Origin of the sequence: Streptomyces sp. NPDC048484 (assembly GCF_040651415.1) — a bacterium.
Classification (GTDB): Bacteria; Actinomycetota; Actinomycetes; order Streptomycetales; family Streptomycetaceae; genus Streptomyces.
The window spans coordinates 1-115,343 of record NZ_JBEZJY010000022.1; the positions used below are offsets into that span (position 1 = coordinate 1).

95 protein-coding genes, 1 tRNA gene, 3 pseudogenes and 2 riboswitches (1 of these 101 running past the window's edge) are annotated in these 115,343 nt (G+C 69.3%); of the genes and pseudogenes, 59 read left to right on the plus strand and 40 right to left on the minus strand.

Going from position 1 to position 115,343, the window contains the following annotated elements; genetic code table 11:
• Positions 1 to 67: 67 nt before the first annotated feature.
• The 4 genes from argG to AB0D14_RS22505 all read right to left on the minus strand — a co-directional run bounded on the left by argG (position 68) and on the right by AB0D14_RS22505 (position 4,480).
• Entirely contained in the window at positions 68 to 1,522 is a 1,455-nt protein-coding gene (gene argG, locus AB0D14_RS22490) for an argininosuccinate synthase (protein ID WP_362781628.1), read from the minus strand.
• A 253-nt stretch (positions 1,523 to 1,775) separates the two neighbouring features.
• Positions 1,776 to 2,183, minus strand: coding sequence for a RidA family protein (locus tag AB0D14_RS22495; protein WP_362781630.1), 408 nt, complete (start codon positions 2,181 to 2,183; stop codon positions 1,776 to 1,778).
• A 212-nt stretch (positions 2,184 to 2,395) separates the two neighbouring features.
• Positions 2,396 to 3,586 carry a M23 family metallopeptidase gene (locus AB0D14_RS22500; protein WP_362781632.1) on the minus strand — a complete coding sequence of 397 codons (1,191 nt, stop codon included), beginning with the start codon at positions 3,584 to 3,586 and terminating at the stop codon, positions 2,396 to 2,398.
• Positions 3,587 to 3,823: 237 nt separating this feature from the next.
• On the minus strand, positions 3,824 to 4,480 hold the full coding sequence (locus AB0D14_RS22505; protein ID WP_362781634.1) for a TetR/AcrR family transcriptional regulator: 657 nt from the start codon (positions 4,478 to 4,480) through the stop codon (positions 3,824 to 3,826).
• Positions 4,481 to 4,633: 153 nt separating this feature from the next.
• On the opposite strand from AB0D14_RS22505, the gene AB0D14_RS22510 reads away from it, so the two are divergent.
• Positions 4,634 to 5,665, plus strand: coding sequence for a medium chain dehydrogenase/reductase family protein (locus AB0D14_RS22510; protein WP_362781635.1), 1,032 nt, complete (start codon positions 4,634 to 4,636; stop codon positions 5,663 to 5,665).
• Between the two features lie 366 nt (positions 5,666 to 6,031).
• Here AB0D14_RS22510 and AB0D14_RS22515 read toward each other — a convergent pair whose 3' ends face one another.
• Both AB0D14_RS22515 and AB0D14_RS22520 read right to left on the minus strand, forming a co-directional pair.
• Complete coding sequence (locus tag AB0D14_RS22515; RefSeq protein WP_362781637.1) at positions 6,032 to 7,147, minus strand: AI-2E family transporter; 1,116 nt, start codon at positions 7,145 to 7,147, stop codon at positions 6,032 to 6,034.
• Between the two features lie 160 nt (positions 7,148 to 7,307).
• Positions 7,308 to 10,526, minus strand: coding sequence for an alpha-L-rhamnosidase (locus AB0D14_RS22520; protein ID WP_362781638.1), 3,219 nt, complete (start codon positions 10,524 to 10,526; stop codon positions 7,308 to 7,310).
• A gap of 154 nt (positions 10,527 to 10,680) precedes the next feature.
• Here AB0D14_RS22520 and AB0D14_RS22525 point away from each other — a divergent pair, with 154 nt between their 5' ends.
• Positions 10,681 to 11,691, plus strand: a complete 1,011-nt coding sequence (locus tag AB0D14_RS22525; protein WP_362781640.1) for an NAD-dependent epimerase/dehydratase family protein — start codon at positions 10,681 to 10,683, stop codon at positions 11,689 to 11,691.
• A gap of 378 nt (positions 11,692 to 12,069) precedes the next feature.
• On the plus strand, positions 12,070 to 12,294 hold the full coding sequence (locus AB0D14_RS22530) for a hypothetical protein (RefSeq protein ID WP_362781642.1): 225 nt from the start codon (positions 12,070 to 12,072) through the stop codon (positions 12,292 to 12,294).
• Between the two features lie 237 nt (positions 12,295 to 12,531).
• On the opposite strand, the gene AB0D14_RS22535 is transcribed toward AB0D14_RS22530, so the two are convergent.
• From AB0D14_RS22535 to AB0D14_RS22550, 4 genes are all read right to left on the minus strand, one after another.
• On the minus strand, positions 12,532 to 13,662 hold the full coding sequence (locus AB0D14_RS22535; RefSeq protein ID WP_362781644.1) for an ABC transporter ATP-binding protein: 1,131 nt from the start codon (positions 13,660 to 13,662) through the stop codon (positions 12,532 to 12,534).
• Complete coding sequence (gene modB / locus AB0D14_RS22540; RefSeq protein ID WP_362781646.1) at positions 13,659 to 14,567, minus strand: molybdate ABC transporter permease subunit; 909 nt, start codon at positions 14,565 to 14,567, stop codon at positions 13,659 to 13,661. Before modB ends, AB0D14_RS22535 begins: the two co-directional genes overlap by 4 nt.
• Positions 14,564 to 15,409: a molybdate ABC transporter substrate-binding protein gene (modA, locus tag AB0D14_RS22545; protein WP_362781648.1), complete on the minus strand. Its 846-nt coding sequence runs from the start codon at positions 15,407 to 15,409 to the stop codon at positions 14,564 to 14,566. Before modA ends, modB begins: the two co-directional genes overlap by 4 nt.
• Before the next feature lie 403 nt (positions 15,410 to 15,812).
• A complete protein-coding gene (locus AB0D14_RS22550) occupies positions 15,813 to 16,205 on the minus strand; it encodes a helix-turn-helix transcriptional regulator (RefSeq protein WP_362781650.1) in 393 nt (130 codons plus the stop codon).
• 203 nt (positions 16,206 to 16,408) lie between these two features.
• Between AB0D14_RS22550 and AB0D14_RS22555 the strand changes: the two genes are divergently transcribed.
• Positions 16,409 to 18,796, plus strand: a complete 2,388-nt coding sequence (locus tag AB0D14_RS22555) for an alpha-L-fucosidase (protein ID WP_362781652.1) — start codon at positions 16,409 to 16,411, stop codon at positions 18,794 to 18,796.
• Between the two features lie 119 nt (positions 18,797 to 18,915).
• Here the strand turns inward: AB0D14_RS22555 and AB0D14_RS22560 are convergent, their stop codons facing one another.
• Positions 18,916 to 20,304, minus strand: a complete 1,389-nt coding sequence (locus tag AB0D14_RS22560; RefSeq protein WP_362781654.1) for a glycoside hydrolase family 43 protein — start codon at positions 20,302 to 20,304, stop codon at positions 18,916 to 18,918.
• A 505-nt stretch (positions 20,305 to 20,809) separates the two neighbouring features.
• Between AB0D14_RS22560 and AB0D14_RS22565 the strand changes: the two genes are divergently transcribed.
• The 3 genes from AB0D14_RS22565 (at position 20,810) to AB0D14_RS22575 (ending at position 23,218) form a co-directional block, all read left to right on the plus strand.
• Positions 20,810 to 21,283 (plus strand): SRPBCC family protein, encoded by a 474-nt coding sequence (locus AB0D14_RS22565; RefSeq protein WP_362781655.1) that lies wholly within the window; start codon positions 20,810 to 20,812, stop codon positions 21,281 to 21,283.
• A gap of 80 nt (positions 21,284 to 21,363) precedes the next feature.
• Positions 21,364 to 23,001 carry an NAD(P)/FAD-dependent oxidoreductase gene (locus tag AB0D14_RS22570; RefSeq protein WP_362781657.1) on the plus strand — a complete coding sequence of 546 codons (1,638 nt, stop codon included), beginning with the start codon at positions 21,364 to 21,366 and terminating at the stop codon, positions 22,999 to 23,001.
• A gap of 61 nt (positions 23,002 to 23,062) precedes the next feature.
• Positions 23,063 to 23,218, plus strand: coding sequence for a DUF6069 family protein (locus tag AB0D14_RS22575; protein ID WP_362781658.1), 156 nt, complete (start codon positions 23,063 to 23,065; stop codon positions 23,216 to 23,218).
• 103 nt (positions 23,219 to 23,321) lie between these two features.
• Here the strand turns inward: AB0D14_RS22575 and AB0D14_RS22580 are convergent, their stop codons facing one another.
• The gene (locus AB0D14_RS22580) at positions 23,322 to 24,059 is read right to left on the minus strand and encodes an FCD domain-containing protein (RefSeq protein ID WP_362781660.1); all 738 of its coding nucleotides are present in this window, start codon (positions 24,057 to 24,059) and stop codon (positions 23,322 to 23,324) included.
• Positions 24,060 to 24,333: 274 nt separating this feature from the next.
• Here AB0D14_RS22580 and AB0D14_RS22585 point away from each other — a divergent pair, with 274 nt between their 5' ends.
• The 4 genes from AB0D14_RS22585 (at position 24,334) to AB0D14_RS22600 (ending at position 28,800) form a co-directional block, all read left to right on the plus strand.
• The gene (locus AB0D14_RS22585; protein ID WP_362781662.1) at positions 24,334 to 25,575 is read left to right on the plus strand and encodes an aminotransferase class V-fold PLP-dependent enzyme; all 1,242 of its coding nucleotides are present in this window, start codon (positions 24,334 to 24,336) and stop codon (positions 25,573 to 25,575) included.
• Between the two features lie 71 nt (positions 25,576 to 25,646).
• Positions 25,647 to 26,951 carry a sugar ABC transporter substrate-binding protein gene (locus tag AB0D14_RS22590; protein WP_362781664.1) on the plus strand — a complete coding sequence of 435 codons (1,305 nt, stop codon included), beginning with the start codon at positions 25,647 to 25,649 and terminating at the stop codon, positions 26,949 to 26,951.
• Positions 26,952 to 26,953: 2 nt separating this feature from the next.
• Positions 26,954 to 27,967, plus strand: coding sequence for a sugar ABC transporter permease (locus AB0D14_RS22595; RefSeq protein WP_362781666.1), 1,014 nt, complete (start codon positions 26,954 to 26,956; stop codon positions 27,965 to 27,967).
• Positions 27,964 to 28,800, plus strand: coding sequence for a carbohydrate ABC transporter permease (locus tag AB0D14_RS22600; RefSeq protein ID WP_362781667.1), 837 nt, complete (start codon positions 27,964 to 27,966; stop codon positions 28,798 to 28,800). Before AB0D14_RS22595 ends, AB0D14_RS22600 begins: the two co-directional genes overlap by 4 nt.
• A gap of 160 nt (positions 28,801 to 28,960) precedes the next feature.
• Here the strand turns inward: AB0D14_RS22600 and AB0D14_RS22605 are convergent.
• Positions 28,961 to 29,350, minus strand: a pseudogene (locus AB0D14_RS22605) (SulP family inorganic anion transporter); the annotation flags it as partial.
• A 275-nt stretch (positions 29,351 to 29,625) separates the two neighbouring features.
• Here AB0D14_RS22605 and AB0D14_RS22610 point away from each other — a divergent pair.
• Positions 29,626 to 30,054, plus strand: a complete 429-nt coding sequence (locus AB0D14_RS22610) for a MerR family transcriptional regulator (protein WP_362781668.1) — start codon at positions 29,626 to 29,628, stop codon at positions 30,052 to 30,054.
• A 160-nt stretch (positions 30,055 to 30,214) separates the two neighbouring features.
• Here AB0D14_RS22610 and metE read toward each other — a convergent pair whose 3' ends face one another.
• The gene (gene metE / locus AB0D14_RS22615) at positions 30,215 to 32,533 is read right to left on the minus strand and encodes a 5-methyltetrahydropteroyltriglutamate--homocysteine S-methyltransferase (protein ID WP_362781670.1); all 2,319 of its coding nucleotides are present in this window, start codon (positions 32,531 to 32,533) and stop codon (positions 30,215 to 30,217) included.
• A gap of 184 nt (positions 32,534 to 32,717) precedes the next feature.
• A riboswitch (cobalamin riboswitch) is annotated at positions 32,718 to 32,870 on the minus strand.
• 411 nt (positions 32,871 to 33,281) lie between these two features.
• On the opposite strand from metE, the gene AB0D14_RS22620 reads away from it, so the two are divergent.
• The 7 genes from AB0D14_RS22620 to AB0D14_RS22650 all read left to right on the plus strand — a co-directional run bounded on the left by AB0D14_RS22620 (position 33,282) and on the right by AB0D14_RS22650 (position 40,116).
• Positions 33,282 to 34,481 carry an ATP-binding protein gene (locus AB0D14_RS22620; RefSeq protein WP_362781671.1) on the plus strand — a complete coding sequence of 400 codons (1,200 nt, stop codon included), beginning with the start codon at positions 33,282 to 33,284 and terminating at the stop codon, positions 34,479 to 34,481.
• Entirely contained in the window at positions 34,478 to 34,882 is a 405-nt protein-coding gene (locus tag AB0D14_RS22625) for a roadblock/LC7 domain-containing protein (RefSeq protein ID WP_362781673.1), read from the plus strand. The genes AB0D14_RS22620 and AB0D14_RS22625 overlap by 4 nt, the downstream gene beginning before the upstream one ends.
• A complete protein-coding gene (locus AB0D14_RS22630; RefSeq protein WP_362781675.1) occupies positions 34,875 to 35,258 on the plus strand; it encodes a DUF742 domain-containing protein in 384 nt (127 codons plus the stop codon). The genes AB0D14_RS22625 and AB0D14_RS22630 overlap by 8 nt, the downstream gene beginning before the upstream one ends.
• The gene (locus tag AB0D14_RS22635; protein WP_362781676.1) at positions 35,233 to 35,838 is read left to right on the plus strand and encodes an ATP/GTP-binding protein; all 606 of its coding nucleotides are present in this window, start codon (positions 35,233 to 35,235) and stop codon (positions 35,836 to 35,838) included. The genes AB0D14_RS22630 and AB0D14_RS22635 overlap by 26 nt, the downstream gene beginning before the upstream one ends.
• The gene (locus tag AB0D14_RS22640) at positions 35,835 to 37,190 is read left to right on the plus strand and encodes a cytochrome P450 (RefSeq protein ID WP_362781678.1); all 1,356 of its coding nucleotides are present in this window, start codon (positions 35,835 to 35,837) and stop codon (positions 37,188 to 37,190) included. The genes AB0D14_RS22635 and AB0D14_RS22640 overlap by 4 nt, the downstream gene beginning before the upstream one ends.
• A 350-nt stretch (positions 37,191 to 37,540) precedes the next feature.
• Positions 37,541 to 38,695, plus strand: coding sequence for a tryptophan dimethylallyltransferase family protein (locus AB0D14_RS22645; protein WP_362781680.1), 1,155 nt, complete (start codon positions 37,541 to 37,543; stop codon positions 38,693 to 38,695).
• Between the two features lie 47 nt (positions 38,696 to 38,742).
• On the plus strand, positions 38,743 to 40,116 hold the full coding sequence (locus AB0D14_RS22650; RefSeq protein WP_362781682.1) for a tryptophanase: 1,374 nt from the start codon (positions 38,743 to 38,745) through the stop codon (positions 40,114 to 40,116).
• A gap of 222 nt (positions 40,117 to 40,338) precedes the next feature.
• On the opposite strand, the gene AB0D14_RS22655 is transcribed toward AB0D14_RS22650, so the two are convergent.
• The 5 genes from AB0D14_RS22655 to AB0D14_RS22675 form a co-directional block, all read right to left on the minus strand.
• On the minus strand, positions 40,339 to 41,118 hold the full coding sequence (locus AB0D14_RS22655; protein WP_362781684.1) for an SDR family oxidoreductase: 780 nt from the start codon (positions 41,116 to 41,118) through the stop codon (positions 40,339 to 40,341).
• Between the two features lie 110 nt (positions 41,119 to 41,228).
• Positions 41,229 to 41,882: a maleylpyruvate isomerase N-terminal domain-containing protein gene (locus tag AB0D14_RS22660; protein ID WP_362781686.1), complete on the minus strand. Its 654-nt coding sequence runs from the start codon at positions 41,880 to 41,882 to the stop codon at positions 41,229 to 41,231.
• Positions 41,883 to 41,936: 54 nt separating this feature from the next.
• Entirely contained in the window at positions 41,937 to 42,284 is a 348-nt protein-coding gene (locus AB0D14_RS22665) for a VOC family protein (RefSeq protein ID WP_362781687.1), read from the minus strand.
• A 239-nt stretch (positions 42,285 to 42,523) separates the two neighbouring features.
• A complete protein-coding gene (helR, locus tag AB0D14_RS22670; RefSeq protein ID WP_362781689.1) occupies positions 42,524 to 44,689 on the minus strand; it encodes an RNA polymerase recycling motor ATPase HelR in 2,166 nt (721 codons plus the stop codon).
• Positions 44,690 to 45,073: 384 nt separating this feature from the next.
• Positions 45,074 to 45,970, minus strand: coding sequence for an alpha/beta hydrolase (locus AB0D14_RS22675; RefSeq protein ID WP_362781691.1), 897 nt, complete (start codon positions 45,968 to 45,970; stop codon positions 45,074 to 45,076).
• 100 nt (positions 45,971 to 46,070) lie between these two features.
• On the opposite strand from AB0D14_RS22675, the gene AB0D14_RS22680 reads away from it, so the two are divergent.
• A complete protein-coding gene (locus AB0D14_RS22680) occupies positions 46,071 to 46,478 on the plus strand; it encodes a helix-turn-helix domain-containing protein (protein WP_362781693.1) in 408 nt (135 codons plus the stop codon).
• 38 nt (positions 46,479 to 46,516) lie between these two features.
• Here the strand turns inward: AB0D14_RS22680 and AB0D14_RS22685 are convergent, their stop codons facing one another.
• Positions 46,517 to 48,049 carry a glycoside hydrolase family 43 protein gene (locus AB0D14_RS22685; protein ID WP_362781695.1) on the minus strand — a complete coding sequence of 511 codons (1,533 nt, stop codon included), beginning with the start codon at positions 48,047 to 48,049 and terminating at the stop codon, positions 46,517 to 46,519.
• A 118-nt stretch (positions 48,050 to 48,167) separates the two neighbouring features.
• On the opposite strand from AB0D14_RS22685, the gene AB0D14_RS22690 reads away from it, so the two are divergent.
• A complete protein-coding gene (locus tag AB0D14_RS22690; protein WP_362781696.1) occupies positions 48,168 to 49,091 on the plus strand; it encodes an SMP-30/gluconolactonase/LRE family protein in 924 nt (307 codons plus the stop codon).
• Positions 49,092 to 49,101: 10 nt separating this feature from the next.
• Here AB0D14_RS22690 and AB0D14_RS22695 read toward each other — a convergent pair whose 3' ends face one another.
• Positions 49,102 to 50,520 (minus strand): glycoside hydrolase family 76 protein, encoded by a 1,419-nt coding sequence (locus AB0D14_RS22695; protein ID WP_362781930.1) that lies wholly within the window; start codon positions 50,518 to 50,520, stop codon positions 49,102 to 49,104.
• Positions 50,521 to 50,922: 402 nt separating this feature from the next.
• Here AB0D14_RS22695 and AB0D14_RS22700 point away from each other — a divergent pair, with 402 nt between their 5' ends.
• The 10 genes from AB0D14_RS22700 (at position 50,923) to AB0D14_RS22745 (ending at position 63,540) form a co-directional block, all read left to right on the plus strand.
• Positions 50,923 to 52,026 carry a LacI family DNA-binding transcriptional regulator gene (locus AB0D14_RS22700; RefSeq protein WP_362781697.1) on the plus strand — a complete coding sequence of 368 codons (1,104 nt, stop codon included), beginning with the start codon at positions 50,923 to 50,925 and terminating at the stop codon, positions 52,024 to 52,026.
• Between the two features lie 84 nt (positions 52,027 to 52,110).
• Positions 52,111 to 53,721 carry an FAD-dependent oxidoreductase gene (locus AB0D14_RS22705; protein WP_362781698.1) on the plus strand — a complete coding sequence of 537 codons (1,611 nt, stop codon included), beginning with the start codon at positions 52,111 to 52,113 and terminating at the stop codon, positions 53,719 to 53,721.
• Positions 53,722 to 53,909: 188 nt separating this feature from the next.
• Positions 53,910 to 56,069 carry a hydantoinase/oxoprolinase family protein gene (locus AB0D14_RS22710; protein WP_362781700.1) on the plus strand — a complete coding sequence of 720 codons (2,160 nt, stop codon included), beginning with the start codon at positions 53,910 to 53,912 and terminating at the stop codon, positions 56,067 to 56,069.
• Positions 56,066 to 56,710 carry a hypothetical protein gene (locus AB0D14_RS22715; protein WP_362781702.1) on the plus strand — a complete coding sequence of 215 codons (645 nt, stop codon included), beginning with the start codon at positions 56,066 to 56,068 and terminating at the stop codon, positions 56,708 to 56,710. Before AB0D14_RS22710 ends, AB0D14_RS22715 begins: the two co-directional genes overlap by 4 nt.
• A gap of 3 nt (positions 56,711 to 56,713) precedes the next feature.
• The gene (locus AB0D14_RS22720; protein WP_362781704.1) at positions 56,714 to 58,000 is read left to right on the plus strand and encodes a TRAP transporter large permease subunit; all 1,287 of its coding nucleotides are present in this window, start codon (positions 56,714 to 56,716) and stop codon (positions 57,998 to 58,000) included.
• A 120-nt stretch (positions 58,001 to 58,120) separates the two neighbouring features.
• On the plus strand, positions 58,121 to 59,158 hold the full coding sequence (locus AB0D14_RS22725; RefSeq protein WP_362781705.1) for a hypothetical protein: 1,038 nt from the start codon (positions 58,121 to 58,123) through the stop codon (positions 59,156 to 59,158).
• A gap of 198 nt (positions 59,159 to 59,356) precedes the next feature.
• On the plus strand, positions 59,357 to 60,553 hold the full coding sequence (locus AB0D14_RS22730; RefSeq protein ID WP_362781706.1) for a glycoside hydrolase family 64 protein: 1,197 nt from the start codon (positions 59,357 to 59,359) through the stop codon (positions 60,551 to 60,553).
• Between the two features lie 126 nt (positions 60,554 to 60,679).
• On the plus strand, positions 60,680 to 61,183 hold the full coding sequence (locus tag AB0D14_RS22735) for a hypothetical protein (protein ID WP_362781707.1): 504 nt from the start codon (positions 60,680 to 60,682) through the stop codon (positions 61,181 to 61,183).
• A 216-nt stretch (positions 61,184 to 61,399) separates the two neighbouring features.
• Entirely contained in the window at positions 61,400 to 62,908 is a 1,509-nt protein-coding gene (locus AB0D14_RS22740; protein WP_362781709.1) for an MFS transporter, read from the plus strand.
• Positions 62,909 to 62,910: 2 nt separating this feature from the next.
• A complete protein-coding gene (locus AB0D14_RS22745; RefSeq protein WP_362781711.1) occupies positions 62,911 to 63,540 on the plus strand; it encodes a TetR family transcriptional regulator in 630 nt (209 codons plus the stop codon).
• A 55-nt stretch (positions 63,541 to 63,595) separates the two neighbouring features.
• On the opposite strand, the gene AB0D14_RS22750 is transcribed toward AB0D14_RS22745, so the two are convergent.
• The 6 genes from AB0D14_RS22750 to AB0D14_RS22775 all read right to left on the minus strand — a co-directional run bounded on the left by AB0D14_RS22750 (position 63,596) and on the right by AB0D14_RS22775 (position 71,996).
• Entirely contained in the window at positions 63,596 to 65,581 is a 1,986-nt protein-coding gene (locus AB0D14_RS22750) for an FAD-dependent oxidoreductase (RefSeq protein WP_362781713.1), read from the minus strand.
• A 280-nt stretch (positions 65,582 to 65,861) separates the two neighbouring features.
• Positions 65,862 to 67,058 (minus strand): exo-alpha-sialidase, encoded by a 1,197-nt coding sequence (locus AB0D14_RS22755; RefSeq protein ID WP_362781715.1) that lies wholly within the window; start codon positions 67,056 to 67,058, stop codon positions 65,862 to 65,864.
• Positions 67,059 to 67,117: 59 nt separating this feature from the next.
• Positions 67,118 to 68,635: an alpha-N-arabinofuranosidase gene (locus AB0D14_RS22760; protein WP_362781717.1), complete on the minus strand. Its 1,518-nt coding sequence runs from the start codon at positions 68,633 to 68,635 to the stop codon at positions 67,118 to 67,120.
• A 49-nt stretch (positions 68,636 to 68,684) separates the two neighbouring features.
• Entirely contained in the window at positions 68,685 to 69,590 is a 906-nt protein-coding gene (locus AB0D14_RS22765) for a carbohydrate ABC transporter permease (protein WP_362781719.1), read from the minus strand.
• Positions 69,591 to 69,592: 2 nt separating this feature from the next.
• Positions 69,593 to 70,501, minus strand: coding sequence for a sugar ABC transporter permease (locus tag AB0D14_RS22770; protein ID WP_362781720.1), 909 nt, complete (start codon positions 70,499 to 70,501; stop codon positions 69,593 to 69,595).
• 121 nt (positions 70,502 to 70,622) lie between these two features.
• On the minus strand, positions 70,623 to 71,996 hold the full coding sequence (locus AB0D14_RS22775; RefSeq protein WP_362781722.1) for an extracellular solute-binding protein: 1,374 nt from the start codon (positions 71,994 to 71,996) through the stop codon (positions 70,623 to 70,625).
• Between the two features lie 329 nt (positions 71,997 to 72,325).
• Between AB0D14_RS22775 and AB0D14_RS22780 the strand changes: the two genes are divergently transcribed.
• On the plus strand, positions 72,326 to 73,336 hold the full coding sequence (locus AB0D14_RS22780) for a LacI family DNA-binding transcriptional regulator (protein ID WP_362781724.1): 1,011 nt from the start codon (positions 72,326 to 72,328) through the stop codon (positions 73,334 to 73,336).
• A gap of 157 nt (positions 73,337 to 73,493) precedes the next feature.
• Here AB0D14_RS22780 and AB0D14_RS22785 read toward each other — a convergent pair whose 3' ends face one another.
• Positions 73,494 to 74,336: a class I SAM-dependent methyltransferase gene (locus AB0D14_RS22785; RefSeq protein WP_362781726.1), complete on the minus strand. Its 843-nt coding sequence runs from the start codon at positions 74,334 to 74,336 to the stop codon at positions 73,494 to 73,496.
• A 119-nt stretch (positions 74,337 to 74,455) separates the two neighbouring features.
• Here AB0D14_RS22785 and AB0D14_RS22790 point away from each other — a divergent pair.
• A pseudogene (locus AB0D14_RS22790) lies at positions 74,456 to 74,587 on the plus strand (RNA-guided endonuclease TnpB family protein); the annotation flags it as partial.
• Positions 74,588 to 74,643: 56 nt separating this feature from the next.
• Entirely contained in the window at positions 74,644 to 75,390 is a 747-nt protein-coding gene (locus tag AB0D14_RS22795) for a cobalt-precorrin-6A reductase (RefSeq protein ID WP_362781727.1), read from the plus strand.
• 106 nt (positions 75,391 to 75,496) lie between these two features.
• Here the strand turns inward: AB0D14_RS22795 and AB0D14_RS22800 are convergent, their stop codons facing one another.
• Both AB0D14_RS22800 and AB0D14_RS22805 read right to left on the minus strand, forming a co-directional pair.
• Complete coding sequence (locus AB0D14_RS22800) at positions 75,497 to 76,159, minus strand: precorrin-8X methylmutase (protein WP_362781728.1); 663 nt, start codon at positions 76,157 to 76,159, stop codon at positions 75,497 to 75,499.
• A 126-nt stretch (positions 76,160 to 76,285) separates the two neighbouring features.
• Positions 76,286 to 76,738, minus strand: coding sequence for a flavodoxin family protein (locus AB0D14_RS22805; RefSeq protein ID WP_362781730.1), 453 nt, complete (start codon positions 76,736 to 76,738; stop codon positions 76,286 to 76,288).
• A gap of 626 nt (positions 76,739 to 77,364) precedes the next feature.
• On the opposite strand from AB0D14_RS22805, the gene AB0D14_RS22810 reads away from it, so the two are divergent.
• Positions 77,365 to 77,694: a hypothetical protein gene (locus AB0D14_RS22810; RefSeq protein ID WP_362781732.1), complete on the plus strand. Its 330-nt coding sequence runs from the start codon at positions 77,365 to 77,367 to the stop codon at positions 77,692 to 77,694.
• 59 nt (positions 77,695 to 77,753) lie between these two features.
• On the opposite strand, the gene meaB is transcribed toward AB0D14_RS22810, so the two are convergent.
• The 4 genes from meaB to AB0D14_RS22830 form a co-directional block, all read right to left on the minus strand.
• Entirely contained in the window at positions 77,754 to 78,737 is a 984-nt protein-coding gene (meaB, locus tag AB0D14_RS22815; protein WP_362781733.1) for a methylmalonyl Co-A mutase-associated GTPase MeaB, read from the minus strand.
• The gene (scpA, locus tag AB0D14_RS22820; RefSeq protein ID WP_362781734.1) at positions 78,734 to 80,926 is read right to left on the minus strand and encodes a methylmalonyl-CoA mutase; all 2,193 of its coding nucleotides are present in this window, start codon (positions 80,924 to 80,926) and stop codon (positions 78,734 to 78,736) included. Before scpA ends, meaB begins: the two co-directional genes overlap by 4 nt.
• Entirely contained in the window at positions 80,926 to 82,734 is a 1,809-nt protein-coding gene (locus tag AB0D14_RS22825) for a methylmalonyl-CoA mutase family protein (RefSeq protein ID WP_362781736.1), read from the minus strand. Before AB0D14_RS22825 ends, scpA begins: the two co-directional genes overlap by 1 nt.
• 191 nt (positions 82,735 to 82,925) lie before the next feature.
• Positions 82,926 to 83,321, minus strand: a complete 396-nt coding sequence (locus tag AB0D14_RS22830; RefSeq protein WP_362781738.1) for a ribonuclease domain-containing protein — start codon at positions 83,319 to 83,321, stop codon at positions 82,926 to 82,928.
• A gap of 232 nt (positions 83,322 to 83,553) precedes the next feature.
• On the opposite strand from AB0D14_RS22830, the gene AB0D14_RS22835 reads away from it, so the two are divergent.
• On the plus strand, positions 83,554 to 84,255 hold the full coding sequence (locus tag AB0D14_RS22835) for a haloacid dehalogenase type II (protein WP_362781740.1): 702 nt from the start codon (positions 83,554 to 83,556) through the stop codon (positions 84,253 to 84,255).
• A 69-nt stretch (positions 84,256 to 84,324) separates the two neighbouring features.
• Here the strand turns inward: AB0D14_RS22835 and AB0D14_RS22840 are convergent, their stop codons facing one another.
• Positions 84,325 to 87,234, minus strand: a complete 2,910-nt coding sequence (locus AB0D14_RS22840) for a BTAD domain-containing putative transcriptional regulator (RefSeq protein ID WP_362781742.1) — start codon at positions 87,232 to 87,234, stop codon at positions 84,325 to 84,327.
• A 129-nt stretch (positions 87,235 to 87,363) separates the two neighbouring features.
• Between AB0D14_RS22840 and AB0D14_RS22845 the strand changes: the two genes are divergently transcribed.
• The 3 genes from AB0D14_RS22845 to AB0D14_RS22855 all read left to right on the plus strand — a co-directional run bounded on the left by AB0D14_RS22845 (position 87,364) and on the right by AB0D14_RS22855 (position 90,109).
• Positions 87,364 to 87,738 carry a hypothetical protein gene (locus tag AB0D14_RS22845; protein WP_362781743.1) on the plus strand — a complete coding sequence of 125 codons (375 nt, stop codon included), beginning with the start codon at positions 87,364 to 87,366 and terminating at the stop codon, positions 87,736 to 87,738.
• A 119-nt stretch (positions 87,739 to 87,857) separates the two neighbouring features.
• A complete protein-coding gene (locus AB0D14_RS22850; protein ID WP_362781933.1) occupies positions 87,858 to 88,817 on the plus strand; it encodes an STM4015 family protein in 960 nt (319 codons plus the stop codon).
• Between the two features lie 92 nt (positions 88,818 to 88,909).
• Positions 88,910 to 90,109, plus strand: coding sequence for a hypothetical protein (locus tag AB0D14_RS22855; RefSeq protein ID WP_362781745.1), 1,200 nt, complete (start codon positions 88,910 to 88,912; stop codon positions 90,107 to 90,109).
• A gap of 8 nt (positions 90,110 to 90,117) precedes the next feature.
• Here AB0D14_RS22855 and AB0D14_RS22860 read toward each other — a convergent pair whose 3' ends face one another.
• Entirely contained in the window at positions 90,118 to 91,026 is a 909-nt protein-coding gene (locus AB0D14_RS22860) for a DJ-1/PfpI family protein (protein ID WP_362781747.1), read from the minus strand.
• Between the two features lie 10 nt (positions 91,027 to 91,036).
• The gene (locus AB0D14_RS22865; RefSeq protein ID WP_362781748.1) at positions 91,037 to 91,636 is read right to left on the minus strand and encodes an isochorismatase family protein; all 600 of its coding nucleotides are present in this window, start codon (positions 91,634 to 91,636) and stop codon (positions 91,037 to 91,039) included.
• Between the two features lie 615 nt (positions 91,637 to 92,251).
• Between AB0D14_RS22865 and AB0D14_RS22870 the strand changes: the two genes are divergently transcribed.
• A tRNA-Met gene (locus AB0D14_RS22870) sits at positions 92,252 to 92,325 on the plus strand.
• A 352-nt stretch (positions 92,326 to 92,677) separates the two neighbouring features.
• Here the strand turns inward: AB0D14_RS22870 and AB0D14_RS22875 are convergent.
• Positions 92,678 to 93,841, minus strand: a complete 1,164-nt coding sequence (locus AB0D14_RS22875; RefSeq protein ID WP_362781750.1) for an epoxide hydrolase family protein — start codon at positions 93,839 to 93,841, stop codon at positions 92,678 to 92,680.
• A gap of 102 nt (positions 93,842 to 93,943) precedes the next feature.
• Here AB0D14_RS22875 and AB0D14_RS22880 point away from each other — a divergent pair, with 102 nt between their 5' ends.
• The 8 genes from AB0D14_RS22880 (at position 93,944) to AB0D14_RS22915 (ending at position 103,998) form a co-directional block, all read left to right on the plus strand.
• The gene (locus AB0D14_RS22880) at positions 93,944 to 94,543 is read left to right on the plus strand and encodes a TetR/AcrR family transcriptional regulator (RefSeq protein ID WP_362781752.1); all 600 of its coding nucleotides are present in this window, start codon (positions 93,944 to 93,946) and stop codon (positions 94,541 to 94,543) included.
• Between the two features lie 445 nt (positions 94,544 to 94,988).
• A complete protein-coding gene (locus tag AB0D14_RS22885) occupies positions 94,989 to 95,591 on the plus strand; it encodes a TerB family tellurite resistance protein (protein ID WP_362781936.1) in 603 nt (200 codons plus the stop codon).
• A gap of 270 nt (positions 95,592 to 95,861) precedes the next feature.
• Positions 95,862 to 96,779, plus strand: coding sequence for an SGNH/GDSL hydrolase family protein (locus tag AB0D14_RS22890; protein ID WP_362781754.1), 918 nt, complete (start codon positions 95,862 to 95,864; stop codon positions 96,777 to 96,779).
• 178 nt (positions 96,780 to 96,957) lie between these two features.
• Positions 96,958 to 98,319, plus strand: a complete 1,362-nt coding sequence (locus AB0D14_RS22895; protein WP_362781755.1) for an NAD(P)/FAD-dependent oxidoreductase — start codon at positions 96,958 to 96,960, stop codon at positions 98,317 to 98,319.
• Between the two features lie 194 nt (positions 98,320 to 98,513).
• On the plus strand, positions 98,514 to 99,518 hold the full coding sequence (locus AB0D14_RS22900; protein WP_362781758.1) for a TIGR03885 family FMN-dependent LLM class oxidoreductase: 1,005 nt from the start codon (positions 98,514 to 98,516) through the stop codon (positions 99,516 to 99,518).
• Complete coding sequence (locus AB0D14_RS22905) at positions 99,509 to 101,209, plus strand: alpha-amylase family protein (RefSeq protein ID WP_362781761.1); 1,701 nt, start codon at positions 99,509 to 99,511, stop codon at positions 101,207 to 101,209. The genes AB0D14_RS22900 and AB0D14_RS22905 overlap by 10 nt, the downstream gene beginning before the upstream one ends.
• A 307-nt stretch (positions 101,210 to 101,516) precedes the next feature.
• Positions 101,517 to 102,650 carry a DUF475 domain-containing protein gene (locus AB0D14_RS22910; RefSeq protein ID WP_362781764.1) on the plus strand — a complete coding sequence of 378 codons (1,134 nt, stop codon included), beginning with the start codon at positions 101,517 to 101,519 and terminating at the stop codon, positions 102,648 to 102,650.
• A 106-nt stretch (positions 102,651 to 102,756) separates the two neighbouring features.
• Positions 102,757 to 103,998 (plus strand): MFS transporter, encoded by a 1,242-nt coding sequence (locus AB0D14_RS22915; protein WP_362781939.1) that lies wholly within the window; start codon positions 102,757 to 102,759, stop codon positions 103,996 to 103,998.
• On the opposite strand, the gene AB0D14_RS22920 is transcribed toward AB0D14_RS22915, so the two are convergent.
• Together AB0D14_RS22920 and AB0D14_RS22925 are read right to left on the minus strand one after the other, a co-directional pair.
• Entirely contained in the window at positions 103,947 to 105,149 is a 1,203-nt protein-coding gene (locus tag AB0D14_RS22920; RefSeq protein ID WP_362781767.1) for an epoxide hydrolase family protein, read from the minus strand. The genes AB0D14_RS22915 and AB0D14_RS22920 overlap by 52 nt on opposite strands.
• 185 nt (positions 105,150 to 105,334) lie before the next feature.
• Complete coding sequence (locus AB0D14_RS22925; RefSeq protein WP_362781770.1) at positions 105,335 to 105,763, minus strand: STAS domain-containing protein; 429 nt, start codon at positions 105,761 to 105,763, stop codon at positions 105,335 to 105,337.
• 123 nt (positions 105,764 to 105,886) lie between these two features.
• Here AB0D14_RS22925 and AB0D14_RS22930 point away from each other — a divergent pair, with 123 nt between their 5' ends.
• From AB0D14_RS22930 to AB0D14_RS22980, 11 genes and pseudogenes are all read left to right on the plus strand, one after another.
• A complete protein-coding gene (locus AB0D14_RS22930) occupies positions 105,887 to 106,351 on the plus strand; it encodes an ATP-binding protein (protein ID WP_362781942.1) in 465 nt (154 codons plus the stop codon).
• Positions 106,352 to 106,526: 175 nt separating this feature from the next.
• Positions 106,527 to 107,291 (plus strand): hypothetical protein, encoded by a 765-nt coding sequence (locus tag AB0D14_RS22935; protein ID WP_362781773.1) that lies wholly within the window; start codon positions 106,527 to 106,529, stop codon positions 107,289 to 107,291.
• Between the two features lie 43 nt (positions 107,292 to 107,334).
• Positions 107,335 to 107,469 (plus strand): annotated as a pseudogene (locus tag AB0D14_RS22940) (SDR family oxidoreductase); the annotation flags it as partial.
• A 160-nt stretch (positions 107,470 to 107,629) separates the two neighbouring features.
• The gene (locus AB0D14_RS22945; RefSeq protein WP_362781776.1) at positions 107,630 to 108,853 is read left to right on the plus strand and encodes a histidine kinase; all 1,224 of its coding nucleotides are present in this window, start codon (positions 107,630 to 107,632) and stop codon (positions 108,851 to 108,853) included.
• Entirely contained in the window at positions 108,850 to 109,560 is a 711-nt protein-coding gene (locus tag AB0D14_RS22950) for a response regulator transcription factor (protein ID WP_362781779.1), read from the plus strand. The genes AB0D14_RS22945 and AB0D14_RS22950 overlap by 4 nt, the downstream gene beginning before the upstream one ends.
• 170 nt (positions 109,561 to 109,730) lie before the next feature.
• Entirely contained in the window at positions 109,731 to 110,684 is a 954-nt protein-coding gene (locus tag AB0D14_RS22955) for a CPBP family intramembrane glutamic endopeptidase (RefSeq protein WP_362781782.1), read from the plus strand.
• A 269-nt stretch (positions 110,685 to 110,953) separates the two neighbouring features.
• Positions 110,954 to 111,310: a PRC-barrel domain-containing protein gene (locus AB0D14_RS22960; RefSeq protein WP_362781784.1), complete on the plus strand. Its 357-nt coding sequence runs from the start codon at positions 110,954 to 110,956 to the stop codon at positions 111,308 to 111,310.
• 186 nt (positions 111,311 to 111,496) lie between these two features.
• Positions 111,497 to 112,543, plus strand: coding sequence for an enoyl-CoA hydratase/isomerase family protein (locus tag AB0D14_RS22965; RefSeq protein WP_362781787.1), 1,047 nt, complete (start codon positions 111,497 to 111,499; stop codon positions 112,541 to 112,543).
• Positions 112,544 to 112,872: 329 nt separating this feature from the next.
• On the plus strand, positions 112,873 to 114,159 hold the full coding sequence (locus tag AB0D14_RS22970; protein ID WP_362781790.1) for a hypothetical protein: 1,287 nt from the start codon (positions 112,873 to 112,875) through the stop codon (positions 114,157 to 114,159).
• A 196-nt stretch (positions 114,160 to 114,355) separates the two neighbouring features.
• Positions 114,356 to 114,435, plus strand: a riboswitch (cobalamin riboswitch).
• 61 nt (positions 114,436 to 114,496) lie between these two features.
• Positions 114,497 to 114,715: a CbtB-domain containing protein gene (locus AB0D14_RS22975; RefSeq protein ID WP_362781792.1), complete on the plus strand. Its 219-nt coding sequence runs from the start codon at positions 114,497 to 114,499 to the stop codon at positions 114,713 to 114,715.
• Positions 114,716 to 114,734: 19 nt separating this feature from the next.
• On the plus strand, positions 114,735 to 115,343 hold the 5' portion of the coding sequence (locus AB0D14_RS22980) for a CbtA family protein (protein ID WP_362781794.1). It continues 150 nt past the right edge of the window; the window shows 609 of its 759 coding nt (coding positions 1-609); the start codon lies at positions 114,735 to 114,737; its stop codon lies beyond the right edge, outside the window.

The window sequence follows — 115,343 nt, forward strand, 5'->3', positions numbered from 1 at the left end:
CGGCCGGGGGGGGGGCCCCCGCCCCCGCCCCCCCCCCCGCCCCTGCCGTCAACGCTTCCGCGGCCGGTCAGTCCGTGCCGAACTCCATCGCGGCACGGTCCAGCACCTGGTCGTCCTCGGACACCTCACCGCGGGAGGCGATGGCCTCGGCGCCGCCCTGCGGCATCTCCGGCATGCTGGCGATCAGCCCGGTCGAGGCCGCCTGGGCGGCGCCGACGGAAGGGCTGCCGCTGCCGATCAGGCCGAGCCCGGCGTACTGCTCCAGCTTGGCGCGGGAGTCGGCGATGTCGAGGTTGCGCATGGTGAGCTGGCCGATCCGGTCCACCGGGCCGAACGCCGAGTCCTCGGTGCGCTCCATCGACAGCTTGTCCGGGTGGTAGCTGAACGCCGGGCCGCGGGTGTCGAGGATCGAGTAGTCCTCGCCGCGCCGCAGCCGCAGCGTCACCTCGCCGGTGACGGCCGCGCCGACCCAGCGCTGCAGGGACTCGCGCACCATCAGGGCCTGCGGGTCCAGCCAGCGGCCCTCGTACATCAGCCGGCCGAGGCGCCGCCCCTCGTTGTAGTACTGGGCGATGGTGTCCTCGTTGTGGATCGCGTTGACCAGACGCTCGTACGCGGCGTGCAGGAGCGCCATGCCGGGAGCCTCGTAGATACCGCGGCTCTTGGCCTCGATGATCCGGTTCTCGATCTGGTCCGACATGCCCATGCCGTGGCGGCCGCCGACGGCGTTGGCCTCCATCACCAGGTCGACGGCGGAGGCGAACTCCTTGCCGTTGATGGTGACCGGGCGGCCCTGGTCGAAGCCGATCGTCACGTCCTCGGTGACGATCTCGACCTCGGGATCCCAGAACCGGACGCCCATGATCGGCTCCACGGTCTCCACGCCCGTGTCCAGGTGCTCCAGGGTCTTGGCCTCGTGGGTGGCGCCCCAGATGTTGGCGTCGGTGGAGTACGCCTTCTCCGCGCTGTCGCGGTAGGGCAGGTCATGGGCGACCAGCCACTCCGACATCTCCTTGCGGCCGCCGAGTTCCGTCACGAAGTCCGCGTCGAGCCAGGGCTTGTAGATCCGCAGGTGCGGGTTGGCGAGCAGCCCGTACCGGTAGAACCGCTCGATGTCATTGCCCTTGAAGGTGGAGCCGTCGCCCCAGATCTGTACGTTGTCCTCGAGCATGGCCCGGACCAGAAGGGTGCCCGTGACGGCGCGGCCGAGGGGCGTGGTGTTGAAGTAGGCACGCCCGCCCGAGCGGATGTGGAACGCCCCGCAGGTGAGCGCGGCCAAGCCCTCCTCGACCAGCGCCGCACGGCAGTCGACCAGGCGCGCGAGCTCGGCACCGTAGGCCTTCGCACGGCCGGGCACCGAGGCGATGTCGGGCTCGTCGTACTGGCCGATGTCGGCGGTGTAGGTGCATGGAACGGCGCCCTTGTCGCGCATCCACGCGACCGCGACCGAGGTGTCGAGTCCGCCGGAGAAGGCGATACCGACGCGCTCGCCGGCCGGAAGAGAGGTAAGGACCTTAGACATAGGAAGAGTATGCACCACTTCGCATGATCATGCAAAGGGCGTCCAGGGGCGTCCAGGGGCGTCCAGGAGTATCCAAGGGGGTTCATGTCCGAGTTCGTGCCTGGACGCGGTTCAGCCGCGGTGCGAACGGGACGCGCCCCGGAGGCGGGAGCGTACGGAGTCCTGGAGTAGGCCGAGGGTGAACGACTGAACCAGGCCGCAGGCGGTGATCCCGGCCACGAGGAGTGCGGACGCGGCACCGCCCGCCCCAGGTTCAGTCGAGGACCGCGGTGGCTTCGACCTCGACCAGGTGCTCGGGTACGTCCAGGGCCGCCACGCCGATCAGTGTGGCCGGCGCCATCGGAGTGATGCCCAGTTTCGCGGCCGCCCGGGCGATCCCCTCCAGGAGCAGGGGCATCTTGTCGGGAGCCCAGTCGACGACGTAAACGGTCAGCTTCGCCACGTCGTCGAAGGACCCGCCGACCTCGGCCAGAGCGGTACCGACGTTGAGGTAGGACCGCTCGACCTGAGCCGCGAGGTCACCTTCACCGACCGTGACCCCATCGGCGTCCCAGGCGACCTGCCCGGCGATGAACACGAATCGTGACCCGGTCGCGATCGACACCTGTCGGTACACGTCGATCTCCGGCAGTCCCTCGGGGTTCACCAGGGTGATGGCCATGCTGCGCACCTTCTTCTCGTCGCTCTCCAGTGGTTACTTTAGAACCGTAGGAGAGTGAACGCTGACATGGAAGAACGCACTTTTCAGTGACTGGGGAACCTCATGGTTACCAAGCAGTTCAAGGTGACAAACAGTTCAAGGTGACCAAGCAGTTCAGGATGACCGAACGGTTCTGGACGCTCACGCCGCGAAGCGCCGGCCGGCGCCGTCCGTCACGTGCTGGGGTTCAGCCAGGGCAGCGGATCGGCGTAGTACCCGTCGAGGATCACCTCGAAGTGCAGGTGGGGGCCGGTGGACAGACCGGTGGATCCGACCAGTCCGATCGGCGTTCCGGTCTCCACCGTCTGGCCGACGGAAACCTGGAGGGACAGCATATGGCTGTACGTCGTCTCCAGCCGCTTGCCGTCGATGGTGCCGTGGTCGATCACCACGCGGTTGCCGTACGCGTTGGTCATCGCCGCGAACACGACCTGGCCCTTCGACGCGGCAGCGACCTGGGACCCCTGGGGCGAGCCGAAGTCCACCCCGGTGTGGAGCTTGGTCACCCCGGTCAGGGGGTGCTCGCGCGATCCGTAGGGCGAGGTGACGGTGAGGTCGCCCACGGGTGCGGCCAGTACGGCGCCCGGCACCTGGTTCACGGCGCCGCCGGAACTCTCCCGGTCGACCGAACGGTAGCGCGAGGACAGCGACTTCACCTCGGTGATGTAGGCCTCCGCCTCGGTGGGTACGCGTTCCGCCTCGACCACGGCGTCCGTACCCGACGCGTACGCGGCGAGGGTGAGATTCACCAGGTCCCCGGTGACGACTCCCTCGGTTCTGAGGTCGGTCACCTTCTTGGCGAGGGAGCAGTCCTTTCGGCCGAGTGCCATCAGCGCGTCCGCCGGATCGCGGGGCGAGGAACGCCCGTTGCCGTCGTCGTCCTTGCCCCAGGTCCGCCACTGGGCGTCCGTGAACGCGGCGATGCCCTTCTCGCCCGACAACGCTCCGGCGTCGTTGCTCCAGCCGGAGAGCCGGTCGATCTGGGCGGCGAGCACCGACGGCTTGATGACGGTGCAGTCCGAGACCGCCTTGCGGAGCCAGGGGATGTATGCGGCGTCGACGCGGGTCGTGGCGGCCGGGGCGGGATCGGATCCTTGAGGCCAGGCGGACGACAGGCCGCCGTTCACCGCCAGAAAGCCGGCAACCCCCATCAGCGCGACCAGCCCCGGCAGGACGAGCAGGGTGAACGGGCCAGGGCGGCGGCGGGTGCGTTTCGGGCGCTCTTTCGGTGTTTCCTCTTCCACGCGGTCGCCGACCGCCGCCGGTTCGGCCCGGGGGGCCTCAACCGGCTGTGACGGGCCGGCCTCAGGTGCGTGTGCAGTCGTGCCGACCGTCCCCGACTCGTCCGACCGGTCGTCCGTCACCGGCGAACTCCTCGTGCGCCACGGCGCGTTCCGCGGTGTCGCTGTGCCGCCACCGCTCCGACACCGCTCGCCCCGGACTGGCCGTCGGCGGCGTACAGGGTGGGGAAGAACGCCGACGGCGGTTTCACAGGGGTCATGGTGCTCACGCGCACGACATTAACGTGACGCCCCCTGGGTATCAGCAGGCGCAAAGGCACAGAAGCGTGCCCGAATGGGCAGAGATGTGGTGCGGTGCGGTCAGCGCGTCGGCGGACCGGTCAGGTCGTCCAGTTCGGCGGTGAAGAGCAGCTCGGGGTCGAAGCCCATCCCGGTGAAGTGGCCCGCGAGTTCCAGGGACAGGGCGCCGTGCAGCCGGGTCCAGGCAGTCAGGGCGCGATGAAGGGTCGCGGGGGCGGCGGGGTGGCCGTCCGCCCACTGCCGGTGGTCTTCGAGGTGGGTGTGGAACGGCGTCGCCGGAGTGTCCGGGGGCGGTACCGCGCAGGCGTCGAGCAGGGGCGCCATGATCTCGCGTGCGATCGACGTGACGTCGTCGGGTGCGTGGTAGCCGGGGACGGGCGTGCCGTAGATGAGGAAGTAGCGGTGAGGGTCGTGCAGGGCCCAACCGCGCAGGGCGTGCGCCAGCGCGGGCAGGTCGGGCCCGGCAGCGGCGGCAGCGCGGAAGGTGTCGGCGAGGCTTCGGTACGCGTCCCGGATGAGCTCGGTGATCAGTTCGTCGCGGCTGGCGAAGTAGCGGTAGAGCGCGGGTCCGCTCATGCCCATCCGCTTGGCGATCGCGTTGAGGGAGAGGGCGGAGGCCCCCGCCGTGGCGAGCTGCTCCCTGGCGTGTTTCTTGATCTCCGCCCGCACCTGGGCGCGGTAGCGCTCGCGCGGGGTCTCGGCGCCCGTGTCCGCCATGGCCTGCCGCCTCTCCGTAGCCGTGCCTGTCTACACCTTCACGATTTAGTTAGAGGTTATCACGATAGTTATTGACTCCCTCCAGGGTGATGCGTTACAACTTGTAACGAGCACAAGAGCCCGTAACACGAACGCAATGCAGTGGAGGTCGTCGTGAACGCCGAAGAACTCATCGAGGTCGTACTGCCGGGCAAGGTGGAGCCGGAAGGGCTCCGGATCCGGCAGGGCGGCGTGCCCGCCGCGGGCCCGGGCCAGGTCGTGATCCGGATGGAGGCGACCGGGGTCTCCTTCGCCGAGCAGCAGATGCGGCGGGGCCGTTACTACGACCAGCCGGCGTTCCCCTTCGTGCCCGGCTACGACCTGGTCGGGACGGTGCTGGCGACCGGTGAGGGCGTTGGGCCGGGCCTGGTCGGGACCCGGGTGGCCGCCCTGATCAAGGTCGGCGGCTGGGCCAGCCACGTGCTCGTCGATGCGGCGGACCTGGTCGAGGTGCCGGACGGGGTCGGTGCGGCAGAGGCGGAGACCCTGGTGCTCAACGGCATCACCGCCTGGCAGATGCTGCACCGCAAGGCTCGTATCCGCGCGGGACAGACCATCCTGGTGCACGGCGCCAACGGTGGTGTCGGCTCGGTACTCGTCCAACTCGCCCGGGCCGCAGGCGTGAAAGTGATCGGCACGGCGTCCGCGCGCCACCACGTGGCACTGCGCGACAAGGCCGTCATTCCCGTCGACTACCGCGACGAGGACGTCGCCGCGCGAGTGCGCGAACTCGCCCCCGGCGGGGTGGACGCCGTCTTCGACCATGTCGGCGGCCGGGGCATCGTCGACTCCTGGCGCCTCCTCGCGCCCGGCGGGACACTCGTCTCCTACGGCAGCGCCTCCACCAGGGACGACGAGGGTTCCAAGCAGTGGCCCGTGTTCAAACTGCTCGGCCGGGTGTGGCTGTGGAACGCGCTGCCCAACCGCCGACGCGCCTACTTCTTCAACGTCTGGGCCGGCCGCGCCCTGGCCAGGAACCGGTTCCGGGCCCGGCTGCGCGGCGACCTCACCCAGGTCTTCGCGGCGCTCCAGCGCGGGGACGTCACGGCCCAGATCGCCGCCCAACTACCGCTCACCCGGGCGGCCGACGCCCTGCGCCTGGCTGAGTCCGGCACCGTCGCCGGCAAGGTCGTCCTGCACCCATAGCGCCCACGCAGGGCGCGGGGCCTGGCCGCCAGCGACCTGCCCGGCCCGCGGAACCTGGACCTGTGGCTCGGCGCGGAGTACAGCGGCCGCAGCACCACCCTCGCCGGCCTGGCGCCCCTGCTCGACGGCGAACGCCTGCCCGCCCTGCGGCACCTCGGGCTGCAGAACAGCGACATGCACGACGAGATCGCCGTCGCCCTCGCAAGCGCTCCCGTCGTCGCCCGACTCACCTCATAGCGGTGGGGGAGTGAACACCGGACACGCACGACCCGTCACACGAGAGCGACTCGCTCAGGAAGGGCAGTCCCTTTCGGACTCAGGTTCGGACTCAGGTTCGGGTTCGGACTCAGGTTCGGGTTCGGGCATTCAGGAGGGAACAGCGGCACCGGCCTGCGGCTCGCCGGTCTCCGGTTCCTCAGGCGGCTCGCTGAGCTGCTCCCGCAGGTAGTTCCAGAACACCGCGACCATCGCGGCGACCGGGACCGCGAGCAGGCTGCCCACGATGCCCGCCAGGCTGCCGCCGAGCGTCACCGCCAGCAGGATCACTGCCGCGTGCAGCCCGAGCCCGCGGCTTTGGATCATGGGCTGGAAGACGTTGCCCTCAAGTTGCTGCACGACGATGATGATCGCCAGCACGATCAGCGCGTCCGTCGGACCGTTCGACACCAGGGCGATGAGCACCGCGACGAAACCGGCGAACAGCGCACCCACGATCGGCACGAACGCGGAGACGAAGGTCAGCACCGCCAGCGGGAGCACCAGCGGAACGTTCACGATCCACAGACCGATGCCGATGAGGACGGCGTCGAGCAGACCGACGGCCGCCTGCGAACGCACGAACGCCCCCAGGGTGTCCCAGCTGCGCGCAGCCACTATCGGGACATCGGTGGCCAGTCGGCCGGGCAGCTGACGGGCGAGCCACGGCAGGAACCGCGGGCCGTCCTTGAGGAAGAAGAACATCAGGAAGACCGCCAGGACGGCCGTGACCACTCCGCTGACCACGGTGCTCACACCGGTGACCACCGTGGTGGTGATGCTGCCGGCGCTCTTCTGGATGCGCGCCACCGCGTCGTCCAGGGCGTCCGAGATCTGGGCCTCGCCGATGTTCAGCGGCGGACCGGCGGACCAGTCACGCATTTTGTGGATGCCGGCCACCACGCCGTCGGTCAACTCGCCGGACTGGGCGGCCACCGGGACCGCGATCAGCGCCACGACGGCCGAGGTGACCAGAAGAAACAGCACGGTCACGGCGGAAGCCGCCAGAGCGGGACGCCACCCGTGCCGGCGCAGAAAACGGGCCAGGGGCCAGGTCAGCGTGGTCAGGAGCAGGCCCACTATGAGTGGCCAGACCACGGACCACATCCGGCCGAGGAGCCAGAGGGCCACCGCGGTCATCACCAGAACCAGCAGCAGATCGACGGAAACGCGCGCCGACGCGCGCAGCGCGGCGCGCGATCTGGCGGAGCTCAACGAGGCAGGCATGCGATCACCTTATGGGCACGCCACCGCGCTTCCGCGGACCCCCCGCCAACCCGGCGGCGCCCAACGCGTGTTGGACGCCGCCGTGCAACGGACGGAAAACCCGACCGCGCCACGTGCTTCGCGCTATGTGGTGAATGCGTGCTACGTGGTGAAGCGCGTGCTACGTGGTGAAGCGGTGCGTGCCCGAACCGACCCGGTACACCGCACAGCCGTCCTCGCTGCGCAGGAACGCCGCGGACGTGTGGGTGACCGCGTCCGGATCGTCGGCGGGGATCCACACCTCGGCAGTCGTGTTGGGAGGCACGGAGCACTTCAGCACGAACCCCCTGGACCGCTGCCGCCACTGTGTGGAGACGGGACCGTGGACCGAGGCGAACGAGGCGCGGGCGGAGGTCACACCCCCACCCGGTCGCGGCCGGACGACGATCTCACGGTAGCCGGGCCGGCCCGGCGCGATCCCGGCGATGTTCGTGTACATCCACTCGCCCACCGAACCGTAGGCGTAGTGGTTGAAGGAGTTCATGTCCGGCGTCTGGAAGCTGCCGTCGGGTCGGATGGAGTCCCAGCGCTCCCACATCGTGGTGGCGCCCTTGTCGATCTGGTAGCCCCAGCTGGGGAAGGAGCGCTGCACGAGCAGCCGGTAGGCGACGTCGGTGTGCCCGGTGTCGGTGAGAACGGGCAACAGCCGGGGCGTACCGAGGAAGCCCGTCGACAGGTGCCAGTCCTTGGCCTCGATCAGCGCGACGAGACGGTCGGCGGCCGCCTTGCGCAGCTCACTCGGCAACAGGTCCATCGACAGGGCCAGGACATAGGCCGTCTGCGTGTCACCCTTCACCCGCCCGTCGGCGGTGACGTAGGCCTTCTGGAACGCCGCGCGTATGCGCTCGAAGAGGCCGGTGTAGGGGGCGGAGTCCTTGTCGAGCTCCTTGGCGAAACGGGCCGCGAGATCGGCGCTGTGGGCGAAGTACGCGGTGGCGACGACGTCCTTCGGCGTCTCGTCGGAGATGTTGAGCCAGTCGCCGTAGCCGCTCGCCGGCCGCAGCAGGTCGGCGCTGTTCTTCTCCAGATACTTCAGCCAGGCCTGCACGGACGGCCACGCGTCCTGGAGGACCTGCCGGTCGCCGTACGCCTGGTACAGGGACCAGGGGACCGTGACGCCCGCGTCGCCCCAGCCCGCCACACCGTTGCCGACCGTGCCGACCATGGGCGCCACATCGGTGAAGGCGCCCTCGGCGGTCTGCCCGTCGCGCAGGTCCACCAGCCACTTGGTGAGGAAGCGGGCGGACTCCATCGTGTACGCGGCGGTGGGTGCGAAGACGTTGATGTCCCCCGTCCACCCGAGGCGTTCGTCGCGTGCGGGCGTGTCCGTCGGGATGGACAGGAAGTTGCCGCGCTGCCCCCAAGTGATGTTGTCGTGCAGTGTGTTGAGCATCGGGACGTCGGTCTCGAAGTCGAAGGTGAAGGGGGCGGAGGTATGCATCACGCGACCGGTCAGGGCTCTGGCCGACGGAGTACCGGGAAAGCCGGTCACCTCGACGTAGCGAAAACCGTGGAAGGTGAAGCGCGGCTCGTACGTCTCCTCTCCACGGCCCTTGAGGGTGTACGTGTCGGTGGCCGCGGCGGTACGCAGGTTCGCCGTGTAGAGGGTGCCGTCCGGGTTGAGTACCTCGGCGTGCCTCAGGCGGACGGTCGTGCCGGCCGCTCCCGACACGCGCAGCCGTACCGAACCGACCATGTTCTGGCCCAGATCGAAGACGAAGACACCCGGCTTGGGCTCGGTCACCTTTTTGACCGGAAGTTCCTTGGCCACCCGGACCGGACCGTCCACCTGGGCCACGATCAGCGGGGGAGCGGCGTCACCCGCGGCGCGCACCACGTCGAGCCAGGCCCGGTCGTCGAAGCCGGGTGAGGTCCAGCGGGAGGTCTCCTTGCGTGCGTCGTACGACTCGCCGCTCAGCAGGTCGGCGGAGACGATCGGTCCGGAGGCGGCCCGCCAGTCGGGGCCGGAGGTGACGCGTTCGCGCGTCCCGTCGGTGTACTCGACCTCCAGCTGGGCCAGCAGCGCCGGACGCTTGCCGTACTGGTGGGGCCCGAACATACCGACGTTGCCCGCGTACCAGCCCGGGGCCACGTACGCGCCGATGGCGTTGGCGCCGGACCGCACGAGCGAGGTGACGTCGTACGTCTGGTACTGGACGCGTTCGCGGTAGTCGGTCCAGCCGGGGGCGAGCTGGTCGCGGCCCACGCGGCGGCCGTTGAGGTGGGCTTCGTACAGACCGAGAGCCGTGGCGTACAGACGGGCGCGCGACACCTTCTTGCGGGGGAGCTCGAACTCGTGCCGCAACTGGTTGGCGGCGAACGACGCGGGGACGACCCTGCCCCACGGTCCGGCTCCCCACGCGGCCGCCTCCTTCGCCGCAGGCCAGCCGCTGTCGTCGAAGTCGGCTTCGCGCCAGTCGGTGGCGGGCTCCTTGTCCGTCGATCTCCAGGAGTCGTCGGTGACGATCCGCTGTTCGCCGGCTGCCGTGCGCAGCGCGAGGGTGGCGACCAGACCGGCGGGCCCCTCGGAGGCGTTGGCCGCCGAGACCGCGAGGACGTTCTTGCCCGTACGCAGCTGGGCCAGGACCTCGATGACGGCGGGGCGGCGCCAGCCGTCGTTGTCCGTCTCCAGATCGGTGCGGGCCACTTCCGTGCCGTTCACGGAGACGCTGTACACGTTGTCCGCGCTGATGGCCAGAGTCGCCGCCGTGACCGCGTCCGGCAGTTCGACGGTGCGGCGGAACCAACGGGTGCCCGCCGGAACGCTGGTGGCCGGATCGCCCGCGGGGAACCAGATCCAGGCGCTGCCTTCGAAGGAGGGTGCGTCGGTGAGGACCGGGGGAGCGGAGACCCATTCCGCGGACCACTGCGCGGCGTCCAGGAGCCCGGTCTCCCACCACGACGGCTCGCTCCAGGCCGACGCGCCGCCGTCGGCGTCCCACACGCGTACCGACCAGAAGTAGCGCGTATGCGGCTTGAGTTGCGGGCCCGCGTACGGGACGAGGACGGACTCGCTGGAGGCGACCTTTCCGCTGTCCCAGACATCGGGGTGCGGGAGGAGCGCGACGCTGGAGGCCACGCGGAGCTGATAGCCGCTCTGGCGCGCGCCCGGCTCGTCCGAAGCCATCGGCCAGCTCAGCCGGGGGCGTTGTGCGTCGATGCCCAGGGGGTGCCGGACGTACTCGACGGTCGGCGCTGTGACGCGCAGGGCGCCGCGTCGCGAGCTTGCCCGCGCGGGCGTGGACGCCGGTGCGGCCACTGCGGATCCGGCGTTGGTGACCGTGGCCGTGGCGGCCACCGCGGCTGCCGTACCCGCCAGGATGTTCCTCCTGCTGATCACTGCGGCTCCTCAGGTAGGAAGGATGAATCGATTCACTCACGGTGAACGTAGGGGCGTGCGGGATGAGGGTCAATGAGCGTGCAGCACATTCTTGACGGGGTGCTAGGCACGGTTGTTGCCGCGGGGTGATCTGACGCACTGGAGGGGCAACCGATTGAACGGTTTCAATCGGTTCCGCGCTCGCGGCCACCGGGTCCGCGCCGTCAGCCGGGGTGCGGCCACCGGCCCGCACGATGTCCAGGCCGCCACCGCCGGAGCCGCCACCGCCGGAGCCGCCGCCGTCCGTGCCGACATCACCCGCGCCGATGGCGCCGTCGCCGCCTGCGAGGGTGCCGCGGTCGTGTATCAGTGCGCGCAGCCGAAGTACGGGCGCTGGACCCAGGAGTTCCCCGATCTGACCCGCACGGTTCTGGCCGGGGCCGAGGCCGCCGGGGCGAAGCTGGTCATGGCGGACAACCTGTACGTCTACGGGCCCGTCGACGGCCCCCTGTCCGAGGACCTGCCCCACGCCGCCGTCAACCCGAAGGGCCGGGTCCGCGCCGACGTGGACGAGCTGATCCTCGGCGCCCACCGCTCCGGCCGGATCCGCGCCACACTGGGACGCGCTTGCGACTACTACGGACCCGGCGGCGTCAACACCGTCCTCGGACCGAACGTCTTCGCGGCCGCACCGGCAGGCAGGACCATCCGCTGGATCGGCGAACTCGACCAGCCGCACACCGTCTCGTACCTCCCCGACATCGCCGCCGGACTGGTCACCCTCGGCGAACGCGCCGATGCCGACGGCCGGGCCTGGCACCTGCCCGCCGCCGAGCCCGTCACGGGCCGCACATTCTCCGCCCTGGTGGGGGCCGAGGCGGGAGGCGAGCCTCGGGTCGCCGGGCTCGGCCGGTCGGCGCAGCGCCTTCCGGGCGGCGTTCGGGCCGGCCAAGGTCACTCCGCATGCCGAGGGTGTGGCGGCGACGCTCGACTGGTACCGGTGCCGGTGGGGGGCGAACGGGAAGGCCGGCCAGGGGGCGCGTTCAGCGGGCTCTTGACGTGGTGCCGGCCACGGCGCGAAAGGCCTCTCGGGGCAACGGATCACGCATCCAAACCGCTCCACATACCGCGCCCTTTCGTTCTCTCGCCGCCGATAGGATCTAATGGGCAGTCGCGCGCGAGGTAGGCAGGTACCGATCATCGTCGGTCGACCGCTCCGCCTTTGATCCGCGCGACTCCCGACTCCGGATGGTTTTGGATGCCTGCCTCTCCGCATCGCGACCCTGCACGTCCCGTACAGGACACGGCGCCCTCATCGGTTGCGCCGCAGCATCACGATCTGTTTCTCCAACCGCAATACACGGTTGAACTGCCGCCACTGGACGAAGAGGAGGACACCTTCTCGCCGCCTCTGTCTTCGCCCCCGCCGGCACAGCGGCGACGGGGGGCACCGCGGACTCGCTGAACGTTCGCTCCCGCTGCCCGTCCTGACCAGCCGAGACCCGTGACGCGTTCGCCCGGACCGGGTAGCGTCGACCCGAGGGGGAGAAGCACTCTGGATGCCGTGGAAAGCGCACTGGTCGTCGTGCACCGGCCGTCCGCGGGTGGCGGTCGGCGAGTGAGCGTGCACCGTGACGGCCGGGCCGAGATCCTGGGGCTGGCCCACTCCGACCACGATCTGATCGTGTTCCTGGAGGCCGCCGGACTCTCCTCCCCTGCCGAGCTGCTGGACGATCCCAGCTGGGTGGAGTGGCGCGGTGGCCGCCCGCACGAGTGGGATTCCGCGTAGCCGCGGAGGAGCCCGCGTGACCGCCTGAGAGCCTGTCTGGCCGCCGAAACCCCGGCTGGGTGCCGGGGTTTCGGCGGAGAACCGGGGAAGGCCGGTGGCAGGCGGGCGAGGAGTCGGGGCGCATACCTGACCTTGTACAGTAGTCGCGGGCGGCGCCTGAGGGGCTTGTGATGGATCTCCGCGGCGTCGCGACGCCCGGCACGCACTCTCGCCGCACCGGGCACGGACCCAAGTTCCTCAGACCGGGTAGGCGTGGGTCTGCGTCGCCTTCACCGTCGCCCAGACCGCCGCGCCCGGGTGCAGATCGAGCTCGGCGGCGGCGACCGTGGTCAGGGCCGCGACGAGGGGCAGCTCTCCGGTGAGATCGGCGCGGATCTGGTCGCCGTGGGTCTCCAGGCCGGCGACCTCGCAGCGCCAGAGGTTGCGGGCACTGGCGCCGGTGGGACGGTCACGGTAGAGAGTGACCGCGCTCGGCGGGAACGCCACGAAGACCGGACCGGACAAAGCCTCCGTGGTGGTGATGGGCGGCCCTGCGTCGAGGCGGACGGTATGGCCGCCGGCCTCTCCTCGATAGAGGTTCAGGCCGACCAACTGGGCGATGTAGTCCGTACGGGGATGACGGGCGATGTCGGACGGGACGCCCTCCTGGACGACCCGGCCGTCCTCGACGACGACCAGACGGTCGGCCAGCACCATGGCGTCCAGCGGGTCGTGCGTGACCAGGACGGCGACGGCCTCGAACTCGGCCAGGTGGCGACGCAGCTCGGCGCGCACCTCCAGGCGGGTGCGGGCGTCCAGCGCGGCGAGCGGCTCGTCGAGCAGGAGCAGCCGGGGGCGGGTGGCGAGCGCGCGGGCCAGAGCGACACGCTGGGCCTGTCCGCCGGAGAGACGGCGGGGTTTGGCGCCGGCGTGGTCCGCGAGACCCAGGCGGTCGAGCCATTCGGCGGCCTGCGCACGCGCCTGTGCCCTGGTCGCGCCCTGGCAGTGCGGTCCGAAGGCCACGTTGTCCAAGGCGGTCAGGTGCGGGAAAAGCAGATAGTCCTGGAAGACGACGCCGACCGGGCGGGACTCCGGCGGCGTACGCTCCAACGCCGTGCCGTCCAGCCGCAGACGGCCGCCGGTGAGCGGTGACAGGCCCGCGAGGGCGCGCAGAGCTGTGGTCTTTCCGGCCCCGTTCGGGCCGAGCAGGGCGACGACTTCGCCGGGCGCGACGCTCAGCGCCACATCGAGACGGAAGGTGCCGCGCTCGACGACGAGATGCGCGTCGAGCCCCTCCTCGGAACCCTGCCTGGAACCCTTGTCGGAGGTGCCGGAGGTGTCGGCGGTGGTGACGCCGTCGTCGTGGGTGGCGTCGTGAGCCCCGGTCATCCTGCTGTCGTCCAACGGTCACGCAGGCCGGCCAGCACGGCGATGGACACGGTCAGCAGGACCAGGCTGAGGGCGATGGCGGCCTCCGGGTCGCTCTGCAGGGCCAGGTACACGGCCAGCGGCATGGTCTGGGTACGGCCCGGGAAGTTACCCGCGAAGGTGATCGTCGCACCGAACTCGCCGAGCGCCCGGGCCCACGCCAGGACCGCGCCGGCCGCGATACCCGGCGCGATCAGCGGGAGCGTGACGCGGCGGAACGCGGTGAAGCGGGAGGCGCCGAGCGTGGCGGCGGCCTCTTCGTAACGCGGATCGGCGGCGCGCAGGGTGCCCTCGACGCTGATGACGAGGAACGGCATGGCGACGAACGCCTCGGCGATGACGACCCCGGCGGTGGTGAAGGGAAGCGTGATCCCGAACCAGGAGTCCAGCCACTTCCCGACGATGCCGTTGCGGCCGAGCGCCATCAGCAGTGCCACACCGCCGACGACCGGCGGCAGCACGAGCGGCAGGGTGACGAGGGCTCGTACGAGACCGCGCCCGGGGAACTCGACGCGGGCCAGCAGCCAGGCCAACGGCACCCCGATCACCAGGCTCACCACGGTCGCCGCGGTGGCGCAGACCAGGGACAGCTGCAGCGCCTGCCACACCTCGGCGCTGGTCAGCAGTTCGGGCAGACTGCGCCACGGGGCCCGTACGAGCAGTGCGATCAGCGGCACGATCAGGAACGCGAGGCCGATCAGCGCGGGCACCAGCAGAGGCAGCGGCACACCTCGGGCGGTGCCGCGGGAGGGGCCACGGGTGGTGTCACCACCATCGCCGCCACCGCCCGTCCGGGCGCGTCGGCGCCGCGGCCCACCTCGGAGGGTGTCGGTCGCGGCGCCGGACTTGTCCTTCGGGAAGGTCACGGCTTGAGGAACCCGGCCCCGGTCAGGACCTTCTGGCCGTCGGCGGACTGCGCCAGCGCGATGAACGCCTTGGCGGCTCCGGTGTTCTGCGCGTTCTTGAGCTGGACGATCGGGTAGTCGTTGATCGCGTCGGCGGACTCGGGGAACTCCACGCCCTCCACCTTGTCACCCGCCGCGTGCACATCGGTCTTGTAGACGACCGCCGCGTCGGCCTCCTTCAGCTCGACCTTCGTCAGCGCCGCCTTCACGTCCTGCTCGTAGGAGACGGGAGTGAGCTTCAGCTTGCCTGCGCCGAGGGCCTTCTGGGCGGCGGCGCCACAGGGCACCTCCTTGTCGCACAGCACGACCTTCAGGCTCGACCTGGTGAGGTCCTTGAGGGAGGCGATCTTGTCGGGGTTGCCCGGCAGGGTGGCGATCTGCAACTGGTTGCGGACGAAGGTGGCGGGTGTCCCCGACGCGTCCCCCGCGTCCGTCACGATCTCCATCGTCCTGGGACTGGCCGAGGCGAACACGTCCGCGGGAGCGCCGCCTGTGATGCCGGCGGCGAGAGAGTCGCTGCCGCCGAAGCTGAAGGTGACCTTCGTGCCCGGGTGCTCCTTCTCGAACTCCTTGCCCAGCGTTGTGAAGCTCTCCTTGAGGGAGGCCGCGGCGAACACGGTCACTGTGCCGGACAGCTTGCCCGACGACGAGCCGGACGCGGGGGAGTCCGACCCCGTCGACGAGTCGTCGTCGGACGACGAACAGGCGCTCAGCGCCAGCAGGGCGGCAGCGCCTGCACCGGCCACCCGCAGGGTCCGGCCTGTCCGGCCTGCCCGGTGGGTCCGACGCGTGGTACGGGTCATTACGGGTCCACTCCCTCTGGTCCTGGCGGACCGTCTACGGCCTCTCGACGACCACGTCGGTCGACTTGATCACGGCAACCGGTAGTCCAGCTCCGCCCGGTGGATGTACCGGGCGTAGGTGGCAAGGCAGCAAGGCGGCAGCGTTCCCGATCCGGTAGGTGTGCACGCGACGACGGCAATGATACTGCCGCAGATGCGAGGGTAAAGTATCGTGTTGCTTCGCACACACCGGAATCCTGCTCATGCAAGGTGGCATGTGCGTTTCTGTGGGAGGCGGGCCCGGGTGCGGTCATCCGGCCCCGAGTGGCGCCCGCAACAGCGAGGACGGTGTCAGGCGGCCGGCCTCCTGGGCCACGGGTGACCCTGGACCACGGGTGACCAGTGAAGGCCGCCCCCGGCGCGCTCAGGCCCGGTCGATGTGTACGTTCGTCGACTTCACCCGGGCGGTCGCCTCCACCCCGACCTCAAGGCCCAGCTCCTCCACGGCCTCCCGTGTCAGCAGGGACACCAGTCGGTGCGGGCCGGCCTGGATCTCCACCTGGGCGGCGACATCACCGAGTTTCACGGCCGTGACGATGCCGGGGAAGGCGTTACGGACAGAGGTGTACGAGGTGTCCTCCTCGCCGCCGCTCTTGGCCAGCTCGACGGAGAAGGCGGCCAGGTCCTTGCCGTCGATGAGGCGTCGCCCGCCCTCGTCCCGGTGTGTGATCATCCGGCCCGCGTCCGCCCACCGCCGCGCCGTGTCCGGGCTCACCCCGAGCAGACGCGCCGCCTGGCCGATCGTGTATGACTGCATACGCGCCAAGATAGGCGATCAAGGCCGAGCCGTATCCGAGCGGCTGGCGGCGTCCCTCCGCAGATGGTCCGGAGCAGAGTTGACCCCGGCCAATTCCCGGCAACGTCATCCGATCACTTTCTCAACTTTCATGGCTGCACGTCCCATTGACAACGCCTGACGGCGGATCAATCATCAGACATCCGATGAATAGGAGCCGCTCTGTGGGTATGCATCCAAGACGTCAAGTACTGGGAGCCGCTGCTGGGGCGGCCGTCGCGGTCACGCTTCCCGCCGCGGTCGCCACCGAAGCACAGGCCGCCGAAACACAGGCCGCGGGCGCCGCGGCCGAGGCGGACAAGGCAGGGCGCCAGTGGGTGCCCGTACCCGATCCCGTCCCCGTGCCGCTCGACGCGCACTTCAACAACGACGGCATCGACACCGCCGCGGCTCAGGGCGGGGACTTCGACGGATCGGGCTACACCTTCCCGGGCGAGGAACTCCCGGCCGGGCCCGTCGAGGTGGACGGGGTCACCTTCCTCTTCCCGTCCTCCGCCGGGGGCGCCCAGAACAACGTGGTCGCCCTCGGGCAGCGCGTCGAGCTGCCGCCGGGGCGTTACCTGTCGGCCCTGTTCCTCGCCGCGGGCAGCTACGGCAACGCGTCCGGCACGGTCACCGTGCACTACGCGGAAGGGCCGACGACGGCCGCCGGGCTCAGCGGGTCGGACTGGTACGCGGCGGGCGGTTCCCTGTCGACCGCGTACCGGTACACGCCGGACGGCACCAAGGACGAGCATGCGGTCGGGATCGGCACGGCCGAGGTCTGGATCGACCCGCGACGCGACGCGGTCGCGCTGACCCTGCCGACCACCGAGCCCGCCGAGGAGAACAAGTCGTCCCTGCACGTCTTCGCGCTCTCCCTGCAACCTGCCGCGCAGGGGCGGGCGTTGGCGCTGCGTGATGCCCACTCCACTTTCTCGCTCCTGGAGTCGAGCGGCGCCCAGAGTGTGGAGGCCACGGTCGTCAACGCGGGAACGGTCGCCGTGCTCGCCGGTGACCGGGTGTCGGTCGGCGTGGACGTGCCGGGCGCCCGCACCGTCGAGAGCGCGCGGGTGACCCGCCTGGACCCCGGTGAGCAGGCGCGCGTCCACGTCGGTATCCGCAACCGGGCGGGAACGGCGCGCGGGACCGTGCAGGACGGCACGGTGGTCGTCAGTGGGCGCGGTGAACGCGTGGTCGCCAGCCGGCGCCGGCTGACCCTCGGGGTTCCCGACTACCTCCCCACCGAGGAGTCGCTGGCGGGACACCAGGCGCCCCACTGGTTCCACCGCGCCAAGTTCGGCATCTTCATCCACTGGGGTGTCTACTCGGTGCCCGCCTGGTCGCCGGCCGGCAAGCAGTACGCCGAGTGGTACTGGGACCACCTGCAGAGGCCCGACAACGCGGTGTACGCGTACCACCGGGAGAAGTACGGCGAGGACTTCGCGTACGACGACTTCATCCCCATGTTCACCGCGAAGAAGTTCGACCCGCGCGCGTGGGTGGAGCTGTTCCGGGACGCGGGTGCGCAGTACCACGTGCTGACGTCGAAACACCATGAGGGCTTCGCTCTCTGGGACACCGAGTTCGCCGACCGGAACTCGGTGAAGATGGGTCCGAAGCGCGACCTGGTCCGCGAACTCTTCGACGCCTCGAAGAAGTTCACACCGGAGCTGCACCGCGGGCTCTACTTCTCGATGCCCGAGTTCTTCAATCCGGACACCCCGTGGATGGGCCACGCCCCGCGCAATCCGTACACGCTGGAGCCCGTTCCGTACACGGGATACACCGCCGGCAAGGACTATGTGAAGGACTATCAGGCCCCGCAGATGCTGGAGCTGATCGAGAACTACGATCCGTCCCTGATCTGGTGCGACATCGGTGGCGTGAACGACAGCCTTCATGTGCTGGCCGAGTACTTCAACCACGGAAAGAACCGTGCGAAGCCGTACGAGGTGACGGTCAACAACCGCTCGGGCATCGGCTTCCACGACTTCACCACTCCCGAGTACACGACGTACGAGAACACGGTCGTCGCGAAGTGGGAGTCCAGCCGTGGCCTCGACCCCTTCAGTTACGGCTACAACCAGGCGACGCCCGACGCGGACTACATGACGGCCGAGCAGGTCGTCCGGAACCTCGTCGACATCGTCTCGAAGAACGGCAACTTCCTGCTCGACATCGGCCCGCGCGCCGACGGCACCATCCCGCAGATCATGCAGACCCGGCTGCGGGAGACGGGCCGGTGGCTCAAGGTCAACGGCGAGGCGATCTACGACACCACGTACTGGTCGCGGATGGCACAGCTCGGCGCCGACCTCCGGTTCACCGTCAGGCAGAACGAGGCGTTCTACATCCACTCCCTCGCCGAGCCCGGCCGCAAGCTCACCGTTGAGGCTCCGGTGCCGATCCGCGGCGGGGACAAGGTCACGATGCTCGGCCACGACCGGCCGCTGACCTGGACAGTGCGCAACAACGCGTTGGTGATCGACGTGCCCGAGGCGGCGCGCAAGCGCGGTGAGCATGTCTGGGTGTTCAAGGTGGAGTGGGCGGGTGGCCGGGGCGCCCGGTGACGTCCACGGCGTCCCGGTCCGGGAACCATTCCTTCGGAGTTCCTTCGCCGGTCAGAAGGGCGTCCAGGCCCTTCTGACCGGCTGGTCGACCGCCCGTTGACTCGTAGCTCTCCCGAGGCTCAGTGACCGACGCGGAACGTCGCGTCGTGCTGTTCCGTGGAGGTGGAGATCGGATCGATGCGCAGTACGTAGTTGGAGTGACGGATGTAGCGGGTGGGGTTGTTGTAGGAGCGGAACGACGCCCAGGAGGAGTCGGCGAGGCCCGCCGTGCGGTAGAAGGTCGCGTCGCCCGCGAACACCGAGGTGCCGTCGTTGACGTCGAGTCGAAGCGCGTAGTCGTAGTGCCGCAGGTAGCGGGTGGGGTGGTTCACCGACTGGAACGAGACGCCGGAGCTGTCGGCCAGACCAGGGACGAGTCTCCACTGGGAGTCGGTGTACAGGTCGAAGGGATAGGCGTCGATGCGGGCGGCGTAGTTCGCGTGGCGGACGTAACGGTCCGGGTAGTTGTACGACTTGAGCCGGTTCCAGGCCGGTGCGCCCCACTTGGTGAGCAGGTTGTTGTACTCGGTCGTGGTGATCGTCGCGATGCCGCAGTGCTTGGAGTTGACCGGCTGGGTGTAGGCCTTCTGGTCCAGTGCGGTCCAGGTGCCCGAGGCCAGGTCGGTGGACCGCCAGGCGTAGAAGACGCCGTTGGGCGTGTAGGTGTCTCCCCACAGGTACCAGGTGTTCGAGGTCAGCGACTTGTACACGGTCGGGGCCTCCGTCCCGCCGTGCGCGACTCCGGCGCCGAACTCGGTGAAGCTGCCCGGGTTGAGGGAGGCCGACCGTGCGGCCACCAGCGTCTGGTTCTTCTTGAAGAAGAGGTAGTTGTAGCCGTTCACGCCGACGGCCATGTCACCGTCGATGACGTCGTAGCCGGGGTCGAAGAAGACCTGCGGGGCCGACGCGGTGACGAAGTCGCTGGTGTAGTTCACCATGATCACGTTGTGGCCGCTGGAGTTGACCGAGGAGTAGACGACCGCGTACTGACCCCGGCCCGCGTCCCAGAACGCCTCGGGTGCCCAGCTGTGGGTGGCCATGTCGTGCAGCTTGAGCCGGCGGTAGCCGGTGAGGGTACGCAGGTCGGTGGAGTCCCAGACATGGATGTACTGGCTGTTGTAGCTCCAGTCGGTGCCCTTGAGGTCGGTGGCGATGACGACGAAGGTGCCGTCCTGCTTGCGCATGAGGAACGGATCGCGCAGGCCGAGAGCGCCCGCCGTGGGGGTGACCAGGGGGTTGTTCTGGTTGAGGGGCGTCCAGTTGAGCGAGTCGGTGCTGACGGCGAGGTGGAGTCCGTAGTCGGTGCCGAGGCCCAGGCTCGTCGACTCGGTGAAGTAGCACATCACATAGGCCGAGTCCGCCGCGTGGGCGGTGCCGGCGCCGAGGGTCAGTACGCCGGACACGGCCAGGGGCGCGGTGGCGGCCATGCCGAGGAAGAGCCGTCGGGACGGCTCGGGTCTTGCGCTCATCTTGGTCTCCGAGGGTGCGCGGGGGTGGAGTGAGCGGCTGTGTGGCGCGGGGGCCAGGTAAGCAACCGAGTCGAAATCTCGAACACAGTTCGGGAGGTCGATCAGAAAGTAGAGTGCCTCGTGGTGCGCGTCAATCACTCTGTCGAAGCTGGGGGGTATGGCCGCGAATCTCGCCGGGCAACACCGTCAACGGCATCACCGACGCCGCCCCCCTGGCCACGCCAACGCGGGCATCGCCTACCTCACGGTGGAGACGGTGGCGGCCCGTCTGGTGCGGGCCGTCGAACGGCGGCGCACCTCGGTGTACGTACCCGGCCGGCTCCTCGCCGCCCGGCGGCCGCCACGCCGGACCCTGCCCCCGCCGAACGTCAAACGAACGCAACGAACGCAACGAACGCAACGAGCGCACCTGAACGGGCGACGGCCACTCGGTTGAACCGCGGATGCCGGGGGACTCGGCTCCCGTCACTCCTTTACCTGCGGGTGCGAGACGAGGGAGGCAGATGTGGCCGTACGTCACCGGCTGATCAAGAAGAGTCCGAAAGAGGTGTGGGCCGTCCTGGCCGACGGCAGCCGGTACGCGGACTGGGTCGTGGGGACCTCGTCCTCGTACCCCGTGCGCGGTCGGTGGCCGCAGGTGCACTCCGCCATCGGCTACGAAGTGCGGGCCGGGTTCTTCGGCTTCACCAACGAGACGATCGTGCGGGCGTGCGACGACGAACGCGAACTGGAACTGGAAGCACACGCGGGCCCGCTCGGCACGGCCCGTATCGCCATCGAACTGCGCCCCTGGGGCGAGCACACGCTGGTGATCATCGACGAGCATCCGCTGCAGGGCGTCGGTGGCGCCCTGCACAACGTGGGCGTGGAGGCACTCATCCAGCTGAGGCACCGGACCATGCTCAAGCGCCTGGCCGAAGTGTGCGAGGACGGTCGGGGCCGGCCCGAGCCCACTCGCACCGAGCCGAGGCCGGCGTGACGAACTGACCGTGCGACCGGGGCCGTCGGCCCCCGCGAGGCCACAGCGGTGACATGCGTTCAGCGAGACGGGAGGCGTCCATGCCGGACGCGGTAGTGATCGGAGCCGGCCCCAACGGGCTCGTCGCCGCCAATCTGCTGGCCGACGAGGGCTGGAGCGTCGAAGTCCTGGAGGAGCAGGACGAGCCGGGGGGCGGGGTCCGGCACGACCACGGGGTCCACCCGGATTTCACGAACGACCTCTTCAGCTCGTTCTACCCGCTGGCCGCCGCCTCGCCCGTCCTCGCCGGACTGCACCTGGAGCGGTACGGGCTGCACTGGAGCCATGCGCCACAGGTGCTGGCCCACCCGCTGTCCGACGGCCGGTGCGCCGTACTCGGCCGGAACCTCGACGACACCGCCGCCTCCCTGGACGTCTTCGCCGACGGTGACGGTGACGCCTGGCGCGAACTGCACAGCGTCTGGGAACGGCTGCGCCCCGACCTCCTGGAAGCGCTGTTCACACCCTTCCCGCCGGTGCGCGCCGGCGCCCGGCTGGCCATGCGCCTGAGGACCGCCGGAGGGCTGCGGCTGGCGCGCTCGCTGGTGCTGCCGGTGCGGCGTCTGGGGGAGGAGGAATTCCAGGGGGAGGGCGGCAGGCTGCTGCTCGCGGGCAACGCGCTGCACGCCGACCTCGCCCCCGAGGCCGCGGGGAGCGGCGGCTTCGGCTGGCTGATGTCGATGCTGGGCCAGACATACGGTTTTCCCGTACCCGTCGGAGGTTCCGGTGCCCTCGTCGAGGCGCTGACCCAGCGGTTGCGGAAGCGCGGCGGCGTCCTGCGGTGCGGGGAACGGGTGAGCCGTGTCGTCGTCCGGCAGGGGAGGGCCGTGGCGGTGCGCACGGCCGGCGGCGAGACGGTGTCCGCCCGCCGGGCCGTACTCGCGGACGTGGCCGCTCCCGCCCTGTACGACGAGTTGGTGGACAGTGCCGACCTGCCCCCGCAGGTACTGGCCGATCTGCGCCGGTTCCAGTGGGACTTCGCCACCTTCAAGGTCGACTGGGCACTGGACGGCTCCGTGCCGTGGCATGCCCCCGAAGCCGCGGGCGCGGGCACCGTGCACCTGGCGGACGGCGTCGACGAGCTGACGCGGTTCGCGGCACAGGTCGCCATGGGGCAGGCCCCGGACCGGCCGTTCGCGCTGTTCGGGCAGATGACGACCGCGGATCCCACCCGGTCGCCCGAGGGCACCGAGTCGGCGTGGGCCTACACCCATGTCCCGCACCGCATCACGGGTGACGCGGGCGACGACGGACTGACCGGAGCCTGGGACACCAAGGAACAGGAGCTCATGGCCGACCGGGTCGAGCGGCAGGTCGAGCGCTTCGCGCCGGGGTTCCGTTCCCTGATCAGGGCCCGGCGCATCCTGGCCCCGCCCACACTTCAGGCGCTGAACGCCAATCTGCACGGAGGTGCCATCAACGGCGGCACCACAGCCCTGCACCAGCAACTCGTCTTTCGCCCCGTCCCGGGTACGGGACGCCCCGAGACGCCGGTCAAGAACCTCTACCTGGCTTCGGCCTCCGCTCATCCGGGAGGCGGTGTGCACGGGGCCCCGGGCTCCAACGCCGCCCGGGCCGCGCTGCGCAGGAACCTGCCCTCCGGTCTGACCCGCGCCCAACGCCTGCTGGCCCGCCGCGACCGCAGGGGAGACCGCAACCCCGGTTCCGCTCGTCCATGACGGTGACAGTGGATCCCGGTCCTGCCGCAGCCAGGTGGTCAGGGCCCACCACCGGTGCAGAGTGCTCAGTGGTTCGGAGGCGCTGTCCCTCGCGGGCCCGGCCGTCGCCCCGCACACCGCCACCTCCACGCAGATCGTGCTGGCCGTGTCCCACGTGGTGGCTGCCGCCGTGATCATTCCCCCGCCGGCGAGGCGGCTCTCCCACCGGAGCGCGTGACCAAGGGCGCGGTGGGGATGGGCGTCGCCTCGTCACCGGGGCGACGCCCTCGCCATGGGCCGCCCCGGCTGTTCGCGATGCACCGGGTACACCCACCTGTGCGTCAGTTCGCGGTGGCGTGGGCTCCGTCGTCGTCCGCTTCCTCCACTCCCTCCACTTCCTCCACGGGGGGCATGAAGGCCCGTAGCCAGCGCTCCGTCTGGGCGACGTGGGCCTCGGCCGCTCCGGCGGCGGCGCCGGGATCGCGCTCGGCGATCGCCGTGGCCAGAACGCGATGGTCCGCGTCGCTCTTGCGCCGCAGCTCCGGGCCCTCGGGGAGGGTGAAAATCTGGTACTTGCGCGAGCGGGCGCGGAAGACCGCGAGCAGGGAGGCGAGGGTGGGGTTCTCGGCGGCCCTCGCGATCTCGGCGTGGAAGCGGTGGTCGAGCTCCGAGGCATCGGAGGGGTCCTCGGTGGCCTCCATGGCCTCCATGAGGGAGAAGAGCGACTTCACCGTCTCGGGGGTCCGGCGTGCGGCGGCCTTGGCCGCGACATGTGCCTCCAGGACCCGCCTGATCTCGTACACCTCCAACAGGCCGGGCAGCGGCAGGAGTTCGAGGGTCAGCGAGAGGCTTCCGATGATGTCTTCCGGCCTGAGCTGGGACACGTAGGTACCCGATCCGTGCCGCGGCTCGACCACACCCAGGGCCGCGAGCATCCGTACGGCCTCGCGCAGCGGGCCCCGGGACACACCGAGTTCCTCGCCGAGCTCGGCCTCGGGCGGAATACGCTCTCCCGGACCGAGACGCCCCGTCGCGATCATGTGACGCAGACCGTGGAACGCCTTGTCGACTGCGGACATCCAGTTCCTCCCCTGACGGGCCGGCGACAGCACCGTACCCCCGGGCACTCTAGCGAGTCATCAGATGTCTCCGATGTATCGACTGAAAGTCATCTGATGACTACCGCTCCAGAACCCTTGCGTGGCGCAAAAATGCCGTGCAGGATGCCGAGTCATCATACGTGTCACGCCGAGCGTCTGATGTTTGCAGTCCGATGCCCCGATGCTCGCTGTCTGCAGGCCGGTGTTCGGCGGACATTCCGGTTCGGTAGATGTTCGGTAGATGTGGAGTGATGTGAGCGAGACCGAGGTCACCACCGCCCCGCGCCCCCTGCTGCTGGCAGACGGCCGCCCGGCCGCCCGGGCGTGGTCGCTGGACCCCATCATGAAGCACCTCAACCACGGTTCTTTCGGGGCTGTCCCCCTGGTGGCGCAGGAGCGGCAGAACGAGTTCAGGGCCGAGATGGACAGCTCGCCGGTGGTGTGGTTCCCCGCGCTGCCGCAGCGGCTGGCCGCCACCCGGGTCGACCTCGCGGACTTCCTGCGGATTGCCCCCAACGACGTCGCCCTGGTGCCGAACGCGAGCGCGGGCATCAGTGTCGTGTTCGCCTCGCTCCAGCGCCGCCGCGGTGGCGGGATCGTCGTCACCGATCACGGCTACGGAGCCGTGACCATGGGCGCCGAACGGCTCGCCCGACGCTGGGGCGGTGAGGTGCGCACCGCCCGGGTGCCGCTGGACGCGAGCGAGGAGCAGGCGTACGAGGCCGTGGCCGCCGAGATCGACGACGCCACGGACCTGATCGTCCTCGACCAGATCACCTCCGCGACCGCACGCCGGCTGCCGGTGGAGCTGATCGGCGCGCAGGCCCGGCGGCGCGGCATCCCGCTGCTCGTGGACGCGGCACACGCCCCCGGCCTGATCGAGGCCCCGCTGGATGGCCTGACGTGCGACTTCTGGGTCGGCAACCTGCACAAGTGGGGCTGCGCGCCCCGCGGTACCGCCGCACTGGTGGCACGCGGCGAGCTGCGCGAGGAGCTCTACCCCCTGATCGACTCGTGGGGCGCCGCCGATCCGTATCCCGACCGCTTCGACCAGCAGGGCACGGTGGACGCCACCGGCTATCTCGCGGCTCCCACGGCCCTGGACTTCATCGGGGGCACCTGGGGCTGGGACACGGCCCGCCGGTACATGGACGACCTGGCCGGCTATGCCGAGCGTGTCGTCGGTGACGCCTTCGCCGAACTGACCGGCGTCCCCAGCACCGTCGATGTCGGCATGCCGGTCCCCGGTATGCGGCTGGTGCGGCTGCCGGCCGGCCTGGCGGGCAGCCGCATCGAGGCCGACGCGTTGCGCGACCGGGCGGCCCGCGAGCTGGGGGTGGAGGCGGCCTTCACCAGCTTCGGCGGCATCGGCTACATGCGGCTGTCCGCGCACGTCTACAACACGGCCGCCGACTACGAGTACTTCGCCGAGGACTGCGTCCCCCTCCTCGGCCGGTGGGCCCGCGCGGCCCGTGAGAACTCCGGGCTGTCGTAGGCCCGGCTGTCGTAGGCGCACCCCGCGCCCTCGCGTATCAGCAGCCGTATCAAAGGAAAGAGGTCGGCACGATGAGAAGAAGGACGGCAGCTCTCGCCCTCGGCACCGCCGCCACGATGGTCCTGACCGGCTGCTCCACCATGAGCGGCTCGGCGGCCGACGGCACGGTCACCCTCAACATGGTCGAGAGTCTGACGAACCCAGCCCGCACGGACCTGATCAAGGACCTCATTGCGGACTTCCAGAAGCAGAACCCCAAGATCAAGGTCAACCTGATCTCGCCGCCCACCGAGCAGGCCGACCAGAAGATCCAGCAGATGCTCCAGTCCGGCAGCGGGGTCGACACCCTCGAAGTACGGGACACGACCGTCGGACCCTGGTCGAACAATGGCTGGATCTACGACATGAAGTCGGACCTCAAGTCCTGGAAGGGCTGGGAGGCGATGACGGAGAACGCCGTCAAGGCCTCCGAGGACGCCGACGGCAAGACGTACTTCGTCCCGTACGGCTTCTACGGCCTCAGCGTCTTCTACCGCAAGGATCTGATCAAGGAGGCCGGCTTCAGCAAGCCGCCGGCCACCTGGGACCAACTGCTCGAACAGGCCTCCGCCATCCATGACCCGGGCAAGCGCCGGTACGGGTACGCCTTCCGCGGCGGCGCCAACGCCCAGGGCAACGCCACCGCCGTCATCGAGGCGTACGTCGCCGACGAGATCGACTCCGCCGACGGCTTCAAGCTGAAGGACGGCAAGACGATCTTCTCCGCGCCGGAGGCGCTGGACGCCATGCAGACCTACCTCAAGCTCTTCAAGGAGGCGTCCCCCAAGTCGTCCGTCTCCTGGGGCTATCCGGAGATGGTCGAGGGCTTCTCCAACGGCTCCACGGCCTTCCTGCTGCAGGACCCCGAGGTGATCGCCACCGTCTCGGAGTCCAAGTCCATCAAGAAGGACCAGTGGAGCACCGCCCCGCTGGTGGCAGGCCCGAGCGGCAAGACCGTACAGCCGCTGGCCACCGCCGGATGGGGCGTCGCGAAGGGCAGCAAGCACAAGAAGGAGGCGGTCAAGCTGGTCGAGTTCCTCTCCGAGGGCGAGGCGTCGACGAGCTTCACCAAGAAGAACAGCCTGGTGCCGATCCTCAAGTCGGCCGCGGAGGACCCGTTCTACAAGACCGGCCCGTGGTCCAGCTACGTCACCATGACGGAGAACCCGGACACCTACCTCAACGTCAGCCAGCCGCGCGGTGTCGCCTGGTGGGCCGAGTGGCAGCAGAAGGCCGACGCGGACATCCAGAAGATGGTGCTCGGCAAGACGACGCCCAAGGAACTGCTGGCCGGCTGGGACACGTACTGGACCGAGAAGCGGCAGCAGGAGAACTGACCATGCCCACCGCGCCCGAAAAGACGTCAGCGGCGAAGACGGCGAAGACCGCGAAGACGGCTTCGGCCGGGGCCTCCGGGAACGGGGGCGCCCGGCCCGTCCGCAAGGTGCAACCCGGCCGCCGCAAGCCGGAGTTCACCGCCCGGCGCGGCTTCCTCATCGCCCTCTTCATGGCCCCGGCCGCGATCTTCGTGGCGGTGTTCACGTACTACCCGATGATCGCCGGCAGCCAGATGGCCTTCCGCCACTGGAATCTGACGGACCTGACCGATACTTCCTGGGTGGGCCTGAAGAACTTCCACGACGTCTTCGCCGACCCCGCCTGGGGCACCGTGCTCGGCAACACCGGCATCTGGGTGTTCGGCTCGATCGTGCCCCAGTTGGTGATCGGCTTCGCGCTCGCCCTGTGGCTGCGCCGCAAGTTCCGCTTCCGGGGTCTCTACCAGGCGCTGGTCTTCTTCCCCTGGGCCATCTCCGGGTTCCTCATCGGCATCCTGTTCCGCTGGATGTTCAACAGCGAGTTCGGCGTCGTCAACGACCTGCTCCAGAAGGTCGGTCTGATCGACGAGCCGGTGGCCTGGCTGGCCGACCCGAAGACGGCCATGTTCGCCGTCCTGGTCGCCAACGTCTGGTACGGGGTCACCTTCTTCACGATCATGATCCTGGCCGCGCTGCAGTCCATCCCCGAGGAGCTGTACGAGGCCTCGGCGCTCGACGGCGCCGGCAAGGTGCGCACACTGTTCCAGATCACCATTCCGTACATCAGGGTCACGCTCGCGCTGACCGTGCTGCTGCGCATCATCTGGATCTTCAACTTCCCCGACCTGATCTTCGGGATGACCGGCGGCGGACCGAACAACGAGACGCACATCGTGACCACGTGGATGATCAAGATCACTCAGCAGGGCGACTACGGCAGGGCGTCCGCGCTCGGCCTCATCGTCGTCGCCACGCTGCTGGTGTTCGCGACCTTCTTCCTGCTGGCCACCCGCGAGAAGCGAGAGGTGAAGTCGTGATCGGCAAGGAGTCCACGGCGGGCCGGGCCGCGAAGTTCACCTTCCTGGGGCTGTGGCTGGTCTTCACCGTCTTCCCCCTCTACTGGATCACCATCACGTCGCTCAAGGCGCCCGGCGACATCTTCGCCTTCCCGCTCGCCTACTGGCCCGAGCACTTCTCGCTGGAGAACTACCGCGGGCTGTTCGGCAAGGCCGACTTCGGCGTGTACCTCACCAACAGCCTCATCATCGCCACCGTCGCGGGCGCGGTGGCCACCGTCATCTCGATGCTGTCGGCGTACGTGCTGGCCCGGTTCGAGTTCCGCACCAAGTCCGCGCTGCTGATGGCGGCCCTGGTGACCCAGATGATCCCGACGTTCATCGCGCTGGGCCCGCTGTACCTGCTCATGACCGACCTCAAGATGGTCGACAACCGGCTCGGGCTGATCCTCGTCTACATCGCGGTCTGCATCCCGTTCTGCACGGTGATGCTCCGCGGCTTCTTCGAGAACATCCCGGACGCCCTGGAGGAGGCCGCCATGATCGACGGCCTGTCCCGGTTCGGGGCGCTGTTCCGGGTGCTGCTGCCGGTGATGCGGCCCGGGATCGTGGCGGCGTTCATCTTCAACTTCGTCAACTGCTGGAACGAGCTGTTCCTGTCGGTGACGCTGATGAACAGCGACAGCAACAAGACCGTCCCCACGGCCCTGAACGGGTTCATCTCCAGCTTCAACATCGACTGGGGCTCGATGTCAGCGGCGGCGGTCCTCACCATCCTGCCCACGATGGTGCTGTTCGCCTTCGCCAGCCGCCACATCGTCCAGGGCCTCACGGCGGGCGCGGTGAAGGGCTGACGACAGCTGCCGCGCCCCGCCGGGGCGCGGGGAACTGCGCGCTCAGCCACGACCGGCCCGCAGCCACGGACGAACCCGATCACCCCCCCCGGTGGGCATTGACGGGCAGGCGCCACGGCGCCCGCCCGTCAATGCCCACCGCTCAGCTCCCCGCTGAGCTGCCCTGCCCGATCGACTCCCGGGTCTTGGAGGAGTGGGTGTCGGTGATGTCGTCGACCAGCTTCGCTGTCATCAGCGACTCCATCAGGCCGACCAGCGCCATGGCGAGCGCGTAGGGGGCGATGGTGGTCAGGGTGTCCATCGTGAAGGGCACGTCGGGCAGGCCCGGTACCGGCAGGGAGGACGGCAGGTCGCCCTTGTCCCCGACCGTCGGCACCGCGATCCCGGCGGCGACGGTGATGACGGTGAGGATGACGATGGACACCAGCGGGGCCGGGACCACGGTGGTGACCTTCGGGAAGAACACCATGAGGACGAGGCCGCCGACGATCAGCGGGTAGACCGGCCAGGGCACGTCGTGCATCTCGGGGACCTGGGCCATGAAGATCAGGGAAAGTACCTGTCGGGCTCGGGCCCGCCCGGCATCACCCCGGCGTGGCAGGAAGGGTCAGGAAGGCCTGCACGGCCGGCGGACCTCGGTCTTCGCCGGAGGCGTCGTCGGTCCCGGCACGGTCGGCGGCCACGGGAACATTTCTTCCGCGCCACGGAGTGGGAACGACATGGAGCCGACCTGATGATCACATACTCTACCTTGACGTCACGGTAGCGATCGACGTCGGCCACCCATGGGCCGGGCGGCGGACGCAGACGAGGAAGGGCGCCCGAATGAGCAGCGAGCACATGCAGATCGGCGAGGTCGGCGCGCGGACGGAGCTGGCGCTGCGCACCATCCGGCACTACGAGACGCACGGCCTGGTCACCCCCTCCGCCCGCTCCCAGGGCGGCTTCCGCCTCTACACCAGAGCCGATGTCGCCCGTCTGAAAGCTCTCCGCCGCATGCAGCCGCTGGACTTCACCCTGGACCAGATGCGCGATCTGCTGGACCTCACCGACCGCCTCGACTCCGACGACCATCTGACGGCGGGTGAACGAAAGATGCTGCTGAGGCGCGTCCGCGAATACGAGCAGGAAGCTGTCTGGCAGGTCGAAAAGCTCCGCACCCGGCTGGCGGAGGCCGAGGAGTTCGCACAGACGCTGCGCAAGCGCCGGGAACGGGAACGCGAGCGGGACCAGGGTCAGGCCGTCACGGCTTGAGCAGGGGCGACTCCGGTCTCGTGGGGCCGGACCTTTCTCGCGCCGAGTTGGGCATCCGATGAGGGGCAGCGGGCCGGGAGGGAGGGCCTGAGCCCACTCTCCCGGCCCGTCGTGCGGATCCCGCCCTCCGGATGCCGTCGTACGGGCGCCGTGCCACGGATCAGGACGCGGACAGCTCCGTACGGACCGTACGGGCCGCGGCGACCAGGTTCTCCAGGGACGCGCGGGTCTCGGGCCAGGCACGGGTCTTCAGGCCGCAGTCGGGATTGACCCAGAGGCGTTCGGCGGGGATGGCCTCAAGCCCCTTGCGCAGCAGGGCCGCTGCCTCGTCCGTGCTCGGCACACGGGGGGAGTGGATGTCGTACACACCGGGCCCGGCCTCGCGCGGATAGCCGTGCTCGGCCAGCTCCCGCGCGACCTGCATGTGGGAGCGCGCCGCCTCCAGGCTGATGACGTCGGCGTCGAGGTCGTCGATCGCCTGGACGATGTCCCCGAACTCGGCGTAACACATGTGGGTGTGGATCTGTGTGTCCGGGCGTACGCCGCCGGTGCTGAGCCGGAACGCCTCGGTGGCCCACGCCAGATACTCCGGATGGTCGACGGCTCGCAGGGGCAGTGTTTCGCGCAGGGCGGGTTCGTCGACCTGGATGACGGAAGTCCCGGCCGCCGCAAGGTCGTTCACCTCGTCGCGCAGGGCGAGGGCGACCTGGCGGGCGGTCTCACCGAGGGGCTGGTCGTTGCGGACGAAGGACCAGGCGAGCATGGTGACGGGGCCGGTGAGCATGCCCTTGACCGGTTTGGTGGTGAGCGACTGGGCGTACGTCGTCCAGCGCACCGTCATGGGCTCAGGGCGGGAGATGTCGCCGGCCAGGATCGGCGGGCGGACGTAGCGGGTGCCGTAGGACTGGACCCAGCCGTGCTGGGTGGCGAGGTAACCGGTGAGCTGCTCGGCGAAGTACTGGACCATGTCGTTGCGTTCGGGCTCGCCGTGCACGAGCACGTCGAGGCCGGTCTTCTCCTGGAAGGAGATCACCTCGCCGATCTCGGCCCTGATGCGCTCCTCGTACCCGGCACGGTCGATCCGCCCCGCGCGCAGGTCGGCCCGTGCGGTGCGCAGTTCCGTGGTCTGGGGGAAGGAGCCGATGGTGGTGGTCGGCAGCAGCGGCAGCCCGAGATGGGCGCGCTGCGCGGTGGCGCGTTCCGGGTACGGCAGGGAGCGGCGGACGTCGGCGTCTGTGACGGCGGCGGCGCGGGCTCGTACGGCGGGATCGCGGGTGATCGCCGAGTCGGCGCGGGAGGCCAGGTCGGCCCGGTTGGCGGCGAGTTCGGCTGCGATCGTGTCGGTGCCGCACGCGAGTCCCCTGGCGAGGGTGACGATCTCGGCGGTCTTCTGGCGGGCGAAGGCGAGCCAACGCAGGATCTGCGGCGCGGTGTCGCGCTCGGCGGTGGCGTCGAGAGGGACGTGGAGGAGGGAGCAGGAGGCGGCCACGTCGACCCGGTCGGCCAGCCCGAGCAGGGTGCCGAGGGTGGTGAGGGACCTCTCCAGGTCGTTGACCCAGATGTTGCGGCCGTTGACGACGCCGGCGATCAGGCGTTTGCCGGGCAGGCCGCCCACGGCGGCGAGCGCGTCCAGGTTGGCGGCCGCCGTCTCGGTGAAGTCCAGGGCGAGACCCTCGACCGGGGCCTTGGCCAGCACCGGCAGGGCGGCACCGAGCCGGCCGAAGTAGGAGGCGACCAGGAGCTTCGGGCGGTCGGCCGGGGCGCCGAGGTCGCGGTAGGCGCGGGTCGCGGCGTTCAGCTCGGCGGGTGTGCGGTCCTGCACCAGAGCCGGTTCGTCGAGCTGCACCCACTCGGCGCCTGCGGCGCGCAGATCGGCGAGGATCTCGGCGTACACGGGCAGCAGCCGGTCGAGGAGGGTGAGCGGGTCGAAGTCGGCGGCAACACCCGGCGCCGGCTTGGAGAGCAGCAGATAGGTGACGGGTCCGACGAGGACGGGGCGGGAGTTGAGGCCGAGGGTGATGGCTTCGCGGAGCTCGGCGACCTGCTTGGCGGAGTCCGCCGCGAAGACGGTGTCCGGGCCCAACTCGGGTACCAGGTAGTGGTAGTTGGTGTCGAACCACTTGGTCATTTCCAGCGGCGCCACGTCCTGGGTGCCGCGTGCCATGGCGAAGTAGCCGTCCAGTGCGTCGGCCTCGACGGCGGCGCGGTGGCGTTCGGGGATCGCACCGACCATGACGCTGGCGTCGAGGACATGGTCGTAGTAGGAGAAGTCACCGGTGGGGACCTCGTGGACGCCGGCCGCGGCCAGCTGCTGCCAGTTCGCCCGGCGCAGTTCGGCGGCGGTGGTCCGGAGGGCGTCGGCGCCGACGCGGCCCTTCCAGTAGCCCTCGATCGCCTTCTTCAGTTCCCGGTTCGGGCCTTGGCGGGGGTAGCCGTACACGGTGGCCCGTGCTGCCGCGGCTGCGGACTTCGCTGTCACGGAAATCTCCTTCGCGAGATATCTCCCTGGGATCCCGGGACGGGACGCGAGCGCGAAGGGGTGACGAACCGGCCGGAAACCAAACCGCCTGGCACAGCACGGTCGTCCGCCCGATCTGTACGTCGACCCGCCCACGAGGTCACCGGGATGTCCGCGCACGAGGGGTCGCACGCGGGCAGCGGGCAGGTCTTCGGACTTGCGAGCACGTCCTCCCTACGGAGGACACCTACTGGCCGTCGCTTCCCAGACCCTGTTCGTCGGGTCCAGTGCGTGTGACGGCGGTCGTTCCCGCTCACCGCTGCGGGGCAGTCCCGGATTCCCACCGGGTTCCCTCTTACGACGCGTCCCGCCTGGCGGACGGGGGCGAACCAGCTGCGTCGGCCAGCCTAGGGGGCGGAACCCCTCCGGGGGAAACCCTGCTCGTATGGCGGATGGTGCGGGTCGGGGGAGCAGGGGTGGGGGCAGCGGTCCAGCGGCATCGGAGCGAGGTGATGCGGGCCTCCACGGGGGTATCACACTACCTCCACCGGAACTCACGTCTGTTGGGTGCCAACAGTGCGCGCACAAGCCAGACTTGACGGGGTGTCATGGTCTGCCGGTGATACGATTTCGGGCACATGCCAAGTGGGTTTTCTCCTCGATGATGCCTGCAGCCAAGGGTCCTCCGGGTGGTGATTGCTGCCCGCAGCCGAGGGCGCGCATGGATAGATCCCGGGGGCTGAACTCCAGTCGCTCTAAAGAGAGTCACATGACGAATTTTTGGCAGGATCCGACAGTCTGGGCGCTCGCTGCCGGCGTCCCTGTCGCGACCACGGTCGTCGTTCAGCGAAGGACGATCAGAGCGTTACGCCGTCAGAAACAGAGCCTCGAAGGTTCTATGGGCGAGCAGCGGGGCCGCAACGCTAACCTTGAATCCAGCCTCGAGGGCCTGCGGCGTGGCTACGACGACGTGGTCCGGCAGGCCAAGGAAGAGGCTGAGACCGCCACCAATACCGTACTGAAGTCCGCAATGCAGACGCTCCAGGGCCTCGCGGCGGAGCAGCAGCGGGTCATCTCCGAGCTGCAGAAAAAGCACGGCGATTCGGCCATCCTGCAGGATCTGCTGGACGTCGACCACATGAACGCCCAGTTCAACAGGCGCGCACAGTCCATTGCCGTACTGTGCGGAGGATGGCTTGGCAGGCAGCGGGAGGCGGCATCCGTCTATGACGTGATCCGCGGAGCCATGAGCCGGATCCGGCACTACCAACGCGTCGACGTCCTCTCGCAGGTGGACTCCGCAGTGACCAGTCGCACAGTCGAGCCGATCGCCCTGGCGGTGGCTGAACTGCTCGACAACGCCACCAAATACTCAGCACCCACATCCATGGTCGAGATCAACGTGCGGAGCGTGCCCGCGGGCGTCTGCATTGTGATCGATGACGCAGGTGTCGGGATGAGTGAGGAAGAGAAGACGAACGCCTCGGTCCTCTTGTCCGGTGAGTCCGCGGTGAGCGTCTCCGAGCTCGGCAACCCTCCCAAGTTCGGCTTCGCGGTCATCGGTGCGCTGTGTTCTCGCTTCGGATTCACGGTCGCGATCGACGGCACATCCCCCTACGGGGGCGTCCGGGCAGTGGTGATGATGCCGAAGGATCTACTGACCACCACGCCCGAGCCGAAGAAGCCGAGTGCAGCGCTGACGACCGATCCTGGCCCGAGAAACGGCGGTTCGGTCCCTGCGGAGACAGGCGACGGTCTGCCCAGGCGAAGGAACAAGCGCGCTATGGCACTCGTGACCGGTGATAGGCCCACCTCAACTCCACGGCCTGCCCGGTCGGCCGAGGACAGAGTGGCGGCGATGGGGGCCTTCCAGCATGGCACCCTCGCCGGCCGGAGTCCGGTGGTGTCGGCCGCCGGACTCGACGAGCCCAGTCCCGCCGATGCACACAAAGGAACTGATGCCCCGTGAGTGACGACCTGTCCTGGATGCTCCAGGATGCGCTGGAAATTCCTGGCGCCCTGCACGCAGTCCTGATCTCCGCCGATGGGCTCCAGATGTCCCGCACGGCGGATCTCGGTCGGGATGATGCTGACAAGGTCGCCGCTGCCGTGAGTGGGCTGCAGTCCCTCAGTCGGTCCGTCGGGTTCTTCTGCCGTGACTCCAGTGTGAACTGGCGTCAGACTCTCATCGAGTTCGATGGCGGCTGGGTTTTCCTGAACGCAGCGGGTGGGGGTTCCTATCTTGCCGTGGCAGCGTCCGTCAACGTCGACATGGGCGACATCACCTATCGGATGCAGCAGCTCGTCAGCCGACTGGGCAAGGCAATGTCGACCGGCCGCCGCGAAGACACGGTCGCTGCTCATGACTGACAGCAGCCGTTCTGAGCCCGAACCCGAAGCCGGAGAGTTAGTCCGGCCCTACGTCATCACCCGCGGCCGCACCCTGCCCACCGAGAACGAGTTCTCGCTCATCACCCTCATCACCACGGCCACCGACCAGCGACAGCGTCCCCAACGGCTCTCCCCTGAGGAGCAGCAGGTCCTGGAGATGTGCTCAAGCGGCTACCTCTCGGTTGCTGAGATCGCCGCGCACTCCCAGCACCCTCTCGGTGTCGTCAAAGTTCTGCTCAGTTCCCTCGCCGAGGGGGGCTACCTGATCACCCGTGCGCCAGTGCCCTCGGCTTCGCTCGCCGACAGAAATCTTCTTCAGGAGGTGCTCGATGGTCTCAGGACCCTCTCTGGCTGAGGACGCATACGTGCGCAGCGGTTCGGAGCAGACCGCGGTCAAGGTCCTGGTCGTCGGGCACTTCGCTGTCGGCAAGACCACCTTGATCGGCTCCCTCTCCGAAATCACGCCGCTGTCCACCGAGGAGCACATGACGAGCTTCTCCGAGACGGTGGACGACCTCAAGGGCGTACAGGGGAAGACCACCACCACCGTCGCCCTGGACTTCGGCCGCCTGACACTCAGTGAGCGCATCGTGCTCTACCTGTTCGGGTCACCGGGACAGCAGCGGTTCGTCGATCTGTGGGACGACATGGCCCGCGGAGCGCTCGGGGCTCTGGTCCTGGTGGATCCCGCGCGGCTGGAAGACAGCTTCGATGTGATGGATCTGATCGAAACCTACGGGCTCGACTTCGCTGTCGCCATCAACCAGTTCGACGGCAACGCGGAACACACAGCCGAAGCGGTTCGCGAAGCGCTCGACCTGCTGCCCGACACACCGGTCGTCACCATCGACGCACGCGATAAAGAGTCGTCGGTGAACGCACTGATCACCCTGGTCCGCTACCTGCAGAAACGCGCCGCTCTGGAGCACGCATGACAACGCCCTCCGTACCTCCGCCCGGCTGCCCCGCGCACGGCAGCGGCCAGCGCATACCCCTGCACACACCGGAGTTCGCTGCTGACCCGCACGCGTACTACCGGTACATGCACCAGTTCGGTCCCACCGCGCCCGTCACCATCGCACCCGGCGTGGAGGCGACCCTCGTGACGGACTACAACGCAGCACTCGAACTGCTGCAGGACCCGATTACCTTCGGCAAGGACTCACGCCGGTGGCGCGCCCGCAACGAAGGCCGCATCAGCCCCGACAGCCCTGTGCTGCCCTTGCTGGACTATCGGCCCAACGCCATGTTCACGGACGGCGCCGAGCATCAGCGACTGCGCCAGGCCATCACCGAGAGCTTCTCCCGCATCAGCAACAACCGGCTGAGCAAGATCGTCAAGCAGGCCGCACTCTTCCTCATCAACCAGTTCAGCGCCCGCGGCTCGGCTGACCTGCTCAACGACTACGCCAAGCAGCTCCCCCTGTACGTGTTCAACGAACTCTTCGGCTGCCCGGCAGAGATCGGCGACCGGGTGCTGTTCGGCATCTCCGGCATGTTCGACGGAGTCAACGCCGAACAGGCCAGCCAGGTCTTGGTCCAGGCTGTCGGCGAACTGGTGGCGTTGAAGCGGGCCCAACCGGGTGAAGACATCACGTCCTACCTGATGCAGCATCCCGCGCAGCTGACCAACGAGGAGCTGGTCCACACCCTGGTACTGCTCCTCGGTGCAGGCGGCGAGCCGGAAGGCAACCTCCTCGGCAACGGCTTCTACACCATGCTGACCAATGAGCACTACGCCCGCAACGGACAGTTCGACAAAGCACTCGACGAGACCCTGTGGCGCAACCCGCCCATGTCCAACTACGCGCCGCACTACCCGGTCGCCGATACGGACGTAGCGGGAGACAAAGTTCATGCCGGTGAGCTGGTGCTGGTGAGTTTCGGTGCCGCCAACACGGCACTGGCGGACCGGGGGGCCGACACCCGCGGACACCTCGCCTGGAGTGCAGGCCCGCACTCATGCCCATCCAAGGAGCCCGCCTGGCTCATCGCCGCGACGGGCCTTGAAGCACTGTTCAACGCGCTGCCCGACGTCGAACTCGCGGTCCCCGCGGACAGCCTTGTTTGGCGGCCCGGCCCGTTCAACCGTGCCCTGGCATCCCTGCCCGTTCGTTTCGGTGCGGTCACGCCGCGTCCCGCGGCTCAGCCCCAGCGGCCGGCGGTGCCACAGCACGATCACGTGCAGCATCCCGTCACCCCCGAGCCGGTGGCATCGCAGCCCTCAACTGGCAAGCCGGGGAGGAGCGGCTGGAGTGGCTTTGTGAAGTGGCTGACGGGACAGTAGCCGAAAACGCCCTGTGATGCAGGCGACACAGTCAGTTGTTGTCGCTTGCATGACAGTGTAACCACTGGGGTAGGACTGCGCGGAGTGTCTGGGTTGTCTCAAGGTGAAGGAGAGATAGTGGGACCCGCAACAACCTCCGCACAAGGTTCTGTCGTCACGCTGCCTGGCCAACGGCGCAGTGCTTTCAGCAGAAGAAATCCATCCATAAGCGCCGGCCCCGGCAGAACACGCAGTCGGATACCCGCCTTGCTCGGCGGGTATCTCTTTGCCTCCTCGCCCGCCAGCACTCCACGTCCCGATATCGCTGCTTTCTTAGAGTGCTCCCAGCACCTTGAAGCGCGAGGGGCCCGATGACCCCACCGCCGGAGACCGGCCTGCCGACAGCAGGTCCGAGAGAGGCAACGCTCGGCGACCACGTTCTCGGTCAACTACGGCGCCTCGGAGCCACGGTAGGCCTGAGTGAAGCGGACACCGCTCTGTACGGACAGATCCTGATCGGCTCACTCTCAGGTGCCGCGCAGCGACCGTTATCCTTACCGCCGGCTTCACCCAGCTTCATCTCCGATGACCACACCCCCGTCGAGTTCTCCCTCGCCTGCACGCCGGACGCCGCTCCGGGACTGCGCGTGCTCGTGGAGCCCGGGTGTGCCACTAGCGACATGACCGACAGCGCCCGCACGGGACTCAAGGTTATCCGTGCGATGGCCACCCGCTGGGACTTCTCCACCGGCCAACTCGACGCACTGGAAGACCTGTTCTTCCCGGCTTCAGCCGAGGGGCCGCTGGCACTGTGGTACGCCCTCGATCTGCGCCCCGGGGGAGTACCCGGAGTCAAGGTCTATCTGAATCCCTCCGCTGCCGGAACCGAACACGCTGCACAAACAGTGCAAGAAGCGCTGCATCGACTCGGCTACGGAAACGCCTTCACGGGACTTCCCCAGGCGGCGGGCTATCCCTTCATCGCGCTGGACCTGGGCACCTGGAAGGTACCCCGCGTCAAGGTGTACCTGAGGCACCCGCGGATGTCGGCCGACGACGCCTGCGCGCTGAGCCGTGCCACCTCTGGACCTGCAGAGGCCGCCATCAGGTATTTCTTCAATGAAGCCACCGGCGCGACCTGGCCACCCGAGCAGGAAGCCGAAGAGATGCAGCGCCTTCTCGGACGGCCGACGCTCACCTGCCATGCCTTCACCAACCGAGAAGCCGAACCGAGCGGTTTCACACTGCACATCCCCGTACGGGACTACGTCCGCAACGACGAGGAGGCCCTCGTCCAGGCAGCGGCGCTGCTGACCCGGTTCGGCATGGACCCCTCGATCCTGAACCGGAGCCTGCGCGCCCTCAGCCGGCGACACCTCGCCGACGGCGTCGGGCTGATTGCCTACCTCGCCCTCGCGTACGAGCGAGCTCGGCCGCCTCGCATCACCGCCTACCTGTCCTCCGAGGCCTACGCCGTCCGGCCGCCGCAAGAGAAGCGCCTGCTGGACGAACTCAGCGCGCGCTGAGCGCGCTGAACCCCGAACACCCCCCCCGACACGCAGAAGGAAGCCAAGTGGAGCCGTACCGCATCAAAGTCGTAGAACCCATCCCCCTCACCACTCGGCCAGAGCGCGAGGAGGCACTGAAGCGGGTCGCCTACAACCCCTTCGGGCTGCGTGCCGATGAAGTCACCATCGATCTGCTGAGCGACTCGGGAACCGGCGCCATCTCTGCGGATCAGCTGTCCGCGGGAATGAACGGCGACGAGTCCTACGCCGGCAGCCGCTCATTTTACCGCTGGCGCAAAGTCGTCTCCGACCTCACCGGCTATCCCCACCTCCTGCCGGCCCACCAAGGGCGGGCCGCCGAGCGCATTCTGTTCTCCTCGCTTCTGAAGCCCGGCACGAGTGTGCTGTCCAACACCCACTTCGACACCACCCGCGCCAACGTCGAACTGGTCGGCGGCCAGGCACACGACCTGCCTTGCGCCGAGGCGAAGGACCTCGACAGCGACTACCCCTTCAAGGGCAATATCGACCTGGCCGCCCTCGAACACACGCTGGAGAACGCCCATCGGTCGCCGGTGGCGGCCGTGTTGATGACCATCACCAACAACGGCGGTGGTGGTCAGCCGGTCAGCATGGAGAACCTGCACCAGACAGCCGGGCTGTGCCGCCACTACGGCGTACCCATGATCCTGGACGCCGCACGCTTCGCGGAGAACGCCTGGCTGGTGACCCGACGCGAACCCGGCTACGAGGACCACACTCCCCGCCAGGTTGCCGAGGAGGCCTTCCGCCTGGCGGACGGCTGCGTCATGAGCGCCAAGAAGGACGGCATCGTCCACATCGGTGGCTTCATCGGCCTGAAGGACCCCGAACTCGCCGAGAGGTGCCAGGGCCTGCTCATCGCCACCGAAGGCTTCACCACCTACGGCGGCCTGGCCGGACGCGACCTCGACATGATGGCCCGCGGACTCGTCGAGGTCACCGAACCGGCGTACCTTGCCGAACGCGCCGACATAGCCGGCTACCTCGCCGCACGCATCCGTGAAGCCGGCGTCGACATCGTGGAACCGGCCGGCCTGCACGCCCTCTACCTCAACGCCGGGCGGCTCTTGCCCCACATCCCGCCGCACCAGTACCCCGGCACGGCACTCGTCTGTGAGCTCTACCTGCGCGGCGGGATCCGCTCGGCGGAGCTGGGATCGCTGTACCTCGGAGAGGAGGACGAGCAGGGCAATCCCGTCAAGACCGCACCCTACGAACTCGTGCGACTGGCACTTCCTCGCCGCGTCTACACTCGCAGCCACTACGAGCATGTCGCCGACACGCTGGCAGACATAGCTAAGGATCCTCAATCAGTGCATGGCTATCGCATCGTGGGCCAGTCGCCGATCCTCCGCCACTTCAGTATCGAGCTTGAGCCGGTGCCGTCCAGAAACTGAGTTCCCACTGCACGGGCCTTGGGTCAAGCCCCCTCGTGAAGTCCCCCGCACTGTGCCTCGCGGGGGGAGCCCCGGTTCGCCGCCCGTGGCCAAGTTCCCTCTTACGACGCGTCCCGCCTGGCGGACGGGGGCGAACCAGCTGCGTCGGGCAGCGTAGGGGGCGGAACCCCTCCGGGGGAAACCCTGCGCCGCTGACGGGTGTCCACCGGGTCCGCGCGCCGGTCAGTGCACGGAGAAACCGCCGTCGACGTAGACCGACTGCCCCGTGACGTACGCCGAGGCGCCGCTCGCCAGGAAGACCACCGCGCCCGCGAAGTCCTCCGCCAGTCCGTTGCGGCCGACCAGTGTGCGTGCCGCCAGGGCCGCCACCTTTTCGGGGTCGGACGACAGGCGCCGGTTCAGTGGCGTCATCACGAAACCGGGTACCAGCGTATTGACGGTGACGCCGTACGGCGACCAGGCCTCCGCCTGCGAACGGGCCAGCGATTCCAGTGCTCCCTTGGAGACGCCGTAGGCACCGCTCTGGACGAAGGCACGGTGGGCCTGCTGCGAGGTGACGTGGATGATCCGTCCGAAGCCCCGCTCGGCCATGACAGGGCCGAAACGCTGGCCCAGCAGGAAGGGCGCGTCCAGGTTCAGGGCCATGGTGCTGTCCCAGACCTCCTCGCTCAGCTCGCTCATCGGCGGCCGCAGATTGATCCCGGCGCAGTTGACGAGGATGTCGGGCTCGCCGAAGACCCCGGCCGCCTGCTCGGCGGCCTCGCGTACGCCCGCACGGGTACTCAGATCTCCGGCGACCCAGGCCGCCCGGGCGCCGAGGGCGGTCAACTCGTCGGCCGCGGCCGTCAGTTCCGCTTCCTTGCGTGCCACCATCACGACGCTCGCCCCGGCGCGGGCCAAGGCCTCGGACATGCCGCGTCCGATGCCGGAGCTCCCACCGGTCACCAGGGCGACCCGGCCTGCCAGGGAGAACAGTTCTGAGAGGTAGTGCTGCGAGTCCATGACGGCACTTTAGAAGGCGCCCCACCAGCGGATCAGCGGGGGGCGTGGTTCAGCGAGGCGGTGAGATGACTCAGCCAGGCGGTGAGTGGCGCCACCAGGCAGTCAGCGGCTCAGCCGAGGACGAGTGGGAGCCGCGCGGCGAAATCACCCAGTGCCGCCTTCTCCCTGTCCGTCGGTGTACGGCGTCCGGTGCCGATCAGCAGCGCGTCCTTGTCGGAGAACGAGGCGGGGAACGAGGTCCCGGCGATCCTCTCCAGCGACGCACGTGTGGCCGCGAGGGTTTCGGCGGGCGGCTCGGCGGCCGACGGCAGACGCGCGATCAGGTCGAGGTGGTGCAAGGTCCACTCGAGTACGTACACGGACAGGTAGTCGCCGACGGTCAGCACCTCGTCGCGGGTGCTGACGCGGGCGGTGGGATCGGCGAGTTCGGCGGCACGGCCCGCGGCGGAACCGACGTCGTCGAGGTGGAACCTGAGCAGGCCCGGGTCGCCGTACGCGGCGGCCAGCCGGGGGATCAGCGCGTCGAGCGGATCCTCGCCGGTCGGGGGTTCGACCAGGTGCCAGTAGGTGACCGCGTCCACGGTCGGTTCGGTGTCGGCGGGTGTGACCAGGGTGATCAGGACGTCCTGGGCGTCGATGACCAGGTGGCACACCAAGTCCCGCACGAGCCAGCCGGTACAGCCGGACGGCCGCTCGAAGTCCTCGTCCGGGAGGTCGGCCACCGCCGTGCGCAACGCCGTCCAGGATTGCGAGAAGAGATCCACCGCGGCACGGTAACGCCGGACCACGTCAGCGGACAAGCGCGTATCCGCGGCCGGTCACCGGTGGCTCAGCACGTTGACCACCCGGCCGTTGGGGTCACGGACGAAGAACCGGCGCACTCCCCACTCCTCGGCCTGCAGGGGGTGCACGATCTCCGCGCCGCTCGCTCGCACCGCCTCGTAGACGGCGTCCACATCGTCCACCTCGACGCTCATGTCGGGCACGACCGGCGCCGTTTTGTCCTGGCTCATGAAGGTGACCTGCGCCGTGGGGTTGGAAGGAGAGGCGAGAGTCATGACCCAGCCGAGGTTCATGACCTCCTCGAACCCGAGGAGCCCGTAGAAGTCCCGGCTCTCCTCCAGGGCTTCCGATCGGATGTCGGGCATGACGCGGCGGATGGACATGGGTCAGGCCTTCCCGTTGCAGGGCAGGAACTCCTGCGCCTCGGCTACGGCAACGGCCGGTTCACGCAGTCCCTCGAGGAGGTACTCGGACACCTTCATGCCGACCATGGTCACTCCGTTCGGCTCCCGCGACTTTCCTGTCCTCGTCCGCACGCTTGGGGTGGCTGCGGACGAGGACAGCATGTCAGTGCCTGGGCAACCGTGCGGGCCGGACGGATACGTCAGCCCGGACGGATACGTCAGCTCGTCAGGACGACGAGTTGCTGGGTCGCCCGGGTCATCGCGACATAGCGGTCGACCGCGCCCTCTATGCCCTCGCCGAACCCCTCCGGGTCGACGAGGACGACCAGGTCGAACTCGAGCCCCTTGGACAGCTCCGGGGCCAGCGACCGGACGCGGGACGTCGCCCGGAACGTGGGGTCGCCGATGACGCAGGCGATCCCGTCGGCATGCGCGTCGAGCCAGGTCTCCAGGATCGAGTCCCGATCCGCGACAGATCCGTGGCGGACGGGGACACCGTTGCTGCGGATCGAGGTCGGTACGTTGGCGTCCGGGAGAGCGGCCCGGATGACCGGCTCGGCCTCCGCCATGACCTCTTCAGGAGTCCGGTAGTTGATGTTCAGGGAGGCCACGTCGATCCGGTCGAGTCCGATCCGCTCCAGCCGTTCCCGCCACGACTCGGTGAACCCGTGCCTGGCCTGGGCGCGGTCCCCGACAATGGTGAAGCTCCGGGACGGGCAGCGGAGCAGCAGCATCTGCCACTGCGCGTCGGTCAGTTCCTGGGCCTCGTCCACGACGACATGCGCGAACGGGCCGGCGAGCAGGTCCGGTTCGGCGGTGAGCAGTTCGGACTCGTCGACCAGGCTGACCTTGGCGTCCTCGCCGCGCAACATCGTCACCAGGCCTTCGCCGTCGTCACCGTCGGCGCCGGACGAGGCCGCGGCCTCGATCAGGTTGTCGACGACCTGAGTCATCCGCTCGCGCTGGGCGGCGAGGACGGCCTCGTGCCGGCGCTTGCGCCGGGCCGCCTCCGGGTCGCCGAGCCGCTGCCGGGCCGCGTCCAGGATCGGCAGGTCGGACACCGTCCAGGCATGGGGGTCCGCGCGCCGCAGCTTCCGTATGTCGTCGGGGCCGAGCCAGGGAGCACACATCCGCAGATAGGCGGGCACCGACCACAGGTCTCCGACGAGGTCGGCCGCCTCAAGCAGCGGCCACGCGCGGTTCAGGGTCCCGGTCAGCTCCTCGTCGTGCAGCAGCGACCTCCGGAACACGTCGGGGGAGACCTCGCCGTCGTGCTTGTCCAGCAGGATCGTGAACAGGGCCTCCCAGATCTGCTCGCGTGCTTCGTTGTGGGGCGTACCCGGCCCCGGAGTGTCGAAGGCCTCGGCCCAGTCGTCGGCGCCGAGCGGGATGTCGGCCCAGGGAGTCGTGACCGTCATCCCCTCGGTGGGCGGCGCCTCGTAGAACCTGACGGCCTTCTCGATCGCCTTCACCATGTCCGCGGACGACTTCAGGGAGGCCACGTCCGGGTCGCTCTCATTCGCGGCCCCCGCTCCCTCGGTGACGAGGTCCCGCAGGGTGCAGGTCTGCACGCCCTCCTCTCCGAGGCTGGGCAGGACGTCCGCGACGTAGGCCAGATAGGGCTGGTGCGGACCGACGAACAGCACGCCGCCCCGGCGGTGCCCGAGTCGGGGATCGGAGTAGAGGAGGTAGGCGGACCGGTGCAGGGCGACGACGGTCTTGCCCGTACCGGGACCGCCGTCGACGACGAGGGCACCGCGGGATCCCGCGCGGATGACGGCGTCCTGGTCGGCCTGGATGGTGGTGAGCACGTCGCGCATCCGGGGCGACCGGGTGCTGCCCAGGCTCGCGACGAAGGCGGAGTGGTCGTCGAGCGCGGCGCGCCCTTCGAGTCCGTCGGCGGTGAACACCTCGTCCCAGTAGTCACTGATCCGGCCGCGGGTCCAGCGGTACCTGCGGCGGCTTGCCAGCCCCATCGGGTTGGCGTGGGTCGCCGCGAAGAACGGCTCGGCGGCGGGGGAGCGCCAGTCGATGAGCAGTCGGCGCCCGCCGCTGTCGGTGAGGCCGAGCCGTCCGATGTACAGGGGCTCGGGGCCGTCCGCGCCGACGATGTGCCCGAGGCACAGGTCAAGACCGAAGCGGCGCAGGGCACGCAGCCGACCGGTCAGCCGGTGGATCTCCGCGTCCCGTTCCATCGCCTCCCGGCCCATGCCGCCGGGCGCCCTGCGCTCGGCTTCGAGACGCTCGGACAGTTCGGCGATCGCCTGCTCCATGCTGTCGGCGATCGCCGCGAAGTGCCGCTCGTCGCCGCCGATCAGGAGCGGGTCGGCCTTGGGGGCGAGGTGGTCGGGCAGGGCGAACGCACTGGTGGTCAGGGAGTCCATGTCACCAACTCCGATCCGAGGCCGCGCGCACGGAGCCCGCCGCCGTGCACATCCGTGTCGCGGCGCCGAACACCCTCAACCGCGGCGCGGGTCCCACCCCCGGCTCGACGTCACCGCACGGCCCATGAACCGACAACAACACACGCACTTGGTGAGTCTCCCGTTTTCGCAGGTAGTAGCTCCAGGTCAGCGATTGTGCGGCACGACCGGGGCCTTGTGGCAAGCCCCCCGGTGCGCTATAAGTTGAGAGTGGCAAGGAGTGGTTTTTCCTGCTTGCCCCCATCGCCCCCTGTGGACGGGCAACCCCTTCGCGAGGCACCAGGCACACGAGGCAACGCCGAACCGTGCACGGATCAGGTACGGGCCGGTCGGGTACAAGCCGGGTCAGGTACCGGCCGGTGTCGACGTCGCGAGGAACGGTTCCAGAAGGCCGAGCAGCGCGTCGGGACGGTGCAGCGGGATGATGTGACCGCAGTCCTCGATGATGTGCCCGACGACGTGGTCGGCCACCGGCCGTAGCTGCTGTTCGAGCGCCCTGCCCACCGGCCGGGCACCGATGGCCATGGTGGGTACGGTCAGCCGCGTCGCACCGACAGCTTCCTCGATCTGCTGTGCGCTCGACGGCAGTGCACGGTAGTACGAGAAGGCGCAGCGCAGGGACTCCGTCCCGGTGTACGCGTCGACGAAGACGTCACGGACGGCGGGTTCCACGCCCTGCCCGAGAGTCCCGGCGTCGAGGAACCAGTCGATGTACTCGGCTTCGTGCCCGATGAGTACGGATTCCGCGAGACCGGGCTCCGAGTGGAAGCCGAACCACCACGGTGCGCCGTTGGCAAGGAACTCCTCGGCGCCCGGCAGTCTGCCCAGCAGCGACTCCATGACCACGAGCTGCCGGACGAGGTCGGGACGGCGCATGGCGAGCAGGAAGGCCGGTGGAGTGCCCGCGTCGATACCGATCACGGCTGCGGAGTTCTCCCCCAGGGCATCGAGCAGGGCTTCGGCGTCGGCCGCGAGTGTGCCGGCGTCGTAGCCGCTCGCGGCTCGTGCGCTCGCGCCGAATCCCCGGAGGTCCGGTGCGATCACTCGGTACCGGTCGGCGAGTCCGTCCAGGACATGGGTCCACAGGTGCCAGGTGTGCGGGAAACCGTGGAGCAGCAGGACGGCCGGTCCCTCGCCGGCCAGGGCCACGTTGAGGTCGACACCGTTGACCGTGACCCGCTGGAGTTCCACGGCGGGCCGGGGGCGGCTGCGGCTGGGCGTACGGGGCGATTCGGCGGGCATACGGGCTCCTCCAGCGGGTTACTAATGGTGACAACAGAACGATAGGTAAGTATGGTGGGCCGGGCAACAGCACACTTCTGCCACAGGTGGTGAGCCCGAGGTGACCCTCTCGACCGAGCGGTCCGCACGCGCGGACCGTGGAGACCTCTTCGATCCGCAGTGCCCGACCCGTCGTCTGCTCGACCGGATCGGCACGAAGTGGATGTCGATGGCGGTCAAGGTGCTGGCGGAGGCGTCCCCGGAAGAGGTGCGCTTCGCGGAACTGCAGCGAAGGATGGCCGGGGTGTCGCAGAAGATGCTGTCGGTCACCCTCCAGGGGATGACCCGTGACGGCCTGGTCGGCCGCCGGGTGGAACCGACGGTGCCGCCCCGTGTGTACTACCGGCTCACTCCGCTGGGCCTGTCGCTGGAGGAGCCGCTGGCCATGGTCCGTGCATGGGCAGAGGAACACATGGCCGAGATCGACCGCGCCAACCAGCGAAGCCAGGACGAGGCCGCCGCCGGCTGACGCGACCGGAACCGGGGCCCGGCTCACCAACTCGGCTGTCAGGTGGGCCGCAACTCGAACCAGTCGAAGGCCGCGCTGCCCCGCGTGGCGTACATGCCGAAGACGCGGCCGGTGAAGCCGCCCGCGACCTCGGTGGTGAGGTAGCGGCCGTCGAGTTCGGCGAGGATCTCGAAGTCACCGCCGTCCGTCTCGTAACCCAGGCGAAGGGTGTCGGGGCCGCCGCCGCGCAGGCCGGGCGGGGGAGGTCCCTCAGGGTCGCGGGAGGTGATCGTGGGCGGCAGGACGTCGGAGGTCGTGACGTCGATCCGCAGCATCACCGGGCCTGCGGGCACGGCCCGTTCGCCGACCACGTGGCTCAGCGGGCCGATCCTGGCGACCGCGCGGACCGTACCCCCACCCATCTCCACCTCGTAGTGGTGCGCCTCGTCCAGGCGTACCGCGAGCCCGCCCCGGCCGCCCCCGGCGACGTCGGCCAGGGTGCGCGCCGTGCAGTCGGGGTCGCGCTGGCGTCGGCCGACGAAGAGCGCGCCGGGTGTGTCGAGACTGTCCGCGCGGGCGTGCAGGACCAGGTGGCCGGGCCGCTCGTCGAGACGGACGGCCTCCGGGTCGCTCCGCCGCGGCGACACCCAGCACGGTGCGAGCGCGGGGGAGTCGAAATCGTCCCGGTCCGGCTCCGGAGGCCAGGGGTGGGGCGTGAGCGCCGGAGCCTGCGCACGCAGTTCCAGCGGGCCGGGCAGCGGCCACTCGTCCTCCCACCGCACCGGCGCGAGGAACGTCTCCCGGCCCATGCCGTGGTACATCGGGGTGTCGCCACGCGGTCTGGTGCCCAGCAGCACGATCCACCACGTGCCGTCGTGCGCCCGCACCAGGTCACCGTGGCCGGTGTTCTGCACCGGATGACCGGTACTGCGGTGGGACAGCACGGGGTTGGCCGGGTGCGGTTCGAACGGCCCGGGCAGCGTACGGGACCTGGCCACCGACAGGGCGTGGCCGCGTTCGGTACCGCCTTCCGACAGCAGCAGATACCACCAGTCGCCGACCCGGTACAGGTGCGGGCCCTCGGGATACTGCAGCCCGCTGCCCGACCACATCGGCACCGGCTCGCCCAGCAGCTCACCGGACCTGGGGTCGACGCGCACCCCGTGGATCCCGCCCGCCGAGTACACGCACCAGCAGGTTCCGTCCTCTTCCCAGGCCAGATCGGGGTCGATGCCCGGAACGCCGACCGGCACCGGATCCGACCAGGGCCCCGCCGGGTCCTCGGCGGTCACCAGAACGTTGCCCGCCCCGGCGACCACGGTCGTGATCAGCCAGAACAGGCCGTCATGGTGGCGCAGTGTGGGCGCGTACACCCCCGCGGAGGACGGTGCGGTGTCGGGCAGCGTCAGCTGCGAGGGCCGGTCAAAAACATGCCCGATCAGCCGCCAGTGCACCAGGTCACGGCTGTGCCACAGTGGTACGCCCGGTACGTACTCGAAGCTTGAAGTCGCCAGGTAGTAGTCGTCACCGACCCGGCAGATACTCGGGTCCGGACTGAAGCCGGGTATGACGGGATTGTCGAAGTACGCCATGTCCGTCCCTGAAGAGTGCGGTCGGGGAAGTTCCCTTGGGGCTCGGGGAGCCTATGTCGAAGCGCTTCGATCGGAGCGTGTTCTGATGTAAGTCGGCTGCCACAGAAGGAGAACAGACATGACCACCGGTCGCCCCGCGCTGTACGAGGTACTCGACGACAGGTTCCGTACGGAGATGTGCACCGCGGGTGATCTGCAGTTGGAGACACTTCACGTGGGCTCGCGCTGGGCGGAGGGGCCGCTGTACGTACCGGCCTGGCGCCAGTTGATCTGGAGCGACATTCCGAACGACCGGCTGCTGCGCTGGGACGAGGAGACCGGCGCGGTCAGTGTCTTCCGCTCACCCGCCGGGCACACCAACGGCAACACCCTGGACCGCGAGGGCCGTCTGATCAGCTGTGAGCAGGGCAATCGCCGGGTCACCCGCACCGAGCACGACGGCTCGGTCACGGTGCTCGCCGACCGCTACCGGGGCAGGCGGCTCAACAGCCCGAACGACTCGACCGTGAAGTCCGACGGCTCCATCTGGTTCTCCGACCCCGATTTCGGCATCACCAGCGACTACGAGGGTGAGCGCGCCGAGAGCGAGATCGGCGCCAACAACGTCTACCGGATCGACCCGGACGCCGGCGAGGTGCGGCTTGCCGCCGAAGGCTTCGGCGCCCCCAACGGGCTGGTGTTCTCGCTGGACGAGAGCGAGCTGTACGTCTCCGACACCCGGGCCGGCCAGATCCGCGTCTTCGCGGTACGGGCGGACGGCACCCTCTCCGACGGCAGGGTTTTCGCCGAGCTCAAGGAAGAGAGCGGCGGCCGCTTCGACAACATCCGTTTCGACGACCGGGGCCACCTCTGGGTCGCCGCCATGGACGACGGAGTGCACTGCTACGCCCCGGACGGCACCCTCCTCGGCCGCATCCTGGTACCCAACACGGTCGCCAACATCCGCTTCGGCGGCCCGAGGCGCAACCGCCTCTTCATCGCGGCGAACGACACCCTCTACTCGCTGGTCATGGGGGTCAAGGCGGCGCCGGCGGCGGTCTGACGGTCGTGACTCAGGACGCGGCGTTCATCAAGTCGAGGGCACTCTGCTGGCGGGCGGCGTCCGTCCTGTCGAGGGGGCCGTACCAGTGCAGGCCGTACTGGTCGAGGGCGTTGCGGTCGGAGGCGTAGGCCTGCGAGGCCTGCTTGTTGAGGTACGCCGTGTAGGGGCGGTCGGACAGGAGCGCGTTGAGCTTCGCCAGGCCGCGTACGTCGGCGCCCTTGAAGGAGGGTCCGTCGGCGGCGCAGTCACCGTTCTCGCAGGGGTCCTTGAGGATGCCGGCCGAGGTGTTGAGCTTGCCGGAGACGGTGTTGGCGTCGGCGATCCCGCGAGCGGCGGCGAGGACGGAGGAGTCACCCGTCGCCTTGTACAACTCGGTGAGGCCACCAACGAGTTGACCCTGGTTGTACGACCAGACCGTGCTGTCGCCGACCTTGCAGGTGCTCGAACTGAGGCCGTCACTCACTGTCCGGTCGGCGTTGATCATGCCGGTGCCCTGGAACCAGCTCCAGTCCGACCTGGCGCGCTGAAGGTAGGTGGTGTCGCCCGGGATGCGGTTGTGCAGGGCGGCGTTGAGCTCGATGTAGAGGGAGTTGGGGATGGCGTTCTTCACCGTCTTCGCGGTGCTCCACCACACCCCGCCGCCGCAGGTGCTGTCCCAGTAGGAGGCCATGTAGTCGGCGTCGGCCCGTGCCGTGGCCAGATAGCGGGGATCGCTGGTGAGGTCGTACGCCGCGATCCAGGTCAGGCCCCACCACCCGGTGTCGTCGATGTAGTCGTTGCGGAACTGCCCGTCTGCGGCGTTGACTTGTAGGTCATAGGTGCGACTGATGGCGTACGTGTAGCTCTTCATGCCGGTGACCCGGGCGTTGTCGATGACGGCGTGCAGCGCGTTGGCGGAGTTCCACCAGCCGGTGGTGTCGAACAGGCCGGTGCCGTAGTTGTAGAACTGCATCTGGGCGGTGGCCGCCGCGGTGCGCCGGTCGGCGGCGTTCCAGGTCGACCGGGCCCAGGGTGTGCAGACGATGTCGGGGCGGTCGGCGGCCTTGCCGCAGGCGCGCAGGGCACCGACGCCGTGATTCGTCCAGTCGTCGACGTTGTACATCAGCGTCCGCCAACCGGTCTGCCCCGTCGGGACCTTGGTGGCGCCGAGCCGGCTGTTCGAGGACCAGGTGCGACCGCCGTCGAAGGAGCGGTCCATCCACACCTCGTCCCCGGGGCTGCCGTTGCTCATGGAGGCCCAGCCCATGGCGTCGGCGTCGTCGAAGTGCAGCACGAACGAGCGCGAGAAGAGCGTGGCCGTGACGGGTTTGCGGTCCTGGCTGCTCAGGGCCGGGTCGCGGGCGTCGCAGTACTTGTTGCACACCGTCGCCGCGGCTGCCGAAGGGGCCGCGGCGGAAGGCGGCGCGGTGAGCACGGAGAGGGCCGACATCGTTGTCAGGGAGAGTGCGAGTGCGGCGAGTGGTGATCGCATGGCGCGCATGGAAGAACTCCCGAGGCTTGCCGAACGCTGCGGTGGGGGCACAGGGGCTGGTCCTTGGAAAGGCTCGGCTGGACGCTAACCGGAAGTCAGGGACAGGTCAATGGTCCGGACGAAGGTCCGGGCGAGGGTCCGGATGAAGGTCCGGGCGAAGGCCCCGTCCGGTGCGGCGGACGGTGCTCGGACATCGCTCGGATGCCGGTCAGGCGTCGCTCTGACATCGTCCCCCATCGTTCGAAGAAGTCGTGTCGTGCCCCTTGACCATTTCCGTGCGGGCGCACCACAGTTCAACTTATGCGCATTACTTATACGTATTAGTAATCGGTGTCGGCCACCAGTGGCCGAGTGAGGAGCATGGTGGAACAGCCCAGCAAGCGACCCAGGCGAGGGCGGGCCCCCGCGGCAACCGGACGCACCTCCCGGCCGCGGCAGGCGGAGGTCGCCCGGCTGGCCGGAGTGTCCCAGGCCACGGTGTCGCTCGTGCTGTCGGACAAGGCGCAGGGGTCGGCGATCTCGGACGAGACACGGCAACGGGTGCTCGACGCGGCCCGCAGCCTCGGCTACGTACCGGACGTGGCCGCGCAGCGACTGGCGGCGGCCCGCAACAACCTGCTCGGCGTCTACAGCTTCACTGCCACCTTCCCCACGGACGTGGAGCACTCGTACTACCCCTTCCTCGTCGGGGTGGAGCGTGAGGCCGCCGCGCGCGGCTACGACCTGGTGCTGTTCACGGGATCGAGCTCCGGCGGGGCGGGAGCGGCCGGGCCCGAGGCGTTGAACCGGGTCCGGCTCGCGGACGGGTGCCTGTTCCTGGGCCGGCATGTGCCGCTCGCCGAGTTGAAGCGGATGGTCGCCGACGGGTTCCCGGTCGTGCACCTGGGGCGCCGCGAGGAGCTGGAAGGACTGTCATGGGTGGGCGCCGACTATGTGAGCGCCAGCCGCGAAGTGGTCCGGCACCTGGCGTCTTTGGGGCACCGCCGGATCGTCCTGGTCCGCGAGGACGATGACGCGCCGGCCTCCACGGACCGGCAGCAGGGCTTCCTGGAGGGCCTGGAGGCGGCCGGACTGGCCGGCGGATCCGAGGCCGTTCTCCGCTGTGCCGACCCTCGGCGCGATGTCACCCCCGAGCGGCTGCGGCGTTGGATCGCCGAGGGTGTCACCGCGTTCGTCGCGGAGGAGACCGACACCGGGAACGCGTGGCGAGCCGTTCGCGCGGCCGCGGACGCGGCAGGCCTCACCTGCCCCGGCGACCTCTCCCTCGCACTCCTCGGGGGCCCTCCGCCCGACCTCCTCGGGGATCCACAGCCCACCGGATTCGACGTACCTCGACACCAGTTGGGCGCGGCCGCGGTCCGGATGCTGGCCTCACTCGTGGCGGGGGACGAGGCCGAAGAACCCCTGGTCGCCTGCGCCTTCCGGCCCGGAGTGACCACCGGCAGTCCGCCGGAGCGGCGCTGACACCCGGCGTGAGCCGGGCACCGGGAACCACCGCCGTGCACCACCACCGACAACCACCACCGAGAACCATCAGCAAGGAGAAGCGTGATACCGAAAGCCGACATCCTCATCGTGGGCGGCGGACTCGGCGGCGTGGCCGCCGCGCTGGCCGCCTGCCGGGCCGGACGCACCGTCGTGCTCACCGAGGAGACCGACTGGCTCGGCGGACAGCTCACCTCGCAGGCCGTGCCGCCCGACGACCATCCGTGGGTGGAGCAGTTCGGCACCACCGCCTCGTACCGGCAACTGCGGGAAGGCATCCGGCAGTTCTACCGCCAGTGGTATCCGCTGCGCTCCGAGGCCCTGGCTCTCACGGACCTCAACCCGGGCGCCGGGCGTGTGAGCAAGCTCTGCCACGAGCCGCGCGTGGCGCTGGCCGTCATCGAGGCGATGCTCGCGCCGCACCGGGCCGCCGGGCGGCTGACCGTTCTCACCGACCACCGGCCCGTCGCGGCCGAGGCCGACAACGATGTCGTACGGTCCGTGACCCTGGAACACCGCCATGACGGCCGGCAGGTCACCGTCCCCGCCCGCTACGTGATCGACGCCACCGAGACGGGCGAACTCCTCGAACTGGCCGGCGTGGAGCACGTGATCGGCGCCGAGGCCCGGTCCGAGTACGACGAACCGCATGCCCCGGACCAGGCCCAGCCGCTCAACCAGCAGGGCATCACCGTGTGCTTCGCACTCTCCCACCACGAGGGCGAGGACCACACCGTCGACCGGCCCGCCGATTACGGCTTCTGGCGGGAGTACAAGCCCGACTTCTGGCCCGGACCTCTCCTTGGCTTCGAGGCCCCGGACCCCCGGTCACTGGAGTCCGTGCCGCGCACCTTCGAGCCCAATCCTGACCTCGACCCGCTCGCCGTGAGCGCCGACCAGAGCGCCGACGCGGGTGACAAGGAACTGTGGGGCTTCCGCCGCATCCTGGCGCGCAAGCTGCACCGCCCCGGCGCCTTCGACTCCGACATCACCCTCGCCAACTGGCCGCTCAACGACTACTGGCTGAAGCCGCTGGTGGGGGCGGGAGCGCGGACCGGAGCCGAAGCGGTGGCCGGGGCACGGCAGTTGTCCTTGTCGGTCCTGTACTGGCTGCAGACCGAAGCGCCCCGCCAGGACGGCGGCACCGGATTCCCGGGGCTCCGTCCGCGCCCGGACGTGACCGGCACGCCGGACGGCCTCGCGAAGGCGGCGTACGTGCGGGAATCGCGCCGTATCCAGGCCGTCACCACCGTCACCGAGCACGACGTGGCCATCGATCTGGTCGGACCCTACGGCGGCACCAAGTACCGGGACTCCGTCGGAGTCGGCAACTACCGCATCGATCTGCACCCCTCCACGGGCGGTGACAACTACATCGACATCGGGTCGGTGCCCTTCGAGATCCCGCTCGGCGCGCTGGTGCCGCGGCGCGTCCGCAATCTGCTGCCCGCCGGCAAGAACATCGGCACGACGCACATCACCAACGGCTGCTATCGGCTTCACCCCGTGGAGTGGAACATCGGCGAGGTCGCCGGCGCGCTCGCGGCCCACTGCCTGGCCGAGGACGTCGAACCCCACCAGGTCCAGGCCGAGGACAAGCGGTTCGAGGAGTTCGCGCGCGGGCTCGACCGTGACGGGGTGCAGCGCCACTGGCCGGACGTACGGGGCTACTGAACCCACGGGGACATCGCACCCACGGGGTCACTGAACCCACGGGGTCACTGAACAACGGTGCACACGGCGGCCCCGGTCGCCGTACCGCGTGCCCGTGCCGGGCGGATCGGCTGCTCAACCAGCCAGGCCTGCCTGTCCGCCCGGCCGGCGCCGCGCATGACTGACAGAGCACAAGGAGGTGCCCAGACATGACCACCCACAGAATTCGCGTCGGCATCGACGTCGGCGGAACCTTCACCGACGCCGTGGCCGTGGACGCCACCACACTGAGCTTGCTGGGGCAGGTCAAGGTTCCCACCAGCCACCATCACGAGGACGGCGTCGCCCACGGCATCGTCGAGGCGCTGGACCGACTGCTCCAGCAGGTCGGCCGTGACCCCGCCGACGTCACGTTCCTGGCGCACGGCACGACCCAGGCGACCAACGCCCTGCTGGAGGGCGATGTCGCCACCGTCGGCCTGATCGGCATCGGAACCGGGCCCGGCGCCGTCCTCACCCGCCGGCTCGCCGCCCTCGGCCGACTCGAACTCGCCCCCGGCAAACGGCTTCCGCTCGCCTACGCCCACGTCGCCCGACCGGACGACGCGAGCGCCGTCCGTGCCGCGGTCGAGGAGGTCACGGCAGCGGGGGCCCAAGTCATCGTCGCCACCGAGCCGTTCGCCGTCGACCGCCCCGAAGGCGAGCAGGCCGTACTGGAGGCAGCCCGCCCGGCCGGGCTCCCGTTGACGGCCGCGCACGAGATCACCTCGCTGTACGGGCTGCACAAGCGGACCCGCACCGCCGTCGTCAACGCGGCCATCCTGCCGCGCATGCTCGCCACCGCCGACCTCGTCGACGCGTCCATCACCAAGGCGGGCATCACCGCACCGCTCATGGTCATGCGCTGCGACGGCGGCGTCATGGCACTCGACGAGATGCGGCGACGGCCGCTGCTGACCGTGCTGTCCGGCCCGGCGGCCGGAGTCGCGGGCGCTCTCATGCAGGAGCGCATCAGCGAGGGCGTCTTCCTCGAAACCGGCGGCACCTCCACCGACATCAGCGTCGTACGCCGGGGCAAGGTCGCTGTCCGGCACGCCACGATGCTCGGCAAGAGCTCGTACCTCAACGCCCTCGACGTCCGCACCGTCGGCGTCGGCGGCGGCTCGATGGTCCGCGTCGACCTGGCCCGCGGTGACGGAGCCCGCGGCGACCGGGCACGCGTCACGGCCGTCGGACCGCGCAGCGCCCACATCGCGGGACTGCCCTACGCCTGCTTCGCCGGCCCGGACGAGCTGCGCGACGCGACCCTGGCCACGGTGCGTCCGATGTCCGGCGATCCAGCCGACTACGCCGTCCTGGACGCGGCGGGCGGACGGTACGCCATCACCATGACGTGCGCCGCGAACGCACTCGGCCGCGTCCCCGAGGGGGACTTCGCGCACTGCGACCAGCAGGTGGCGCGGGCCGCGATCGCCCCGCTCGCCGACGCCCTGGGCGTGGACGTGCCCACGGCCGCCGCCCGCATTCTCGACGCGGGCGCCGACCAGGTGAAGTCGGTCGTGGACAAGGTCGTGCGCGACTACCGCCTCGACCCCGACACCGCGGTCCTCGTCGGCGGCGGGGGCGGAGCGGCCACCGTCACCCCGCACCTCGCGGTACTCACCGGCATGGAGGGCAGGATCGCCCGGCACAACGAGGTCATCAGCCCGATCGGTGTGGCCCTGGCCCTGGTGCGCGAGCAGATCGAGCGGATCATCCCCGGCGCCACACAGGAACAGATCCTCGCCGTACGAGCCGAGGCCGAGCGGGCCGTCGTCGCCCAGGGCGCCGCCGCCGACGGCGTCGAGGTCGAGGTGACCGTCGACCCGCAGACCAGCACCGTCCGCGCCATCGCCACCGGCGCCACCGAACTGCGGACCCAGGACCGCTCGCACAGCGCCGACGACACCGAGCGCCTCGCCGCGGCAGCCGCCAGCCTCAAGACCGACCCGGACCGGGTACGCGTCCTCGCCGGCACACCTGCCCACACGGTCTACGGCACCGAGGTGCGGCGCCGGCTGCGGGCTTCCCGGCATCCCGTGCGGGTCGTGGACGCCGACGGTGTCGTACGCCTGCACGCCTCCGACGCCCAGGTGGCCGCCACCACCGTGGGGGCTGCCCCCGAACTCCTCAGCAACCTCGTCCGCGAGGCGACGTCGTACGGCGACGGCGGCGTCCGCGCTCCCGCGCTGCGGCTCCTCCTCGGCTCCCGCATCGCGGACCTCTCCGGAGTGCTCGACCCGCAGCCGCTGCTCGCCCTGGCCCGCAGCGAGATGCGGGACCGAGCCGCCGACGAGCCCGTGGTGGCCGTCGTGGAGGTGCGGTCATGACCCGCGCCCTCGCGACGGCAGAGGCGCGCGCAGGGGCACGGGCAGGGGCACGGGCAGGGACAGCGAAGGCCCTCGGGGCCGCCGCCGACCCGGCCACGGACGACCTCGATCTCGCGGTTCGCCTGCTCGCCGCCACGCCCACCCACGAGGAACGGGACCCGGCCCTGCTGCGTCACTGGGCTCAGGCCGCCGACACGTTCGGTGCGGCCCTCGAACCCGGGCCGTGCCGCGCCCGGATCGTGGAACGCGACGACGGCCTCGAACAACTGCTGCTCGCCCGCTACACCTCGCGTCCCGCCACCGTCGAGATCTGCACCGACACCGTCGACCGCGCCGAGCAGTTGATCGACGAACTCGGCTGGCGCTCCTGGTATCCCGTGGGATCCGTACGCGCCGCGGCCCTCGCCCATGAGAGCGCGCACGAGCACTTCCACCACAAGGAGACGAGGGCCGCGCTCAAGGAGGCGATCGGGCACACCGCGCTGCGGCTCGGCCGCTTCCGTGTCCTGGCCCATGTCGCGGGGGCCGAGGAGATCGCCGCCCACGCCTACGCCCGTACCGTCTGCGGACTCGGCCGCAGCCCCCTCCTGCTGACCGCCGCACTCGCCGCGGCGGTCGGCGCATCCGGAAGAGAGAACTGAGCCATGGGTGTCGTCATCCTGCTCGTCATGGCCGCCGGTGTCGCCGCCATGCTCACCCGCAAACTGCCCACGGCGTTCGCGCTCGTCATCCTCGCCGTCGTCATCGCCTTCGTCGCCGGCGCGCCGCTGACCGGCAAGAACAGCGTCATCGACACGGTGCTCCAGGAGGGCGCGCCCGCGCTGGCCGCCACCATGATCGCCATTGTGCTGGGGTCGTGGCTCGGCAAGCTCCTGGAGGAGACGGGGGTCGCCGCCACTCTCGTACGCAAGATCGTCGAGTTCGGCGGTGACCGCCCGGTAGTCGTGGCCCTCGGTGTCCTGGCGGTCTCCGCGCTCGTCGGCACCGTCACCGGATCCGCCCCCGCCGCGATGCTCGCGGGCCTCATCGGCATCCCCGCCATGATCGCGGTGGGCATCCCGAAAGTGACCGCCGCCGGGACCATTCTCATGGGTATCGCTGTCGGCATTCCCTTCGAACTGCCCCTGTGGCAGTTCTTCTCCACCGCCCTGGAACTCCCTGTACCGACCGTCCGCGGCTTCATGGTGAAGCTGTTCCCGTTCGCCCTGGTGGCCGCCGTCCTGTACGTGTTCATCGAGTCCCGCCGAAGGGGAGTCGAACACACCTGGTCCCTCAAGTCGGTTCAGGACAAACCCGGTTCGCCGAGCCGCCGGCAGAGGCTGGGCGACGCCCCCTGGTACGCGCTGCTCACCCCGGCCGTACCGTTGATCCTCGCTCTCGGCTTCGAACTCGCCATCATCCCCTCCCTGTTGGCAGGCGTCCTGTACGCGCTGGTCACCACCACCCGCCCCCGAGAGATGAACAAGCGGCTGCTGCGAACCCTGTACGGCGGATTCGAGGTGGCCGCTCCGCCGATCGCCCTGTTCATCGCCATCGGCATCCTGCTGGCCGCGGTGAAACTCCCGGGCGCCGTCGAAGCCCTCGAACCGCTGGTGAAGGCGGTCAGCCCGCAGAACCCCGTGCTGTTCGTGGGCGTCTTCACGCTGCTCGTGCCGCTGTGCCTGTACCGAGGGCCGCTGAACGTGTTCGGGCTGGGCGCGGGTATCGCCGGTGTCCTCATCTCCGCCGGGATCTACCCGGCCGCGGTCGTCCTCGGCATGGCCACCTCGTACAACCAGGTCTTCGGTGTCGCCGACCCCACCAGCACCCAGACGGTGTGGGCCGCCCAGTACGCCGGCGTCTCCCCGCAGCAGGTCATGGTGCGCACACTTCCGTACGTCTGGGGCGTCGCCCTCGGCGGGTTGTGTGTCACCGCCGCGACCTACCTCTGACCGGCGACCACGCCGCGACCCACTCTCTGACCGGTGACCACGCTACGACCCACCTCTGACCGGCGGCGTCACCGTCGGTCCGGTCCCTCGCGTCCCTCAATTCCTCTTCTGGAGTCGACCATGAACGAGCCACGTCCCGGCCGTCGTCTGTTCCTGCGTGCCGGAGCCGCCACCGGCGCCGCCCTGACCGTGGGCGGCCTCGCAGCCCCGGCCGCGTCCGCCCTCACCGCGGACGGGGCCGCCGCCTCGGCCGTGTCCGCCGCACCCGGAGGGTTCCCCGACTACAAATACGTCCGCACTCTGCTGTCCCCGTCCCAGCTGAAGTACAACCCGACGGGCGAGATCATCTTCCCGTGCATCCGAGGCACGGCCGGACGCATCTCCAACCCCCTTGGCAAGTACTACCTGTACTACGGGCCGCACGACGCGCCCGGCGGCATCTGCCTGGCCTACGGCGACTCGCTGGAGGGCCCCTTCACGGAGTACCCGGACAACCCGATCGTCGCGAACGACTGGCAGCCCCACTACTCCGTCAGCCACGTCGCGTCCGCGCACGTCATGTGGCACGAGAGCGCCAAGGAGATGTGGCTGTACTTCCATGGAGAGAACACGAGGACGCGGCTGGCCCGGTCCAAGGACGGCATCAACTTCACCTACGACAAGGTCGTCCTGTCCACGTCCATGCTGCCCAGTGGCACGACCGAGACGTCGTACGCCCGCGTCTTCCCGCATGAACTGCCGTCCCGCGGCGCCCACTTCGTCATGGTCTTCATGCTGAACAACACCACCGACCACCGTGACATCCACTGGGGCTGGTCTGCCGACGGGCGCACCTGGACCTACGACCAGCAGCCGCTGGTCCGGCACTCCGACGTCGGCGCCGTCAACATCGGCGGCCCCCACCTGCTGTACCGCAACAACAGCACGTACGTCGTCTACAACAAGGACAAGGGGAGCGGCGGCGACCTGATGATCACTGAGGTGGGCAACGACTTCAGCAAGCGCACGCACCTCGGTGTCTTCTACAACTCCCGGAGTGCCGCACCGGAGAACGGCCGTGCCGCCGCCCCGTCGTTCGGCACGGAAGGCGGCGTCCCGTACATGATCTACGAGGCGGGGGAGCGCCTCGCGGGTTCCATCGCCATGGCCCGCGGCTGACGGACCGCACCACCGGCGCGTACGGGTGACAGCCGGGCAGTGCCGAGGAGTTGGCGCTGCCCGGCCCCTCGCACGGAGCGGCGGTGACCGAAGTAGTAGATGTTGGTCTAGACCTTGACGTGTTCGCCTCGCGACGGCACTCTGAGAGCGCTCTCAGAGGACCGGAAGGGTCCGCTTCCACCTGGTAGGAGGACGAGCATGCTTGCCCTACGGAAAGTGCTGGTGGCCCTGGTCGCCGCGGCGGCCGTCGCCACGGGGCTCACGGCGGTGGGCCCCGTGGCCCACGCCGAAGCCGCGGTGCCGACGACCATCCCGCTCGAGTTCAAGAACAACTCCGGTCGCGGTGACCAGATCTACATCTACACCATCGGAACCCTGCTCTCGACCGGCCAACAGGGCTGGGCCGACGCGAACGGCACCTTCCACGCCTGGCCCGCGGGCGGCAACCCGCCGACCCCCGCGCCCGACGCGTCGATCGCCGGACCGGCCAACGGCCAGAGCAAGACGATCCGCATGCCCAAGTTCTCCGGCCGGGTCTACTTCTCCTACGGCCAGAAGCTCGTCTTCAAGCTGACCACCGGCGGTCTCGTGCAACCCGCCGTGCAGAACCCGACCGACCCGAACGCGAACATCCTCTTCAACTGGACCGAGTACACCCTCAACGACTCCGGACTGTGGATCAACAGCACTCAGGTCGACATGTTCTCGGCCCCGTACGCGGTCGGTGTCAAGAACACCGCCGGCACGGTCAAGAACACCGGACACCTGAAGCCGGGCGGTTACGCCGGCTTCTTCAACGCCCTGAAGAGCCAGCCCGGCGGCTGGGCCAACCTCATCAAGACCCGGTCCGACGGCACCATTCTGCGCGCCCTCGCACCCGGCCACGGCATCGAGTCCGGCGCCCTGCCGGGCACCGTCATGAACGACTACATCAACCGGGTGTGGGCCAAGTACGCCACCTCCACGCTGACGGTGACACCGTTCGCGGACCAGCCCGCCACCAAGTACTACGGCAGGGTCTCGGGCAACGTCATGAACTTCACCAACAGCTCCGGCGCCACCGTCACCACCTTCCAGAAGCCGGACTCCGACAGCGTCTTCGGCTGCTACAAGCACCTGGACGCACCGAACGACCTGGTACGCGGCCCGATCTCCCGCACTCTGTGCGCGGGTTACAACCGCTCCACGCTCCTGACCAACTCCAGTCAGCCCGACACCAGCTCCGCGGGCTTCTACCAGGACGCGGTGACCAACCACTACGCCCGGAAGATCCACGCTCAGATGGCTGACGGCAAGGCCTACGGGTTCGCCTTCGACGACGTCGGCAACCATGAGTCGCTGGTCAACGACAACAACCCGCAGACGGCGTACATCACGCTCGACCCTTTCAGCTGAGCGACGCGGGAGTGAAGCTGTCGGGAGCGAACGCCGTCGCGAGTGAACAACGGGCCCTTCTCCTCCGTACCACCCCGTGGAACGCATGCCCGCTCGCGCGGGATCAGCACGGATACGGAGAGGCACGTGCCACAGCAGCCACAGCGAGGACGTACCGGCCGCACTCTCGTCGCCCGCGCGGTGCGCGGCGCCGTCCTGGCCGGCAGTCTGGCCCTGCTGACGCTGGCCACGGCCTGCAGCGGGGGCGAGGACGGTGCCGCGGAAGGCAAGAAGGCGGAGACATCCGCGATGTCCGCCCCCTCGGCCGGTGTCGTGGCGCCGGCGAAGGTCGAGGTGCTCGCCAACCTGACCGGCTGCAAGGTCAAGATCCGAACCGATGCGGACGAACTGCGTGAGGGCGTCTGTCACACCACCGAGGGCGACTACCTCATCACGACCTTCCCCGCGGAGAAGTACAAGCTGACCTGGCTCGACAGCGCCGCGATCTACGGGGGCAAGTACCTCGTCGGCCCGCAGTGGGCCATCAGCGCGAAGGCGAAGATGCTCGAACCTCTGCGGACGAAGGTGGGCGGGACCATCCAGGACCTCGATGCCGCGCGCAAGACGGGCCCCACCGCGAGCAAGCCGTAGCGACATGACGGGCCCACGCTGATCGAAAGAGCGGATGAAAAGCGATTCACCGGCGATTCACCGGCGAACTCGAAAGGTTGGTGAACGGTCATTCATCCACTAGGGTGAATGTCTGTTCACCTCGCCTTGTCTCGCTCCCAGGGAAGTGCCATGCAGGATCCGTCACCTGGGGAGCTGCCCGTCGCGGATGAACCATCCGGTTCATCCGGTTCATCCGTGTCCTCCGGTTCATACGGTTCCGGTTCCGGGGGATCCGCGTCCCTGGAGAGGCTGCGCGGCCGCCTGACGGTCCCGGTTCTCGCGTACGGCGGAATCCTGATGGCGGTGATGCAGACGGCCGTCGTACCGCTGCTCCCCGACCTGCCTCGGCTGACCGGCTCCTCCGCGGCCACCGTGTCGTGGACCGTCACCGCGACGCTCCTGGCGGGCGCGGTACTCACCCCGGTGCTGGGCCGCGCCGGGGACATGTACGGCAAGAAGCGCGTCCTGCTCCTCGCCCTCTCGGTGATGACGAGCGGCTCGGTGCTGTGCGCGCTGACCTCGGACATCCGGGTGCTCATCGCGGCGCGAGCGCTGCAGGGCGCCGCCGCGGCCGTGGTACCCCTGTCGATCAGCATTCTCCGTGACGTACTGCCGCCGGAGCGCACCGTCTCCGCGGTGGCCCTGATGAGTTCCACGGTCGGCATCGGCGCGGCGCTGGGTCTGCCGCTCGCGGCGCTCATCGTCGAGTACGCCGACTGGCACACCATGTTCTGGGTGTCCGCCGCGCTGGGGGCGGTCGGAGTGGCGCTCGCCTGGTGGGCGGTGGACGAGTCGGCCGTACGGCAGCCGGGTCGGTTCGACACGCTCGGGGCGCTCGGCCTGGCCACGATGCTCGTCTGTCTGCTGCTGGCGGTCTCACAGGGCGGTGAATGGGGCTGGACCAGCGGGCCGGTCATCACACTGTTCGCGGGCTTCGTGCTCGTCCTGGCCCTGTGGTGGTGGCAGCAACTGCGGGCCGAACGGCCGTTGGTCGACCTCAGGCTGGCCGTCCGGCCGCGCGTCGCGCTGCCACACCTGACCGCGCTGGTCGTCGGTTTCTCCTTCTACGCCAACTCCCTGGTCACGGCCCAGCTCGTGCAGGCGCCCCCGGGCACCGGATACGGGCTCGGCCTGTCGATCGTCGGTGCGGGTCTGTGCCTGCTGCCCAGCGGTGTGCTCATGCTGTTCCTGTCACCGGTCTCCGCCCGTATCTCGACGGCACGCGGCCCACGCGTGACGCTCGCGCTGGGGGCCGTCGTCATCGCGTTCGGGTACGCGATACGGATCCTGGACAGCCGCCACCTGTGGGTGATCATCCTGGGCGGCGCCATCGTGTCGGCCGGGACGGCCCTCGCCTACTCGGCTCTCCCCACGCTGATCCTGGACGCCGTGCCCGCCGCGCAGACCGGCTCCGCGAGCGGCGTCAATGTGCTGATGCGGACCATCGGACAGGCCGTGTGCAGTGCCGCTGTGGCCGCCATACTGGTGCACCACACCAGCCGGGCCGGCGGATTGCCGTTGCCCAGCCTGGACGGCTATCTGCTGTCCTTCGCCATGGCCGGGGCGGTCGCTCTGGCAGGGTGCGCGATGGCGCTGGCGATACCGGGGAGTGGTGAGCCGGAGAAGGGCGGCAGGTTGTCGCGGCGGCGCGCCGGAAGGGGACGGGCCGCGGACAAGTTGCTGGAGGGAGCAGGAGAATCATGAGGGTGTCTGGGACTGAGACGGCGGCGTCGGCGGCGACTGGCGCGCCCGCCGCCCCCGCGGCAGCGGCCGCGACGGACAGCGGCCCGGGCCGCCGGGACGCCGGGGCCACCCAAGCGGTGATCCTGCGGGCGGCCCGCTACCTTCTGGCGCGACACGCCCACGGGGACATCACGCTGAAGGCCGTGGCCGAACGGGCCGGAGTCAGCCCGCCTCTGATCATGAAGTATTTCGGCAACAAGGAGGCCCTTTTCGCCCGGGTGATGTCCTTCGAGGAGGACGCCGCCGCCCTGCTGGACGCACCGCTGGGGGACCTCGGGCGACACATGGTCCGCCACGTACTCGTCAGTCAGTCCGAACAGGGCGCCGACCCGCTGCTGCGGATCGTCTTCGCCCCGTTGCAGGGCAGCCAGGGCGACCGGCTCCGCACCAATTTCCGTAGCCAGGTGAGCGACCGGCTCGCCCTGCGCCTCGACGGCACCGACGCGGGCCTGCGCGCCGAGCTGGCCGTGAGCATGCTGCTCGGCCTGGGCGTGATGTATGGCATCGCGCGGGGCACGGAAGTGCGCGCGACGGCGCTCGACGTCGTCGTCGAACGGTACGCACCCGCCGTGCAGGCGTGCCTCACGCCGTGAGCGGGGCGTTGCCGCCCAGGACAGTCCTGGGCGGACAGGCCCTGGGCAGCCGCTGTCAGCCCGTGTGGACCTTCAGTGCCGTGCGGACGGCGGATTCGAGGGCGCCTTCGATCCAGGCGGGCTTGATGGAGGTGTGGTCCCCCGCGAAATGCAGTGGTCCTTCCGATGTGGGGATGTCGGGGAACAACTCCGCGTGCTGGCCCGGAAAGAGCACGGAGGCCTCGCCGTAGGCGTAGTGGTCGCGCATCCACGACTGGGTCTTGCACTTGGTGGTGAAGAACACCTCGCAGCGCCGGCCGAAGACGGCCTGCACTCCGGCGAGCGCGCGCAGATACCGCTCCTCGTCGGCGTACGCGTCCCACTTCAGGGCGTCGTCGGACCAGCTGTAGGAGGCCAGGATGATGCCCCCGTCACTACCCTCCATCGGGTGGGCGTGCTCGAAGAACATGAAGCGGTTGGCGTTGTCGCTCACGAAGCCGCCGCCGCGGACATGAGCGGCCTCGGGGTCGTCGCCCGCGGCGGGGCGGAAGGCGGAGAAGCACTCCTTGAGTTCGGCGGGGACGGTGACCCCGAGGTCCTGCACGGACCGGTGGCCGCCGAGGTGCCTGCCGTCCCTGACCCGGCCGGCCCTGTACCTGTCGTAGAGGTTGTCCTCGATGGAGTCCAGCGCGTCCTTCCACTGCTCCTCGGTGAACTCCCACCAGCGTTGGGAGAACTCCAGCAGCACCTTGGTCGCGGCGTCGTAGTGCAGTTCCGTGATGGCCCGGCGCTTGCCGTAGGTCAGCGGCGGGTCGAAGGCCACGTGGCGCAGACCGGAGAAGGGCACGGTGACAATCACCTCGTCGCCCTCGAAGACCTCTGTGACACCCCCCTTGCCGGTCTGGCAGTCCTCGGACACGGTGTGCACCCTCACCTTGCCGCCGCCGCCGCCGCGTTCGACGCGTACGGCACGCCTGTCGAGTCGCACCTTGCCCTTCACCGGCGCGTACAGCGCGTCGACGAGTACCGCGGTGCCGCCCTTCAGCTCCCAGAACCTGGTCTTGGGGTCGATCAGCGCGCTGCCCAGGAAGCTGTGCAGGAAGGAGAGATGCAGCCGTGAGGTCAGGTTCTGGATGGTGCCGACGAGGTCGATGGTCCTGGTGTCGAGCCGGGCGACTTCGGTGAGGTACCGGTACATGGACCAGTGGCCCCACCGCTTGAGGACCGTCACCCAGCCGTTGACGAGGGCCGTTCCCTCCTTGCCCCGGATGAGCTCGTGTGCGGGTTCGAGGGCTGTCGCGAGGATGGCCGCGGCGGTCATCTCACGGTGGGAGCCCTTGACACCGAAGGTGTCGTTGATCTTCTCGGGGTTCTTCTCGTAGTCGGCCCGGCGCATGTGGACGCCGTTGATGTGCATCCAGGTGCGGTTGGCCCGCTTCGTCGGGTTGTCGACCTCCACGTCCACCAGGAGGAACTCCTGACGCGGCAGGTCGAACTTCTTGATCAGCGCCATCAGGAGCGGGTGGCTCTCGGGCAGTCGCATCGCCCCGGCCTCGGCATACTGCTTGGGATCGGCGAAGGGCTGCTCGCCCTTCTCGTGGCCGCCCTTGCGGAAGGTCTTGATACGGCCGCCGACGCGGTTGTCGTTGGCCTCGATCACGACGACGTCGTGGCCCACCCGGTTGAGCAGATCGGCGGCGAGCAGGCCGGCCGGCCCGGCCCCGATGATCAGGACACGCTTCGATGCCTTGGCCCGGCTAGGAGGCAGACCGTTCTCGACGGCCTTCAGGTAGGCCGGGACAAGGGATTTGTCGTGCTCGTCGTAGACGACGATGGCGCGCGCGACCGTGGTGTACGACGTGGGACCGATGCCGGGCGGCACCGCGGCAGGCGCCGTCGAGGGCACGGCGGCGGGGCTCAACGCGGTCGCGGGCGCGATGGTCGCGGCGGTGAGCCCGGCGGCGAGCGCCGTGGCACCGGTCACCGTGACCACGGAGCGCCGCGTGGGCGACGCGCCGTGCGTGTTCTTCCTGCTCGGCATGGATTCGTCTGGGGTGCTCATGTCCTGTGTACTCATCGCGATCATGCTTGGCGTACGACGGACGCTGAGCCAGGGCATTCACACGGACGAGGAGCTCAAACCACTCGATCCGTCATAGGACGCGGCGTCGGGTCCACGACTGCCTGGTCAACGACCGCCTGGTCAACGACCGTACGGGAAGCGGACGTTCGACTTCCCGTACGGTCCGGCCACGACGGGCCTCGTCGTGGCCGGCCCACAAGGCCATGTCCGGATGCGTATGCGTAAATGCATCCGTGGCCGTGTCCGTGTCCGAACAGGATCAGGCCGACGGTACGGACTTCGTGGCGAAGTACGGCTTGCAGATGCCGCCGGACCAGTCGGTGGCGATCTCCAGCAGGCTGTTTCCGTCTGCCGACGGCAGCAGCGCCGAGCTGTAGTTGGGGCAGTAGTCGACGACCGTCGACTCGACGGTGACGGGCGCCGCGATCTCCCGCCAAGTGCCGCTGCCGCCAGCGCTGTTGACCCAGACGGTCCTGCGGCTGCCGGCGGCCACGCTGCCGTCCTTGTTGTACAGGACCTGGCCGATCAGGAAGAGCCGGCCCAGTGGATTGCCGGCCTCGGGAGCCCAGGCCACGGTGGGGGCGTGCTTGAAGTACTTGCCGTCGGCCGTCTCGGGCCGGATGCCGAGGAAGGGCCCGCCCGACCAGTCCCAGCCGTCGGGCGAGGTCCGGTAGTGCACGACGCACTGGTACTGCCCGGCGGCCGCGCATATCTCGTACGACATGAAGTAGGTGCCGTTGCCGAGTTTGCGGATGACCGCCATACCGGGCCGGTCGGTGGCGAGAGGGCTGATGACGGTGGCGTGGTGTCCGGTCCAGGTCGTGCCGTTCGAGGTGCGTGCGGCCATCAGCTTCTGGCTGTGTGCCGAGTCGGTCTCGTCCGAGTAGTGGGCGACCAGTTGTCCGGAGGCGTCGACGGAGAACTCGGGCTCCCACAGGCCCCCGGTGCTGCCCGCGGTCGCGATGGTGGACAGGTAACTCCAGGTGCGTCCCACGTCGTTGCTCTTGAAGACACGCAGGGCCATGCGCCGGTTCGTCTCGTCCTGGCCGACCGAGGCCGCCCAGAGCAGAGTGCCGGCGGGCAGGTTGCCGACCTTCTGCGGGAGTTCGAAGAGCGTGGAGCAGCAGAGTCCCTGCCCGCCGGCCGCCTCTGGGTCACTGACCGCGCCGACCTGGCGGAAGGACGCGCCGGCGTCGGTGCTCTCGTAGATGGTCCCGAGTCCGTTGTTCCCGGAGAACGTGACCACCGACGACAGGATGCGGCCGTTGGCGCCCGCGTTGTGCGCGAGACGGACCGCCCGGGGATACAGCCCGGTGTCGTTGCGCAGTACGGTGCCGGTCGCGGCGTCGGCCGTACCGGTCTGCGCGGTGAGCAGGGCCGCGAGGAGGGCGAGCAGTGCGGATACCAGGGCGGCCAGGTGGAGCGGATGCAGGGGTGTGCGGGATCTTGCCGACATCAGATTCTCCCATCGGGGTGCGGGCTCGATCTGTTCGGCCGGTGACGTCGGACGTGACGTCACTCGGCAGGGGCCAGGCGGATGACGTTCCAGGACACCGGGGCCAGCTCCGCCTCAAGAGCGCCGTCGGCGGAGACCTTGGCTCCGCCCCCGGCGCGCGGCGTGACACGGTCCGGCTCGGCCTCGGTGTTCACGGCGTCCGGGTCCTGGTCGGCCAGGACGAGGTGCTCCAGCACCCGGTATCCGGACAGCGCGCCGCGCAACTCGGCCCGGAGGCGCAGTGACTCCTCCTGGCCGCGGTTGACGGCGAGAACGGTCAGCGCGCCGCTCTCCTCCTCGTACGTCACCACCGTGTCGAGCGCCGATACGTCGCCGTGCCGCTGTGTGTCGATACGGGACCCGGTGACGTCGGTGCGCAGTACCTTCCCGGTGGCGAACCGGGCCGCCTGGGCGAACGGGTGGAAGGTGGACTGCCGCCAGGTCGCGCCACCCGGTTCGCTGCGGATCGGGGCGATGACGTTGACCAGCTGGGCGAGGCACGCGATGGCCACCCGGTCGGCGTTCCTCAGGAGCGTGATGAGCAGCGAGCCGACGACGACGGCGTCGGTCACGCTGTAGATGTCCTCGATCAGGCGGGGCGTCTCGGCGGTCTCCAGGTTGCGCTCGCCGACGAAGCGGGCGGCGTACCAGACGTTCCACTCGTCGAACGAGAGCCTGATCTGCTTCTTGGAGCGGCGCGCGGCACGCACATGATCCGCGGTGGCGACCACGTCGCGGATGTACTGGTCCATGTGCGCCCCGGAGGCCAGGAAACTGGCGCGGTCGCCGTCGAACTCCTCGTAGTAGGCGTGCAGAGAGAGGTAGTCCACCTCGTCGTACGTCTGCTCCAGCACCTCGCGCTCCCAGGTGCCGAAGGTCGGCATGGACGCGTTGGAGCTGCCGCAGGCGACCAGCTCGATGGACGGGTCGACCTGGCGCATGGCCTTGCCGGTCTCGGCCGCGAGCCGTCCGTACTCGGTGGCCGTCTTGTGGCCGGTCTGCCAGGGGCCGTCCATCTCGTTGCCCAGGCACCACAGCTTGACGTCGTGCGGTGCGGAGTAGCCGTGCTTGACCCGCAGGTCGGACCAGGCGGTGCCACCGGGCTGGTTGCAGTACTCCACCAGGGCGCGGGCGGCGTCGATCCCGCGGGTGCCGAGGTTGACCGCCATCATCGGGTCGAGACCGAGCTGTCGGGCCCAGGTGAGGAACTCGTTGGTGCCCACCTGGTTGGTCTCGATGGAGCGCCACGCGAGGTCGAGCCGGCGCGGCCGCTCGGAGGCCGGGCCGACCCCGTCCTCCCAGTGATAGCCGGAGACGAAGTTGCCTCCGGGGTAGCGGACCAGACCCGTGCCGAGTTCCCGTACCAGGTCGGCGACGTCGGTCCGGAATCCGGCGGCGTCCGCGGTGGGGTGTTCCGGCTCGTAGATGCCGGTGTAGACGCAGCGACCCATGTGCTCGACGAACGATCCGTACAGACGCGGGTCCACCTCCCCGACGGTGAACTCGGGGTCGACGGTGAACCGTGCGGTGTGCGGCATGCTGGAGCCTTTCTGAGGGGGAGGAGTGTGAACTGGTGGGCAGGCTGGGTTACTTGAGGCCCGTCCCGGCGATGCCTTCGACGATGCGGCGCTGGAACAGCAGGAACACGGTGATGAGCGGGATCGCGCCGAGCACGGCGGACGCCATCAACTGGGCGTAGGGCACGCCGAAGACGTCCTGGACGGAGGTCAGTCCGACGGGCAGGGTCATCATCTCCGGGTCGGTGACGACCAGGAGGGGCCACAGGAAGTTGTTCCAGACCCCGACGAACACGAAGATCGTGACCGCGGAGATCACCGGCCGCGAGATGGGCATGACGATCTGCCGGTACGTACGCAGCCAGGACGCGCCGTCCGCTCGTGCGGCGTCGATCAGTTCCCTGGGAATGCCGTCGAAGAACTGCTTGAAGACGAACACGGCGACGACGTTGGGGACCTGGGGGAGCACGACTCCCCAGTAGGTGTTGAGCAGGCCCGCCTCCTGGAGCGCCAGGAACTGGGGGATCATGAGGACCTGCCCCGGGATCATGATCCCGGCGAGGAGCATCACGAACGCGGCGCGGCGTGCCCTGAAGCGGGTCTGCGAGAGGGCGAAGGCGGCCAGCGACGCGGCCAGGACCGTGAGCACGGTCGTCAGGGTCGAGGTGATGAAGCTGTTCGCGTACCAGTAGGGCAGTTTCCCCGCGTCGAAGATGTCCTTGTACGCCGCGAGGGTGGGGTGGGCGGTGAACCAGTTGGTGGGGTCGGTGATGACCTCCTGCGCGGGCCGGATCGAGGTGGCGAGCGCCCAGGCGAGGGGCACCAGCCACAGCACCGCGAAGGCGATGAGGGCTCCGAGGGCCACCCGGTTGAAGAGGCGCTCGGCGTCGTACCTCCGAGGCGGCCCGGCCGCTGGTGTCTTCTGCTCGGTGACGGGCGGTGTGGCGGTGGCGCTGGCGGTGGCGGTGGCGGTCATGATCAGCTCTCCTTCTCGGCGCGTCGGACGAGGGCGAACCAGACGAGCGAGACCAGCAGGATCACCACGAAGAGCAGAAGCGAGACGGTCGACGCGTAGCCGACGCGGCCCTCGACGAAGCCCGTGTCATAGATGAGCTGGAGTGAGGGCCGGGTGCTTCCGTCGGGGCCGCCGTTGGTCAGCATGTAGATCTGGTCGAAGACCTTCAGGGAGGCGACCACCTGGAGGACCGTGACGAGGGTGGTGGTGCGGCCGAGCATCGGCACGACCACATGGCGGATGCGCTGCCAGGGCCCGGCTCCGTCGATGGCCGCGGCCTCGTGCACGGAACGCGGGATGTCCTGCAGACCGGCCAGGTACAGGACGAAGTTGAAGCCGAGCGTCCACCACACGGTGGCGGCGGCGATGGAGATCATCGCCCAGTCCGGATCGCCGAGAAAGGAAGGCGGGGTGTCCACGCCGACCCACTGCGCGGCCTGTTGGGCGAGGCCCACCTGATCGGCGTAGATGAATGTGAACATCAGCGCGACGACCGCCGAGGGCAGCACGAACGGCGCGAAGAAGGCGAAGCGGAAGAACCAGCGTCCGCGGACGAAGCGGTCGGCGAGAATCGCCAGCACCAGACTGAGCAGTACCAGGGGGACGGTCGTCAGAACGGTGAACCACAGCGTGTTCCTGAGCGTGCGCCAGAACTCGTCGTCGCCCAGCACGGCCGTGTAGTTGGACAGCCCGGCGAATTCGCCGAGGCCCGTCTTGAGCAGGCTGGTCTCGAAGAAGCCGGCCACGACGGTATAGATCAGCGGCCCTACCAGGAAGAGCAGGTAGAACAGGGCGAAGGGCAACAGCATCCCCGGACCGGCCCAGCGGTCACCTCTGCCTCGGGCCTCGGTCGGTGCGGTTGTCGTGGCCATGGGACGGCCCTTTCAGTCAGGACATACGGGATCTCACGACGTGCGGGGGCCCGATGAGGGCCGGATACGAAGCGGTTGGCGGCCGGCTGAGCGGGCCGGGGTACGGGGGTGCGGGCCCGGGCTACAGGGGCGCGGGCCGGTTCGCGAGTTCGCGCAGTTCGCGGCGCATCCGCGCGGCTCCGGCCGTGGGGCTGGTGGCGCCGGTGAACACGGAGGTCACGGCGTCGCCGATGACGATCTGCAGAGTGCTGCCCGCACCGCCGTACCAGGCGGCCGGGTCGTAGGCGGCTCCGTCGGCGGCAGCGGCGTAGTGCGACTGCGGGACGAGCTCCTTGTAGTCGCGCGACTGCTGGGTGGGCAGCCACGCGGGGATGTGTCCGCCTTCCGCCCACAGCTCGCTGGAGCCCAGCAGGGAGGCGACGAACCCCAGGGAGAGGTCGAGACGTTGAGCCGAGTCGGAGGGAGCCTTGGGCAGGACGAGCGAGTGCGAGTCGGCGGCGCAGGCGTAGGGCGCGTCGTGGAAGATCCTGGGCAGCGGCCGCATGTCGAACTTCACCTTGGCGCCCTGGGCGGTGAGGACCTGCCAGACGCCGTCCATCAGGAAGCCGGCCTTTCCGGTGGTCAGCATCGTGATGGCCCCAGGGCTGTCGGTGCTCGTGGGGACGACCTTCTCCTGGGTCAGGCGGCGGATGTACGCGAGGGCCTCGGCCGCGGCCGCCGTGTCGATGACGACCTTCTTGCCCTGGTCGGCGACGAGATCGCCGCCGCTGATCTGCCGGTAGAACGACCAGAAGAGCCGGAACTGCGTCGAGGCGTCCTTCACCGAGGCGACCGAGCCGCCCCACGCCCCGGTCACCTCCTTCGCGGCGCGCAGGGCGTCGATGAACGCGTCGGGCCCGTCCACGTCCGTCAGCCGGCCCTTGCCGTCGAGCAGGCCGGCCTTCTCCGCGATGTCGGTACGGAAGTAGAGCACGAAGGGATGCGTGTCGAGCGGGATGGCGTACAGCTTCCCGTCCAGCTGGGACTTCTTCCACGGCCGCGGGTCGAACTTGTCCTCGGTCAGCCCGTGCCGGGCCAGATCGGCCGGCCGAATCTCGGTGAGCAGTCCCGCCTCGGCGAGTGTGGGCACTTTCGACAGGTGACTGATGGCGACCTGCGGGGGCCGGTCGCCGAGCGTCGCCAGCGTGAGCTTGGTGTAGTACGGATTGCCCCACACGAAGGTCGCCGACTTCAGGTCCGTCGCCCGGTGCCGGGACCGGTAGTCGGCCTGCATGGCCAGCAACCGCTCGCCGTCACCGCCGGTGAAGGGATTCCAGAAGTTCAGCCGTGACGCACCGGGCGAACCGCCGGTGAAGCCCTGCGCGAGTGTGCTGTCGCAGCCGCCGAGGGCGGCGGCGGAGGCCGCGACGGCACCGAGCGACAGGGTGCCGCGCAGCAGGCGGCGCCGGGACGGAGCGGGAGCGGGCGGGGAGGTGTGCGGCGTGCGGTCCCGCATGGGCAGGCGTCCTTCCACGGCAGGGAAACTCAGGCGACTACAACGTTGTAATCAACGACCGGACTGATCGGCCCGGTTGCTGTGGCTGAAGTAATTACAACGTTGTATCGCCCGGGAAATGCGGCGTCAACACTTGTGCGAGAACTGCTTGTTCGTCAGGTCGACAACGCCTTATCGGGTCATATCACCCAAGTGGGAAGTAGGTCTCTTGCAACGTTGCAAGATGGCTTACGCTGAGCAGTACACCGGACCGACCCGCGTGACGCATCGACGCCGAGGGTGACCGGGAGGAAGCCGGGGAAGGAAACCGGGGAGGGAGGGCGGCCACCATGGCAGGTGCACGCCTCAAGGACGTCGCCGAACGTGCGGGCGTATCGATCAAGACGGTCTCGAACGTCGTCAGGGGCGAGGTCCGTGTCGCGGAGCCGACCCGGGAACGGGTGCTGCGCGCCCTGGCCGAACTCGACTACCAGCCCAACGCCTCCGCACGCCACCTGCGCACCGGTCGCAGCGGCATCATCGCGCTGGCGGTCCCCGAACTGGTCGCACCGTACTTCGCGGAACTCGCCGCGGAGGTCATCGCGGCCGCCAAGAAACGCGGCTGCACCGTACTCATCGAGGACACCGGGGGAGACCCGGCGGAGGAACTGCGCATCGCCTGCGGGCTCAGCGACCCGCTCATCGACGGTGTGCTGCTCAGTCCGCTCTGCCTCGACGAGACCATGCTCGCCAACCGCGAGCGCCGCGTACCCCTCGTACTCCTGGGTGAGCAGTCGTACAAGATCCCGGCGGACCACGTACTGATCGACAACTCCGCGGCGGCACGGGAAGCGACCGAGCACCTGCTCCAGCTCGGCCGACGGCGCATCGGGGTCATCGGCCAGCCGTCGGACCGGGCCCATGCGACGACGGTGCAGCGTATGCACGGTTTCCTGACCGCGCTGCACACCGCGGGCGTACCGCACGACCCCCGGCTCGTCCCGGACACCGGGCAGTTCACCCGCGCCGACGGGGCCGCGGCCATGCGGCTCCTGCTCGCTCTGGACGACCCCCCGGACGCTGTCTTCTGCTTCAGTGACCTGCTCGCCTCCGGCGCGATGCGCGCGGCGCACGAACACGGCCTCAGGGTGCCGGAGGACCTGGCGGTCGTGGGCTTCGACGACATCCAGGAGACCCGCTACAGCGTGCCCTCACTGACCACCGTCTCGCCGGACAAGCGGGAGATCGCCGAACTGGCCGTGGACGCCGTGCTGCACAGAATCACCACCGACGCGGAGGCCCCCCACACGCGACTCACCGCGGGGTACGAACTGGTCGTGCGGGAGAGCACGCGGGCGTAGCGCGAAAGGGGCGTGCGACCGGCTGCCCCGGCCGTCACGGTCGGCCTGCGTCGGTGGCGCCGCAACGCGCCGCTGGGCACCCTCGGCGGTCCGGCCGTCCATGTGCTCCTGACCGGCACGGTGTTCGCCCACCGACCTCAGACCATGAAGGACAAGCTCAGCGGGGGTCTTTCCACCAGACGAAGATCTCGGTGCTCGGCCCGCGTTCGGAGAAGCGGCCCGACGGGGAGACCTCCCGCAGCAGCCGGCGTACGTCTGCTTCGAAGTCGTCTCGGCGTGTGGCGAACAGGTGAGGCGCCGAGAGCGACATCGAGAAGACCCCCGCGACGACGTCGTCACTCGTGCGCTCCAGCGCCTGCCCGCCGGGCACGACATGCCGCTGCGGACCGGTGAAGCCCGCCCGGTCGAACACGGCGGCCTCACCGCCGGGTGTCCCGTGCCGCAACACGCCCCGACCGGCTCTGCGGACCGGCCCCAGATAGCGTTTGACCAGCTCTTCCAAGGCCGTATGGGGCACCGCCGGATACGGCAGGCCGTCGACGGTTCGGGATTCCGTCTTCACGTCGGAGATGTGCACCAATGCCCCGCCTGGCCGGAGCATGCCCTTGACCGTTGCCGCCACGAGGTCGCGGTCCATCCAGTGGAAGGACTGGCCGAAGGACGCGACGGTGAACGTGCCGAGGCCCGCGGGCAGCTCCTCGGCCCGGGCCCGCACCCACCGAGCCTTCCCGCCCGCCCCGCGCTCGGCGGCTTCACGCGTGGCTTCGGCGATCATCCCGCTGTCCGGGTCCACGCCGACGACCTCGCCGAACAGGTGCACCAGGCTCAGGGCGAGGATGCCGGGTCCACACCCCACGTCGAGGAGGCGTCCTCGCCCGTCGAGCTCCAGTGCCGCGGCGAGCGTATCCGCCAGCCCGGGCGCGTAAGGGAGTCTCCCGCGCCGGTAGTGGGCGGCCGTGCCCAGGAACAGCGAGTCGTCCCACTCCCACTCGGTGGTCATGTCGGCCTTTAGCCCCTCACAGAGTTCATGTTCCCGTCCGGCGGACCGATGATTCCACGGCATGACCGGGTGCGGGGCACTTGGTTCACCGACGGTCGAAGGTTTGGCAGGATGTCGGTTGCGCCGCGTGCGGAACCGTCTCGCCCAGAGACAATGAACCCGCCCGCGTGATGCTGGCCCGGGCTGGTCTCAACCCGGCTGGTGCTGATGGCGCAAGACCTGGCGGGACGCTGTTCCGCCAGGCAGCCTGAGCCAGGAATCCCCCTCGTCCACGAGGGGAAGGATTCAAGAACGGACCCACATCCCCATGCGCGTACTGATCCTCGGTGGAACGACAGAAGCCCGGCGTCTGGCCGGGCTGTTGCACGGCACCCCTGGGCTGGACCTGACCAGTTCCCTGGCCGGGCGGGTCACCGGCCCCCGACTGCCCCCGGGCACGGTCCGTGTCGGCGGCTTCGGCGGGACCGACGGCCTGACGGCATGGCTGTGCGAGCACACGGTGGACGTGCTCATCGACGCCACCCACCCATTCGCCGGGACGATCAGTTTCCACGCGGCGAGCGCGGCCGCCGCCGCCCACGTTCCCCTGCTGGCGCTGCGCCGCCCCGGCTGGGTTCCGGTTGAAGGCGACGTCTGGCACGAGGCCGGTTCGCTGGAAGCTGCCGCCGAACTGCTGCCCGGGCTCGGACGGAGGGTGTTCCTCACCACCGGGCGCATGGGGCTGGCCGCCTTCGCGGGTCTGGACGAGCTGTGGTTTCTCGTACGGTCCGTCGACTCACCGGGGCCTCCGCAGCCGGCCCACATGGAAGTCCTGCTCGATCGCGGTCCCTTCGACCTCGACGGGGAGCGGGAGCTGCTGCGCCGCCACCGCGTCGATGTCGTCGTGACCAAGGACAGCGGAGGTGACGCCACCGCCCCGAAGCTGGCCGCCGCGCGCGAGGCCGGGCTGCCGGTGGTCGTGATCCGCCGACCGCCGGTCCCCGAGGGCGTTCCCGTGATGACCGACCCCGAAGCGGCCGCCCGCTGGGTCGTGCGGCGGATAGGGGGCCTCTGATGGATCTTCGCGGGATCTCCGCGGCGTCACGACGCCCGGCAGGCGTCCCCACCCCCGAACCGGCTTCGCCCGGCACGGGCGGGGGACGCCCCCTTACGGCTTGCGCTCACTCCTCCTTGCTCGCGATCGCGTTGAGCGCGGCGGCGGCCATGGCGCTGCCCCCGCGACGGCCCCGTACCACCAGGTGTTCCAGACCGGACGGGTTCGCCGCGAGTGCGTCCTTGGACTCGGCGGCGCCGACGAAGCCGACCGGGACGCCGATGACGGCGGCGGGCCTGGGCGCCCCCTCGTCGATCATCTCCAGGAGGCGGAAGAGGGCGGTGGGCGCGTTGCCGATGGCGACCACGGCACCCTCCAGCCGGTCACGCCACAGCTCCAGCGCGGCGGCACTGCGCGTGGTGCCCAGCTTCGCAGCCAACTCCGGAACGGCCGGGTCGGACAGCGTGCAGAGGACGTCGTTGCCGGCGGGCAGGCGTTTGCGGGTCACGCCGGAGGCCACCATCTGGACGTCGCAGAAGATTGGCGCGCCGGAGCGCAGGGCCTCGCGGGCCCGGGTCACCACGTCCGGCGTGTAGGTGAGGTCGCGGACGAGGTCGACCATCCCGCAGGCGTGGATCATCCGGACCGCGACCTGGCTGACGTCGGCGGGCAGGCCCGCGAGGTCCGCCTCCGCGCGGATGGTGGCGAAGGACCGGCGGTAGATGGCCGCGCCGTCCTTCTCGTACTCGTACGTGGTCACGGTGTCTTTCTCACTGTTCTCGGTCGTCATACGGCTCGGGCTTCACGAAGTGATCGCCGCCAGGGCGGTGGCGAGGCGGGGAGAGCCGTTCATGGAGGCGGTTCGCGTCCGGGTTCGGCGGTGGAGGGAGACGGTAGCCGTCCCGAAATCGCGCCGTCAGCTCATCAGCCCTGCCGCGAGGGACGCCCCCAGCTCCCAACACGCCTCGATGTCGGCCTTGTTCGGCTCGCCCGTCACGGTTACGGCATCAGCTGAGTGTCGCCAGCCCAAGCCCTTGGTGATCGACTCGATGCCTCGTACCGCGCCGGTGACGTCGTTGCCCCCGTGCACGTAATAGCCGAAGGGCCTGCCCTGCGTCGTGTCCAGGCAAGGGTAGTAGATCTGGTCGAAGAAATGCTTCAGAGCGCCGGACATGTAACCCAGGTTCGCCGGCGTGCCGAGCAGGTATCCGTCGGCGGCCAGGACGTCGTCGGCTGTTGCGGCCAGTGCCGCCCGTCGAACGATGCCCACGCCTTCGATCTCCGGGTCGTTCGCACCGGAGACGACGGCCTCGAACATCGCCTGACAGTTCGGGGAGGGTGTGTGATGCACGATCAGCAAAGTAGCCACCCTCGAACCATGCCGTGCGGACGCGCCGGGTCGCAAAGAGGGCGGCGGACGAGTTCAAGTTCGCGAGGTGCAGACCGCGCACGTCAACGGCCGCCGCCATCGCCGACCACGGCGGCGGCCGCCCAGCCACCTTCCCAGCTGGGCGCGGACTTCGCCCCTCCGTACAGGTCAGGCATTTCGTGGCACTTCACGACGCGGGGCGATGGTGCCGGATCAGCCCATGGCCACCAGGGTCAGCGCGGCCCGTACAGTGATCGCGGCCGCCGGGAGTATGAGTCCTCGGGTGCGCTCCAGCCATGCGCGCAAGCCCTTGGTGCGGTGCTCGGTGCGCTTCTGGGGCCCATTGTGATGTGGTCGTCACCGGGTATCGGCGGGGCCCGATCACGGCAAGCGGCTCCGGCAAGCGGCTCCGGCGTACCCCGCTTCAGCAGGGTACGTGCCGCCGCGGGCGGGTCGTGGTGGCGCGTACGGACGTGGATGCGGAGGGCTCGCCCCGTAGCCGTGAGGCGAACTTGCGGGGTGCCCCCAGAGGCCGGAGAGCGAGAGGTCGCCGGTGTGTGGTCCTCGGTGCACGGAAGCCACATGCACCGCGTACCGTGGACCCATCAAGACCGGAGGTCACACACATGTCCGCGCTACCGCACGAGCCGAGCCCAGAGACATCTTCGGACCCGTTCGCTTTCGAGTTCGCCGACGGTCCGCAGACGCTCGCCGAGCTGCGTGCCGCACTCGAGGTGATCAACCCCGAGGTGCTGACCGCTTTCAACGCCCGGCTCGACGCCGCGACGTTCGGTTGGGACCATGACGAGGTCATCGCCAAGGCCCGTCGGGCCGTCGCGTTCTCGAAGCGGGCCCAGGCGGCTGCCGCCGAGGCGGCCGCCCAGGAAGAAGCAGCGGGGGCGCAGCAGGTCGACGACCCATGGGCCCACCTGGATGTGCGGGACAGCTCCTCGTGACCCACTGATACGCCTGTCGGCTGAACGAGCAGCTCGAACGACAAGCTCGAACGACCAGCTCAGCGGTCCGTGTCGCCGAACGTCCGCAGAATCCGCTCGGCGGCGAGCGTGGCGGTCAACTCGCCGTCCCGCACCTGCTGTTCAAGGGCGGGCGCGAGGGCGCGTACGGCCGGATCGGCGTGCAGGCGGCCCAGCAGCTCGTCGCGGACCATGGTCCAGGTCCAGTCGACCTGCTGGTCGCGGCGCTTGGCGGCGAGCCGGCCGGTGGACTCCAGGAGCGCGCGGTGTTGTTCCAGGCGTTCCCAGACGGTGTCAAGGCCTGCCGAGTCGCGGGCGCTGCAGCTCAGCACCGGCGGGGTCCAGGCCGCGTCCTTGCCGTGCATCAGCCGTAGGGCGCCCGCCAGCTCCCGTGCGGCGGCCCGGGCGTCGCGCTCGTGCGGACCGTCCGCCTTGTTGACGGCGATCACGTCCGCCAGTTCCAGGACGCCCTTCTTGATGCCCTGGAGCTGGTCACCGGTACGGGCCAGCGTCAGCAGCAGGAAGGAGTCGACCATGTTGGCGACCGCGGTCTCCGACTGGCCGACGCCGACCGTCTCCACCAGCACCACGTCGTAGCCCGCGGCCTCCATGACGACGATCGACTCGCGGGTCGCCTTGGTGACCCCGCCGAGGGTGCCTGCGGTGGGGGAGGGGCGGATGAAGGCCGCGGGGTCCACGGCCAGGCGTTCCATACGGGTCTTGTCGCCCAGGATGGAGCCGCCCGTACGGCTGGAGGACGGGTCCACGGCGAGCACCGCCACCCGGTGGCCGAGCGCGGTGAGCATCGTGCCGAACGCGTCGATGAACGTCGACTTGCCGACCCCCGGGACGCCGCTGATACCGATCCGCCGGGCCCGCCCACTGTGCGGGAGCAGCGCGGTCAGCAACTCCTGCGCCAGTGCGCGGTGCCCGGGACGGGTGGACTCGACGAGGGTGATGGCGCGGGCGATGAGCGCCCGCTTCCCGTCGAGGACGCCCTTGACATAGGTGTCGAGTTCGATCACAGGTCGTGCCCGAGGCCGGTCGAGAGCCGTTGGACGAGGTCGTACGCCGCGTCCGGGATCACCGTCCCGGGCGGGAACACGGCTGCCGCGCCCATCTCCAGCAGGGTCGGCACATCCTGCGGCGGGATCACCCCGCCGACGACGACCATGATGTCGTCGCGGCCCTCCGCCGCCAGTTCCTCCCGCAGCGCCGGTACGAGGGTGAGGTGCCCGGCGGCCAGCGACGAGACGCCCACGATGTGCACGTCCGCCTCCACCGCCTGGCGGGCCACCTCGCCCGGGGTCTGGAACAGCGGGCCGACATCGACGTCGAAGCCGAGGTCGGCGAAGGCGGTGGCGATCACCTTCTGGCCGCGGTCGTGACCGTCCTGGCCCATCTTGGCCACCAGGATGCGCGGACGGCGGCCCTCGGCCTCCTCGAAGGAGTCGACGAGCGTGCGGGTGCGGTCCACGGACGGGGACTCGCCTGCTTCGTTGCGGTACACACCGGAGATCGTACGGATCTGGCCCGCGTGCCGCCCGTACACCTTCTCCAGGGCGTCGGAGATCTCCCCGACGGTGGCCTTGGCGCGGGCCGCGCGCACCGCCAGCTCCAGCAGGTTGCCCTCGCCGCCGGCCGCCCGGGTCAGGGCGTCAAGGGAGTCCTGGCATGCTGCCTCGTCCCGCTCCGCCCGCAGCCGCCGCAGCTTCTCGATCTGCTGGGTGCGTACGGAGGAGTTGTCGACGGTGTGGACGTCGATCTTCTCGTCGGTCTCGACGCGGTACTTGTTGACGCCGATGACCGGCTGGCGTCCTGAGTCGATCCGGGCCTGGGTGCGGGCCGCGGCCTCCTCGATGCGCAGCTTGGGGATGCCCGCGTCGATGGCCTTGGCCATGCCGCCCGCCGCTTCGACCTCCTCGATGTGCTGCCAGGCCCGCCGGGCGAGGTCGTGGGTGAGCTTCTCGACGTACGCGCTGCCGCCCCACGGGTCGATGACGCGGGTCGTGCCCGACTCCTGCTGGATCAGCAGCTGGGTGTTGCGGGCGATGCGCGCCGAGAAGTCCGTGGGCAGGGCGAGCGCCTCGTCGAGGGCGTTGGTGTGCAGCGACTGGGTGTGGCCCTGGGTCGCGGCCATCGCCTCCACACAGGTCCGGGTCACGTTGTTGAACACGTCCTGCGCGGTCAGCGACCAGCCGGAGGTCTGCGAATGGGTGCGCAGGGAAAGGGACTTGGCGTTCTGCGGGTCGAACTGCCTGACCAGTTTCGCCCACAGCAGGCGCGCCGCCCGCAGCTTGGCGATCTCCATGAAGAAGTTCATGCCGATCGCCCAGAAGAAGGAGAGCCGCGGCGCGAACGCGTCCACGTCCAGGCCGACTTCCCGGCCCGCCCGGATGTACTCGACGCCGTCCGCGAGCGTGTACGCCAGTTCCAGGTCGGCCGTCGCGCCCGCTTCCTGGATGTGGTAGCCCGAGATGGAGATGGAGTTGTAGCGGGGCATCCGCTGCGAGGTGTAGGCGAAGATGTCGGAGATGATCCGCATCGACGGCTTCGGCGGATAGATGTAGGTGTTGCGGACCATGAACTCCTTGAGGATGTCGTTCTGGATGGTCCCGGCCAGCTTCTCCGGCGGTACGCCCTGCTCCTCCGCCGCCACGATGTACAGCGCGAGGACGGGCAGCACGGCGCCGTTCATCGTCATCGAGACGGACATCCTGTCGAGCGGGATGCCGTCGAACAGCTGGCGCATGTCGAGGATCGAGTCGATGGCCACGCCCGCCATACCGACGTCACCCGTCACGCGCGGGTGGTCGCTGTCGTAGCCGCGGTGGGTGGGCAGGTCGAAGGCGACCGACAGACCCTTCTGGCCGGCGGCGAGGTTGCGCCGGTAGAAGGCGTTGGACTCCTCGGCCGTGGAGAAGCCCGCGTACTGCCGGATCGTCCAGGGCTGGTTGACGTACATCGTGGGGTACGGGCCGCGCAGGTACGGCGCGACGCCCGGGTAGGTCTCCAGGAAGTCGAGGCCCTCCAGGTCACGACCGGTGTACAGCGGCTTGACCGCGATGCCCTCCGGGGTCTCCCAGAACGCCTCGTCGCTTCCGGTCGCCTTCTTGAGGGCCGTACGCCAGTCGTCGGCACTGGCACCGGCACCGGCGCTGGTACCGGCGGTCGGGGTTCCCAGCTGGATCCCGGAGAAGTCGGGGATTTCCATCAGGACACTCCCATGCGGTCGAGGGTGGCGGAGAGCACGGCGACGGCGTCGCAGCCCGCGAAGACGTACGCGTCGACATCCGTGTACTGCCCGGGACGGCCGGCGAGGAACACCTGCCGCGCGCCTGCCACCCGCAGGGCCCGGGCCGTGCTCGCGGCCTGCTCCTCGTACAGTGCGTCGCTGGAGCACAGGCACGCCTCGGTGGCTCCGCTGTCCTCGAAGGTGCCCTGCGTGACGGGTTCGATGCCGCCGGCCTGGAAGAGGTTCGAGACGAAGGAGGACCGGGCGGAGTGGGCGGCGGCGGGGCCGATGGTGGCGAGGTAGACGCGTGGCCGGCTTCCGGTGGCGGCGAGGTGCGCGTCGGAACGGGCCCGCAGATCCTCGTACGCCTCGTCGCGCCGCACCTTCGGGAGCCCGCCGGACGGTGGCTCGGACGCGGGCGCGCGCTCCACGACACGCTCTGTGAGGTTCGGGAACTCGCTGACCCCGGTGATGGGTTCACGGCGCTCGGCGAGCTTCGCGCTGCGCGCCTGCCAGGTCTCCGCCAGGTCCTGGCCGAGACGGCCCGAACGCAGGGCGGCCGCCTGCCCGCCGAGGCCCTCGATGTGCTGGAAGAACTCCCAGCCCGCGTGGGCGAGTTCGTCCGTGAGCCGCTCCACGTACCAGGAGCCGCCCGCCGGGTCGATCACGCGTGCCAGATGCGACTCCTCGACGAGGATCGTCGAGGTGTTGCGGGCGATGCGACGGGCGAAGGCGTCCGGCAGTCCGAGGGCGTGGTCGAAGGGGAGCACGGTGACGGAGTCGGCGCCGCCGACTCCGGCGGCGAGCGTGGCGATGGTCGTACGCAGCATGTTCACCCAGGGATCGCGGCGCGACATCATCACCGGTGAGGTCACGGCGTGCTGCAGTTGCGCCCCCGCCCCGGGCGCCCCGCACACCTCGACGACCCGCGCCCACAGCCGGCGCGCGGCGCGCAGCTTGGCCATGGTCAGGAACTGGTCGGCGGTGGCCGAGTACCGGAACTCCAGCTGTCGGCAGGCCTGTTCGACGGAGAGCCCCGCCTCGGTCAGCTCCCGCAGGCAGGCGACGCCGGTCGCCAGGGAAGCGCCCAGCTCCTGCGCGGCCGAGCCGCCTGCCTCGTGGTACGGCAGGGCGTCCACGGTCAGCGCCCGCAATCCCGGGTACTCCTCGGCGCACAGCCGTGCGAGACCGACGGCCGGTGCGAAGTCCAACGCCTCGCCGCTGCGTGCCTCGTGGCCCAGCGGGTCCGCGCCGAGACTGCCGCGCACGACGTCCTTGGCGATGCCCCGCTCCTCGTACACCCGCAGCAGCTCCCGCGCGGCCGGCTCGGCGTCACGTCCCGCGTCGAGGGCGACGGGCGCCAGGTCCAGGAAGACGCCTTCGACAGCCTGGGCGAGCGAGGACACGGGGAAGCCGCCCTCGCCGACGACCAGCCAGAGCGAGGTGACGCCGTTCTCCAGGTCCGCGAGCACCGCGGCGCTGTCGGCCGTCGTGTGCCGCTGGCGTACGCCCCAGCCGCCGACGGTGTTTCCGTCGGGTCGGCCGCCTCGTACGAAGGGCGCGAAGCCGGGAAAGCCGGGATCAGGAGCGTCGTCGTGCGCCGTGTAGAGAGGCCGGGTCGCAAGCCCGTCCTCCAGCGCGGTGGACAGGGCTGCCTCCGCTGTCTCGTCCGAGACCACCTTGCCCGACTTGCTCAGCACACCCGCCACCAGGCGTCGCCACTGCTCATGTGTCGCGGAAGGAAACTCGGCGGCCAGCGAGAGCCCGTCGTTGGGCAGGACCGTCATGCTCGGATGCTAGGACAGATTCATGGAGTCACAGCAGAGGCCAGGCCTGTGACCTTGCCCTCGCGGCCTCGGTGATCTCTGCCTCACCGGTCACACCCGCCACGGCGGGAACCGGACAAACGCGCCTTCGTCGCCCCGCGGCAGGTGGATGTGAGGGGTCCGCGGGGCGACGAACGGTTTGTACGCGCCGGTCAGCAGCTGTAGTTGACCAGCTTGAACGACGCGTAGTGGTCGGACGTGTAGTAGTCCTCCTGGTTCTCCTCACCGGTGACGATGCGACGGGCACCGCGTGTGGAGGAACCAGGCGTGATCACCGTGTACTCGTGGTAATAGCCGGTGGACTGCCCGGGGAGGACGCCCTCCCGGTTCTGGAAGACGCTGCCGTCCTGCGAGTAGGGGTAGGGACCGCCCTGCTCGATCAGGTCCAGCGTGTCGTGTGCCTGGGACGGCAGGCTGCCGTAGCAGATGCTGCCGACGGCCGCGGTGGACGTGTCCGCGGCGTTGGCGGTGACGGTACCGCCGACCAGGAGGGCGGACAGGACGGCGGCTGCGGCGCCGATGCGAGTGATTCGTGGGGGGAATCTCATGCCATCCATGATGACGCGCGTAGACACTGGCATGTCAATGACAACCACCAAGATGCTCTCTGCGTCACCTTCTTGACCGGTGATGGTGGTCGAGTGAGAATCGGTACCTGCTGAACGGGTGACGCGGCCCGGGGCCGGGGAGGCTGGGGCGGCACCCCATGCCTCTGATGCCCGCCCGGTGCGTGTGGGGCAGCACCATCACCGCGCGGAACCATCACCATGAGGAGACCGGATGGTCGGGGCAGGCAACATCGAGGTCGTCGTGTTCGACATCCTCGGAACGATGGTCGACGAGCCCGGCGGACTGCGGGCGGCCATCCGTGACGCGGTGCCCGCGTCCGACGAGTCGTCTGTCGACGAGCTGCTCACCGTGTGGCAACAGCATGTGGAGAGCGAGCAGCGGCGCATCGAGGTGGGAAGTCGGCCCTATGCGAACACAGAGATCATCGATCACGAAGCGGCTCACCGCGTGGCCGACCGCGCCGGGCTCACCGACCCGGTGGCCATCGAGCGACTGGCCACCGCGAGTCAGCGCCTGGACCCCTGGGACGACACCCTCGCCGGACTCGCGCGCCTCGCACGGCGGTTCCCGGTACTGGGACTGTCCAATGCCGACCGCGCGACCCTGCTCCGTCTCAACGCATACGCCGGACTGCGCTGGCACCAGGTTCTGTCCGCCGAAGATACCCAGGCCTACAAGCCCGCGCCGGAGGTCTACCGGCTCGCTGTCGACGCGGCAGGCTGTCCGGCGGAGCGCGTGCTGATGGTCGCCGCCCACGCCTGGGACCTTCGCGGAGCCCAGGCGGCGGGCCTGCGAACCGCCTTCGTACGGCGAGCGGTTGGGGATCCTCCGAGAGGGACCGATACCTTCGACTGGCGGTCGGACAGCCTGGATGAGCTGGCCACCGAGCTGACCGCGCTTCAGCGGAGCTGACGACAGACGACGACTGAAGCGCACATGTGCCGGCGGAGCCGGACGGCAGCCCTGAACCCGCAAGGGCGCTCAGCCGCCGCCGGCTGAGACGTCGCCCTGGACGACGGCTTCCCGTGCGGCCCCGGGGCGCTGCCGGAGCCGGTGGAGGAGGTCGGCGCGCGGGGCGTCCGTGTCCGCGAGGCCGAGATCCCCGGTGATGGCCACCGCTCTTTCCCAGGCGCGGTGGGCGTCCTGGAGGTCACCGGTGGTGCGGTGGATGTCGCCGAGGCACAGGAGTCCGGCGGCCTCGCTGTGGAATTCTCCCGTCGCGTGGAAGAGGTCGACGGCCTGCCGGTAGTAGGAGACGGCCTGCGGATACCGGCCGAGGTGGTGGTGGATGTAACCGAGGCTGTCGTGGATGTGGGCCTGGCCGTTGACATCTCCGGCCTCCCGGGCCAGCGAGAGTGCCTCACCGCAGTGTGCGAGAGCCTGGTGGTGCTCGCCGAGCTGGGCGCCGAGCCACCCGATGTGGTTGAGCGCGGCCGACTGTCCGGCCGGGTCCTGGGCGGCCCGGTAGTGCGTGAGACTGTGCCGGGCGTGGTGGAGCGCCTGCCGGTGGAGACTCTCGGCGGCCGACATCCGGGCGAGATGCTGGTGGGTGCGGGCCTGCCCGGCATGGCTGCCCAGCTCACCGAACAGCTCCAGGGCTAACAGGTAGTGGGTCCGGGCGTCGTCACGCCGGTTCAGCCGGTCCTGGGCGAGCCCGAGACCGCGGTGCGCCGCGGCCCGGCCCGCCGTGTCGCCCTGGCGTCGCGCCGCGTCCAGGGCGCTGGTCTGGGCGGTCGCCAGCGCCCGCCAGTATCCGTGCCGGTCCAGGAAGGTAGTGAGGGCGGAGGCGAGGCGCCAGGTGTGCACGTCGAAGCCGGTGTCGGCGGCCTGCCGTACGGCGGCCACCAGGACGAGACGCTCGGCGCTGAACCATGCCTGCGCCTGCTGGTGGCCCGCCAGTTTCTCCGGCTCCGCCCCGGGCCGGGCGGGCGGCAGCGGGAGCGGATCGAGGTGGGGAGTGAGCAGGACGTCGGCGGAGTGCGCGGTGTGCACATAGTGGTCGAGCATCCGGTGCAGCGCGGCACGCCGGACGGTGGCGCTGTCCCGCGCCACGACCAGTTCGGCGGCGTAGGCGTGCAACAGGTCGTGGAAGGAGTACCGGCCGGGGCTGAGCTCCGCGAGCAGATGCCCCTGGACCAGTTCCGCCAGCGGCACACGGGCCCTCGCCGCCGGCACTCCGGCCAGCGCGGCGATGGCCGGCAGTCCCGCGTCGGGTCCGCGGTGCAGGCCCAGCAGCCGGAAGAGCCGGGCCGCTTCGGGACTCAGCGCATGGTACGACCAGGAGAACACCGCCCGGACCTCGCTGGCCGGCTCCCCACCGTCCAGCGCGTCCAGGCGGCGGTCGGCCCGGCGCAGTTCCTCCGCGAGCCGGGCGAGCGGCAGACGGGGCTGGGCGGCGGCCCGGGCCGCCACGATCGCCAGCGCCAGGGGCAGCCCCGCGCAACGGCCGACGATCTCGCGTACGGCGGCGGGTTCGGCGGCCGTACGTGCCGCGCCCAGCCGGCCGGTCAGCAGGTCCTGTGCCGTGTCCGGCGCGAGAAGTCCCACGGTGAGCAGGTGGGCTCCCTCGGCGGCGGCCAGCCCGGTGAGCAGACGCCGGCTGGTCACCAGCGCCAGACAGCCGGGCGCTCCGGGAAGCAGCGGGCGGACCTGTTCGGCGTCGCGTGCGTTGTCCAGCACGACCAGGATCCGCCGCCCGGCGAGCAGACTGCGGTACAGGCCGGTCTGCGCGTCGAGCCCGGACGGGACGCGATGCGGCGGCACTCCGAGGGCGTCCAGGAACCCGCGCACCGCCTCCGCGGGAGCGAGCGCCGATCCGCCGGGGGCGAAGCCGCGCAGATCCACGTACAACTGCCCGTCGGGCAGGGCGCTTTGTGCCCGGTGGGCCCAGTGGACGGCCAGTGCGGTCTTGCCCACGCCCGCAGGGCCCGACAGCGCGGCGATCACCACTTCGGTGGGCTGGTCCGCCGCGGGGACGAGGATCGCGTCCAGCTCGGCGAGTTCCTCTCGGCGTCCGCTGAATCCTCGTAAACCCATGGGTAACTGGGCCGGAACCTCGCCGACGGCCGCGGAGCCGGGAGGAGGGCCGGCGGGTGTCCGGGGCGGCGACTGCCGGGCCGTGGCGTCGGCCGGGGGCCGCCCGGAGCGGCTTCCCCGCAGCACGGCCTGATGTGCCTCCCGCAGGCCGGGGCCCGGGTCGGCGCCGAGTTCCTCCGCCAGACGTCCCCGGACCGTGGCGAAACAGTCCAGCGCCTCCGCGCCGCGGCCGGCGGCGTGCAGTGCCCGCATCAGCGCCTCGGTGAGGGGTTCCACCAGCGGGTGGTCGCCGAGCAGATCGGTGAGCAGATCGATCACGGCGGCGGGGTCGCCGACCCGCAGCTCCGCGTGGGCGAAACCGAGCGCCACGTTCAGGCGCTGTCGTCGCCAGGCCTCACGCACGCGTGCCGCCCACTGGCCGTGGAGACCGGCCAGCGGCTCCCCGCGCCACAGCCCGAGAGCCTCGCGCAGCAGGGACGCCCGTACACTGTCGGTCAGCACCGACTGCCGTGCACGGTCGGCCAGTTGACGGAACCGGAGCACGTCCACCTGGTCGGACCGCGCGTCCAGGAGGTATCCGCCCGAGCGGCGCAGCAGGCGTAATCGGTCGTCGTCCGTATCGCCGGTCCGCTCGCAGAGCCGGCGGATCCGGGCGATGTGCGCGTGCAGTGCGCGCCTCGCGCCGTCCGGCGTATCGGTGCCCCACACCCGCTCGATGAGCGCCTCGGCGGCCACCGGACGGCCGGCGTCCACGGCGAGCGCGGCCAGTACCGCACGCCGCTGCGGTGGCCCGATCTCCGTGACCCTCCGGCCCACCAGCAGTTCCACCGGCCCCAACAGCCGTAACTCCACCACGATGTCCGCACCCCCCGTGCAGATCGCGCCCCAACTCGGGCATCCGCGTGTGCTGTTCGTGTGCTGTTCGACAAGCTATCGACAACTCTCCGACCGACGCGCGCAGTCCACGCTTGTGAAGCAGCACGGATGTCCGCACTGACACAGCGGACGTGTCACAACTGTGGCGCCGTGTACGGGCCGTCCTGGGGCATCGTGGGGCTGGTCGTCGCGACGGTGACATGGTCCTTCGGGGAAACCGTGGCGGCCCCCACCCTGTTCCTGGCCTACCCGGCCAGGGCGGCCCCGTCGGACCTGCGGGGCCGCTACCTGGGCGCGGCGAGCGCGATGTACGGCCTCGGATTCATCGCGGGCCCGGTTCTCGCGGTCGTCGGCTGGAACCTGCTCGGCCCCTCCTTGTGGTGGTGGTCGGCTGTCGCCGGGCTGATGGCCGTACCCGCCGCATGGGCAGGAGCACGGCCCGACGCGCACAGCGACGGCTCACGTCCGGCCGTCAGCCCCTGACCCGGCACCGGTGCGGCTGCTCACACAGATCTCGACGCGGCTCCGGTTGTCAGGGGCGGCTGATAGAACACAGTGAACAGCTGTCGGGTTCGAGTGTCGGGAGCCGCGTCTTGTCCTATGTGCACCACGTCGAGCAGTTCTACGGACTGCCCGCCTTCACCTTCTCGCCGTACATGACCCCGGCGGATCTGCCTGATCCGGGTTCCGTGGCCTGGCGTCTTCAGTGTGGGGAGTTACCCCGCGAGGCCGACTACTGGGCGCGCGTGGGCGCCTATTGGGAACGCTTCACAGAGACGGTCGAACTGGAGAAGGTACGGGCGCTGATATTCGGCCAGCCCTGGTACGACGCCGACGGCGGGCTTCCCGACGACGCACTGCTCGGCCTCCGTTCCCGGCTGACGGGACTCGAAGCGCTCTTCCTTGGCGATCTGGAAAACGAGGAGGCGATGATCTCCTCGATCTGGCTGGGGACGGTCGCGCCCGTCCTGGAGGCGTATCCCGGCCTTCGAGAGCTGGTCCTACGCGGCGGAGAGGGTCTGGAGTTTCCCGCGACGGGGCACGAAGGGCTCCGTGTGCTGCGCGTCGAGTCCGGCGGGCTGCCTCCTGAGGCGGCGGCGCAGATCGCCGCTTCCGATCTGCCCTCACTGCGGAGCCTGGAGCTGTGGCTGGGCGACGACGACTACGGCGGCGGGACGACGATCGAGGATCTCGCCCCTCTGCTCACGGGTGAGAGCAAGCCCGCGCTGCGTCACCTCGCTCTTCGGAACAGCCCGATCCAGGACGAGTTGGCTGCCGCACTCGCCGCCGCGCCCATCGTGCCGAGGCTCACGTCTCTGAGTCTGGCCATGGGCATGTTGACCGACGAGGGCGCGCTGGCGTTGCTGCAGGGCCAGCCGCTCACCCACCTGCGGGAGTTGGACCTTTCCCACCACTTCCTCAGCCACGCCATGATGCTGCGGATCTGGACGGAGCTGGAGCCGAAGGGTGTTCGGGTGAACCTGACCGCCCGGCAGAAGGACGACGGGGGCAACCCGCAATGGGGAGAGGAACACGGCAGGTACATCGCCGTCGGCGAGTGACCGCCGTCGCCGGCCCCGACCTCCACCCTTCGCGCCTCGCCCCCCCTGCGCCCCCTGCCTCCAGCCGTCGAAAGGCCCCACGAATGCCCTCGATGTCCGACGCCCCCGAATCCCAGGACCCGGCCGACCTCCGGGTCGCCAGCCGCGAACTCGACGGACGCAGGCCCTGGCTGATCCCTGACGAACAAGTGCCGTACGGGCATGTGCTGCACGCCGCTGCCGTGCAGAGGTGCAGCCCTGCTGCCGTCGTGTCACGGCTGGCCGCCTTGGGATACACCGACATCCAGCACTCCGAAGCTTCCCTGCCCGACTCCGTCGACCTGGACGACGTCCCGCTGATCAGGGACGTGGGCGCCGAGTACAGCGTTACCTGGCTCGACGTCGGTAAGCCGGTGTCCCTGCGCCAGGTACTCGAATCGGCGGGCCAGACCGACCGTGGCCCCGCCACCGTCGCACGGCGACTGACCGCCCTCGGCTACCGGCTCGGTGATGGTGACGGTGCCCAGTCGCTACCGGACACCCCCCATTCCGGTGACCCGGTGCTGATCAGCACCGACCGCGGCAGCTACGGGGAGTGGCTCGACTGGGGCGATGAGGTACCGACGCCGCAAGTGCTGCGGGCAGCACGGGAGTTGAGATGCAGCCCGTACGCTGCCGCCACGCGTTTGCTGGCCCTCGGCCTCCGGTTGCCGTACACCCCTGAACCCGCCGACGAACTGCTCCTCAGGTCTTCGGAAGAACAGGATCTCCGGCAGGGTGTCCGCTGGCTCTACTGGGAGCCGCCCGTCGGGCACGTTCTCGCTGTCGCGCAGGAGTTGGCGCGCCCCGCGGCGGAGATTGCCGCCCGGCTGGCGGAACTCGGCTACGGCCGGCCGGCCGTGCCCGATTCCCCAGAGGCCGACGACTTGGTCATTCTGAGCGAGCAACTGAACGGCCGTAGCCCCTGGTTGGTGGTGAACACGGTGGTCGGGCTGTCGTTGGCCCATATCCTGCGCGCGGCTCTGGCCACGGGACGGAGCCCTTCGGACATCGCCGGGCGGCTGGCCACACTGGGGCACTGGCTGCATGAGAACGCGAAACTGCCGGCGATCGCCGACGAGGCGGAGGTCCGGCTGCTGGAGACGGTCGATCGCTCGTTCCTGGACGACGTGCACCTGGAGAACGTCCTGCGCAGCGCGAGCCTGACAGGGAGAAGCCCGGCGGACGTCGCGTCACGACTGACCGCTCTCGGCTACCGGTTGCCGGATGAGGTGGAGTACCCGGAGGTACGGGGCTCTCTGGCCGGCTCGTGACGGTCGCGTCAGGTCGTGCGGGCGCGCAGACGGCGCAGCATGCGCGGGTCCTCGAACCCTACGCAGCGGGCGGCTGCGTCCATCGTCGCCCCGTGGCTGATGAGGTGCTGGGCGCGTTCGAGGCGCAGGGCCTGTTGATAGCGCAGGGGCGTGAGCCCGGTGGCGCGGCTGAAGAGACGCGTGAGGGTGCGTTCGCTGACGCCGGCGGCCGATGCCAGGGCGGGGAGCGGGAGCGGTTGGTCGAAGCGGTTGTCGATGAGGTCCTGGGCCCGGTGCACGGTGTCGTCGAGGTGGGAGCGGTGCCGGAGCATCGCGCTGGACTGCGGTTCGTGGCCGTTGCGACGGGCGTAGACGACCATCTCCCGGGCCACCTGGGCGGCGACGGACGGGCCGTGCCGGGTGGCGACCAGGTGCAGGGTCAGATCGATACCGCTGGCAATACCGGCCGAGGTGATCACCCGGTCGTCAACGGTGAACAGGACGTCCCGGACGACCACCGCCCGGGGGTGGCGCAGGGCCAACCCGTCCTGCACGTCATGGTGGGTGGTGCAGCGGCGGCCGTCGAGCAGGCCGGCCATCCCGAGCGCCTCGGCTCCGCCACAGACGCTGGCCACCGTGCCGCCTCTGGCGTGGTGTTCCCGGAGAACCTGTAGGGACGCGGCGCCGACGGCGGGCCCGTGCGCCGGAGTGCCTGCCCGCCAGCCGGGAACCACGATGAGGTCGTCGGGCCACAGCTCGGGCCAGTCGAGCCCGGCCACCAGCGGCAGCCCCTGCGCGGTGGAGACCTGTGGCTGCTCGGCGACGTAGGAGAGCGTGTAGGGGTGCCCGAAGTCGGCAGCCGTGGAGAAGACCTGTGCGGGGCCGGCCAGGTCCAGCAGGTGTACTCCGGGCACGAGGAAGAAGACGATATGGCTCACGATCCGGTCATCATGCCATCGTGTCTGCCGTGGCCTCCAGCTGGGCGACCGTCGCGATGGTGGCGAAGCGCCCGGCAAGGGCGTACTCGGTGCGCCTGATCACCTCGTCGGCGGGCAGCGTGCGGGGGTCGGCGAGCAGGTCGGCGACGCTCTGATCGGTGGGAGCGTCGCGGTGCGCGATCGGGTTGGTCGCGGTCGCGTCGGTGACGAAGGTGACGTGGTAGCCGAGGTCGGAGGCGACGCGGGTGGTCGTCTCCACGCACTGCTCGGTGCGGATGCCGCAGACGGTGAGTTCGCGGATACCGCGTTCGGTGAGCAGCTGTTGCAGGTTGGTGGTGGTGAAGGCGTTGTGCGAGGTCTTGTGGATCAGCGGCTCGTCCTCCGCTCGTTCCAGTTCCTCCATGAGCCGGACGTGGCCCAGGGCCGGATCGAAGACATTGCCGCTGCCGGGTTCGCAGTGCAGTACCCACACCAGGAGGTCCCCGGCCTGGCGGGAGAGCCGGACCAGCCGGTTCACCTGGTCGGCGATCTTCGGGTCGGAGATCGTCGCCCACAGTGGACGCGCTCGGAAGGACTCCTGGACATCGATGACGATCAGTGCTCGGGTCATGTCCCGAGTCTGAGCTATCTGAGAAGGGCGGCGACACACCGTATCGGGTCCGGCAGCGGACTGATCCGGTCATCAGGCGGCGCCCGCTGGTCCGCGTCCGACTGACACGATTCGGCTCGCCCCGCACGTCGGGGCTGAAACGCGTTCTTGCCTCGCACCAGCCACGTTCTAGGATCTCGGACAGAAGAACCGGACAGCCGAACCTGACAGCCGAACCGGACAGAAGAAGCGGTTGCTTCACAGGTGACCGGTCGGTCCGCTGAAGCGCGCCGCACCGACTGGCCCCCAGCCCCCAGCCCCCGGGCCCGCAGGAACCACCAGGCCAAAGGGAAACCGGAGCCCGTATCCCGCGATGCTCTGCGCGGGCCCCGGCCCCTCGTCCTCCCGGCCTTTCGGGTTGGGGCGCACTCCCGCGCGCCTCAAGTGCCGCGCGAGGACGATCCCGCGCGAGGACCCGCCTCACGGGATGACGCGAGTCCTCGCGCCGGCGGCCGCCGTCATCGCAGACAGCAGACGGCGGCCGCCGCCTTCGGCCCTTCAGGGCGTCCACCTCACGTCTCACGACAGCATGTGGTCATCGGCGGCCCCGATGATGGCGTACGGTAGAAACATCGCCGCGGGGTGGAGCAGCTCGGTAGCTCGCTGGGCTCATAACCCAGAGGTCGCAGGTTCAAATCCTGTCCCCGCTACTGTCGAAGAGGGTCCGGATCTATCAGATCCGGACCCTCTTGCGTACCGCGAACAGCCCTCACTCCTGCTCTGCTGCTTGAAGTGCTTGCGTGCTGTCGCCCACGGGGCGACAGCACGATGGCCCTCGCGATCAAGGAAGCACACGTGACCAAGTTCAAGCGCCTGGTCGCCACCGGTCTCGTCACCGAGGACGAGCCCGGCTTGTTCACCGTGCCGCGTCCTCGAACCAGCGGCTGAACCCCGACCAGCAACCTGCACCTCAGCGCAAGGACGAATCAGACCTCAACTGTCAGCCCGCTCCCTTCGTGAAGCCCGAGTGTTACGCGTGCGCCCTGAGCTCGCGCGTTGGCGTCAGGAACGAAGGGTGCGCAGGCCGGTGCGGATTTCGCTGGCCAGGATCTCGGGCTGTTCCAAGGCCGCGAAGTGCCCGCCCTTGTCGGCCTCGCTGTAGTGGATCAGATTGCTGTAGGTGTCTTCGATCCAGCTTCGTGGCAGGCGTGGGATGTCCTTCGGGAAGACGGTCACCGCGACCGGAAGCGCCAGCTTCGGGCCGGCGAGAGTGCCCGATCTGTTTTCCCAGTAGATGCGGCCGGACGACGCGGCGCTGTTGGTGAACCAGTAGAGGGATATCGCGTCGAGCATGTCGTCCGTGCTGAGGGCGTCCTCGGCGAGCCCGTGGTTGTCGGTCTTGGACTGGAACTTCTCGTAGATCCAGGCTGCCTGACCGGCGGGGGAGTCCGCCAGGGCGAATCCGACAGTCTCCGGCTTCGTGCCCTGAAGATGGTTCGACCCACCGAGATCGCCGGTGTAGAGGGCGAGGGTCTCCACGGCGTAGCGCTGTTCGGGCGACAAGGTGTCGGGTATCTGTGCGGGAAAGGCGTACTGGGTGTTCAGATGAATTCCGAGAAGCCCCTCAGGTTGCATGGCCCCGAGGGCGGTGGTGACGACGGCACCCCAGTCGCCGCCTTGCGCGGCCCATCTCGTGTAGCCGAGACGCTTCATCAGCTCCACCCACGCGCTTGCGATGCGCGATACTGTCCACCCGGTCTCCGTGGGCTTCTGGGAGAACCCGAACCCGGGCAGCGACGGGACGACGACGTCGAATGAATCCGCGGCGTCTCCTCCGAAGGAAACCGGATCGGTCAGCGGGCCGATCAGCTTCAGGAACTCGACGATCGAGCCCGGCCATCCGTGCGTGAGTATCAGCGGCATCGCGTTGGGATTCTTGGACCTGACGTGGATGAAGTGGATGTCCAGCCCGTCGATCTCGGTCAGGAATTGGGGGAAGCGATTGAGCTCGGACTCGAAGCGCCGCCAGTCGTAGCCGCGCTCCCAGTAGTCGACCAGAGATCTGGCGTTCTCTACGCGGACCCCTTGCGACCAGTCGCCCACCGTTTCCGGATCCGGCCAACGAGTTCTGGCCAGTCGCTGCTTCACGTCGTCGATCTCCGAATCCGAGATCGAGACGGTGAACGGGCGGACGAGGGTCGAGGTCGGGGGCGTCGATGCGGTCATTGCCTTCTTCTCTTCTCCTGAGCTTCGAAGCGCAGCACACCTTCCCGCTGCACACTGGTGTGCAACATACTTCGTTGCACGCTGGTGTGCAATAATGGTGTCGTGCCGACCGAGTCCTCCCGTGTGCGCTCGATGAACGAGACACGCGATCGCATCCTTGACGTCGCCCTCCACGTGCTGGGAGACAACCCCGACGCCGGAATGGGCGACATCGCCTCCGCTGCCGGCGTCGTCCGTCGCACGGTCTATGGCCATTTCCCCTCGCGCCTCGACCTGGTTCGGACACTCACGGAACGGGCCGTCACCGAGGTGACAGCCGTGCTCACCGAAGTCAACGCCTCCGACGCAGAAGCGGACGCGACGTGGGTCGAGTTCATCGCCCGCGTCTGGCCGGTGGCGCACCGGTACCGAGTGCTGTTGGCGCTGCGCCGTGGCGAGTACGGCGAGGCGATCCACGGCCTGCTCGGGCCGGTCGATGAGCTCCTCGCCGACCTCGTGAAACGGGGCCAGGACGGCGACGTGTTCGCACAGCACCTGCCGGCGGGCATTCTGAGCCAGCTCGCCTACGGCGTCGTGTTCGCCATCGCGGACAGCGACCTGTCGAACGGGGCCCCCGGCGCCCGAGCAGCGACGATCACGAGCCTGCTGATGCTGGGAGTTCCCGAGACGCGCGCAACCGCTCTCCTGGGCGACCAGGCCTGACCCTCAGCACTTGAGCGGAGCCGCGGATCGTCCTGCTCCGGACACGCCATCGTCACCGCACCCACCGAGTACGAGGCCGACACCCTGCGCGGCAACCTCGGCCTGCCGGTCCCCGCCAACCGCAACACGCCCCCGCCCACTCGCGCGACCGACCTGATCACACAGTTCAGCTCCGCCGCCGCCGACCCGGCACCCGCAGGAGCCTGAGATGACCGAACACGCCGACCACCACGGCCCCGAGGGGCTTCGCACGCGCGGCACCATCATCGTGGTACCCGGCGGGCGAGGCAGGCTGAACATGTAGGCCTTGTGGGTGATCGTTTTGCGTTACCTTTGCCATTCGGGAACCTCTGCGGTCGCGGGAGCCGTTCACCTGACGGACCGCGAACAGGCGTGACCGATGATCAAAACCGGACAGGTAACAGCAGAAGCCGAGGTGGCAGTAGTGGCGATGTGGGACCGGCTCAAGGACCAGGCCAAGAACCTCCAGCAGTCCCAGAGTGCCAGGGGAGGGACGGGGCAGGGACACGCCCCCGCCGGACAGGGACACGGTTCCGCCGGGCAGGGACAGCACGGTGGCCACGCGCCCGGTTCGTCCTCCGGTGGCTCCAAGGCCAAGCTGGTCGGGATGTTCAAGACCCAGCTCGCGTCGGTCAAGACCGAGCTGAAGAGCGGCGCCTACCGAGACGCCAGCATGGCCATGTGTGCGCTGGTGGCGGCGGCCGACGGACACATCGAGCCGATGGAGAGGCAGCGCGTGGAGGAGCTGATCGTCTCGAACGAGGTTCTGCAGAACTTCCCGGCGGACCAGCTTCGCCAGCGCTTCAACCAGCACGCGGACCGGTTCACCGCCAACTTCGAACAGGGCAAGGCCGAGGCCCTGCGGGAGATCGCCAAGGCGGCCAAGAAGCCGGCGGAGGCCCGCGCGGTTATCCAGACGGGCATCGTGGTCGCGGGTGCCGACGGGAGCTTCGAGGCGTCCGAGCAGTACGTCATCCGGGAGGCCTGCACCGCCCTCGGTCTGTCGCCCACGGAGTTCGGCATCTGACGGACGCTGCCGCCGTCGTCGGCTCCGCCCCCTGCGGAGTCGGCGGCTCCGGTGGGCGCGCGGAGATTGCGGCCGAGGCGGCCGGTGTGGCCGGTGGTCCTGCCGGGCTGTCAGGCCATCGCCCGGACCGCAGCAACGACGGCGTGAACCTGTAGCCCCTTGCTCCCCGCCCCTGGTCCGGGAGCGAACCGGCCGGTATACAAGTCCAGTCACCGTGCGCGGGCGCCGTCGGCGGCCCGACTCGCCGTTCCGGACTCAGGGGGAAGCTCGATGAACCGTCGCACCCAGTACGGCAGGACAGCGTGGAATCGCCGACGGGCGACCGCCGTGGCGGCAGCCGTCAGCGGCTGCGCCCTGGTCGTCGCGTCCGCGGCACCCGTCGAGGCACACGGCGACGGCCGGCACAAAGGCACGGACTACGTCGCGCTGGGCGACTCCTACACCTCGGGGCCGTTGATCCCGAAACAGGTGGACGCGAACTGCGCCCGCTCCGACCACAACTACCCCTCACTCGTCGCCTCGGAGCGAAGAGTGTCCACGTTCAAGGACGTGAGCTGCGGCGGCGCCACGACCGAGAACATGTGGAAGGCCCAGGGGACCAACCCTCCGCAGCTGAACGCCCTGCAGCGGGACACCGACCTGGTTACCGTCCAGATCGGCGGCAACGACTTCGGGTTCGGCTCCGTCATCAGCACCTGCGCCGGCTTGAGTTCACAGGACCTCTCGGGGGACCCGTGCCGGCGTCACTACACGTCGTCGTCCGGGACCGATCAGCTGACGCTGAAGATCCTCGACACCGCGCCCAAGATCACCGGCGTGCTGAGGGCCGTGCACGCCAGAGCGCCGCACGCCCGCGTTCTCGTGGTCGGCTATCCGGATCTCCTGCCGGAGGACGGCAGCGGCTGCTACCCCTCCGTACCGTTCGCGGCGAAGGACTTCCCCTATCTCCGTGACACCGGTAAGCGCCTCAACCTGATGATGCGCGTCGTGGCCCGGTTGAACGGGGCCGAATACGTCGACACGTACCGGCCCACGATCGGGCACGACATGTGCAAGGCCCCGGCGGTCCGCTGGATCGAACCGCTGCAGCCTGCCTCACCCGCGGCCCCGGCACACCCCAACGCCAAGGGCGAGGAAGCCATGGCACGTGCCGTGCTGAAGCACGTGCGCAAGGGGCACGGTCACTGACGGTCTCCCCGCGTCTCCCCACACCCCCGCGCGGCCCCCGGAGTGGGGGCCGTGGGGCCGACTCGCCGGTCGGAGGAGGTACGGCGGCTCGTCTCATCGAGGGATCACCATGTGCGATGAGGGAACTCAGCGGGCAGAGGGGACTGAGGGAAGCCCGACAGAACGCGCCGGTGAAGGGATGAGCATCGTGGTACGACCGAAGATCTTGGTGGTGGGAGCAGGCTTCGCGGGAGTGGAGTGCGTCCGCCGCCTGGAGCGCAAACTGGGAGCAGACGAGGCCGACCTGGCGCTGGTGACACCGTTCTCCTACCAGCTCTATCTGCCATTGCTGCCGCAGGTCGCCTCGGGGGTGCTGACCCCGCAGTCGATCGCCGTGTCGCTGCGCCGCAGCCGCAGGTACCGCACCCGCATCATCCCCGGCGGTGCCATCGGCGTGGATGTGAAGGCCAAGGTCTGCGTCGTCCGCAAGATCACGGGCGAGATCGTGAACGAGCGGTACGACCAGATCGTGCTGGCACCGGGCAGCGTCACACGTACGTTCGACATCCCTGGCCTCTCCGACAACGCCCGCGGCATGAAGACCCTCGCCGAGGCCGCGTACATCCGTGACCACGTGATCTCACAGCTCGACATCGCCGATGCCAGCCACGACGAGGCCGAGCGGGCGGCGCGGCTTCAGTTCGTGGTGGTCGGTGGGGGCTACGCCGGCACCGAGACCGCCGCGTGCCTGCAGCGCCTGACGCACAACGCCGTCAAGCGCTACCCTCGGCTCGACCCGAGGCTGATCAAGTGGCACCTGATCGACATCGCACCGAAACTGATGCCCGAACTGGGTGACAAACTCGGGAGGAGCGCCCAGGAGATCCTGCGCCGGCGGGGCATCGACGTCTCGTTGGGCGTGTCCATCGAGAAGGCGGGCCCCGATGAGGTCACCTTCACCGACGGGCGGGTGATCCCGACCCACACGCTGATCTGGACCGCCGGAGTCGCGGCGAGCCCGCTCATCGCCACCCTGGGCGCCGAGACGGTGAAGGGGCGGCTCGCGGTCAGTTCGGAGATGTCCTTGCCCGGTCACGACGGCGTCTTCGCGCTCGGCGACGCCGCCGCCGTACCGGACGAGGCCAAGGACGTGGACGGCGCCGTCTGCCCGCCGACCGCCCAGCACGCGATGCGACAGGGCAAGCACGTCGCCGACAACGTCATCGCGTCGCTGCGCGGGCAGCGGATGACACCGTACGTCCACAAGGACCTGGGACTCGTGGTCGACCTCGGCGGCTTCGACGCCGTGTCCAAGCCGCTCGGTGTCGAGCTGCGCGGCGTGCCCGCCCTGGTCGCCGCCCGCGGTTACCACTGGTCGGCGCTGCGCACCAACGTGGCGAAGGCCCGGGTGGCGACGAACTGGCTGCTGAACAGCCTGGCCGGCGACGATTTCGTACGCACCGGGTTCCAGTCCCGTACGCCCGCGACGCTGCGGGACTTCGAGTACACGAACGCGTATCTGACCCCGGAGCAGATCCGGGAGCGCGTCGAGGCCGAGTGACGAGCGCACCTGGGCCCGAGTGACGAGCGCACCGAGGCCCGGGTGACGAGCGCATCGAGGTAGCCGGCGAGAAGTGCTGCAAAGGTGACGTAGAACTCGGACGCTCCCGAGGCGCACGCGGTGCGGCGCACGCTGTTTCACGGCGTGCGCCCATCACCTCGCTGAGGAAGCGTCCGAGGGGTACCCGCCGCGGCATGACTGCCTATGGGTTACACGCCTCGCACGAGCAGGTACCGCCCGCGGACCTGCTCGACGCCGTCGCGCACGCGGAACGTGCGGGCTTCACCGCCGCCATGTGCTCCGACCACTTCTCTCCGTGGAGCGTCCGCCAGGGGGAGTCCGGGTTCGCCTGGTCGTGGCTCGGGGCCGCCCTCCAGGCAACCGACCAGGTGCCGTTCGGCGTCGTGAACGCACCCGGCCAGCGCTACCACCCCGCGATCATCGCCCAGGCCGTCGCCAGTCTCGCGGCCATGTACCCGGGCAGGTTCTGGGCGGCGCTCGGCAGCGGTGAGGCCTCGAACGAGCACATCACAGGGGCCGGTTGGCCCCGCAAGGACGTCCGCACCGCGCGCCTGCGCGAGTGCGTCGACATCATCCGCGCACTGCTGCGAGGGGAGGAGGTCAGCCACGACGGCCTGGTAACGGTGGACCGGGCCCGGCTGTGGACCCTGCCGCCCGAGGTTCCTCCGCTGGTCGGAGCCGCCTGCAGCACGGCCACCGCGGCCTGGTGCGCCGAATGGGCGGACGGCCTGATCACGGTCAACGCCCCGCGGGAACGGCTGCGCGAGATCGCCGCCGCGTACCGCGACGCGGGCGGGCGCGGCCCACTGCATCTCCAGGTGCACCTGAGCTGGGCCCCCACCGAGGAGGAGGCCGCCGCGCTGGCGTACGACCAGTGGCGCACCAACGTGCACGAGCCCCCCGCCAGTTGGGATCTGGACTCCCCGGAACTGTTCGACATCGTCAGCGAGCACGTCAGCCCGGAACAGGTGGCGCACACCGTCAACATCTCGTCCGACCTGGGCCGGCACACCGCCTGGCTGCAGGAGTACGCGGAGCTGGGCTTCGACGCCGTGATGCTCCACCACGTGGGCCGCGAACAGGGCCCGTTCATCGACGCGTTCGGGGCCGAAGTGCTGCCGCGACTCGACATCACCCGTCCTCTTCCCGCCACGGCGAAGGAGTACCGATGCGTCTGACCCGTACGTCCGACCTGTGGTGGAAGAACGCGGTGGTGTACTGCCTGGACGTCGAGACGTACCAGGACGGAAACGGTGACGGGATCGGCGACTTCGCGGGTCTCATCCAGCGTATCGACCATCTGGTGCGTCTCGGTGTGACGTGCGTGTGGCTCATGCCGTTCTATCCGACGCGGGAGCGCGACGACGGATACGACATCACGGACTTCTACGGAGTCGACCCCCGCCTCGGCACCCTCGGGGACTTCACCGAGTTCGTGCGCACCGCCCGGGACCGCGGCATCCGGGTGATCGCCGACCTTGTCGTCAACCACACCTCCGAGGACCATCCCTGGTTCCGGGACGCCCGCTCAGGCCGGGACTCCGCCCACCGCGACTGGTACGTCTGGGCGGACGAGCCGCCCGAGAACGGCCCCGAGGGGGTGGTCTTCCCCGATGCGGAGGACAGCCTGTGGGAGTACGACAAGGGCAGCGGCCAGTACTACCTGCACCGGTTCTACAAGCAGCAGCCCGACCTCAATGTCGCCAACCCCGAGGTCCGCGAAGAGATAGCCCGCGTCATGGGCTTCTGGACGCAACTGGGGCTGTCCGGTTTCCGGGTCGACGCCGTGCCCTTCCTGCTGGAGACCGACGGGCAGGACGACGCCGGGGCGCTGCCGGACCCGCACGAGTACCTCGCCGACCTGCGCGCCTTCCTCGGCCGCCGCAACGGCGAATCGGTGCTCCTCGGCGAGGTCAACCTGCCCTACGACGGCCTCGTCCGGTTCTTCGGCGACCCCGGCTCGGACCGCGGGGACGAGCTCACCCTGTGCTTCGACTTCGTCGGGATGCAGCAGATGTACCTGTCGATGGCGCGCGAGGACGCCGGGCCGCTGGCCGCCGCGCTGCGGGATCGCCCGGCGGCGCCGCGGGACGCCCACTGGGCCACGTTCGTGCGCAACCACGACGAACTCACCCTCGACAAGCTGAGCGACGACGAACGGGCCGAGGTGTTCGCGTCCTTCGGTCCCGAGGAGGACATGCAGCTGTACGGCCGGGGACTGCGCCGCAGGCTGCCGCCCATGGTCGACGGCGACCGGCGGCGCGTCGAACTCGCCTACAGCCTGCTCTTCACGCTGCCCGGTACTCCCGTGCTCTTCTACGGTGAGGAGATCGGAATGGGAGACAACCTGGCCGCCGAGGGACGGCAGGCCGTACGCACGCCCATGCAATGGACTCCGGAGGCGGGCGCGGGCTTCTCCACCGCCGGGCCGGACGCGTTTCCCAATCCGCTGGTGGCCGGCGCGTTCGGATGTCAGCAGATCAACGTGTACGGGCAAAGTCGCGACCCGGGTTCGCTGTTGAGCCGGATGCGGCTGTTCATCGAGCGCTACCGGGAGGCTCCCGAGCTGGCGTGGGGCGACCACCGGCTGCTGGAGACAGGGGACAGCGCGGTCCTGGCACACGTCGGCCGCACGAGTGACGGAACGGTTCTGGCGGTGCACAACTTCGCCGGCCGGCCGGTCACCGTACGGTTGCGGCTGTCCGAGGCGGGGCCCGGCGGAAGGCTGACGGATCTGCTCGACGAGGGACACGCCGGTCTCACCGTGCCCGACGACGGCCTCCTCCCTGTCGAACTGCCCGCCTACGGATACCGCTGGCTGCGCGTCGGCACCCCGGCCGACGACCCCGAAAGGACCGTTGCCGACTGACACCGGGTTTCGCCCCGGAGCCCCGACCCGGGTGGCGGCTTCCGCGACAGCGCCGCCCGCGCCGGACGCGATCCCGGCTTCGATGCCCATGGCACGAATTCCCCGCGAGAGCAACAAGGACTCCGTGGGTACCATCGACGTGCCCGTCACCGTCGGAGGTACCACCGTCCACTCACGTTCCACTCAAGCGACCGACTGCACGCAGACGACGACGGCACCGTTCTCCTCCCGTGCACCACGTAGACACCGCCGACAACACGACCGCACAACGAGGGCCCGCGGCCCTCACCACATGATGGGGTAACCAGTGCTTTTGAAAACCTTCGGCTGGTCGTTCGCGGTCACCGCGCTCGCCCTGGTCGCCGCGGTCTTCTACGGAGGGTGGGAAGCCTTCGGCCTCGTGGCGATCCTCGCCATCCTCGAGATCTCCCTGTCGTTCGACAACGCGGTGGTCAACGCCGGAATCCTGAAGAAGATGAATGCCTTCTGGCAGAAGATCTTCCTCACTGTCGGCGTCCTCATCGCCGTGTTCGGCATGCGGCTGGTCTTCCCCGTCGTCATCGTGGCGGTCAGCGCCTCCATGGGGCCGATCGAGGCAGTCGACCTCGCCCTGACGGACAAGGACCGCTACCAGCAACTGGTGACCGACGCCCACCCGTCGATCGCCGCCTTCGGTGGCGTGTTCCTGATGATGATCTTCCTTGACTTCATCTTCGAGGACCGGGACATCAAGTGGCTGGGCTGGCTGGAGCGCCCGCTCGCCAAGCTCGGCAAGGTCGACATGCTGTCGGTCTGCATCGCCCTGATCGTGCTGCTGGTCTCCTCCCTGACCTTCGCGGCCCATGCCCACCAGCACGGCGGTGCGCACGCCGACAAGGCGGAGACGGTCCTCCTCTCCGGCATCGCGGGACTGGTCACCTACATGATCGTGGGCGGTCTATCCGGCCACTTCGAGACCAGGATCGAAGAGGACGAGGAACGCGAGCACGAGGCGCAGCGCAGCGGCAAGCCCCGCTCCGCGGTCGCCCTGGCCGGCAAGGCAGCGTTCTTCATGTTCCTCTACCTGGAGGTCCTGGACGCGTCCTTCTCCTTCGACGGCGTGATCGGCGCCTTCGCCATCACCAACGACATCGTCGTCATGGCGCTGGGCCTGGGCACCGGCGCGATGTACGTCCGTTCGCTCACCGTCTACCTGGTGCGCCAGGGCACCCTCGACGACTACGTCTACCTGGAGCACGGCGCCCACTACGCGATCGGCGCCCTCTCCGTCATCCTCCTGGTCACCATCCAGTACCAGATCAACGAGGTGATCACCGGCCTCGTCGGAGTGATCCTGATCGGCTGGTCCTTCTGGTCCTCGGTGCGCCGCAACAAGGCACTTGCCCAGGGTTCCGGAACTGGTTCCGGCTCCGAATCCGGGCCGGCTTCACTTTCGTCCTAGCGTCCTACGATCTTTGTCCATGGACGGGCCCGCCACCAGCGGTGAGGGTGAGGCCATGAGCCAACTCGGTGCCAAGGACACGGACTTCCCGCAGTACGGGCGACGGATGCCGCCCGGCCTCGTCGCGCTGGCACTCGGCGGTTTCGGTATCGGTCTGACCGAGTTCCTGATCGCCGGCCTGCTGCCGCAGGTGGCGTCGAGTTTCTCGGTGTCCGAGGCCGCGGCGGGCTGGCTGATCTCCGGGTACGCGCTGAGTGTCGCGGTCGGCGCGATTGCGCTGACCGCGGCGACGGCGCGACTGCCCCGCAAGGAGGTCCTGGTCGGCTTGGTGGCGTTGTTCGTCATCGGCAACCTGCTGTCCGCTCTCGCGCCGAACTACCAGATGATGCTGCTCGGGCGGATCGTCGCGGCGCTGTGCCACGGCTCGTTCTTCGGTATCGGCTCGCTGGTGGCCCGCAGTCTGGTCGCGCCGGAGAGGAAGTCCCGTGCGGTGGCGGTCATGTTCGCCGGGCTGACGGTCGCGAACGTGCTGGGCGTGCCGTTCGGTGCGCTGGTCGGTGAACGCTGGGGCTGGAGGGCGGCTTTCTGGGCGGTCACCGTGATCGGCGTACTCGCGCTGGCGGGAATCGTGGCCCTGGTGCCCAGCGGTGTGGGGGAGAGGCAGCCCGGGACCGTGACGGGCGGCCCGCAGCCGCTACCGCCCAGTGGCCTGCGGGCGCAGTTCCGTGCGTTCCGCTCCTGGCAGGTCTGGCTGACCTTGACGGCCACCGCGCTCAGCTATGGCGGAATGTTCGGTGCGTTCAGCTACATCGCCTACACGTTCACCGAGGTCGGCGGCTTCTCCTCGGCGGATGTCGCCTGGTTGCTGATGGTGTACGGAGTCGGTCTGGTCGTCGGGAACCTGGTCGGCGGGCGAGCGGCCGACCGTGACCGGGACCGTGCCCTGGTCCTTGCGTTGCTCGGGCTCGCCATCACTCTGACCGTGTTCGGCCTGCTGGCCGACAACGCCGTCGCGTCGGTGATCCTGGTGTTTCTGATGGGGGTGTTCGGCTTCGCCAGTGTGCCCGGCATGATCACTCGCGTCACCGACTTCGCCCACGGAGCGGCGCTGGCCGCCAGCGCCAACGTGTCCGCGTCCAACATCGGCAACGCGCTCGGCGCCTGGCTCGGGGGGCGGGCCATCACCGCGGGCCTCGGCTACACCGCGCCTCTCCACGTCGGCGCCGCTGTCGTCCTGATCTCCGTCGTCGTCATGGCCGTTGCCGCACGACAGGCCAGGTCGGGTGCCGATCCGGATCAGGCGCCGCGGATCGCCTCGCCGCCGGACGACGTCACGGCCGCCCGGTAGGGCCGGAAGAACGCGCGTAGTTCCTCCGCGTAGAGCTCGGGCTCCTCGAACGGTGCGAAGTGCCCGCCGCGCGCGGGTTCGTTCACGCTGACGACGTTCGCCGTGCGCTCGAGCCACGCCCGCGGCGGGCGGACGATGTCGCCGCGGAAGAGTGAGAAACCGGACGGCATTTCGACCCGGCGGGCGAGCTGCTCGGGCGGGATCGCGGCGTTCGCGCGGTACATGCGCATCGACGAACCGATCGTGCCCGTGAGCCAGTAGAGCATGACGTTGGTGAGGATCTCGTCCTTCGTGAAGCTCCGTTCGATGTCGCCGTCGCAGTCGCTCCACGCCCGGAGCTTCTCGACGATCCACGCGGCGAGCCCCGCCGGAGAGTCGGTGAGCCCGACGGCGGAGGTCTGCGGCTTCGTACGGTGGACGGCGGCGTATGCGCCCTCGCTCGCACCCCAGCCGGCGACGTCCTTGAACCAGGCGCGCTCCTCGGGCGTGAGTTCGGCCGGGTCGCCGGCGAAGACGGGCAGACCTCCGTCCATGCGGTGGACGGCCACGACCCGGTCGGCGTGGTCGAGCGCGAGGTAGCGGCTCACATGACTGCCGATGTCCCCGCCCGCCGCGCCGAAGCGCGCGTATCCGAGGACGTCCATGAGCTCGGCCCACAGCCCGGCGACGCCGATGGAGTCGAGCGAGGGGCCGGTGGGCCGGTCGGAGTATCCGTAACCCGGCATGTCGGGCACGACCACGTCGAACGCGTCGGCAGGGTCGGCGCCGTGTGCCCCGGGATCGGTCAGGAGCGGGACGACCTTCGAGTAGCGCCAGAACGAGTCGGGCCAGCCGTGACTGAGGACCAGCGGCAGCACGGGGCCGGTCGCCGCGACAGCCCGGGCGTGCACGAAGTGGATCCCCAGGCCGCCGAGCCGGACACGGAAGCGGGGCAGCCGGGCGAGCGCCGCCTCCTGCGCCGGCCAGTCGAACGTGTCCGCCCAGTGGGCGACGAGTTCACGAAGGTAGGCGACGTCGGTCCCGAGCTCCCACCCTGCGTCCTCGGGCGCATCCGGCCAGCGCGTCGCGCGCAGCCGCGCGCGAAGTTCCTCGAGCGCCGCGGGCTCGGTCTGTTGGGTGAACGGCTCCAGTTGAGGCGACGCGTCCGGCATGGCAGGAATGCTACGCGGCGGAGACGGCCGCACGTTGTCGGCAGAGGCAGAGGCAGAGGCGCGTGAAACTGGTGGGCCGCGACGGGCACCGGTCGGACAAGGAGGTAGCCGAAAGGAGGTATCCGATAAGGAGGCACTCAAATAACACACGCTGACGGGCCGTACGACCCGTCAGCGCCTCGGGGTCAGGTGGTGTGCAGGGCCTGCTGAACGGTGGGGTGACAGCTGATCAGGGTGTCCATCCCGACGATCTGCAGGATCCGCAGCACGGATTCCTGTGCACCGGCGATGCGCAGCCAGCCCTGAGCGTCGCTCCGGGCCTGGTAGGCGCTGATGAAAACGCTGATGCCGCTGGAGTCCATGAAGGTCACACCGCTGAGGTCGACCACCGTACGCGGCGGCGTCGCGCTGTCAGGGGACAGCAGTGCCTCGCTGAGTACGTCTTTGACTGTGTGGTCGATCTCGCCGCGCACGGTCACGACACGAATGCCGTCGATCGCGGAATGCTCAACAGAGAGCTGACCTGGCTGATCCACGCTCTGAATAGGGGTCACCGTCTCCTCGACTGCGGTCGTGTGCCTGCGCTTGCGCCGGCCCCGGGTTTGCCTGGTCATTCTGCCCGAACGCTGCACCCGATGCACCCAGGAGACTGTGTCCGAGAGCACACTTGTACGACGCATGAATGAGGGGTCGGCGGGTAGCGGTGCGCTCGTGAACGGAGAATGAGGGCGATGCCGGTGGGTTCCCACGACGACGGCGACGGGTGTAGGGGGTCCGATGGGCACCTGATGCGGACCGGCTTCGCCACAGGCGGAGGCGACGGATGTATCGCCGATGCGCGCCGCCACGCCACCGCCTTCCTCGAACAGGCTCGCGCCGACCATCACCTGTCCGTGTCTGCCCGTGCGCTGGACTTGACCCAGCTGGTGGTCAGTGAACTGGTCACCAACGCCTGCAAATACGCCCCGGGCCCGGTCCTGCTGGAGCTGCGCCTCACTCTTGAGACCGTGGATGTCATGGTGTGGGACAGCGACCCCACGGTCCCCGAGGCCCGCATCGCCGACCCCGGCAGGATCGGGCAGCACGGCTTGGAGATCGTCAAGGCCGTGGCCCAGGACCTCGAGATCCACAGAGAGCCGGTGGGTAAACGCATCAGGGCCCGCATCGCCTTGTCCGACGCCCCACCCGGCACCACCACCTGAGGCTCGACGCACCGGTTCTCCGCCTCCAGGCCCAGCTCCGCCGCGCAGGCCGGCTCCTCGAACGGTCACCCACCGACCTGGAGTACGTCAATCAGTAGTCAGTACCGTGTGCTCGATGGGATGAATCGCAGCAGCGGGCAATAAAAGGTTGCCATGTTCCAGGTTGGATAGACGTATGAACTTGTCTGACGTGGCCTTGGTCGCCTGCTGCGTGATTTCCTCAATTATCCTTCTGGTCTTGCTGGTTCGATATATTCCGCAACGCTGGCGCGAGGGCTCCACGTTGAAGGATGCCATCGACCATTTCTCCGCCCTCAATAGGACGTTGTTCAGCTTCATCCTTGCCCTTTCGATCGTTTCCGCCGGAACGAGTCTGAGTAAAGCCGCCGACCAGGTCAGCGACGAGGGCGCGAGCCTGACCAACCTCTACTGGGCGACTCGGCCGCTCCCCACGGACACCCGAGGGTCAGTTCGTCAACTGACCCGCCAGTACACGGTCACGGTGATCCACGACGAGTGGCCGGCCATGGCGGAGGGCAAATTCAGCAGGCGGGCGCAGGGCCAGTACGACGCGCTACGGCGGGAACTGCAGGATTCCCCCAGCAGTGGGTCTCAGCAGGAGCAGACCTTTGCGCGGGATTCGCTCGTAGCCCTCAGGGCGGTAGGGGACGCTCGGCGCGCGCGGATGTTGTCAGTATCCCAGGAGATTCCCAGCTACCTCTGGATCGGGCTGATCCTGTCTGCGATGCTTCTGGTGATCGCCGCCGCAGTCCAAGTCCCGGCCCTGACGGTGCCGGATATCGTAAGCATCGGTCTGCTGGCTCTGTTGGTCTCCGGAGTGCTGGCAGTGCTGGCAGCCATGAATCACCCCTTTGGTGGAGGAGTTCATGTGGAGCCTGATGCTTTGAAATTCGCGCTGCGACGCTTCTCTGATATCTGAAATGGTTCAGGGCGCGCCTGCTCCGAGATCCTGATGACGAATGGCGTCGCTACAGCGGTTGATCGAGCCGGAGGAGATCGCCAGCATGGTCGTCTACCTGAGTTCCGACCAGGCGTCCGCCACCACAGGGGGCGCGCTGCGCGTGGACGGCGGATACGTCGACTCCATCCTGCCGTGACTCCGGACAACCGCGGTGGGTGGCCGGGTGGCCCGCCGACCAGCGTCGACCAGGCCGGACACAACATTGAGGCTAGTCTCTGACTGTGCTCGGTCCGGCAGGGTCATCGCTGAGGAAGAACGCGCCTGTTCTCGCGGCGCGTTGGGACGCGCTGGGTGTCATGCCGAGGGACGCGGTGTTCACCGTCCTGCTCGCCCCGGTGGTGTTCGCGCCGGTGACGGCTCCGCTCGGCGCGCAGTTCGGTGATCTGGCGGAGCGTCCGTCCGGCCTGCCGGGTGCGCTGGTGACGGTCGCTCTGTGGCTGCCGCTGGTGCTGCGGCGGCGATGGCCCGGCGGGTGCCTCGCGCTGGTGGCAAGCGCGTTCGCGGTCCACGAACTGGTCGGTTATCCGCAGACGTGCGCGAGCATGGGCCTCTACATCGCGCTGTACAGCGTGGGCGCACACGGAAACCCTGCCGGCGGCGTACGCCGAACTCTGGCGGTCGCCGTCGCGACCACGTTCTACGTGCTGTTCGCGCTCGGGTTGCATGGCAGGGGCTCGCCTCAGCGCGTGCCCGACTTCGTCCTCCTTTACCTGAGCCTGGTCGGCTTCTGGGCCGTGGGCAAGGTCGTACGAGCATGGCGGGACGGGGAGGCGGAACGGCACCGGCTCAGCGTGGAGGCGGCCACGGCGCGTGAACGGGCTCGTATCGCCCGGGAGTTGCATGACGTGGTGACCCACCACGTCACCGCCATGGTGGTCCAGGCGGACGCAGCCCAGTTCCTGCTCGCCGACGCGCCCGAGCGGGTGGCAACCGGGCTCGGCGCGATCAGCGACTCCGGGCGGCATGCCCTGACCGACCTGCAGCACCTGCTGGGCGTACTGAAGGCATCCGGTGGCACGTCCGGAGACACGGCGGCCGGCGGGCCGCGAGCCGCGGTGTCCGAGGTGCCCGCGGTGTCCGAGACGTCCGCGGGGGACCGTACGCCGGAGCCGGGCGCGCTGAGCGATCTGGTCGAGCAGACCCGGACGGCGGGACAGCCCGTGGAACTGGCGGAACAAGGAGAGAAGCTGCCGCTGGCCGCGGCGGTGGAACTGGCCGCGTACCGCGTGGTGCAGGAGGCGCTGACCAATGCGCTCAAGCACGCGCCGGGCCACCGGACGCTCGTCCAGGTCCACTACGGCCGCCACGAGGTGGCGGTCGAGGTGACCACAGAGGGGGCACCCGCCACGGCGGCTGCCCCCGGACTCAGGCCGTTGGGCCGGGGCAGTGGGCACGGCCTGATCGGACTGCGCGAGCGGGTGAGCGTCTTCGGCGGTGAACTGTCGGCCGGCAGCCGGCCGGACGGCGGCTTCAGCGTCCGCGCTCGCATACCCTCCGGAACACCCGGGGGCGAGGCATGACAGACAAGACAGGTATGACCGGCGACGGCTCCGGAGTGCCGATCCGGGTCCTGGTCTGCGACGACCAGGAACTTGTACGGACCGGTTACGTCACCATATTCACCGCGCAGCCGGACATCGAGGTCGTGGGAGAGGCCGGAGACGGGCGCACGGCGGTGGAAGCCGCGAGACGGCTGCGCCCGGACGTGGTGGTGATGGACATCCGCATGCCCCTGCTGGACGGCATCGAGGCGACCCGGCTGCTCGCAGGACCCGGCGTGGTCGAACCGATGAAGGTCCTGGTCGTCACCACCTTCAATCTCGACGAGTACGTGTACGAGGCACTGCGCGCCGGGGCGAGCGGCTTCCTGCTCAAGGACTCGACCCCGCGTGACCTGGTGAACGGCATCCGGACGATCGACGCGGGAGAGTCCCTGCTGGCACCCGCCGTCACCCGCCGGCTCGTAGGCAGGTTCGCCGACCGGATTCGCCACCCTCGTCGCCACACCGCGGCACAGGCGCTGTCCGCCCTGGCACCCCGCGAGACGGAGGTGCTGAAACTCATCGCCGAGGGGCTGTCGAACACCGAGATCGCGGAGCGGATGGTCATCAGCCGCGAGACGGTCAAGACGTACGTGTCGCGGATCCTGACCAAACTCGATCTGCGCGACCGCGTTCAGGCCGTCGTGCTGGCCCACCGGGTGGGTCTGGTCAGTTCCCACGACTGAGGCGGGCCCGCGTCCGACGCGGAGGGGCGTGGTCCTTGCCCGCCCGTGTCCCCCAGGAGAGCTACACCCGACTGTCCCCCACGGGGCGACGCTCTTCGATGGCCCCGGCTCATAGCGTTCCTGCCAACGCGGCGGCGACCGACCGTCCGCGTCGGTTCGGAAGGAATGGCATGTCGCATCGCTACGCGCAGTCGCTGAAAGTCCTGTTCTCGCAAGAACCGCTCGTGCCGACGCGCCGGGTGTGGCCGGCGGGCGTGCGACTGGCGGTGCTGGCGGTGCTCCTCCTCGCGGTCATGGCGCTCGCGGCCGGGGTGCGGGCGGTGGCGGGGAGCAACCCGGCCCTCTCCCTGCTCGCGGGTGCCGTGGTCGTGGCGGGCAGTCTGATCGCGTACGCGGCTGCCGTACGGGCCATGGAGCAGCGCGCCGTGGTCGAACTGGACCCCGCGACCGCCACCTCCGCACTGCGCACCGGTTCTCTCGCCGGTGTCGGACTCTTCACCGCGACGCTCGTGCTGATCGCGGTATTCGGTGGGTACGGCACGGACGGCGGAGGGTCCGTCGGCGGGATGCTGGCCGTCCTCGGGCTGATGACAGGTGTCGCGGTCACGGAGGAGCTGCTGTTCCGAGGGGTGGTCTTCCGTCTCCTGGAAGAGCTCACCGGTACCCGGGCCGCCGTGGCCGTCTCGGCCCCGCTGTTCGGAGTCATCCACCTGCTCAACCCCGGCGCCACGGTCTGGGGCGCCCTGGCCATCGCGGTCGAGGCCGGCCTGATGCTCGGCGCGGCATACGCGGCCACCCGCAACCTCTGGCTGCCGATCGGACTGCACCTGGGCTGGAACTTTGCCGGGAGGGGTATCTACGGCGCCGGCATCTCCGGCGACGACACGACCCCTGTGGGCCTCGTCCAGGGGGTGTTCTCGGGCCCCGAAGCGATCACCGGCGGGGACTTCGGCCCGGAGGCCAGCATCTTCGCCGTCCTCGTCTGCGCCGTTCCCACGATCCTGTTCCTGCGCGCGGCCAAGCGCCGGGGCCGTCTGTACACCCGCGGCCAACTCCGTGCCGGCACGGAGACTTCCACTGCTTCTTCCACCGCGTCTTCCGCGGATTCTTCCACGGACTCCTGAGACTGCGGAGCCTCCGGTCAGCTGGGCAGGCACGGGGCTGCCTTCAGCCGGCGGCTCTTCGGTGTCAAGAATGTTTCTTCTTCAAAAATCGGCGAGAACCGTGGCTTTATTTGGGGGGCGTGAGCCCCCGGACGCGGGGCACCCGCCACGAAGACGGTTACAGAAACCGCAGTGCACTCGTAGTGCACCCGCAATGCACGACGTACGGAAAAAAGAGGGCCAGTAGGAAACTCCTACTGACCTCTGTTTACCGGAGGAGTTGGTTTCGCGTGACTGAAAATGTGTGGGGTTACAGGTCGACGGCGGGCCGTCTGGCGGGCGCTGACCTTACGGGTTACAAGGTCGAGGCCACGGACGGCAGTATCGGCAAGGTCGACAAGCACTCCGACGAGGTCGGGGACGCCTACCTGGTGGTGGACACCGGTGTGTGGATCTTCGGCAAGGAGGTCCTGCTCCCGGCGAGCACGGTCGTCAGCATCGACCAGGAGGAGCGGCGGATCATCGTCGACCGCACCAAGCAGCAGATCAAGGACGCTCCTGAGTTCGACCGCGAGAAGCACCTGGGTGACCAGGGCTACCGCGACCAGCTGGGCACCTACTACGGTACCGGCGGTCCGCACGTCTGATCCACGCCTGTTCTGAGCGACGCGACTGCCCCGGGACTCACCTTGGAGTCCCGGGGCAGTCGCGTCGCTCGTGCCCGGCCACGGCACTGAGAAGATCGTCCGTGACAGTTGCGTCCAGCAGAACCTGGAAGGAACCGACGACATCATGTGCGTCATCGTGACCCGCGGCCTGACGGAGGCATTCGGATGACCGGCAGTGAAGCACCCGTCCTGCTGCACACCACCGGCCGGGCCGCCCACATCATTCTCAACCGCCCGAGGGCCATCAACGCTCTCAACCACGTCATGGTGCGGAGCCTCGACGAGGCGCTGACCGCGTGGGAGCACGATCCGGCAGTCGAAACAGTCGTCATCACCGGCGCGGGGGAGCGCGGCCTGTGCGCGGGCGGCGACATCCGCGCTGTTCACGACGACGCCCGCGACGGGGACGGCACCGCCTCGGCCGCGTTCTGGCGCGACGAGTACCACCTCAACGCCCGTATCGCCCGCTATCCCAAGCCGTACGTCGCCGTCATGGACGGGATCGTCATGGGGGGCGGCGTCGGCGTCTCCGCGCACGGCGGCGTCCGGGTCGTCACCGAACGGTCGAGGATCGCCATGCCCGAGACGGGCATCGGCTTCGTGCCCGACGTCGGCGGCACCTACCTGCTCGCGCGCACCCCGGGCGAACTGGGCACCCACCTGGCCCTGACGGGCGCGCAGATCGGCGCCGGGGACGCCCTGTTGTGCGGGCTCGCCGACCACTACGTACCGTCCGCCTCGCTCCCGCACTTCGTCGCCGAACTCGCCGACCTGCCCGTACGGGATGTGCTGGACCGCCATGTGCGGCCCTCACCGGCGGGGGAGTTGGCCGGGCAGCGGGAGTGGATCGACTCCTGCTTCGCCGCCGGCACGGTCGAGGAGATCGTCGAGCGGCTGCTCGACCATGGCGACCCGGCGGCGAAGGAGACGGCGCAGGCCCTGCTCGCGAAGTCGCCCACGGCGCTGAAGGTCACCCTGGCCGCCATGCGCCGCGCCCGGCGGCCCGGCCCGCTGGAACGGGTGCTGGAACAGGAGTACCGCGTCTCCTGCGCGGCCCTGACGACGCCCGACCTGGTCGAGGGCATCCGCGCCCAGGTCATCGACAAGGACCGCACTCCACGCTGGTCGCCTGCCACCCTGGCCGAGGTCACCGACGCTGACGTGGAGCGCTACTTCGAGCCGCTCGGCGAGCGCGAACTCGGGCTCGTCTGACGCGTCCCGGTGGTCGCCGGCCCGGCAGCATCGGCGACCACCGGGGCCACTGTCCGAACTCTGACCCTGCACCTGCTTTTCCGAAGGTTCCTGTCCCTGGGTCAACCATTCCCTCTGCGCGCGCAATTCAGGTTTTCTTGCCACTCTGGCCACATGACGGCGCACGTATTCGGAACGACCATTTCCTCTACGAGGACGCCGCATCCGGTGCGCTCTGCCTCTACACAATTCAAGGGTTCGGCTCTATGGTCCGTAAGCACGACACCAAGCCGGGCAAGATCCAGTGTGCGGGTTTTGCTTTTCGGCGACCCTTGAGCTTTGGGGGAAGCATGGCCAAAATCAAGAATGTCGTGATCCTCGGCGACAGTATGTCCGACATCGGAAACAAATGGATCTGGCCGTCGGGTCAGGTCGGCCGCCTTTTCGGCCGTATGCGTGTGAACGAAACAGGGCGATTCAGCGATGGAAAGAACTGGACCGACTTCCTCGTCGAATGGTCCACCGGTGAAGCGCTCATGTGGGGGAACAGCGACCTGACGATCCGCAAGTCCACGGATTACCGAACCCTGTCGAACTACTCGGTCCTGGACGTCGACCCCGGCGACAAGCCGCCCCAGATGAAGTCGTGGAGGAGCCTCGACGACTGTCTGAAGCAGCTGAACCAGGAGAAGACCCAGTCGACGAAACCGGTCAATCTCCCGGAGCGGATCAAGTACGTCAACTACGCCATGGGCGGGTGCATCGCCACCAGGGACTGGACCATCGCACCGAAGTTCGGTGCTCTCAGCTACCTCAGGGGCCAGGTGGAGGATTACATCGGCCAACGCAAAGCCCTGGATACGCAATTCGCCGGACCCACCCTGCACGTCGTGTGGATCGGTCTGAACGACTTCGTCACCGCGGAACGCCCGGACTACGATCCCGCGAAAGTGCCGAACGCGCCGGCCACGAACGACTACGCGGCCTGGCGGGCCTGGAGCCAGGCCCATCCCGGCGAGCTCAGGAACGGGGAAGGCGCTTATCCCGCAGTGGAGGAGACACGGTCGCTCATCGAGCTGATCGTCTCCAGTTTCCCCGGCACGAAAGCCGACCAGTACTTCATGGTCATCGACCTCCCGAGCGTGTACAACGCCATCCGGTACATGGACGGCATCGCGGAACCCGACAAGGTCGAACAGGCGAAGACGATCGATCCGGTGATCAGCCGCTACAACGGCATACTCAAGAGCCTCGTGCTGAACTGGCCCGATCCCACCGCGGCCGCCGCTCCCGCCCAGGGCCACGTCCACCTGGTGGAGATGAGCAAGTGGATGAACCACATCAGCCAGAACCTGGACGTCTGGCACCTGTCCAAGAAGGCCCAGGACCCAGGAGTGAAGCCCTTCTACGACGCCGGCATACCGCCGGCCCCCCAGCAGGATCCCGTAGCGGAGGACGTTCGCCGACGCATCACCACCAGCGACCTGGGCCACCCGACCCAGGCGGTCTACAGCCTCATCGCCCGGTACTTCGTGACCAAGCTGCTCAAGAGCGGGCACACCCTGGGCAGGCTCGACAACGACACCTGGTCCAAGGGCGCGCCCTTCAGCGACCAGCCCTTCGACATCCCGTCCTGAGCCGCGCGCCTGCGGGATCCTGAGCCGCATCCCTGCCTGAGCCGTGGTCCGTGACGTTGCTTCGCAGGTATGCGCCTGCTCCAACGCCCCCTCGGCGGGTAAGCATTCGGTGAGAGCAGGTTCTCGCCGGCCGACGCGGTATTGGTCATGCACCCGTCGAGGAGTACCGTCACTTCGGAATCGACGACGGCACCACGGAAGCCGGTGGGAATCCGGCACGGTCGCGCCACTGTGATCGGTGCGCCTCCTCCCAAAGAGGCGCACCGTCAGTCAGACCCGTGGCCGTCGTCCTGTGCACCACCGAGATGGGACGCGAACTCCCAGAGGAGGACCCGCCATGGCGCAGCATGTCGCACCACCGACCACCACCCCTGTTGCCCCCGCCAAGCTGCCGCTGAAGGACATCGCTCCCTGGGCGGTCTTCATCGGCATCCTGATGCTGGTCCTGCTGTACTTCGTCGGCGCCGAACAGGGCGCCACCTCCGTCGTCTCCGGCGGGGACGTCCACGAGTGGGTGCACGACGCACGCCACCTGCTCGGCTTCCCCTGCCACTGACGAGGGGCGCCGCACACCCATGAACTCCGCAACGGTAAGAAACCTGCTCGTGCGGGGCATGCTCGCCGGCCTGGGCGCCGGCGCGCTCGCCCTGATCGTCGCCTACTTCCTCGGTGAACCGAACGTCGACAGCGCCATCGGTTTCGAGGAGTCGCACGCCGCCGCGCACGAGCACGAGGTCGAACTCGTCTCCCGCAGCCTGCAGTCCACCGCCGGTCTCGCCACCGGCGTACTGATCTACGGGGTGGCCTTCGGCGGAATCGCCGCCCTCGCCTACTGCTTCGCCCTCGGCCGCATCGGCCGCTTCTCCCCACGGGCCACGGCACTCCTGCTCTCGGGGGCCGCGCTGCTCACCGTTTACGTCGTACCGTTCCTGAAGTATCCGGCCAACCCACCCGCGGTCGGCAACCCCGACAGCATCGGCAAACGGACCACCCTGTACCTCCTGATGATGGTGCTCAGTGTGCTCCTCGCGATCGCCGCGGTGATCGTCGGCAAGCGACTCGCACCCGGATGGGGCACCTGGTACGCCACCGTTGTCGCCGTCCTCGGCTTCGTCGTCGTGATCGGGTCGGCGTACGCGTTCCTGCCGGCCGTCAACGAGGTTCCCGGCGACTTCCCGGCCGCC

What these genes read in the sequence shown, in the direction of transcription:
- AB0D14_RS22590 (WP_362781664.1), top strand. Translation starts at nt 25,647, where the DNA reads ATGAGAAGAAGGACGGCAGCTCTCGCCCTCGGCACCGCCGCCACGATG.
- AB0D14_RS22750 (WP_362781713.1), bottom strand. Translation starts at nt 65,581, where the DNA reads ATGAGCACCCCAGACGAATCCATGCCGAGCAGGAAGAACACGCACGGC.
- AB0D14_RS22895 (WP_362781755.1), top strand. Translation starts at nt 96,958, where the DNA reads ATGAGCATCGTGGTACGACCGAAGATCTTGGTGGTGGGAGCAGGCTTC.
- AB0D14_RS22905 (WP_362781761.1), top strand. Translation starts at nt 99,509, where the DNA reads ATGCGTCTGACCCGTACGTCCGACCTGTGGTGGAAGAACGCGGTGGTG.
- AB0D14_RS22970 (WP_362781790.1), top strand. Translation starts at nt 112,873, where the DNA reads ATGGCCAAAATCAAGAATGTCGTGATCCTCGGCGACAGTATGTCCGAC.
- AB0D14_RS22715 (WP_362781702.1), top strand. Translation starts at nt 56,066, where the DNA reads ATGACCCGCGCCCTCGCGACGGCAGAGGCGCGCGCAGGGGCACGGGCA.
- AB0D14_RS22935 (WP_362781773.1), top strand. Translation starts at nt 106,527, where the DNA reads ATGAACTTGTCTGACGTGGCCTTGGTCGCCTGCTGCGTGATTTCCTCA.
- AB0D14_RS22635 (WP_362781676.1), top strand. Translation starts at nt 35,233, where the DNA reads ATGGTCTCAGGACCCTCTCTGGCTGAGGACGCATACGTGCGCAGCGGT.
- AB0D14_RS22720 (WP_362781704.1), top strand. Translation starts at nt 56,714, where the DNA reads ATGGGTGTCGTCATCCTGCTCGTCATGGCCGCCGGTGTCGCCGCCATG.
- AB0D14_RS22865 (WP_362781748.1), bottom strand. Translation starts at nt 91,636, where the DNA reads ATGACCCGAGCACTGATCGTCATCGATGTCCAGGAGTCCTTCCGAGCG.
- AB0D14_RS22755 (WP_362781715.1), bottom strand. Translation starts at nt 67,058, where the DNA reads ATGTCGGCAAGATCCCGCACACCCCTGCATCCGCTCCACCTGGCCGCC.
- AB0D14_RS22630 (WP_362781675.1), top strand. Translation starts at nt 34,875, where the DNA reads ATGACTGACAGCAGCCGTTCTGAGCCCGAACCCGAAGCCGGAGAGTTA.
- AB0D14_RS22685 (WP_362781695.1), bottom strand. Translation starts at nt 48,049, where the DNA reads ATGGCGTACTTCGACAATCCCGTCATACCCGGCTTCAGTCCGGACCCG.
- AB0D14_RS22710 (WP_362781700.1), top strand. Translation starts at nt 53,910, where the DNA reads ATGACCACCCACAGAATTCGCGTCGGCATCGACGTCGGCGGAACCTTC.
- AB0D14_RS22835 (WP_362781740.1), top strand. Translation starts at nt 83,554, where the DNA reads ATGGTCGGGGCAGGCAACATCGAGGTCGTCGTGTTCGACATCCTCGGA.
- AB0D14_RS22845 (WP_362781743.1), top strand. Translation starts at nt 87,364, where the DNA reads ATGTCCGCACTGACACAGCGGACGTGTCACAACTGTGGCGCCGTGTAC.
- AB0D14_RS22730 (WP_362781706.1), top strand. Translation starts at nt 59,357, where the DNA reads ATGCTTGCCCTACGGAAAGTGCTGGTGGCCCTGGTCGCCGCGGCGGCC.
- AB0D14_RS22725 (WP_362781705.1), top strand. Translation starts at nt 58,121, where the DNA reads ATGAACGAGCCACGTCCCGGCCGTCGTCTGTTCCTGCGTGCCGGAGCC.
- AB0D14_RS22810 (WP_362781732.1), top strand. Translation starts at nt 77,365, where the DNA reads ATGTCCGCGCTACCGCACGAGCCGAGCCCAGAGACATCTTCGGACCCG.
- AB0D14_RS22610 (WP_362781668.1), top strand. Translation starts at nt 29,626, where the DNA reads ATGAGCAGCGAGCACATGCAGATCGGCGAGGTCGGCGCGCGGACGGAG.
- AB0D14_RS22515 (WP_362781637.1), bottom strand. Translation starts at nt 7,147, where the DNA reads ATGCCTGCCTCGTTGAGCTCCGCCAGATCGCGCGCCGCGCTGCGCGCG.
- AB0D14_RS22900 (WP_362781758.1), top strand. Translation starts at nt 98,514, where the DNA reads ATGACTGCCTATGGGTTACACGCCTCGCACGAGCAGGTACCGCCCGCG.
- AB0D14_RS22975 (WP_362781792.1), top strand. Translation starts at nt 114,497, where the DNA reads ATGGCGCAGCATGTCGCACCACCGACCACCACCCCTGTTGCCCCCGCC.
- scpA (WP_362781734.1), bottom strand. Translation starts at nt 80,926, where the DNA reads ATGGAAATCCCCGACTTCTCCGGGATCCAGCTGGGAACCCCGACCGCC.
- AB0D14_RS22855 (WP_362781745.1), top strand. Translation starts at nt 88,910, where the DNA reads ATGTCCGACGCCCCCGAATCCCAGGACCCGGCCGACCTCCGGGTCGCC.
- AB0D14_RS22785 (WP_362781726.1), bottom strand. Translation starts at nt 74,336, where the DNA reads ATGACCACCGAGTGGGAGTGGGACGACTCGCTGTTCCTGGGCACGGCC.
- AB0D14_RS22580 (WP_362781660.1), bottom strand. Translation starts at nt 24,059, where the DNA reads ATGTCCGCAGTCGACAAGGCGTTCCACGGTCTGCGTCACATGATCGCG.
- AB0D14_RS22655 (WP_362781684.1), bottom strand. Translation starts at nt 41,118, where the DNA reads ATGGACTCGCAGCACTACCTCTCAGAACTGTTCTCCCTGGCAGGCCGG.
- AB0D14_RS22825 (WP_362781736.1), bottom strand. Translation starts at nt 82,734, where the DNA reads ATGACGGTCCTGCCCAACGACGGGCTCTCGCTGGCCGCCGAGTTTCCT.
- AB0D14_RS22760 (WP_362781717.1), bottom strand. Translation starts at nt 68,635, where the DNA reads ATGCCGCACACCGCACGGTTCACCGTCGACCCCGAGTTCACCGTCGGG.
- argG (WP_362781628.1), bottom strand. Translation starts at nt 1,522, where the DNA reads ATGTCTAAGGTCCTTACCTCTCTTCCGGCCGGCGAGCGCGTCGGTATC.
- AB0D14_RS22495 (WP_362781630.1), bottom strand. Translation starts at nt 2,183, where the DNA reads ATGGCCATCACCCTGGTGAACCCCGAGGGACTGCCGGAGATCGACGTG.
- helR (WP_362781689.1), bottom strand. Translation starts at nt 44,689, where the DNA reads ATGGACTCCCTGACCACCAGTGCGTTCGCCCTGCCCGACCACCTCGCC.
- AB0D14_RS22690 (WP_362781696.1), top strand. Translation starts at nt 48,168, where the DNA reads ATGACCACCGGTCGCCCCGCGCTGTACGAGGTACTCGACGACAGGTTC.
- AB0D14_RS22955 (WP_362781782.1), top strand. Translation starts at nt 109,731, where the DNA reads ATGTCGCATCGCTACGCGCAGTCGCTGAAAGTCCTGTTCTCGCAAGAA.
- AB0D14_RS22550 (WP_362781650.1), bottom strand. Translation starts at nt 16,205, where the DNA reads ATGCAGTCATACACGATCGGCCAGGCGGCGCGTCTGCTCGGGGTGAGC.
- AB0D14_RS22700 (WP_362781697.1), top strand. Translation starts at nt 50,923, where the DNA reads ATGGTGGAACAGCCCAGCAAGCGACCCAGGCGAGGGCGGGCCCCCGCG.
- AB0D14_RS22560 (WP_362781654.1), bottom strand. Translation starts at nt 20,304, where the DNA reads ATGAGCGCAAGACCCGAGCCGTCCCGACGGCTCTTCCTCGGCATGGCC.
- AB0D14_RS22800 (WP_362781728.1), bottom strand. Translation starts at nt 76,159, where the DNA reads ATGACGACCGAGAACAGTGAGAAAGACACCGTGACCACGTACGAGTAC.
- AB0D14_RS22695 (WP_362781930.1), bottom strand. Translation starts at nt 50,520, where the DNA reads ATGTCGGCCCTCTCCGTGCTCACCGCGCCGCCTTCCGCCGCGGCCCCT.
- AB0D14_RS22890 (WP_362781754.1), top strand. Translation starts at nt 95,862, where the DNA reads ATGAACCGTCGCACCCAGTACGGCAGGACAGCGTGGAATCGCCGACGG.
- AB0D14_RS22875 (WP_362781750.1), bottom strand. Translation starts at nt 93,841, where the DNA reads ATGACCGCATCGACGCCCCCGACCTCGACCCTCGTCCGCCCGTTCACC.
- AB0D14_RS22595 (WP_362781666.1), top strand. Translation starts at nt 26,954, where the DNA reads ATGCCCACCGCGCCCGAAAAGACGTCAGCGGCGAAGACGGCGAAGACC.
- AB0D14_RS22945 (WP_362781776.1), top strand. Translation starts at nt 107,630, where the DNA reads ATGCCGAGGGACGCGGTGTTCACCGTCCTGCTCGCCCCGGTGGTGTTC.
- AB0D14_RS22640 (WP_362781678.1), top strand. Translation starts at nt 35,835, where the DNA reads ATGACAACGCCCTCCGTACCTCCGCCCGGCTGCCCCGCGCACGGCAGC.
- AB0D14_RS22620 (WP_362781671.1), top strand. Translation starts at nt 33,282, where the DNA reads ATGACGAATTTTTGGCAGGATCCGACAGTCTGGGCGCTCGCTGCCGGC.
- AB0D14_RS22570 (WP_362781657.1), top strand. Translation starts at nt 21,364, where the DNA reads ATGCCGGACGCGGTAGTGATCGGAGCCGGCCCCAACGGGCTCGTCGCC.
- AB0D14_RS22645 (WP_362781680.1), top strand. Translation starts at nt 37,541, where the DNA reads ATGACCCCACCGCCGGAGACCGGCCTGCCGACAGCAGGTCCGAGAGAG.
- AB0D14_RS22775 (WP_362781722.1), bottom strand. Translation starts at nt 71,996, where the DNA reads ATGCGGGACCGCACGCCGCACACCTCCCCGCCCGCTCCCGCTCCGTCC.
- modA (WP_362781648.1), bottom strand. Translation starts at nt 15,409, where the DNA reads ATGACCCGTACCACGCGTCGGACCCACCGGGCAGGCCGGACAGGCCGG.
- AB0D14_RS22915 (WP_362781939.1), top strand. Translation starts at nt 102,757, where the DNA reads ATGCCGCCCGGCCTCGTCGCGCTGGCACTCGGCGGTTTCGGTATCGGT.
- AB0D14_RS22920 (WP_362781767.1), bottom strand. Translation starts at nt 105,149, where the DNA reads ATGCCGGACGCGTCGCCTCAACTGGAGCCGTTCACCCAACAGACCGAG.
- AB0D14_RS22505 (WP_362781634.1), bottom strand. Translation starts at nt 4,480, where the DNA reads ATGGCGGACACGGGCGCCGAGACCCCGCGCGAGCGCTACCGCGCCCAG.
- AB0D14_RS22830 (WP_362781738.1), bottom strand. Translation starts at nt 83,321, where the DNA reads ATGAGATTCCCCCCACGAATCACTCGCATCGGCGCCGCAGCCGCCGTC.
- AB0D14_RS22925 (WP_362781770.1), bottom strand. Translation starts at nt 105,763, where the DNA reads ATGACCAGGCAAACCCGGGGCCGGCGCAAGCGCAGGCACACGACCGCA.
- AB0D14_RS22535 (WP_362781644.1), bottom strand. Translation starts at nt 13,662, where the DNA reads ATGACCGGGGCTCACGACGCCACCCACGACGACGGCGTCACCACCGCC.
- AB0D14_RS22780 (WP_362781724.1), top strand. Translation starts at nt 72,326, where the DNA reads ATGGCAGGTGCACGCCTCAAGGACGTCGCCGAACGTGCGGGCGTATCG.
- AB0D14_RS22795 (WP_362781727.1), top strand. Translation starts at nt 74,644, where the DNA reads ATGCGCGTACTGATCCTCGGTGGAACGACAGAAGCCCGGCGTCTGGCC.
- AB0D14_RS22950 (WP_362781779.1), top strand. Translation starts at nt 108,850, where the DNA reads ATGACAGACAAGACAGGTATGACCGGCGACGGCTCCGGAGTGCCGATC.
- AB0D14_RS22965 (WP_362781787.1), top strand. Translation starts at nt 111,497, where the DNA reads ATGACCGGCAGTGAAGCACCCGTCCTGCTGCACACCACCGGCCGGGCC.
- AB0D14_RS22770 (WP_362781720.1), bottom strand. Translation starts at nt 70,501, where the DNA reads ATGGCCACGACAACCGCACCGACCGAGGCCCGAGGCAGAGGTGACCGC.
- AB0D14_RS22765 (WP_362781719.1), bottom strand. Translation starts at nt 69,590, where the DNA reads ATGACCGCCACCGCCACCGCCAGCGCCACCGCCACACCGCCCGTCACC.
- AB0D14_RS22675 (WP_362781691.1), bottom strand. Translation starts at nt 45,970, where the DNA reads ATGCCCGCCGAATCGCCCCGTACGCCCAGCCGCAGCCGCCCCCGGCCC.
- AB0D14_RS22665 (WP_362781687.1), bottom strand. Translation starts at nt 42,284, where the DNA reads ATGTCCATCCGCCGCGTCATGCCCGACATCCGATCGGAAGCCCTGGAG.